The organism is Kitasatospora sp. NPDC052868 (assembly GCF_044547105.1).
GTDB lineage: Bacteria > Actinomycetota > Actinomycetes > Streptomycetales > Streptomycetaceae > Kitasatospora.
The window spans coordinates 1-94851 of the sequence record NZ_JBITZW010000003.1 but is presented as its reverse complement, the minus strand read 5'-3'; the positions used below and the strand labels follow the sequence as shown (position 1 = coordinate 94851).

Below are 94851 nucleotides of genomic sequence, written 5' to 3'. Positions count from 1 at the left end.
GTGGGGGGGCGCGGGCCCGGGTGTGGGGGCGGAGTTGTTCCGGCCGGGGTGGGGGCCCACCTCGCGAACCCCCGGGGGGGTTTGAGGAGTGGAAAGTCGGCCGGTTCGACTTTCCACTCCTCAACGCGCCCACGGCTTCCGGCTCCACACTTACGACCCAGGGCTCCAGGAGCCGCCGCCGAACGGCGGTCAGCCCGCCGCCCGCGCGGCCGCCATGGCCGCCCCGACGATCCCCGCGTCGTTGCGCAGCTCCGCCGGGACGATCCGCGCCTCGCGCTCGCGCAGCAGCGGCAGGAACTTCTCGTGCTTGCGGCTCACCCCGCCGCCGATCACGATCAGCTGCGGCGAGAACAGCATCTCCACCAGGTCCAGGTACTCGTCCACCCGCCCGGCCCACTGCTCCCAGTTCAGCCCGTGCCGCTCCTTGGCCGCCGAGGAGGCGCGCCGCTCGGCGTCCTTGCCGCGCAGTTCGAGGTGCCCCAGCTCGGTGTTGGGCACCAGCGCGCCGTCCACGAACAGGGCGCTGCCGATGCCGGTGCCGAAGGTGAGCACCAGCACCACCCCCGGCTGGTCGCGGCCGGCGCCGTGCGCGGTCTCGGCGAAGCCGGCCGCGTCCGCGTCGTTGAGCACGGTGGCCGGCAGGTCCAGCGCCTCCCGGAACAGGCCCGCGGCGTCCAGGCCGATCCAGCCCTTGTCCACGTTGGCCGCGGTTCTGGTCTGCCCGTTGACCACCACCCCGGGGAAGGTCAGCCCGACCGGGCCCTGGTGGTCGAAGTGGCGGACCACCTCGCGGACGGCGGCGACCACGGCCTCCGGCGCGGAGGGCTGCGGGGTGAGGACCTTGTGCCGCTCCTGGGCGAGCACACCCCGGCCGAGGTCGACGGGGGCGCCCTTGATGCCCGAACCGCCGATGTCCACACCGAATACCGCCGTCATGACGAACACCCTCCGCCGGACCGTTGCCCGGGACGGCCGTCCCGGACCGTTGTCCACAGGCCTGTGCACAACTGTGCACAAAACTACGAGAACGGGCCCGGCCCTGCACAGCGCAATGCCCGGCACCCCGGAGGGGCACCGGGCACTGCGGGGCGCCGGGCGCTGTGCGACGGGACTACAGCTTGCCGGCGGCCTCGGCGCGCAGGTCGCGGCGGAGCTCCTTGGGCAGCGAGAAGGTCAGGTGCTCCTCGGCGGTCTTGACGGTCGACACGTCGTCGTAGCCGCGCGCGGCCAGCCAGTCGAGGACGCCCTCGACCAGGATCTCCGGCACCGAGGCGCCGCTGGTCAGGCCGACCGTGGTGACGCCCTCCAGCCAGGACTCCTGGATCTCCTCGGCGAAGTCCACCAGGTGGGCGGCCTTGGCGCCGTACTCCAGGCCGACCTCGACCAGGCGGACCGAGTTGGAGGAGTTCTTGGAGCCGACCACGATCAGCAGGTCCGTCTCGGGCGCCATCTGCTTGACGGCGACCTGGCGGTTCTGGGTGGCGTAGCAGATGTCGTCGCTGGGCGGGCTGACCAGCAGCGGGAAGCGCTTCTTCAGCTCGCCGACGGTGGCCATGGTCTCGTCCACCGAGAGCGTGGTCTGGGAGAGCCAGACGACCTTGGACTCGTCGCGGACCTCGACGTTGGCGACGTCCTCGGCGCCGTCCACCAGGTGGATCCGGTCGGGCGCCTCACCCATGGTGCCGACGACCTCCTCGTGGCCCTCGTGGCCCACCAGCAGGATGTCGAAGCCCTCGTCGGCGAACCTGACGGCCTCCTTGTGCACCTTGGTGACCAGCGGGCAGGTGGCGTCGACGGTGGCGAGCCTGCCGGCCTTGGCCTCGTCGTGGACGGACGGCGCGACGCCGTGCGCGGAGAACACCACGATCGAGCCCTCGGGCACCTCCTCCGTCTCGTCGACGAAGATCGCGCCCTGCTTCTCCAGGGTCTGCACCACGTACTTGTTGTGGACGATCTGCTTGCGGACGTAGATGGGGGCCCCGTACTGCTCCAGGGCCTTCTCCACGGCGATCACGGCGCGGTCGACGCCCGCGCAGTAGCCCCGGGGGGCGGCGAGCAGGACACGGCGCTGCGCGGTGTTGGACATGGCTCCATCGTACGGGCGGTACCGAGCCGCGCCGACGGTTGGCGCCTTCGGGTCGGAATCCGCCGCAAATGCTCAAATGTGGAGTCTATGAGCGAGCAAGCGGGTCACGGCGAGCTGCGACGCACCCTGAGCGTGCGCGACCTGATGGTGTACGGGCTGCTGTTCATCGCCCCGATGGCGCCGGTCGGCGTGTTCGGCGTCCTGGACGCCAAGAGCCACGGCGCGGTGGCCTCGGTGTACCTGGCGGCCACCCTGGCGATGGGGCTCACCGCCTTCTCGTACGCCCAGATGGTGCGCGCGGTGCCGCAGACCGGTTCGGTGTTCGCCTACGCGCGGGCCGGGCTGGGCGAGGGGCCGGGCTTCATCGCCGGGTGGATGGCGATGCTGGACTACCTGCTGATCCCGGCGGTGGCGTACCTGTTTTCCGGGATCGCGCTGCACTCGCTGGTGCCGGAGGTCTCGCGCTGGGTGTGGACCGCGCTGGCGGTGCTGGTCACCACCGCGCTCAACCTGGTCGGGGTGCGGACGGCGGCCTCGGTCGGGTTCGCGGTGCTGGCGATGGAGATCGCGGTGCTGGCCGTCTTCGTCGTCTCGGCGGTGGTGGTGCTGGTCCGGGACGGCGCGCAGCGCGGCTGGGACACCCCGTTCACGGCGGTCGGCGGCTTCTCGGCGGCGGCGGTGATCTCGGCGGTGTCGGTGGCCGTCCTCTCCTACCTGGGCTTCGACGCCATCGCGACCTTCGTGGAGGAGGCGGTGGGAGCCTCGGCGGCGGTCGCCCGGGCGGTGCTGTGGTGCCTGGTGCTGGCCGGGGTGCTGTTCGTGCTGCAGACCTACCTGGCGGCGCTGCTGGAGCCGACGACCCCGCAGCAGCTGGCGGCCGATCCGGCGGCGCAGGGCTCGGCCTTCTACGACACCGTGGAGAGCGGGATCGGGCACTGGCTGCACGTCCTGGTGGCGGCCGGCAAGGCGATCGGCGCGGCGTTCGCGGCACTGGCCGGGCAGGCCGCGGCCGGGCGGCTGGTGTACGCGATGGCCCGGGACGGACGGCTGCCGCGCCTGCTGGGCACGGTGGACCCGGCCACCTCGGTACCGCGCCGGGCCCTGCTGGTGGCGGCGGTGATCACGATGGGCGCGGCGGTCTGGGCGGCCGACCGCGACGACGGGCTGGACCAGCTGACCTCGGTGGTGAACATGGGCGCGCTGTCGGCCTTCGCGCTGCTGCAGGCCTCGGTGATCGGCTGGTACGTGGTCAAGCACGGCTCGCGGGACTGGCTGCGGCACGTGGTGGTGCCGGTGCTGGGCCTGGCGGTGATCGGCGCGGTGGTCTACGAGGCCTCGCACACGGCGCAGCTCGCGGGGGCGGTCTGGCTGGGGGCCGGGCTGCTCGTCCTGCTCGTCCAGGGGTCCTCCGCTGTCGGCATCCGCCGCTAGCCTCGTACGCATGGCCAACACCAGCTCCCCCGAAGCCCCGCTCCCGGTCGGCAAGGTCTCCGCGCTGATCGGCGGCTGGGTCGACCGGCTCGGCGCGGTCTGGGTGGAGGGCCAGATCACCCAGCTCAGCCGGCGGCCGGGCGCGGGCGTGGTGTTCCTGACCCTGCGCGACCCGCAGGCCGACGTGTCGCTCACCGTGACCTGCTTCCGGTCCGTCTTCGAACAGGTCGCGGACGTGGTGCAGGAGGGCTCGCGGGTCGTCGTGCACGCCAAGCCGGAGTGGTACGCGGCGCGCGGGCAGCTCTCGCTGCGGGCGGCCGAGATCCGGCTGGTGGGGCTCGGCGAGCTGCTGGCCCGACTGGAGCAGCTGAAGCGCCGGCTCGCCGGGGAGGGCCTGTTCGCCGCCGAGCGGAAGCGGCCGCTGCCGTTCCTGCCGCAGTGCGTCGGCCTGGTCACCGGTCGCGACTCGGCGGCCGAGCGGGACGTCCTGGAGAACGCCCGGCGGCGCTGGCCGGCCGTCCGCTTCGAGGTGCGCAACGTGCCGGTGCAGGGCGTCAGCGCGGTCGAGCGGGTGAGCGCCGCGGTGCGGGAGCTGGACGAGCACCCCGAGGTGGACGTGATCATCGTGGCCCGGGGTGGCGGCAGCGTGGAGGACCTGCTGCCGTTCTCGGACGAGTCCCTGGTGCGGCTCGTCGCGGCCGCCCGGACGCCGGTGGTCAGCGCGATCGGGCACGAGCCGGACCAGCCGCTGCTGGACTTCGTCGCCGACCTGCGCGCCTCCACGCCCACCGATGCCGCCAAACGGGTGGTTCCGGACGTCGGCGAGGAGCTGACGAAGGTCCTGCACCTGCGTGACCGGGCCCGCCGGCACGTGCTCGGCCGGGTCGACCGGGAGCAGCACGGCCTGGACGGCCTGCGCAGCCGCCCGGCGCTGGCCGCGCCGCACCGGATGCTGGACGGGCGCGGCCAGGAGGTGGCGGGCCTGCTGGAGCGGGCCCGGCGCACCCTCGGGCACCGGCTGGACCACGCCCAGAGCGACCTCGGGCACACCCTGGCCCGGGTGGTGGCGCTCTCCCCCGCCGCGACCCTGGAGCGCGGCTACGCGGTGCTGCAGCGCGCGGACGGCACGGTGGTGACCGATCCGGCGCAGGTCTCGGCGGGCGACGCGCTGCACGCCCGGGTGGCGGGCGGCGGCTTCGACGTGACGGCGGGCCCGCAGCCGTAGGGACCCGGCGTCCGGTTCCGCGCGGTGTCGGCGCCAGCGCCTACGCTGGCTCCCATGGCTGAGCAGGAGCAGGTGGAGGCGGCGGCGCGGACCCCGGACGACGCGCTGGGGTACGAGCACGCCCGGGACGCGCTGCTGGAGGTCGTCCGGCAGCTGGAGAACGGCGGCACCTCGTTGGAGGAGTCGCTGGCGCTCTGGGAGCGCGGCGAGCAGCTGGCGAAGGTCTGCCAGCGCTGGCTGGACGGTGCTCGGGCCCGGCTGGACGCCGCGCTGGCCGCCGAGGAGGGCGGTCCGGCGCGGCAGTGACACGGGTCACAGTGCCACCGGGAACAGTTGAAAGTTCACTCATGTTGGGACCAGATGACCGGCGCCGCCGGCCGTCCAGACGAACCCGTCACGCATGAGGTGCAGACAAGCATGACCACCGACGCCCTGGTACTCGACACCGCCGCTCAGGACCTGCTGTTCCGCGAGGCCCGCACCGCGAACACCTTCACCGACGAGCCGGTCTCCGAGGAGCAGGTCCAGGCCATCTACAACCTGGTCAAGTTCGGCCCGACCGCGTTCAACCAGCAGCCGCTGCGCGTCGTCCTGGTCCGCTCCGCCGAGGGTCGCGAGCGCCTGGTCCAGCACCTGGCGGACGGCAACAAGGCCAAGACCGCCGCCGCGCCGCTGGTCGCCATCCTGGCCGTGGACAACGAGTTCCACGAGGAGCTGCCGACCCAGCTGCCGAGCTTCCCCGAGGCCAAGGACATCTTCTTCACCGAGCGTCCGGTCCGCGAGTCCTCCGCGCTGCTGAACGGCGCCCTGCAGGCGGGCTACTTCATCATCGGCGTGCGCGCCGCCGGCCTGGCCGCGGGCCCGATGACCGGCTACGACGCCGCGGGCATCAACAAGGAGTTCTTCGCCGACGGCGAGCACTCGGTGCTGGCCGTGGTCAACATCGGCAAGCCGGGCGAGAACGCCTGGTACCCGCGTTCGCCGCGCCTGGCCTACGACGAGGTCGTCACCACCGTCTGACACCCCCGCCCCGCGGCTGCCGCGAGGCATGCGGAAGGGCCCGCACCGGTCGTACCGGTGCGGGCCCTTCCGCTTGCTCCGGGGCTACTTGAGCGCCGCGGCCAGCTCGGCCAGCTCCTCGTAGGAGGCGGTGCCGGTGAGCACCGTGGTGGCGCCGCCGCTCTGGACGGCCAGGGCGCGGGACTTGGTGCCCTGGACGCGGTCCCAGATCTGCCCGGCCACCTCCGAGGTGCCGTCCGGCTTGCCGCCCGCCACCATCGCGTCGAGCAGGGTGTCGCGGGAGACGTCGCTCTGCTCGACCGCCGCGTACTGGCCGGACGGGGTGACGAAGCCCAGGTGCCAGGCGTTGCCCCGACCGCCGCCCAGCGCCGCCGGGTCGTACTTCACCGACGTGGCGCGCCACTGGGCGGACAGGCCCTCCGGCGCCAGCAGCGGGTACGGCGCGGCCCGCTTCGCCGAGGACGCCGCCACCTTGTACTCGACCTTCCGCACACCGTCGCCGTCCGCGTCGTGCGGGAGGAACAGGTATCCGACCCAGACCACGACACCGACCGCCAGCATCGACAGGACCATGTCCCGTACCGTCTGCCGGCCCCTCATGCCCTTGCTCTCCGCTGCCACCCCCACATGGTGACTCATGAGGTTCGCACCCCCCGCACCCGGGGTGTCCACGTACGGGTGAAGCGGGGCAAACCGCACGGCCCCGGCAGGGGGTGGCGACCCGCGCCACAGACAGTCATCTCGTGGGCAGATACGATCGCAGGACCCTCACCACGGCGTTCGACCAGGCAGTAGTCGGGCGCTTACTGGCCGTCGCGTACAGAGAGGTAACGACGATGACCACGCAGTACCCGCACAACCTCCCCCGATCCCTTGAGGTCGCGCCCGAGGCTCCCGACCGGAACCTCGCGCTCGAACTCGTCCGGGTCACCGAGGCGGCCGCGATGGCCGCCGGCCGCTGGGTCGGCCGGGGCGACAAGAACGGCGCCGACGGTGCCGCCGTGAAGGCGATGCGCACCCTCGTCTCGACCGTCTCGATGAACGGCATCGTCGTCATCGGGGAGGGCGAGAAGGACGAGGCCCCGATGCTCTACAACGGCGAGCGGGTCGGCGACGGCACCGGCGCCGAGTGCGATGTCGCCGTGGACCCGGTCGACGGCACCACGCTGACCGCCAAGGGCATGAACAACGCCGTCGCCGTGCTGGCCGTGGCCGACCGCGGCACGATGTTCGACCCCAGTGCCGTGTTCTACATGGACAAGCTGGTCTGCGGCCCGGAGGCCGCCGAGTTCGTCGACATCACCGCCCCGGCCGCCGTCAACATCCGGCGGGTCGCCAAGGCCAAGGGCAGCGCCGTCGAGGACGTCACGGTCGTCATCCTCGACCGCCCGCGCCACGAGGGCCTGGTCCAGGAGATCCGCGAGGCCGGCGCCCGGATCAAGTTCATCTCCGACGGTGACGTCGCCGGCGCCATCATGGCCGCCCGCGAGGGCACCGGTGTCGACCTGCTGATGGGCGTCGGCGGCACCCCCGAGGGCATCATCGCGGCCTGCGCCATGAAGTGCATGGGCGGTGTGATCCAGGGCCGGCTCTGGCCCAAGGACGACGCCGAGCGGCAGAAGGCCCTCGACGCCGGTCACGACCTGGACCGCGTCCTGACCACCAACGACCTGGTCAGCGGCGAGAACGTGTTCTTCGTCGCCACCGGCATCACCGACGGCGAGCTGCTGCGCGGTGTGCACTACCGCCAGGAGACCGCCACCACCAGCTCGCTGGTGATGCGCTCCAAGAGCGGCACCATCCGGGAGATCCACTCCACCCACAAGCTGTCCAAGCTGCGGGCCTACAGCGCGATCGACTTCGACCGCGCCAACTGACGGATCCCGAAAGCGGGTTGCGGCCGACCCGCAATGGACCGGCGGCCGGTGCGCAGGCGCATCGGCCGACGGTTCGCGACCGGGCTCCGGCCGGTTGTGCACGACGGGGCGCGGTCTCGGCGGAATCCCCCTCCGCCGAGGCCGCGCCCCGTCGTTCTCCCGCTCAGCCCGCTATCCGGCGAGGGGAGGCCGGCACCCGGGCCGCCTCGCGCAACTCCGCCTCGCGGCGCCGGCGGCGGGCCAGCACCACCCGGCGCTCGGCGGCCGTCAGACCACCCCACACCCCGTACGGCTCCGGCTGCGCGAGCGCGTGCTCCCGGCACTCCAGCAGCACCGGGCAACGGGCGCAGACCTGCTTCGCCTGCTCCTCGCGCGAGAGCCGGGCCGCCGTGGGCTCCTTGGACGGCGCGAAGAACAACCCCACCTCGTCCCGCCGGCAGGCCGCGCCGGTGTGCCAGGGATCGTCCTCGCTCTGCGGCTGGGCGCCTGGCCTGCGGTCCAGCACCTGGGCGGCGGCGATGGGCGAGGTGGTGCGGGACTCGATCGGATGCAGCACGGCCGTACTCCTGACGAGGCTCTCGGACACGGGGAAGCTCGCTCCCCTGCCCGGCTGCGAGCCCCCGCTCTTCACCCCCCGGGCCGGCCACAGGCCGCCCCCGGTGCGCAGCCGTACAAGAAGCGATGTGCGAGAGGAATTACCCCGCCGCGCCGTGATTCATGCACACTGCACGCAATCGACTACGGAGTGCACCGAACACAACGAGGAGTGCCCGGCCGGGAGTTGCCTCCGGCCGGGCACTTCGGACACTTCGGGCACACCGGCCCCGGGACGGCTCCTGAGCCGCCTCGGCCGACCCGCCGGGCGGGGCTACTCGGCGCCAAGCTGCTTGCGCACCCACTCCTTGAGCTTCTTGCCCTTGCGCGGCCGCGCCTCGCAACCGCCGAACACCGCGGCCCCCTTGACCCGGACGACGGGCGCGTACGGGTCCGCGGCGGTCTGCTCCTTCACGTCGAAGCCGCCGAAGATCCCGACGCCTCCGCCGTGCAGGCTGACGTTCTCCGGCACCTTGATGTCGACCCCGCCGAACACCGCCGTCACCTCGATCACCACCTCGGGCGACTCGAAGACGGCGTCGGTCAGGTCGATCTCGATGCCGCCGAACAGCGCGACCGCCCGCAGGTGCGAGCCGACCCGCCAGCGGCCCTTGCGGGAGGCGCCGCCGAAGATCGCCACCATGGTCGGCGCCTCCTGACGGGCCGGCAGCCGCACCGGTCCGTCCGGGCGGGCCCCGCGGGCGTCCAGCGAGGGCTTCTCGAAGGAGATCGGCCGGTGGGTCGGCAGGTCGCGGGTGAGCGGTACGAGTTCGCCCAGCGTCTTCGCGGCGTACGCGGCCTCGATCCGCTCGGCGTGCTCGTCGACGTTCAGCCGGCCCTCGGCGTAGGCGTCGCGCAGCAGCTCCGCGACCCGCTCGCGGTCGGCGTCGGAGGCCCGCATCTCGGCCTCCGCGACCGGGGCGTGCACGGCCCGGACGGGCGGCGCGGCCTCCGGCTTGGTCATGGGTACGGGCGACTGCCCCTGGTCGTCGTGCGACGGCGAGTTGTCCACGGCCCAAGACTAGTCACCCGGGCAAGCCTCGTACGCATGCCCGAGTGACACCGGTCACGCAGGCTGCCCTGTCCGCGTGCGACGCATCCCCGGGTCCTACCCTTGAGGGTGCTTCGCCGACGCAGCCGGAACACGGAACACTAAGGACCGCCCCCATGGCTCCCACGCCAGACTTCGAGTACAGCGACCTGCTCCCCCTGGGCGCTGACCCGACCCCGTACCGCAAGCTGACCTCCGAGGGTGTCTCCACCTTCGAGGCCGGCGGTCGCACCTTCCTCCAGGTCGAGCCCGAGGCCCTGCGGCTGCTCACCGCCGAGGCGATGCACGACATCTCGCACTACCTCCGGCCCGCCCACCTCGCCCAGCTGCGCCGCATCCTGGACGACCCGCAGGCCAGCCCGAACGACCGCTTCGTGGCGCTGGACCTGCTGAAGAACGTCAACATCTCGGCCGGCGGCATCCTCCCGATGTGCCAGGACACCGGTACGGCGATCGTCATGGGCAAGCGCGGCCAGAACGTGCTGACCCGGGGCGGCGACGAGGCCGCCATCGCGCGCGGCGTCTACGACGCGTACACCCGGCTGAACCTGCGCTACTCCCAGATGGCGCCGGTCACCATGTGGGACGAGAAGAACACCGGCAACAACCTGCCCGCGCAGATCGAGCTGTACGCGACCGACGGCGACGCCTACAAGTTCCTGTTCATGGCCAAGGGCGGCGGCTCGGCCAACAAGTCGTACCTGTACCAGGAGACCAAGGCGATCCTGAACGAGGCGAGCATGCTCTCGTTCCTGGAGCAGAAGATCCGCTCGCTCGGCACCGCCGCCTGCCCGCCGTACCACCTGGCCATCGTGATCGGCGGCACCAGCGCGGAGTTCGCGCTGAAGACCGCCAAGTACGCCTCGGCGCACTACCTGGACCAGCTGCCGACCGAGGGCAACGCGAAGACCGGCCACGGGTTCCGGGACCTCGAGCTGGAGGCCAAGGTCACCGAGCTGACCCAGCAGATCGGCATCGGCGCCCAGTTCGGCGGCAAGTACTTCTGCCACGACGTGCGGGTGATCCGACTGCCGCGCCACGGCGCCTCGCTGCCGGTCGCGATGGCCGTCTCCTGCTCCGCCGACCGCCAGGCGCTGGGCAAGATCACCGCCGAGGGCGTCTTCCTGGAGCAGCTGGAGACCGACCCGGCCGGGTACCTGCCGGACACCACGGACGAGCACCTGGACGACGACGTGGTGCGCGTCGACCTCAACCAGCCGATGTCGGCGATCCGCGCCGAGCTGTCCAAGTACCCGGTCAAGACCCGGCTTTCGCTCACCGGCACGCTGGTCGTCGCGCGCGACATCGCCCACGCCAAGATCAAGGAGCGGCTGGACGCGGGCGAGGGCATGCCCAAGTACCTCCAGGACCACCCGGTCTACTACGCCGGCCCGGCCAAGACCCCCGAGGGCTTCGCGTCCGGCTCCTTCGGCCCCACCACGGCCGGGCGGATGGACTCCTACGTCGACCAGTTCCAGGCGGCCGGCGGCTCGATGGTGATGCTCGCCAAGGGCAACCGCAGCAAGCAGGTCACCGACGCCTGTGCCGAGCACGGCGGCTTCTACCTCGGCTCGATCGGCGGCCCGGCCGCCCGTCTCGCCCAGGACTGCATCAAGAAGGTCGAGGTGCTGGAGTACGCCGAGCTGGGCATGGAGGCCGTCTGGCGCATCGAGGTCGAGGACTTCCCCGCGTTCATCGTGGTGGACGACAAGGGCAACGACTTCTTCCGCGAGACCACCGAGGGCCCGCTCATCACCAGCCTGCGGGTCCGCTCGAAGGAGTAGGCACCCCCGGGCCCGCCGCCCCGGCCCGGCCTGTCCCGCCCGCCCCGGTCGCACGCCTGCGACCGGGGCGGGCGGGGGTCCGGGGGCGTGCGTCAGGCGTCGAAGTCGTACTCCAGGACGTACGAGGCCGCGTCGAGGGTCATCTCGTTGAGCTCGACGACCTGGCCCTCGTCGGCGAAGGCCGTCCGGCAGATCACGATGACCGGCGTGCCCGCCGAGAGTTCGAGCCGGACGCCCTCCTCGGCCGCGGGCATCCGGGAGCGGACCTCCTCGCGGAAGTGGACCGGCTTCGCGCCGATCTCCGCCAGCCGCGCGTACGTGCCGCCCGGGCCGGTGTCCTCGCGGGTGATCGCGGTGCCCGCGACCAGGCCGGCCGGCAGGTAGGACGTCGACAGCAGCACCGGTTTGCCGTCCAGCACGAAGCGGCGGTGGCGCACGCACATCGGCGCCCCCGGATCCACCCCCAGCACCCGCGCCACGTGCTCGGGCGCGCCCTGCTCGGTGACCGACACCTGGTCCACCACCAGCGTGCGGTTGTCGATGTCCGCGGACCATATCGACCGGCCCGAGCCCCACTGCCCCTGGGCGAGCCGCTGGATCCCGCGCCGCCGCAGCGGCCGGAAGTCCCGGACGAAGACCCCCGCGCCCTTGCGCGCCTCGGCGATGCCCTCGCTCTGCAGCACGCCGAGCGCCTGGCGGGCCGTCATCCGGGCGACGCCGAACTCGTCCATGAGGTCGTTCTCGCCCGGCAGGCGGTCGCCTGCGCGGTACTCGCCGGAGTCGATGGCCGCCCTGAGCGTGTCGGCGATCCGTTGGTACTTGGGTTGCTTCCCGCCGCTGCTGCCGGTCATCGCCCCGCCCTCTCCCTCGCCAGAAATCGTAGGCGCGCCTCCGGCCGCTGGTAAGCCGGTAGGACCGTTGACATCTCTAGAGATATTAGCTTCTCTAGAGATGCTGGGTAGTCGCCGAGCAGAACACAAGCAACGACAGCGACCAGGGCCGGTGAATCCATCGCCGCGCCCGCACCGGAGCAAGGAGCAGTGCGGTGAGCCCCCTGAAGCGCGACGCAGCGGCCTACCGGCCGCGAGTGGGTGAACTCGTCCTGGACAGCAGGACCGGACGCACCGGCATCTACATGGACACCATCGGCGGGGAGCGCTACCTGCGGCCGCCCGGCGGCGGCTGCGAGTGGACCGCCCGGCCCGAACACCTCGGCCCGGTCCCGTCCCCGGCCTCGGCCCCCGCCGAGGAGGAGGACCCCGACCCGGCGGCCGAGAGCCGGGCCCGCCTCAGCGCCCGGCTGGCGGCCCGCAACCACGATTCGCGCCTCAACGAGAGCCAGGTCGCCTGACGGCCGGCGCCCCGGGCGGACAGCGGGGGAACGAGGGGAACGGGGAAACCACGAGTGCCCCGCGCCCCACGGGACGTGGAGTACGGGGCACTGGATGCCGAAGGGCTACGGACGGCTGGCGATGACGCCCTGGGGCTCGTACGGCCCGTCCTTCTCGGTGCCCGGGACGGCGGCCGGCTCGACGATGCGGTCGGACTCGCCACCGAAGAGGTCGTCCTCGACGTCCGCCTTCTGCTCGGCGGTCGGCTCGGTGTACTCGGCCGGCTTCGGGGACGCGGCCACCGCGCCCTCGACAACCTTGCCCGCCTCCACAGCGGCCGCCGTGGTCGGCGCGGGGGTCTCGCTCTGGTCGTTGGCCATGGGCGGCCGCCTTTCGGTCATCAAATGTCTTCAGCCCCACCGGCTTGGTGCGGGCACGCCGCCAGTATCGTAGGGCTGATTAAATGTCCGATAAACATCGTGCGGCTTGCCGGTTCGTCCGGCAGAGTCGGCCCTCCGCCTAAGCTGAAGCCACCACACGGCGGACCGCCGAGCGCCCTTCACGGAATCGACAGCACAGGCCATCGGGGGATTTCATGGAGTTTCGGGAGACGCCGCCCGCACCGGCGCTGCGCTTCCAGGTACTCGGTCCCGTACAGGCCTGGCTCGACGGCAGGCCGCTCTCCCTCGGCTCACCGCAGCAACAGGCCGTCCTCACCGCACTGCTTTTGCACGCCGGCCGGCCCGTCACCACCCAGGATCTCGTCGACGGGCTGTGGGGGGATCGACCACCGGCGCAGGCCATTGCCGCATTGCGGACATATATCTCCCGCCTGCGCACCGTCATCGAGCCGAAGCGTGAAATTCGCCGCCCCGCCGAACTGCTCGTATCGGTCAGTGACGGCTACGCACTGCGTATTCCGCCCGACGCCCTCGACGTCACGGTCTTCGAGAGCCGGACGTCGGAGGCCACTGCGGCCCGCACGGCCGGGGACCTCCACGAGGCGCACCGGCTGCTGGCGAGCGCGCTCGGCCTCTGGAGCGGCCGGGCGCTGACCGGCGTCCCGGGGCCGTACGCGGAGTCCCAGCGCCTGCGGCTGGGCGAGCGCCACGTCACCGTCTCCGAGGAGCTGTGCGCGGCGGCCCTCGACATCGGCCTGCACGCCGAAATGGTCGGGGAGCTCAGCTCGCTCACCGCCGAGCACCCGCTCCGCGAGCGGTTGCGCGAGCTGCTGATGCTCGCGCTCTACCGCTGTGGCCGCCAGGCGGAGGCGCTCGGCGTCTACACGGACACCCGGAAGCTGCTGATCGACGAGCTGGGCGTCGAACCCGGCAGCGGGCTCTCCACCATGCACTCCCGCATCCTGGCCGCGGACCAGGCGCTGACGCGCCCCGCCGTGGTGTCGATCGGCGCCGCCGCCCGGGAGGACGCACCGCTCCCGGTGACCCCGCCAGCCCAGCTGCCCGCCGACGTCTCGGACTTCAGCGGGCGCACCGAGCTGGTGTCCGACCTCTCCGCCGTCCTGATGAACGCCACCGGCCAGGCCGTCGTCGTCACCTCGCTGGCCGGTATCGGCGGGGTCGGGAAGACCACCCTCGCCGTCCACGTGGCGCACCGGGTGCGCGCCGAGTTCCCGGACGGGCAGCTGTACGTCGACCTCCGCGGCGCGGGTGCCTCACCCGCCGACCCGGCCGTGGTGCTCGGTGACTTCCTGCACGCGCTCGGCGCCACCGAGACCCCCGACTCGCTGGACCAGCGCGCGGCGCTCTACCGCTCGCTGCTCGCCAGCCGGCGGATGCTGATCCTCCTGGACAACGCGCAGGACGCCCAGCAGATCCAGCCGCTCATCCCCGGGGTGTCCGGCTGTTCGGTGCTCGCCACCAGCCGGTCCCGGCTCGCCGGCATCCCCGGCGCGCACCTGGTGGACGTCGAGGAACTGACACCGGAGGAGGCGCTCACGCTCTTCTCGGCCATCGTCGGCGAGCAGCGCGTGGCAACCGAGCACGAGGCGGCCATGGCCGTGGTCACCGCCTGCGGCTTCCTGCCCCTCGCCGTCCGGATCGCCGCCGCACGGCTGGCCAGCCGCCCGCGCTGGAGCGTCTCCGACCTCGCCCGGCGGTTAGCCGACCAACGGCGCAGGCTGGACGAGCTCCAGCTCGGCAATCTGGCGGTGGAGACCACCATCGGGCTCGGCTACGGACAACTCTCCGCCCCCGAGGCGCGGGCCTTTCGACTGCTCTCCCTGATCGACTCCCCGGATCTCCCGCTCTCGTCCGTGACAGCCCTGCTGGGCGTCGACGAGGACGGCGCCGAGGACCTCGCCGAGGCGCTGGTCGAGGCGAACATGCTGGAGTGCTTCACTCCTGGCCGCTACCGGTACCACGACCTCCTCCGGCTCTACGCGCAGCGCCAGAACGAGCGGATCGGCGACATCGAGGAGCAGCACACCGCGGTGCGGCGGCTGCTCGACCTGATGCTGCCGACCGTCCGCAACGCGGCCCAGGCGCTCGAACCGGACGACCAGCTGCCGGAGCCGCTCAACGGTCTGAGCTCCCCCGGCCTGAACCTGCCGGACGGCGAATCCGCCCGGGAGTGGCTCCGCAGCGAAATCGCGCTGCTGCTCAGTCTGGTCGAGGCCGCCGTACACGGACCGGGCGAACTGCTCCGGCCCGCCGTGGACCTGCTGATCGTCCTGGACAGTCTGGTCGAGGACCCGACCCACGGCCCGCGGGTCCGGCGCATGCTGGAGATCGCCGACCGCAACGCCGAGTCGTACCGGGACTCCGCCGTGCTCGCCCGGGTGCACTTCGCCCTCGGCACCCTGCAGTCGATCACCAACGACTTCCAGAACGCCGAGCGTTCGCTGCTGAGGAGCCTGAGCCTGCAGGACAGCGACGACGTGACGATCCTGCGCTCGATGGCCACCAACACCCTGGGGATCATCCTCAGCGTGGCCGACCGCTCCGCCGAGGCGCTGCCGTTCTTCGAACAGGCCCTCGCCATCAGCCGGGTGGTGGGCGCCCCCATCGGCGAGGCGCGGCTGCTGGGCAACATCGCCCGCGCACAGCTCGACGTCGGGGACGCGCGGTCCGCGGTCCGCTCCGCCACCGACGCCGTGGCCAGCGCCCGGGCCTCGAAGAACGGCCCCTGCCTGGCCGACACGCTCTACCAGCTCGGCGTCGTGCTCTCCTCCGGCGGCGAGCCCGGCACCGCCGTCACGCACCTGCACGAGGCGCACCGGCTCTACCGCTCCCAGCAGAACCGCCTCCGCGAGGGCTACACGCTGGCCCGCCTCGGCGTGAGCCTGCTCGCCGCCGGCCAGCACGCCGAGGCGGCCGAGGCGGCCGAGGAGTCGCTGGCGCTCGGCCAGGAGATGGACTCCGCCTACTGCCAGGGCCTCGCCAACGCCGCACTGGGAGAGGCGCTGCTCGGCCTCGCACAGCCGGCCCGCGGGCTGGCGTGTCTGCGGGAGGCCCACGCGATCTTCACCCGGCTCGGTGTGCCAGAGGCCTCCCCCGTGGCGGACCTCATCTCCCGGCAGCACACCGAGCCCGTCCCTCCCCCCGCGCCGTGAGCCTCCGTCCCCCGACGGGAGGCTCCCCCCTTGAGCGTTCGGTGCTCCCGCAGCCCCCCGGCTGCGGGAGCACCCTCAACGCTTCCCCGGCGCTGGACTCCACTGTGCACCGGGGCGATTGACGTTCAATAAACGTCGGATTGTCGGCCCGGAGAAGGAGAAAACCGCAGGTCGGACGGGCTTCCCCGGCGCACCGTACGGCGCGCGCGCCCGGTCCGCACCACCCTTGCCGCACCCTGTGCTTCCGCAATCCGGGCCGCCGCACGCCAACCGGCGCGAGTTGGCCGGAAACGGACCCCATGGCGCAGTGATCACGCTTATTCTCGGATTCCAGTACACACCCGAGTGCAGCACCGGGGTGTCCAACCGGGCAGGTCCGACCGACTTGTCCGGGGAAGCATCCTGAAACGGCAGCGCGGCGGCGCTCCGACAGTGCAGAGTGTCTCTGTGCAGAGTGTCAGAGTGCAGTCAGTGTGACGCGGGGAGCGTGACGTACCGCCACCGGCAGCGGGCCGGCGGGGCAGCACGGGCGCCGGGAGGGCGGGGCGGCCCAAGCCCCGTACAGCCGACCGGAGGCCAGGGTGGAAAGGTGCCTCTCAATCGTGACGACCGGACAGATATCCGACCCGTCCCCCGTCGGCGAGGACGCGGGGGACGGCCAGGACGACGTACTGCGCCGTAGGGCCGAGCGCGCCCTGCAGGCGGTCGCCTTCGACACCATCGGCGCGGACTACGGCGAGGCGTTCCCCGCCAAGAGCGGGCAGCTCGCCTGCGGGCGGCGGCTGCTGGCCGAGCTCGAACCGGGCGCCGACGTCCTGGACGTCGGCTGCGGCACCGGCGACCCGACCGTCCGGCAGCTGACCGCCGGCGGGCTACGGGTCACCGGTATAGACCTTTCGGACGTCATGCTCGCCCTGGCACGGCAGGCGGACCACCCGGGCGCGCACGCCCCCGCCTTCCACCGCATCGACATGTACGACCTGGCCACCGAGCGCGCCGACCACGCCTGGAACGTCGCCCCCCTCGGGCCGCGCGGCCGCGGCACGTTCGCCGCCGTCACCGCCTTCTTCTCCCTGATCCTGCTCCCCCAGGCGGAGATCCCCACCGTCCTCACCCGGATCCGCGAGCTGCTGCGTCCCGGCGGGCTGCTGGCCCTCGGCATGGTCGAGGCGGACCTGGACCACGTCCCGCTGCCGTTCCTCGGCCGGGAGCTGCGGATCAGCGGCTATCTGCGGGAGGATCTCGAACGGGTACTGGTGGAGTCCGGGTTCGCCGTCGAGGAGCAGTCGGGGCACCCCTACGCACCGGCCAGTACCTCGCTGCCGCCGGAGGAACAACTGTTCCTGTGCTGTCGACGCGTCGGCTGAACCCGGCCCACCAAGGAAAAGCCAGCACCCCACACCACTCCCCAGGACAGGCAGCCGTGCGCGACCAGCTCAAACCACAGGCCGGGCAGCCGCCTGCCGTCCCGAGTCAGCGCCGTCCACCGCCGCAGGACGACGACCGGGTCGCCGAACGGCTCGCCTACCTCGACTCCGCGACCCGGCGGATCAACAGCGCGCTCGACCTCGCCGCGACCCTGCGCAACATCGGCCGGGTGCTCGTCCCCACCCTGGCCGACGCCGCCGTCGTCCACCTGCGCGACCCGCTGCCCAACGTCGAGCGCGAGCCCGGGTTCCCCGACGAGCTGCGCATCCACCACAGCCACGGCACCCGGCTCGGCCGCCGCGGCCGGCCCAGCACCGGGGACGACCACCGCAGCTCCCGCTACGGCACCCGGTACGGCTCGCGCTCCTCCGCCGACACCGGGCCCGCCACACCCGTCACCCGCGGCGGCGCGCTCGCGCACGCCCTGCTCAGCCGCCGCCCCGTCGAACCCGTCGTCCTCGGCACCCCCGGCGACGAACGGACCGCCACCCTGCTGCGCGAGCTGTACGGCGCCCGCGGGCTGGCCCGGCTCGGCACCGGCGCCTCCGTGCTGGTCCTCCCGCTGCGCGGCCGCAAGGCCGTCCTCGGCCTGCTGGTCCTGATCCGCCGCCCGCCGGAGAAGACCGGCCGCCCCGCCTTCGACGCCACCGACACCGCCACCGCCGCCCACCTCGCCACCCAGGCCGGCCTCGCCGTCGACACCGCCCTGCGGTACGCCCGCGAGTGGGAGATAGCGAACGAACTCCAGCGCAGCATGCTGCCGCTGCGCCTCCCCCAGCCGCACGGCGTCCGGCTCGCCCAGCGGTACCTGCCCGGCGAGCGCGGCGCCCAGGTCGGCGGCGACTGGTACGACGCCGTCCCGCTGCCCGGCAACCGGATCGCGCTGATCGTCGGCGACGTGATGGGCCACTCGCTCACCTCGGCCGCCATCATGGGCCAGCTCCGCACCAGCGCGCAGACCCTGGCCGCGCTCGACCTGCCACCGCACGAGGTGCTGTACCACCTCGACGAGCAGGCCCAGCGGCTCGGCCGCGAACAGCACCTGGCCACCTGCGTGTTCGCGGTCTACGACCCGATCGCCAACCGCGTCGTGCTGGCCAACGCCGGACACGTCCCGCCGGTGCTCGTCCGGCCGGACGGGACGGCGGAGCTGCTGGAGCTGGAGTCCGGGGCGCCGATCGGGGTCGGCGGGGTCGACTTCACCTCCGTCGAGCTGCCCGCGCCGCCCGGCTCGGCCCTGCTGCTGTTCACCGACGGCCTGGTGGAGACCCGCAGCCGCCCGCTCAGCGACGGCCTGGAACTGCTGCGCGCCCGGCTGGCCAACGCCCACCGGCACTCCCCCGAGCACCTCTGCCAGGACGCGCTGCGGATCCTGCCGCCGGGCGACCGGGGCGACGACATCGCGCTGCTCGCCGCCTGCTTCGACGGGATCCCGGCGGGCGACGTCGCGCACTGGTACCTCCAGCCGCGCAACGAGACCCCGGGGCGGGCCCGCCGGCTGGCCGCGCACACCCTGCGCCGCTGGGGGCTCGAAGAGCTGAGCGAGGCCACCGAGTTGATGGTCAGCGAGCTGGTGACCAACGCCGTCCAGCACGCCACCCGGCCGGTCACCCTGAGCCTGGTGCGCACCACCCGGCTGCGCTGCGAGGTGGGGGACGACAGCCCGCTGCTCCCCCGGCCGCAGCGCACCGGACCGGAGGACGAGCGGGGCCGCGGGCTGCAGATAGTCGCCAGGTGCGCGGAGCGCTGGGGCTCCACCCGGCTGGGGTCGGGCAAGGTCGTCTGGTTCGAGCAGCGCCTGCCGTAGGAGCGTTCGTGCAGGTGCCCGGCGGTCCGCGCGGACCGCCGGGCACCTGCGCGTCGGACGGCTCAGACCCGCTCCGCCACCTTGACCTCGCCCGGAGCGGTCTCGGCCGCCAGCCGGGCCATCAGCTGCTCGCCCTCCATGTCGACCCTCGGCACCACCTTGTCCAGGCTCTTCGGGAACCACCAGGCCGCCCGGCCGAACAGCGCCATCGCCGCCGGCACCAGGGCCATCCGCACCACGAAGGCGTCCACCAGCACGCCCACCGCGAGGGCGAAGCCGATCGGCTGGACGATCGGGTCGTGGCCGAAGACGAAGCTGCCGAAGACCGCCACCATGATCAGCGCCGCCGCCGTGACCACCCGGGCGCCGCCCTGGACCCCGGCGACCACCGCGTCCCGGGGGGCCGCACCGTGCACGTGCTGCTCCTTCATCCCCGAGACCAGGAACAGCTCGTAGTCCATCGCCAGCCCGAACAGCACCCCGATCAGCAGGATCGGCACGAAGCTCACCACCGGGCCGACCTTCGGCACGTCGATCACACCGTCCAGCCAGCCCCACTGGTAGACCGCGACCACCGCGCCCAGCGAGGCCGTGACACTGAGCAGGAATCCGGCCACCGCTTTGAGCGGCACCAGGACCGAGCGGAAGGCCAGCGCCAGCAGCACCATCGCGATGCCGGCGATCACCAGCAGGAAGGGCGGCAGGGCCTGCCCGAGCTTGGCGGAGACGTCGATGTTGGCGGCCGTGGTCCCGGTGACGTCGATCCGCGCACCGGTCTCGGCCACCAGCGCGTCGCGCTGGCCGCGGATGTCGGAGACCAGCGCCCTGGTGTCGGCGTGGTCCGGGCCGGTGTCCGGGATGACGGTCAGCAGCGCCGTCCGGCCGGACTCGTCGACGGTCGGGGGCAGCAGGGTCCGGACCCCGTGGAGCGTGCCCAGCCGTTCGGCCACGCCCTGCACCGCCTGCTCGGGCCGCGGTGCGCCGGCGGCGTCCACGACGACCACCAGCGGGGCGTTGAAGCCCGGGCCGAAGCTCTCGCCGACCAGGTCGTAGGCCTTGCGGGCGTCGGTGCCGACCGCCTGTGAACCGCCGCCCGGCAGGCCGAGGTCGAGGCTGGCGGCGGGCACCGCGAGGGTGGCCAGCGCGCCCAGGCCGACGAGCAGCACGGGCAGCGGGCGGCGCACCACGAACCGGGCCCAGCGCTCGCCCAGCGGGGTGCCCCGGGGGGCCTTCGGCGCCCGGCGGCGCACCGGCAGCCGGTCGATGGACCGCCCGGCGAAGCCGAGCAGCGCGGGCAGCAGGGTGATCGCGACGAGCACCGCCACCACCACCGCGCCGGAGGCGGCCAGGCCCATCACGGTCAGGAACGGCACGTCGGCGACGGCCAGCCCGGCGAGCGCGACCACCACCGTCAGACCGGCGAAGACCACCGCGCTGCCGGCCGTGGCGTTGGCCCGGGCCGCGGCCTCGTCCGGCTCCAGGCCCTCGGCGAGGTGGCGGCGGTGCCGGGAGACGATGAACAGGGCGTAGTCGATGCCGACCGCCAGGCCGACCATCAGCGCCAGCACCGGCGCGGTGGTGATGATCTCGAACGAGCCGGAGAGGGCCAGCAGGGCGGCCATCGCCACGCCCACCCCCACGAAGGCGGTGAGCAGCGGCAGCCCGGCCGCGACCAGCGAGCCCAGGGTGAGCACCAGGACCACGCCGGCCACCGCGAGGCCGACCGCCTCGCCGCCCTCGACCTGGGCCATCCGGTTGTAGGCGTCGCCCCCGAAGGCGACCGTCAGCCCGGCGGCGCGGGCCGGTTCGGCGGCGGCCCGTACCGCTTCGCGCTGCTCCTCGGTGATGTCGCCGAGCTTGCGGTCGAAGGAGACCAGCCCGATCGCGGCCCTGCCGTCCGGCGAGAGCGCGCCGGTGGCGTACGGGTCGGGCGCGGCCGCGACGCCGGGGGCGGTGGCGATCCGGGCGACCGACTCCTCGACGGCCCGGCGGGCCTCGGGTGCGGCGATCCCGCCGGGCGATCCGGCGGCGAAGACGACCTGGCCGGAGCCGTGGCCCTGCGCCGGGAAGGTGTCCTTGATGCGGTCCAGCGTGGTCTGCGCCTCGGTGCCGGGCACCTTGAACTCGTCGCTGGTCTTGCCCGCGAACGCCCCGGCGGCGCCGCCGACGGCGATCAGCACGGCGATCCAGACGGCGAGCACGGCGCGCCGCCGGCGGTGGCAGTAGCGGCCTAGGCGGTACAGGTACGTGGCCATGAGTGAGCCTTCGGTCAGGTCGGTCGGGCAGGCGAGTGCCTGAGCGGGTCGCGACCCACCGTACGCATAAGTTGTTCAGGTGACAAAGTCGACCGACACGAGCATGCGACAGATTCATCCGACCTGGTTATGTGATCGGAGCGCTACCCTGGCCCAATGGCTCATGTCCCCGCCTCCGAAAGACGCCCGCAACTGATCCGGGCCGCGATCGACCTGATGACCCGCGAGGGCGTCGCCGCCGGCAGCACCCGGGCCATCGCGGCCGAGCTGGGGGTGGCACAGGCGACGGTGCACTACACCTTCGGCACCAAGAAGGACCTCTACCGGGCGGTGGTGGAGCAGCTGATGGCCGACTTCATCGGCCAGGTGCGTGCCGCCTCGCCGGGCGACGGCCCCTTCGGGGAGCAGGTGCGGACCCTGGTGCACGCGCTGTGGACCAGCACCGTCGCCGAGCCGGGGCGGTGCATCCTGCTGTCCGAGGTCGAGACGCTGGCCCTGCGCGACCCGGAGCTGCGGGAGGTGATCCGCGGCCTCCAGGACGAGACCGAGCAGATCGCGGCGGGCATGCTCAGCGCGCTCGCCGACGCGCACGGCCAGGCGCTGGCGGTGCCCGCGCGCGATGTCGCCGTGCAGTTCCTGGCGGGCTTCGACGGCCTGTGCGGCCGCTACCTGGTGCTCGGCCCGGCCGACGCCGAGGCCGACGCGGAGGCGCTGCGCGCCCTGGACCTGCTGGTCGCCACGACGGTCGGCCTCTGCCTCTCGGCTCCCTGAGCCGCCTTGGCCGCCTTGGCCGTCTGGGCCGTCTGGGCCGTCCAGGCGCCGCGAGTCGCCTTGGCCGCCTGAGCCGCCGGCGACGCCGTCGGCGCCCAGGCCCCTCGGGTCACCGGACGATCCGGACCGGCAGCTCCGCCAGCACCTCCCGCAGCGAGGCGGCGAAGCGGTCGTACTCCGCGCTGCGCGCCGAGCCCGGCCGGGTCGCCAGGCCGATCCGGCGGCCGGGCGCGGGCGCGGCGAACCGGACGGCGGCCAGCCGGTCGGTGCGGCCGGCCTCGACGTCCAGCGCGGTGGCGGGCAGCAGGGTGACCCCGAGGCCGCCGGCCACCAACTGGACCAGGGTGGAGAGCCCGGCCGCCCGGGTGGTGGAGCCGTGGGGGAGCCCCCGGCCGGACGCCGAGGACACGTCCGCCCCGACCTCCCGGCAGATGTCGAGCGCCTGGTCGCGCAGGCAGTGGCCCTCCTCCAGCAGCAGCACGTCCAGGTCGAGCAGCACGTCCCGCGGGACGTCGATCCGCCCGGCCAGCGCGTGCCCGGGCGGGGTGACCAGGACGAAGTCCTCGTCGAACAGCGGGATGTCCCGGGTCGCCGAGGGCCCGCCGGCCGGCAGGGCGAGCAGCAGCACGTCCAGCCGCCCGGCGGCCAGCCCCTCCAGCAGCGAGGGCGTGCGCTCCTCGTGGACGTGCAGCTCCAGGTCGGGGTAGCGGTCGCGGACCAGCCGCAGCACGTTCGGCAGCAGGTACGGCGCGACGGTCGGGATGACGCCCAGGTGCAGCGGGCCGGTGAACGGCCGGCGGGCGGCCTCGACCTCCTCGGTGAGCGCCTGGAGCGAGCCGAGCACCCGGCGCGCGTGCTCGACCACGCGCTCCCCCAGCGGGGTGACAATCACCTTGCGCGTCGTACGCTCGACCAGCTGCGCACCCAGTGACTCCTCCAGTGCCGCGACCGCGCCCGAGAGCGCGGGCTGGCTCGTCCCGGTGGCGGCGGCGGCCTCCCGGAAGTGCCGGTGCTCGGCCACCGCGACGAACGCCCTGAGCTGGGCGACGGTCGGCGTACGGGGGCCGCGGGCTGTGGGACTCGCCACACCGGCTTCGGGTTTGCGCGGGGCGCCCCTGCGGGGCTGGGGCTGTGACGGGCGCTGCGGGGTATTGATAACTCTCTCCGATCAGACACATCGAGTGTAGCTATTTCCCTGATCAGTCCACGATGTGGAATCGTGGAACACGTTCCGCAATCCGGACAAACCTCCCCTCATCTCACTTCAGGAGAAGCGAACGTGCTCACGATCGGTGACAAGTTCCCCGAGTTCGAACTCAACGCCTGCGTCGACCTGGACGCCGCGAACGCCTTCGCCGAGATCAACCACAAGTCCTACGAGGGCAAGTGGAAGATCGTCTTCTTCTGGCCGATGGACTTCACCTTCGTCTGTCCGACCGAGATCGCCGCGTTCGGCAAGCTGAACGAGGAGTTCGCCGACCGCGACGCCCAGATCCTCGGCGTCTCCGGCGACTCCGAGTTCGTGCACCACGCCTGGCGCAAGGACCACAAGGACCTGCGCGACCTGCCCTTCCCGATGCTGGCCGACGTCAAGCACGACCTGATGCGCGACTGCGGCGTCGAGGCCGCCGACGGCACCGCCCAGCGCGCGGTGTTCATCGTCGACCCGAACAACGAGATCCAGTTCGTCATGGTGACCGCCGGCTCCGTCGGCCGTAACCCCAAGGAGGTCCTGCGGGTGCTGGACGCCCTGCAGACCGACGAGCTGTGCCCGTGCAACTGGACCAAGGGCGAGGACACCCTCGACGCCCAGGCCCTGCTGGCGGGCTGACCGATGGCCCTCGACGACCTGAAGTCCGCCCTCCCGGACTACGCCAAGGACCTCAAGCTCAACCTGAGCGCGGTCATCGGCAACTCCGACCTCCCCGCCCAGCAGCTCTGGGGCACCGTGCTCTCCTGCGCGATGGCCACCCGTAGCGCCGCCGTCCTGCGCGCGCTGGAGCCCGAGGCCAAGGCCAACCTGTCCCCGGAGGCGTACACCGCCGCCAAGGGCGCGGCCGCGATCATGGGGATGAACAACGTCTACTACCGGACCACCCACCTGCTCTCCGACAAGGAGTACAGCGGGATGCGGGCCGGTCTGCGGATGAACATCATCGGCACTCCGGGCGTCGAGAAGATCGACTTCGAGCTCTGGTGCTTCGCGGTCTCCGCCATCAACGGCTGCGGCCAGTGCCTCGACTCGCACGAGAACGTGCTGAACAAGGGCGGCGTCGCCCGCGAGGTCGTCCAGGCCTCGATCAAGATCGCCGCTGTTCTCCAGGCCGTGGCGGGCGTGCTCGACTCGGAGGCCGCGCTGGCCGCCGTCGACGCCTGACCCGACGCCGTACTGTGCAGGGCCCCGCCGGACACCCGGCGGGGCCCTCGCGCGTCCGGAACCGCGCCGGCCGATTCGCGCGTCCGAGCCCAAGGAAGATCAACTCCGGGGGGAACCGCCATGGCAGACCTGCACCGACCACCACCGGGCTCGGCCTGGCCGACCCTCGCGACGATCGGTTGGGGGCTGGCCGGCATCGTGGTGGCCGGCTGGGTGGCGATCGGCTCGCTGGCCACGGACTTCGGCCGGGACGGCGCCGCGCCGCTCCTCTTCCTCCCCCCGCTGGCCGGACCGGTCCTCGGCGCCCTGCTCAGCTGGTCGGCCCTGGCCCTGACGCCCGCCCGCCACTGGGCCCGCCCGGTCAAGGCGGCACTGACCGGCCAGGCCGCCCTGCTGGGCTGCCTGGCCATGCCGTTCCTGTTCACCCTCTAGGGTCCGTCCGGGCAGGGCCGTCCGGGCGGGACCGCCCTGCCGCTGGGTGCCGGGGTGTGTTTGCAAAGTCCGATGCGACTTTGCAAACAGTTCGGAGAGGGCTCTACGCCTGGCCGGCCGGAGCGGCCGCCGGGCCCTGGGCGGGTGCCGGAGCAGGTGCTGCAGCAGCGGGTGCCGGAGCGGGTGCTGCGGCGGGTGCCGGAGCGGCCGCGGCGGCGGGTGCCGGTGCGGAGGCGGTGCGTTCGGCGGCCTCGCGGGCGGCCTCCAGGGCGAAGAAGACGGCCTGGCCCGCCTCGTTGCGACGGCGCAGGTGGGTGACCACGGTGTTGGTGACGGCGATCAGCGGGACGGCGACGATCGCACCGCCGATGCCGCCGATGATGCCGCCGGCGGCGACACCGAGCACCACGCCCAGCGGGTGGACCCGGACGGCGCGGCCGAGGATCAGCGGCTGGAGGATGTGCCCCTCGATCTGCTGCACGGCGACCAGCACCACCAGCACCATCAGCGCGGTGAACGGCCCCTCGGTGACCAGGGCGATCAGCACCGCGACGGTGCCGGTGACGAGCGCGCCGACCAGCGGGACGAAGGCCCCCAGGAAGATGATCACCGCGAGCGGCAGCGCCATCGGGACACCCAGCATCTGGATGCCGACGCCGATGCAGACCGCGTCGATGAAGGCCACGCAGACGGTGCCTCGGACGTACGCGGTGAGCGTCGCCCAGGCCTTCGGACCGGCGCCGGCCATGGCGTACCGGGAGTGCCGCGGCAGACCGCGCAGCGCCCAGTTCCAGATCCGCTCGCCGTCGTAGAGCAGGAAGAAGGTGGTGAAGAAGGCCAGCAGGACGGCCGTCAGCACCTCCACGGCGATCTGCGCGCCGGTGAGGCTGGCCGAGGTGATCTGCTCGGTGTTGGTGCTGATCGCCTTGGTGATCTGGTTGGCGAAGTCGGTGATCTGCTGCTGGGTCAGGTGCAGCGGCCCGGTGATCAGCCAGTCCCGCAGCTGGTCGACACCGGCCTGGACCTTGGTGGTGACCGTCGACAGGTTGGTGGTCACCTGCCAGACGACGAACCAGCCGACCAGCCCGATCCCCGCCAGGCCGCTCATGAACACCCCGCCCGCGGCCAGCGACCGCGGCACGCCGTGCCGGCGCAGCCAGGACACGGTGGGCTCCAGCAGCGCGGAGATCAGCAGCGAGGCGAGCACCGCGAAGGCCACCAGCCGCAGCATGTCGACGACCATGAAGACGACGTAGAGCGCGGCGCCCAGCAGCAGCAGCCGCCAGGTCGACTCGGCCGCCACCCGCAGACCCCACGGCACCGCCTCGGCCGGAGTGGCGGGCCGCCCGGGGTGCAGCTCCCGACCGAACGCGCCGTGCGCGACCGGCGCGCCGACCGGGACGGCGACACCGTGTGGAACCGCTGCACCGTGCGGCACCGCCGCACCGACCGGGGCCGCGGCGGCCTCGGTCGCCGCCACCGGGACGGCGACGGGGGCGGCGGCGGCCGGAGCGGCGGGCAGCGCGTCGACCCGCGGCGCCGGAAGCGGCCCCACCGGGTCGTCGAGCGCGACACCGGCCAGCGCGGGCTCGTGGTAGTCGGCCGCCATCGCGGCCCGTCGGCGCCGTTCGATCACGGCGGCCGCGCTCGCCACCAGGGCCACGCCCTTGGCCACGGCCTTGAAGGCCTTCCCGCCCCGCGCCATCCTCACTACCACCGCTCACCGCTGGGCCGCCGTGCCGGCGGTACGCCGTGGTCCCGCCACGGCCGTCGGGGACGACGCTACCCGCCCGACCCGCCGCGAGTCCGCCCGGACGGGGGATATCGGGGGTGACTAAGGGTTGGTACGAGCTCGATGCACCGCGGCGCCGCAGGGGCATTGCCGGTCAAACCCGTCCGGACCGGCTGGTTTCAGGCGCCGGGCAGCGGGGAGGAGTCCCGAAGAGGACCGGAGCCATCTGTCGGCGGACCGGCGCCGGAAGCAACCAGGACCCCTTCCGCGCCCCGCGTCCGCACCAGGACCGCACCGCCCGTGGGCGCACTGGTCAGCGCAGCCCGGGCGGCGCGGCCCGCTCGTCGTACGAGCAGGACGACGAGGGCCCCCGACCGCGCTGAGCGGTCGGGGGCCCTCGTCGGAAGAGCGGTGCGGTCTTCTTAGTACCAGTGGTGCGACTGCCAGAACGACCAGGCGCCACAGGGGCTGCCGTAGCGGTTGTTCATGTAGTCCAGGCCCCACTTGATCTGCGTCGCCGGGTTGGTGCGCCAGTCGGCGCCCGCCGAGGACATCTTGGAGCCGGGCAGCGCCTGGACCAGGCCGTAGGCGCCGGAGCTCTTGTTGGTCGCGGTGTAGTCCCAGCCGCTCTCGCGCTTCACGATCTGGCTGAAGCACTGGAACTGCGCGTCGCTGCCGACGATCTGCTGGGCGAGCGCCTGGACCGAACCGGGGCTGACCGAGACCGGCGGAGCCGCCTGGGTGGCGGAGTCGGTGGCGGCCATCGCCGAGCGGGCCTTGGAGCGGTTCGCAGCGGCCTCGTCGGCCTTGCGCTTCTCCTCGGCTGCCTTGGCGGCCTTCTCCGCGTCGGCCTTCGCCTGGGCATCGGCCTTCGCCTGGGCGTCGGCTGCGGCCTGCTGGCGCGCGGCCTCGTCGGCGGCCTTCTGCTCGGCGGCGGCCTTGGCCGCAGCGTCGGCCGAAGCCTGCTGCGCGGACGCCTGCTGGCCGATGTTGTCACTGATGGTCTGCGCCTGGGCGCCAGAGGGGACTTCGGCAAGCAGGGTCGCGCCGGCGACATCGACCGTCTGCGTCGTCTTGCCCTCGCTGCCCGAGGCCACACCCACAACGGCACCGACAGCGGTGACCGCGGTGGCGGAGGCCACAGCAACTCCCCGGACCGAGATCCGAGTCACATGGATTCCTTCCAGCATCGCCCACGCGTGACCGTACGGACGCAACATGCCCCTTGGCGCTGTCCTCCGTACGGTGCTGGTCACGGGAGGTACTGACCCGGCGTCCGGCCGCGTTGGGGCGGCCGGGCGTGGTGACGGGCGGCGTACGGCTCATCGGTGTTCAATTATGCGTCCACTGACCGGAGTTGGCGGACCGTCCGGGCCGGGATCCCGCTGTGCGGAAGCCCTGCCATGCCGTACGCGGGGCCTGACAGAACCCTCACCATGCCGCACCGGGCACTGTCGACGCAATTCCCTGTTGCGTGGCGCATCTCACATTCACCGCACCGGAGTTCTCCGGACAGAAAGCACTCGATGTGATGAAAGGGACGCGGGGCCCGCTCCATCAGGAGCGGGCCCCGCGCCGAAAGTTGACCGGATTGTCCGACTATGGGCAGAACGCCCGGATCAGTCGACACTCACGGACCGATGTCGCTCACGGGCTGATGTCCTCCAGCATCTCCGTGACCAGAGCCGCGATCGGCGAACGCTCCGAGCGCGTCAGCGTGATGTGGGCGAACAGCGGATGCCCCTTGAGCTTCTCCACCACCGCCACCACGCCGTCGTACCGGCCGACCCGGAGGTTGTCCCGCTGCGCCACGTCGTGGGTGAGCACCACCCGCGAGCCCTGCCCGATCCGGGACAGCACCGTCAGCAGCACGTTGCGCTCCAACGACTGCGCCTCGTCCACGATCACGAAGGCGTCGTGCAGCGAGCGCCCGCGGATGTGGGTCAGCGGCAGGACCTCCAGCATCCCGCGGGAGATGACCTCCTCGATCACGGCCGGGGTGGTGACGGCGGAGAGGGTGTCGAAGACCGCCTGCGCCCACGGGCTCATCTTCTCCGTCTCGGAGCCCGGCAGGTAGCCGAGCTCCTGGCCGCCGACCGCGTACAGCGGCCGGAAGACCATCACCTTGCGGTGCTGCTGGCGCTCCAGGACGGCCTCCAGGCCGGCGCACAGCGCCAGCGCGGACTTGCCGGTGCCGGCCCGGCCGCCCATCGAGACGATGCCGACCTCCGGATCGAGCAGCAGGTCCAGCGCGACCCGCTGTTCGGCGCTGCGCCCGCGCAGCCCGAAGGCCTCGCGGTCTCCGCGCACCAGCCGCACCCGGCCGTCGCCGGCGACCCGGCCGAGCGCACGGCCGCGCTCGGAGCTGAGCACCAGTCCGGTGTGGACCGGCAGCTCCGCCGCACCCTCGATGTCCACCCCGGCGTCGTGGCCCGCGCTGAACAGCGCGTCCACGTCGTCCCCGGCGACATGCAGCTCGGCCATGCCCGTCCACCCGGAGGTGATCGCCAGCTCGGCGCGGTACTCCTCGGCGAGCAGGCCCACCGAGCTGGCCTTGATCCGCAGCGGCAGGTCCTTGGAGACGACGGTGACGTCGTACCCCTCGGCCTGGAGGTTGCGGGCCACCGCCAGGATCCGGGTGTCCGCCTCGCCGCCTCCGGCCCGGTAGCCCGCCGGCAGTATCGACGTGTCGGAGTGGTTGAGCTCGACCCGGATGGTCCCGCCGAGCTCGCCGACCGGGATCGGCTCGTCCAGCCGGCCGTGGCGGATCCGGTAGTCGTCGAGCAGGCGCAGCGCCTGGCGGGCGAAGTAGCCCAACTCAGGGTGGTGGCGTTTGGCCTCCAGCTCGGTGACCACGACCACGGGGAGGACGACCTCGTGCTCCTCGAAGCGGGTCATGGCGAGAGGGTCCGCCAGGAGCACACTGGTGTCGAGAACGTACGTGCGCCGGTCTGGCGTCCGGCGGCTCTTGGAACTGACCACTAGGCCTCCAGAGCGGATGACCCTGCGTCATCCGCGGCAAGCCGGCCCCCGCTGCCCCGGTGGCCTCGGGGCCGGTCTGAGGGGAGTATTCCCAGGCGAGGGGCGGTGCATTCGCGTCCTCGGAGAACTGACGGATCATTGCCGGTGAACGTTTGGCCTCGCTCCGCGGCCGGGTAGGCCAGCTCTACTGGGGCCCTGGTCCCGTCCGGCCGGGATCAGAGGCCCATCCGCCGGTGCCGCTCCTCGTACGCGCGCAGCGCCCGCAGGAAGTCGACCTTGCGGAAGGCCGGCCAGTACGCCTCGCAGAAGTAGAACTCGCTGTGGGCGCTCTGCCAGAGCAGGAAGCCGGAGAGCCGCTGCTCGCCCGAGGTGCGGATGACCAGGTCCGGGTCCGGCTGGCCCTTGGTGTAGAGGTGCTCGGCGATGTGCTCGACGTCGAGGATTTCGGCCAGTTCCTCGATCGAGGTGCCGCGCCCGGCGTGCTCCTGGAGCAGCGAGCGGACGGCGTCGGCGATCTCGTGCCGACCGCCGTAGCCGACGGCGACGTTGACGGTGATCCCCTCGATGCCGGCGGTCTCCTCGGCGGCCCGCTTGAGCACGTCGGCGGTGTGCTGCGGCAGCAGGTCCAGCGCGCCGACCGGGTTGACCTTCCAGCGGCGGGCGGCGGCCAGGCCGGTGACGGCGTCCTCGATGATCCCGAGCAGCGGGACGAGCTCGCCGGCCGGGCGGGAGAGGTTGTCGGTGGAGAGCATCCACAGCGTGACGACCTTGACGTGCGTCTCGTCGCACCAGCCGAGGAACTCGCTGATCTTGTCGGCGCCGCGCTGGTGGCCGTAGGCGGTGGAGCCCCCGGTGGCCTTGGCCCAGCGGCGGTTGCCGTCCAGGATCACGCCGATGTGGTGGGGGGTGCGGGCGAGGTGGACCTCGACCCGGCGGCCGTAGAGGCCGTACATACCGTCCAGCAGGGTGCGCAACCCCGGCGTACGTTCGACGACATCGCGCAGACCCATGGTTTTCGGCCCCTCCGTAACTCTTCACCGGGGTGCGTCACAACCCCCGGCGCAGCCTACTCCCGCCCGGAGGCAGTCGGTAAAGCCGCAGGTAGCGGTCCGGTCACGGTCCGGTGTGGAGTGCATTGCGACCGGCATGGCGTGCGTGGCCGGAAGGCGTTCGGGGGCTTGTCCGCGAACCCCGACTACTCCGGATACGGAACGGTCTCCGATTCCTTAAAGAATCCGTAAGACGACGTTCAATGCTTGACGACCGCCAGTGGTCTAGTCCAGCTTTTGACCAAGGCGGAACGAGCACCCCGACCGCCCGACCCGAGGCAGTACTGCGGACCTCCCCTCCCCCACACGCGGCCGCCGCGCCCCCCACCGCGGCGGCCGCCCTCCTCTCCCAGGAGCGCACGCCATGGCCCGTACGCTGAACCAGCCCGCGCACAAGCGCCGGCGCAGCACCCTTCCGGCCCTCGCGGCCGGCGCCACCGCCCTCGCCCTGGCCGGCACCGGCCTCGCCCTCTTCGCCGGCGGCGCCAACGCGGCGGTCGGCAACCTGGTCTCCAACGGCGGCTTCGACACCGGCAACCTGGCCGGCTGGAGCTGTACCGGAGCCGCGAGCGCCGTCTCCACCCCGGTCCACTCCGGCACCGGCGCCCTGCAGGCGACCCCGGGTGCCGCGGACACCGCCGAGTGCACCCAGACCGTCAGCGTCCTGCCCAACACCAGCTACACGCTGAGCTCCTGGGTGCAGGGCCCGTACGTGTACCTCGGCGCGCGGGGCACCGGCGGCACCGACCCGAGCGCCTGGTCCAACCAGAACAGCTGGAACCAGCTCTCCACCACCTTCACCACCGGCGCCTCCGCCCGCAGCATCACGCTTTACGTGCACGGCTGGTACGGCCAGAGCGCCTACTTCGCGGACGACATCACGCTGACCGGCCCGGCCGGCACCGCGTCGCCGACCCCGACGGCCACCCCGAGCCCGACCGCCACCGCCTCGCCGACCGCCACGGCCACGCCGACCCAGACGGCGTCCCCGACCGCGACCGCGACGCCCACCCAGACGGCGACGCCGACCCAGACCGCCACGCCGACCCCCACGGCCACCGCGACCACCACCACCCCGCCGGTCACCGGTCTGCCCAAGCACGTCGTCACCGGCTACTGGCACAACTTCGACAACGGCGCCACCGTCCAGAAGCTGGGCGACGTCCAGAGCGCGTACGACATCATCGCGGTCTCCTTCGCCGACGCCGTGCCCACCAAGGGCGGTGCGATCAGCTTCACGCTCGACCCGGCGCTCTCCAAGGCCCTCGGCGGCTACACCGACGCGCAGTTCCGCGCCGACGTGAAGGCCAAGCAGGCGGCCGGCAAGAAGGTCATCCTGTCGATCGGCGGCCAGAACGGCGCGATCACCGTCGGCGACGCCGCCGCCGCGACCGCGTTCACCGACAGCGCCTACGCGATCATCAAGGACTACGGGTTCGACGGCATCGACGTCGACCTGGAGAACGGCGTCAACGCGACCTACCTCGGCAACGCGCTGCACAGCCTGCAGAGCAAGGTCGGCCCGAACTTCGTGCTGACCATGGCCCCCGAGACCATCGGGATGTACAGCACCGCCGGCGCCTACTTCCAGCTGGCACTGAACACCAAGGACATCCTGACCGTCGTCAACACCCAGTTCTACAACTCGGGCGGCATGAACGGCTGCGACGGCAAGGTCTACACCCAGGGCACCATCGACTTCATCACCTCGCAGATCTGCACCCAGATCCAGGGCGGCCTGCGGCCCGACCAGGTCGGCATCGGCGTCCCGGCCTCCAGCAAGGCGGCCGGCGGCGGCTACGTCTCGCCGACCGTGGTGAACAACGCGCTGGACTGCCTGGCCACCGGCAACAACTGCGGCAGCTTCGTCCCGCCGGCCAAGTGGCCGACGATCCGCGGCGCGATGACCTGGTCCACCAACTGGGACGCCAACAACGGGAACGCCTTCTCCAACGCGGTCGGCCCGTTCGTCCACAAGATGCCGTAACTCCCCCGGCGCGCCGCTCCTTGAGGGTGGGGCCCGCGCGCCGACGGCGGGGCCCGTCGTACCTGACCGGTACGACGGGCCCCGTCCCGTCTCCCGGCCTGCCCGGCCGCCCACGCATCGGGCCCTACCCGAGGAGGGCCGCCGCGAGCGTGCCGAGCAGCAGGAACGGGCCCATCGGCAGGTCCAGCCCGCGCACCCGCCGGCGTCGGGCCAGCGCGGCCACGGCCAGGCCGACGGACCAGATCCCGGCGAGCACCGAGGCCGTGAACAGCCCGGTGAAGGCAGCGGACCAGCCGTACCGGCCGAGCAGCGCGCCGAGGCCGAGTGCGAGGACGGAGTCCCCGCCGCCCATCAGCCCCAGCCAGACGGGCAGTTCGTACAGCGCGCCGGCGGCGAGCGCGACCAGCAGACAGCGCAGCAGGACGTCCGGCCGGCCGGCCGACAGCTCCACCACCGTCAGCAGCAGCGCCAGGCCCGCCGCCAGCGTCCAGCTGAGCACGTACGGCAGGCGGCGCGACCGGGCGTCCACGAAGCCGAGCACCACACCGGGCCCGGCCGCCCAGAGCAGCAGCACCGCGTCGGCCGGGTGCGCCACCGCGAGCACGGCCGCCGCCACCGCGACGGTGACCGCCTCCACCTGCCAGGCGCCGGGGCCGAGCCGCTCCCGGCAGCCGGGGCACCGGCCGGTGGGCGGCAGCCCGCGCAGCGCCCGCGCGCACGCCGGGCAGTGCGTGCACGGCGGTTCGCCCTCCGGCACGGCATGGCGCACCACCAGGCCCCGCAGGGCCGGCGCCACCAGCAGGCCTCCCAGTACCGCCCCGAGCGCGGCCGCGATCACGGCGCCCCCTCTCGCTCACCTCGCCGGCACCGGTCCCGCAGGGCCGTCCGGCACCCCTCGGCGTCCGACGTCCACGGCGCGCCGGTGGAGCCCGGGCGCCGCACGGACCTCATCATCCACGGCACGGGCGCCGTCATCGAGGGCGGACCGGGCGCCGGACCCGGCGCGCCCGCGGCCGGCCGACGCCGGCGGCGGTGTGCGGTCCGTCTCCTCTCCTTCTTCCACTCCCCCGGGATCCCTCGGCTTCGGCAGCGTTCCGAATGCCGCGCCACTGATCCGGAAGGCCGGTCGCCGCCCCCGCCTGCCGATCGAAGGACGCCGTCGCAGGCGGTGCGGGACGCGCCCCGGACCACGCGCCGAAGGGCCCCGCCGTACCCCTAAAGTAGGCAGGCATGCAGGTCATCCAGTCCAGCAAGCTCGCCAACGTCTGCTACGACATCCGCGGCCCGGTGCTCGACGAGGCGATGCGGCTGGAGGAGCAGGGCCACCGCATCCTGAAGCTCAACACCGGCAACCCCGCCGTGTTCGGGTTCGAGGCGCCCCCGGAGATCCTCCAGGACATCCTCCGCAACCTCGCCTCCGCGCACGGGTACGGCGACTCCAAGGGCCTGCTGTCCGCCCGCCGTGCCGTGGTGATGCACTACGAGGACCGCGGCCTGCACGGGCTCACCGTCGAGGACGTCTTCCTCGGCAACGGCGTCTCCGAGCTGATCCAGCTGGCGATGACCGCGCTGCTGGACGACGGCGACGAGGTGCTCGTCCCCGCTCCGGACTACCCGCTCTGGACGGCATCCGTCTCGCTGGCCGGCGGCACCGCCGTGCACTACCGCTGCGACGAGCAGTCCGAGTGGTACCCGGACCTCGCCGACATCGAGTCCAAGGTCACCGACCGGACCAGGGCGATCGTGGTGATCAACCCGAACAACCCGACCGGCGCGGTCTACCCGCGCGAGGTGCTGGAGGGCATCGTCGAGATCGCCCGCCGGCACAAGCTGGTGGTCTACGCGGACGAGATCTACGACAAGATCCTCTACGACGACGCCGAGCACATCCCGCTGGCGACCCTGGCGCCGGACCTCTTCTGCGTCACCTTCAACGGCCTGTCCAAGGCCTACCGGGTGGCGGGCTTCCGCTCCGGCTGGATGGTGCTCTCCGGCGACCGGCAGCGGGCCGGCAGTTACATCGAGGGCCTCACCGTGCTCGCCTCGATGCGGCTGTGCGCCAACATGCCGGCCCAGCACGCGGTGGCCGCGGCGCTCGGCGGGCGGCAGTCGATCAAGGACCTGGTACTGCCCGGCGGTCGGCTGCTGGAGTCCCGGGACGCCGCGTACCGGCTGCTGAACGAGATCCCTGGCGTCAGCTGCGTGAAGCCGAAGGGCGCGCTGTACGCCTTCCCCCGGCTGGATCCGAAGGTCTACAAGATCAAGGACGACGCGCAGATGGTGCTGGACCTGCTGCGCTCCCAGCGCATCCTGCTGGTCCAGGGCACCGGCTTCAACTGGCCCGAGCCGGACCACTTCCGGCTGGTGACCCTCCCCCGCGCCGAGGAGATCACCGACGCCGTCACCCGGATCGGGGACTTCCTCGGCGGCTACACCCAGCCCTGACGACGGTCCGCCACGGGCCGGCGGCCCCGGGCCGGAAGAGCCACGGCCGGAAAAGCCACGGCCGGAAAAGCTACGGCCGGAGCTCCGGTCCGGACGATCTCCTTGGTCGGGGAAAGATCATCCGGCGGGGCTCCGGCCGTCCTGTCGCTCGTCCGGTGCGCGATTCGTGCCACGCACCGGCCGTGATGTCGGGCTGAGGCTCAGGCTCAGCCGAGTCGCGCGACCAGGTCTCGGTACTCATCCCACAGCTCGGTGGGGGTGTGCTCGCCGAACAGCTCCAGGTGGGCCGGGACGAGCGCGGCCTCCTGGCGCCAGATGTCGGCGTCGACGGTGAAGAGCAGGTCGAGGTCCTCCTTCGACAGCTCCAGACCGTTCAGGTCGAAGCCGTCGACCGTCGGCAGCACGCCGATCGGGGTCTCGACGCCCGCGCCGTCACCCTCCAGGCGCTCGACGACCCACTTCAGCACGCGGCTGTTCTCGCCGTAGCCGGGCCAGACGAACTTGCCCTCGCCGTTCTTGCGGAACCAGTTCACGTAGTAGATCTTCGGCAGCTTCGCGGCGTCCGCCTGGGCGCCGACCTTCAGCCAGTGGCCGAAGTAGTCGCCCATGTTGTAGCCGCAGAACGGCAGCATCGCGAACGGGTCGCGGCGCAGCTCGCCGACGGTGCCCTCGGCGGCGGCGGTCTTCTCGGAGGCGATGTTGGCACCCAGGAAGACGCCGTGCTGCCAGTTGAAGGACTCCGTCACCAGCGGGACGGCGGTGGCGCGGCGGCCGCCGAACAGGATGGCCGAGATCGGCACACCCGCCGGGTCCTCCCACTCGGGGGCGATGGTCGGGCACTGTGCCGCCGGGACGGCGAAGCGGGCGTTCGGGTGGGCGGCCGGGGTGCCGGACTCCGGCGTCCAGTCGTTGCCGCGCCAGTCGGTGAGGTGGGCCGGGGGCTCCTCGGTCAGGCCCTCCCACCACACGTCGCCGTCGTCGGTCAGCGCGACGTTGGTGTAGACGGTGTTGCCCCAGAGGGTCTCGATGGCGTTGGCGTTGGTGTCCACCCCGGTGCCGGGGGCGACGCCGAAGAAACCGGCCTCGGGGTTGATGGCGTACAGGCGGCCGTCGGCGCCGAAGCGCATCCAGGCGATGTCGTCGCCGATCGTCTCGACCTTCCAGCCCGGGATGGTGGGCTGGAGCATGGCGAGGTTGGTCTTGCCGCAGGCGGACGGGAAGGCCGCCGCCACGTACTTGGCCTCGCCGCTCGGCGGGGTGAGCTTGAGGACGAGCATGTGCTCGGCCAGCCAGCCCTCGTCGCGGGCCATCGTCGAGGCGATGCGCAGCGCGTAGCACTTCTTGCCGAGCAGGGCGTTGCCGCCGTAGCCGGAGCCGAAGGACCAGATCTCCCGGGTCTCCGGGAAGTGCGAGATGTACTTGGTGGTGTTGCACGGCCAGGCGACGTCCGCCTCGCCCTCTGCCAGCGGGGCCCCGACGGTGTGCACGGCCTTGACGAAGTCGCCGTCCTCGCCGAGCTGGTCGATCACGGCCTGGCCCATGCGGGTCATCACGCGCATCGACACGGCGACGTAGGCGGAGTCGGTGATCTCGACGCCGTACGCGGCCAGCGGGGAGCCGACCGGGCCCATCGAGAAGGGCACGACGTACATCGTGCGGCCCTTCATCGAGCCGCGGAACAGGCCGTTCTCCCCCTGGAAGACCTCCCGCATCTCGGCGGGCGCCTTCCAGTTGTTGGTCGGGCCCGCGTCCTTCTCCTGCTCGGAGCAGATGTAGGTCCGGTCCTCGACGCGCGCCACGTCCGTGGGGTCCGAGGTGGCGTAGTAGGAGTTGGGGCGCTTCTCCTGGTTGAGCTTCTTGAAGGTTCCCTGGGCCACCAGCAGGTCCGCGAGGCGCTGGTACTCCTCCTCGGAACCGTCGCACCACTCGATGCGAGCCGGCTGGGTGAGCTCCGCGATCTCGCTCACCCAGGCCAGCAGTCGCTTGTGGCGGGTGGGCGCGGATGCGCTGAGAGCAGAGTTCTCGTACGACACGATCGCTCCGTTTCACGCCATCTCGGCAGGGAGACGGCGTAGCGGGGGTTTGAGGGTGCTTGCAGCGTAGCTCCGGCCTCAAGCCCCGAATACGGCGCAGCGGTGAAATTGACGCATCTTTTACTACTTTCAGTACTATTACTCGCCAGTAACAAGTCGCTTCCGGCCGGGCGAGGGCATGCGCACCATCACCTCGAACACTCCAAAACGTCCAAGAGTGACGATCGCCACTTCCTACGGGCGGGTAACCTACGCGTCCGTAGGTCGCCGGTAGCATGCTGCCCATGACTGCTGAGCTCGCTGAGAGCAAGCCGAAGTGGCGCGGCTGGCTGCACGCCGGAATGTTCCCCGCCACCGTCGCCGCCGGGATCGTGCTGATCTGCCTGGCCGAGTCCACACCCGCCAAGATCGCGTGCGCGATCTACTCGGCCAGCGCCTGGCTGCTGTTCGGGGTGAGCGCGGTCTACCACCGCTTCGACTGGGGCCCGCGCGGCGACGCCGTGCTGCGCCGGCTCGACCACGCGAACATCTTCCTGATCATCGCGGGCACCTACACCCCGTTCACCATCCTGCTGCTGCGGGGCGCCTCGCAGCAGGTGCTGCTCTGGGCGGTCTGGGGCGGCGCGCTGGCGGGCATCGCGTTCCGGGTGTTCTGGGTCGGCGCGCCGCGCTGGCTGTACACACCGGTCTACATCGCCCTGGGCTGGGCCGCCGCGTTCTTCCTGCCGGACTTCCTGCGCACCGGCGGCGTGACCGTCCTGGTGCTGATGATCGTCGGCGGCGTGCTCTACAGCCTGGGCGGCGTGGTGTACGGCCTCAAGCGGCCCAACCCGTCACCGCGCTGGTTCGGCTTCCACGAGGTGTTCCACGCCTTCACCCTCGGGGCCTTCATCGTGCAGTACGTAGGGGTCTCACTGGTGGCGTACAGCACGGCCGGCTGAGCCCGACAGCCCATGACGGGCGGCAGGCCGGTCCACGGACCGGTCGGCCGCCCGTTCTGCGATCCCGCCCGGCGGACGGCCCGGCGGACGGCCGGGAGCCCGGCGGACCTGGCGGGCGTCCAGCGCCTCGCGGGCCCGCGCACAGCGCTCGCAGTGCGCAGCGCCCGGGGCGCTGCGCCGGTGCTCACCGTGGCCGCTCGGCCTGACCGGCCGGTGCAGCGCCCGCCACCTGCGGGCGACGTACACCATCAGCAGCAGCGTCTCGACCCCGGCGACCGCCAGGACCAGCGCGGCGCCGTTGATCAGGTAGGCGGCGACCACCGCCAGCGCGGATGCCACCACCACGGCGGCGCCCCACACCTGCGCGCCACCCGTTTCCCTACCGGCCATTCGACTCCCCTTCCTGCGCCGGGCTCGTGGTCGGCTCCTGCCGCCCCACCCCTTCTCCGCTCTCGGCACGCGTCGGCCCGCACTGACCGATTGCCACATGGTATCTACCGACAGTCACCCGCCAGGCCCCCGAGGCGGCGAACGACAGATCAACGTTGCGTCAATTCCGTGTGCGGAACGCGCACTTCCCAGACACGTCACCGCAGGTAGCCGGGTGGTCACGATTTCTCCGACGTTGACGGCGACCACCTTTTGAGAGTTACTGTCATTTGACAGAAACTCTCCCCTGGGTTCCCGGAGGTTCGCCATGCCGCCCGTTCCCGACCCACGCCGCTGGCTCGCACTGGTCGCCGTGGCGCTCAGCGTCCTGGTGATCAGCTTCGACATGACGATCCTCAACGTGGCCCTGCCCACCCTGGCCACCCAACTGGAGGCCACCACCGGGCAGCTGCAGTGGATCGTCGACTCCTACACCGTGGTCTTCGCCGCCGTGATGCTCCCGGCCGGGCTGATCGGCGACCGCTTCGGCCGACGCCGCACCCTCACCAGCGGCCTCGCCCTGTTCGGGCTCGCCTCCGCCGTCGGCATGCTCGCCGACAGCCCCGGCACCCTGATCGCCGCCCGGGCCGCGATGGGCCTGGCGGGTGCGCTGGTCATGCCGATGTCGATGGCCGTGATCCCCGGGCTCTTCCCGCCCGGCGAGCAGCGCCGCGCGACCGCGATCCTGGCCGGGGCGCTCGCCGCCGGCATGCCGTTCGGCCCGCTGATCGGCGGCTTCCTGCTCCAGCACTTCTGGTGGGGCTCGATCTTCCTGATCAACCTGCCGCTGGTCGCCATCGGCATCACCGCGTGCCTGCTGCTGCTCCCGGAGAGCCTCAACCCCGACGCCCCGCGGATCGACCTGGTGGCCACCGCGCTCGGCGCGGGCGGACTCTCGGCGCTCACCTACGGGATCATCGAGATCCCCGCCCGCGGCTGGACCGACCCCCTGGTCCTCGGGATGCTCGGCGGCTCGCTGGTCGCGCTCACCGTGCTGGTGCTGCGCAGCCGCCGCCAGGACGGCCCGATGCTCGACCTGGCGCTGCTGGCCGACCCGACCTTCCGGTGGTCGGCGGTGGCCGCGACGCTGGTGTCGGTCGTGCTGTTCGGCGGGTTCTTCGTCCTGCCGCAGTACTTCCAGAACGTGCTCGGCGCCGACGCCCTGGGCACCGGTCTGCGGCTGATGCCGCTGATGGGCGGCCTGATGGTGGCCGCCAGGCTGAGCGACCGGCTGGTCGCCCGGATCGGCCCGCGCGCCGTGATCTCCGTCGGGCTCGCCGTGCTGGCCGCCTCGCTCCTGCTGGGCAGTACCACCGGTGTCTCGGACGGGTACGGCCTGGCCGCGATCTGGCTCCCGCTGCTCGGCCTCGGCATGGGGATGTCGATCATCACCGCGCAGGCCTCGGCGCTGCTCACCCTGCCGCCCGCCCGGGCCGGCGTCGGCTCCGGGCTGATGCAGACGCTCCGCCAGGTCGGCGGCGCGATCGGGGTCGCCGTGTTCGGCAGCCTGCTGGCCGGCTCGTACCGGCACGCGCTGGACACCGCCGGGCTTCCCGCCGAGGCCGCGGACAAGGCCGGGCAGTCGGTGGTCGCCGCCGACGCCGTCGCCACCGCCACCGGCAACCCCGCGCTGGCCGCCTCCGCGCACGCCGCGTACATCCACGGCATGACGCTGGTCCTGCTGGTGGCCGGGGTGATCGCCGTCCTGTCGGCGGTGCTGGTCGCCCTGCGGATGCCCGCCGCCGAACCGCACACCGCCGAGCCCGCGGCCGAGGAGGCACCGGAGCCCGGCGCGGGACCGGCCACCGTACCCGCCGCCGATCGCGGATAATCGAAGATATGAGCGCACTGCAGCCGACAGCGGCACCCCCGGCAGGCCAGACCACGCTGGTCCAGGCGCTACTGGAGGCGCCGCTGTCGCTGCGCGAGCGAAAGAAGCTGAAGACGCGCCAGGCGATCCGCCGCGAGGCGTACCGGCTGATCTCCGAGCAGGGGTACGAGAACACCACGGTCGACCAGATCGCGGCGGCGGCCGAGGTCTCGCAGTCCACCTTCTTCCGGTACTTCGCCACCAAGGAGGACCTCGTCCTCAGTGACGAGTACGACCCGGCCCTGGTCACCGCGCTGCTGGCCCGCCCGGCCGACGAACCGTTCCTGCAGTCCTGCCGGGAGACCGTCATCGGTCTGATCCGCGAACTGCTTCAGGACGAACGCGAGGAGCTGCTCACCCGGATGCGGCTGGTCAGCGAAGTCCCCGTGCTGCGCGCCCGGATGCACGAGCCGCCGAACGACCCGCAGCAGCTGTACCTCACCGTGCTCACCCGGCGGGCCGGGATCGAACAGCCCACCCTGGACATGCGGATCACCGCCGCGGCCGTCGCCGCCGCCACCACCGAGGTGGTGCTGCACTGGGCCGAGAGCGACGGCCGGGACGACATCGCCGACCTGGTCGACCACGCGTTCGCCGTCCTGGAGCGCGGTTTCCGCGGCGTCTGAGGCCGGCTCCGCGCCGACCCGAAGAAGCCGCGGGGGCGGTGGGACCGGCCGCCGCCGGATCCCGCCGCCCCCGCGTACGGGTGGGCGCCCTACCCTCGTCGGGCACCCGCCCGCCGCCGCAGGGCGATGCCCGCGCCCGCGAGCGCCGTGGCGCCCAGGGCGGCGGCCGCCGTGACGGCGGGCAGCGCCGTTCCGCCTTGGGCCGCCTGCCCGGACGCGGCGTCGGGCTGGTACCCGCCGCCCTTCCCGGCCCGGTCGTACGCCGAGCCGGGCAGCTTGTCGCCGTACCGCTGGTGGACCAGCCGCTGGTACGCCGCCAGGCTCACCCCGGACGTGCCCACCGAGCGCCGCGCCTCGTCGTCCAGCGGCAGCACCCGGCCCTCGCGCAGCACGTACCAGGCGTTGAGCTGCGGCTCGCGGAACGCCGTGCCGCCGCCCGCCGCCGCCTTCGCCGCGTAGTCGCCCTCGTCTCCGCCGGAGGCGATGTTGACGACCTGCCAGGTGTCGCCCTGCTTGACCGTCCAGACCGAGGCGACCTGGCCGTCCGCCGACACGGCCCGGCTCGCGGTGAACTCGGCCTTCGCCACCGGCGCGCCCGAGGTCCCGGCCACAAAGGCCGCGTCCAGGGTGTAGACCGGCACCGTCTCGCCGGCCAGCGCCGGCGCGGCCGCCGTGGCCGCCCGTGCCTCCTCGGCCGCGCCGATGGTCAGCTGCTGGGTGGGCGGCACGCCCTTGCGGGCGAAGAAGTGGCCCAACCGGTCCAGGACCGCCGGGCTCTGGGCCGCGCTGCGGGCCTGCGCCAGCTCGGCGGCGGTGACCGGCACGGGGGCGCCGGCCGGGGTGTCCGCGTGCGCGGCCGGGGTGACGGCCAGGCCGAGGCCGGCCGCGAGCAGGACGGTGACGGCTGCCCGGCGGGCCTTGCTGAGGTCAGTCATGATCGCCCCTCACGCGCCGATCCGGTACAGGGAGTGGGTCCAGGAGAACGTGCCGTTGGACACGTAGTAGTTGTAGTCCGCCCAGTTGTAGCGGTTGTTGGAGGGCCACGGATCGCCCCAGTAGACCCAGTTGCTGCCGGTGTCGTAGCCGTACAGCACGTGCATGTGGCCGCCGCCGGAGCTCCACTGGATCCGGGTCTCGATCGGCCGGTTGGCGTTCACCTCGGTCTGCACCGTGCTGTAGCGCAGGTAGCCGGTCACGTACGAGCCCGGGTTGAGGCCGACCCAGCTCAGGCCGTTCTGCACATCGCCCAGGGTGGCCTGGCTGTTGGGGCAGCTGGAGTTGATCGAGCGGCCGAACGCGGCGTTGCAGAACTGGTTCTGGCTGTAGGTGTAGCCGAACCAGGTGGCGATGGTGTTCCCGCTCGCCGCCCAGCACCAGTTGGTCTGCTGTTGCTGCTGCATGGTGATGTTGAGCTTCTTGTACGTACCGGCCAGATCGGCCGTACTGCCCGCCGCGGCGGCCGACCCGACCTGGGCCGACGCCGTGGGGGCGGCGTGGGCCTGGGTGGCGGCGGGGGCGGCGGCTTGGGCGGGGGTGGTGGCGGCGACGGTGAGGGCCGGGCCGAGCACACCGAGCGCGAGCACCGAGACCGCATGGCGCAGGCGTGTCCGTGGACGTGGAGACATGGGGAATCCTCCTTGCACAGGGCAGGAGTTGGGGTGTGGGGGTGCGGTCCGGATCGCGTCCTGAGCATCGCGCCGTTGACGCAGGCAGGTCAACGGCCTCACGGCCCCCCGCACCGGGGTGTGAACAGCCCCCGGCAGGTGTGAACGCGCCCCCGGAAATCCCCGCGCAACGGGGCCCGACCAGTGACAAACCGGGCTCCGCATGTGAATATTCACGACCAGCCGGGTGCCCGCCGGGCGAGGAGGAAGCCATGCCGCGCAGCGAACACACCGACCTCGCCACCGCACTGCGCAGCGGACCGTTCCACCTCGCCCTGCGCACCGCCATCGCCGCCCGCGGCCTCGCCCTGCACCGGGTCCGCGAACACCTCGCCCAGCGCGGCGTCCACGTCGGGCTCACCAGCCTCAGCTACTGGCAGCAGGGCCGCCGCCGCCCCGAACGTGCCGAATCCCTGCGCGCGGTAAGGGCGTTGGAGGAGGTCCTGGACCTGCCCGAGCACTCCCTCACCCGGCTCCTCGGCCCCCGCCGGGCCACCCCCGCCGACCCGGCCGGCCCGCCCGTACGCCCCTACCGGGACCTGATCGCCCCGCCCGGCGCCGTCGACGACCTGCTTGCCGCCATCTCGGGCCCGCGCGACACCGGGCTGCACACCATCACCCACATCGAGCGCATCCGCATCGGCGCCGACCGCGCACTGCTGCGCCGCGACTCCCAACACGCCCTGCGCGCCCACCGCGACGGCATCGACCGCTACCTCGCGCTCTACCAGGGCGATCCGGGCTGCGACATCTCCCGCGTCGGGGTCCGCGCCGAGGAGAACTGCCGCCCCGGCCGCGTCCGCCGCGACCAGGCCCACGACCTGCTCGTCGCCGAACTCCTGCTGGACCGCCGCCTGCGGGCCGGCGACACCCACCTGCTCGGCTACGGCTTCGACGACGCCCCGTCACCCGAGCCCAGCTGCGAATACGTCCGCGGCTTCAACTCCGGCGCCGGCCAGTACGTCCTCCAGGTCACCTTCCACCCCGACGCCCTCCCCGTCCGCTGCCACCGCTTCGCCCTGCGCTCCCCCGGCGAGAAGCCCTACGAGACGGAGGAGCTGACCCTCGACGGCCACCGCTGCGTCCACCTGGTGGCCACCGCCCTGCAGCCGTGCCTGCTGGGCATCCGCTGGGCCTGGGAGTAGCCCCCGCCTGCCGCTCCCCGACGGTCTCCCGCCCCCGACCGCCTCAGGCCCGGGCCGGGTGCTCCGACAGGTGCTCCGCCGGGTGCTCCGCCGCGCGCCTGCGGTCGTACGCCGGGTCGATCGTGCCGAACAGGCGGTCCCAGACGGTGGTGTAGAAGCCCAGGTTCACCCCCGGGTCGGCGTGGTGCCCGGCGTGGAACATCGGCAGGGCCACCCAGCGGAACAGCGCGCGCCGCCGGATCCGGGCGGGGAAGGGCTCCACGCCGAGGTGCCCCAGCAGGCCGAACAGCAGGTTCACGCCGATGTACCCGGCCAGCGCGGCGAGGGAGATCTCCCGCAGGCAGAGCACCGCGATCCAGGTGCCGCCGAAGCCGAGCACCTCCAGCGGGTGCAGCACGAAGAGGGTGGACGGCCTCGGGTCCGGGTAGCGGTGGTGCAGTTCGTGCGCCAGCCGGTACAGCCGGCGCTGGTGGGCGAGCCAGTGGCCGAGGTACATCAGGGCGTCCATCACCAGGGTGAACACCAGCAGTTCGGCGGCCGCCCGTAGCCCGGTGTCGGCCGTCAGCCGGATCCAGCCGGCCTGCCACAGCGCCCAGCCGGCCACGCCGACGGCGGAGTTGAGCAGGACGGCGACCACGACCAGGGCCAGCTCGCGCCGGTCGGGCGGTGGCGGCGGCGGGGTCACCCGCTGTTCCCCGAAGCGCCGGACCAGCAGCGTGCCGGCGGCCAACGACACCGCCAGCAGCCCCAGGTTGGCGGCCAGCGCCCCGGCCACCACCTCCGCCAGGCCCAACCGGCCCGCCCACGCCAGCAGTTCGTCCATCATCACGACACCCCCACCCCCGGCCTACCCGGACGGGCGGCGCGGCAGACCCGACGGGCTCGCGGCCGCGGCCCGGCCGTCGGCCGCTCAGCTCCGGAAGTCCAGCGTCAGGCAGTCCTCCACCGGACGGTAGCCGATCCGCTGGTAGATCGAGTTGCTGGTCGGGTTGGCCAGGTCGGTGTAGAGCAGCACCTCGGCCGCCCCGCGGTCCAGCGCATGCGCCGAGGCCGCGGCGGTGACCCCGCTCGCGTAACCGCGCCCGCGCAGCTCGGGCGGGGTGAACACCGGGCCGACCCGGGACATCCCGGCGATCACCGGGCTGACACCGGCCATCGCGACCGGGCGGCCGGCGTCCTCCCAGAGGCACAGCCCGCCCGCGGCCGTCCGATCGTCCACGCTGCGCGCGACGTTGGGCAGCAGCACCCCGGTCTCGGTCAGGAAGGCCTCGTACCAGCCGATCAGCAGCTCGCGGTCGGCCGCCACCGCCGGACGGTGGCGCCCGGCCGGGGTGCGGGCCGGGTCCAGCGTCAACTCACCCAAGCGGTAAAGCCGTTCGCTGCTCTTGACGGACTCGGTGGCCCCGGTGGCGGCCTGCCAGGCCGCGCTGAACGCCCGCGCCGGGCCCTCGCCACCGGACACCCCCTGCACGCCCGTACCCGCCGCCGCCAGCACCCCGGCGAGCTCCGCCGCGGCCTCGACGGGCATCGTGCCCAGCCGCGGCTCGTACGGCGGGGTCTGCAGGAAGGCTCCCGCGACCGGGCCGCCCGGCTCGGCCCGCCACCAGCCGAAGGCCGGCGCCCCCTCCCCGAAGACGTCCAGGCCGTACCCGGCGAGCCGGTGCACGACCGTGAGCAGCACGGTGTTCTCGGCCGGGCGCTCGGCCAGAAAGGCGTCCGTGTGCGTGCGGAAGTCGTCGAGGGAGCCGCTCACCGTCCAGGTCATGGCGCATTCTCCCGCGCCGGCCGGACCGGGGACAAAGCGTTTTCCACCGGCCCGGACACCTGCTACCGGGCGGTGCCGCCCAGCCGCTCCAGCAGGACCTCCGGGTCCGTGGTCGGCGCGTCGCAGCTGAAGTGCCGGCAGACGTACGCGGCGGGTGCACCGCCGACCAGCGGGCGATCCGCCAGCAGCGGCACCTCGTCCGACCCCGGGCCGCCGTCCGACCCCGGCCCGGCGCCCGCTCCCGGCTCGCCGAGGGCGACCACCGCGCCGGGCGCGGTGCCCAGCAGGGCGGCCCGGTGCAGCGCGGCCGTCGCCGGATCGCCGGCCGGGCCGACCACGGCGACCTCGCGCGGCCCGTCCGCCAGCGCCTCGGCCGCGGCCAGGCCCCAGCCGATGAAGCGCGGGGCCCGCGAGGCGAGCGCCCCGACGATGCCGAGGGCCCGCTCGGCGGCGGTGCGGTGGCGCGCCGAACCGGTGTACGCGGCGTAGGTGAGCAGGGCGTTGGCGGCAGCCGTCCAGCCGGACGGGGTGGCGTTGTCGGTCGGGTCCTGCGGGCGCCGGATCAGCTCCTCGGCGTCGTCGGCGGTGTCGTACAGCGCACCGGACGCCTCGTCGGCGAAGTGCTTCAGCACGGTGTCGAGCAGCCCGCCGGCCAGCTGCAGCCACTCCGCCTCGCCGGTGACGGCGTACAGCGCGAGGAAGCCCTCGGCGGTGTCGGCGTAGTCCTCCAGGACGCCCGCGTTGGCACCGGCCCGGCCGTCCCGGGAGGTGCGCAGCAGCCGGCCCTCGGGCGTGAGGTGGACGGCGAGCAGCAGGTCGGCGGCGCGCTCGGCGGCCTCGACCAGGTCGGGGCGCTCCAGCAGGGCGCCGGTCTCGGCCAGGGCGGCGATGGCGAGGCCGTTCCAGGCCGCGACCACCTTGTCGTCCCGGGCGGGCGCCGGCCGCCGGGCCCGTGCCTCGAACAGCCGGGCCCGGACCAGCTCGGCCGCGGCCGGGTCCTCGGGGTCGCGCAGCAGCTGCAGCACCGAGGAGCCGTGCTCGAAGGTGCCCTCCGGCGTCACCTCGAACAGCTCGGCCGCGTAGCCGCCGTCCGCCTCGCCCAGTACCTCGGCCAACTGCCCGGGCGTCCAGGCGTAGTAGGCCCCCTCGGTGGACTTCCCGCTCGCCGGGTCGAGGCTGTCCGCGTCCAGCGCCGAGGCGAACGCGCCCTCGGGGGTGCGCAGTTCGCGCAGCAGGAAGTCGGCCGTGGCGAGCGCGACCCGGCGGGCCCGCCCGTCGCCGGTGGCGCGCCACAGGTGCAGGTAGGCGCGGAGCAGCAGCGCGTTGTCGTAGAGCATCTTCTCGAAGTGCGGCACCACCCAGCCGGCGTCCACCGAGTAGCGGGCGAAGCCGCCGCCGAGCTGGTCGTGGATGCCGCCGCGGGCCATCGCGTCCCCGGTGCGGACGGCCATCTCCAGGGCCGCCTCGGAGCCGGTCCGGGCGTGGTGGCGCAGCAGGAACTCGATCACCATGGCCGGCGGGAACTTCGGCGCCCCGCCGAATCCGCCGCGGGCGGCGTCGAAGGACCGGCTGAGCGCGACCAGCGCCTGGTGGAGGTCCGCCTCCCCGGGCGGCTGGTGCACCCCGCTGCCCGTCGAGTACACCGAGGCCCGCTCGGCCAGATCGGCCCGGATCCGGGCGGCCACCTCGCCGACCTCCTCCCGCCGCTCGCGCCAGGCGCTGTCCACACCCTCCAGCACCTGCCGGAACGACGGCATGCCGTGCCGGGGCTCGGGCGGGAAGTACGTGCCGAAGTAGAACGGGTCCTTCTCGGGCGTGAGGAAGACCGTCATCGGCCAGCCCCCCTGCCCGGTCGCGGCCTGCACGGCCTCCATGTACACCGCGTCGACGTCCGGCCGCTCCTCCCGGTCGACCTTCACCGCGACGAACCGCTCATTGACGTACCCGGCCACCGCCCCGTCCTCAAAGGACTCGTGCGCCATCACATGGCACCAGTAAATTAGTAGAAGCATAAGTGACAGGACGCATAGCCCACACTCAAGAGGATGGGCACGTCCCGTCGCTTCGCTTCATTCATCGCCTCCTCTCCCCATGGCCACCAATCCACCGGATTGGAAGCGTGCTGGAGGAGGTACGGCGACTGCTCGTTAGCCAGTCGGTTCATACCCGCATCGTCGCATGATCCGGACCGCCCGGCGCTGCTTTCGGGCGGCCCGGCCGCTGCGGGGAAGAGGCCGTCGAGCGGCTGCCCGAGCAACCGCGCGCGACCCTGACGTCTGGCTCGGGCTGCGGGGTCTCGGCAGCTCGGCGCACCGAGCACGCCCCGAGTCGATCGAAGCAGCGGGCTGACATGGCACCCGTTTTCGGCTGAACCGAAGGAACCTCGACACGTTGATGTTTTCTCGGAACTGGGATAGCTTCCGTTTAGCGAAAACGAGGGGGTTCGCACCCTCTCATCTTCGCCGCCGCGCCGCGCCGGCCCTAGGTCCGGCGCGGCGGAAGGGAGGGACCCGCCCGCCATCGCGTGCGCGGCCCCCCTCAAAACGCCATCGGCGCCCGTGAGTTCGCACCTCCCCGACGCCACACAGCCCGCGACCTGCTCCCTCTCGCCAGGGCGCGTGGTCACGCACAGCCGCTCCGGGCTCCTAGCACGGCATCAACGGAGTGGCATAGGAGTCCTTCCTTGAGCACAATCAGTCACCAACACGCCATGTCCACCGTGCCGCCCGAAGAGACAGGGCCGGACGATCTTGAGCTGCGCGGCAGGCCCGCCGGGCTCGCTCCACCGGAGGAGCTTGCCCGGCTGCACCCAGACACGGCGTTCTTGATCGCGTACTCCCGCATCTCGGACGACTGGCGCAAGCACAACAAGAAGAAGGCCGCCACCTCGGCGTGGTCAGCGGGCAAGGGCGTGGCCAACCAGCACCGCCGCAACGACAGGAACGCGGCTCGTCATGGCGCCGTGATCGTTCACCGGTATACCGACAACGACCTCTCGGCCTCGAAGCGCGACGTTGTGCGGCCGGACTTCCAGTCGATGCTTCGGGACCTCAAGCGGGGGCACACCCCAGAGGGCTACCCGGTCCACGGGGTCATCTGCGTAGACCAGGACCGCGTGCAGCGCACGGACCGGGACTGGGAGGACTTTGTCGAGGCGATCACCCTCGACCCCAGCCGGCGCTTCTACACCCCGTCGGGGCCGATGGATCTCACCGAGGAAAGCGAGATCATCAAGACCGGCATCATGGCGGTGGTCAACAAGGCCGAGTCCATGAAGAAGAAGCGTCGAATCCGCGACTGGCACCAGGACCGAATAATCGACGGCCTGCCCCACAGCGGACCACGGCCGTTCGGCTGGGAGGAAGACCGGAAGACGCTTCGGCGCGTCGAGTCAGACTTTCTCGCATGGGCGATTGACGGGCGCATCAAGGGAAAGAAAATGAGCACCCTTTGCGCCGAAGCTAAGCGGCGGGGATTGAAAGGGAGTCGCGGAGGCGAAATCGTTCCGCAGACGCTCACGCAGATGATGACCGCTCCACGTGTGTGCGGATATCGCGCGAACTGTGGCGAACTCGCCCTCGATGACGACGGTTCTCCGATCGTGGGAGTCTGGGAGACGGTGACCACGCCGGCAAAGTGGCGTGCGGTGTGTGCGACCTTCGGACCGGGAAGCACCTATCTTGCCCGCGGTTCCGGTACGGCGAGGATTACCGGAATTCCGAAAACTATCAAGTACATGGGTTCCACACTGCTTCGCTGCCAGTACCGCATCGAGGAAGAGATCAACGGGGCGGTCACGAAGCGCGTCTGCAACGAGCCCATGGGCGGTTCGAAGACCAAGAGCAAGCGCAGCCCATACGTCTACACCTGCTCGTCGTGCTCGCACAACTCGATCTCCGGCCCCATGGTCGACAAGCAACTCCAACGCCTGGTGCTGGCGAAATTGAAAAAGGCCCAGGCAACTTACATCCCGGTCACGGTCGCGTGGCCGCACGAACATAAACTCCAGCAGAAGGCAGACAAGCTCGCCGAACTCGAAAAGAAGTGGCAGGAGGACGAAGTCCCCGCCGACATGTTCTATCGCTTGGCCATTCCACTGGAGAAAGAAGTCAAGAGGCTGCGCCGCGAGCGAGCCAAATTCGAATTGGAAGCAGAGGTGCAGAACGAGGCACCCAACGACGTAGCCAAGAAGTGGCTTGCTGGCGAGTATGACCTTTCACAGAAGCGCCACGTACTCTTCGAGATATTTTCTGCTGTTCAGGTCCTGCCGGGGCAGAAGGGCAACAAGACGCCGAACCCCAAGCGGCTCATCCCTGTGTGGAAGTAGCGGTGCCGCTGCTCGGAGGGGCCGAGCGACCTGGAGAAGGGCGGGGCCGACACTCTCATGTCGGCCCCGCCCTTCTCCACGTCGGCTACTGGGCCCGGTGCTGCCCTGGCAGGCGTGGCCGACCTCACGCTGCCGTCGCTCCCGGTCGCGTTCCGCGCAGCCGTACGTTCGATGAGGACCAGGACCGCGAGCACGAACGGACCGGATCAGTGGAGCACCGCAGCACAGACCCCTTGATGACCACCTGCACCCGGTGCAGGCACATCATCGAGCGCACGCCGCTCCGCTCCGGCGCCTGCCCCGGGTGGCCGTGCCACGCCGCCACCCGGCCGGACGCCACGGACCACCTCGAAGCGCTCCTCCAGCCCGGCCCCGACGCCGTCCCTCCCTGGGTATCTCCGAGCGCCTCACCACCGGGTGCGGCTGTGTCTCCGCCTCGTAGGCCCGAAGCCTCCCGCGCGCGGTCCCATGCAGACCTTCGCCTCGGCGCTCCGGCACGTCAGCGCGGTGAACAGCGGGCTGGTCCCCACCGCTGACCGCTAGGCCGATCGCTCAAGCCGCCGACGGCCGCCGGGCGGCCGGTGCCGTGTGGCCCATCGCCCGCTCGACCGAGATTCGGATGACCACACGCTCCGGGTCGGGAGCCGGCGTGCGGCCGTACCGCTGTCCGTAGCGCTCGACGGCGTCTTCGACGGCCGCGGTGTCCGTGCAGACCTCCGCGGTGCCTTCGAGGGTCGCCCACCGGCCGCCGTCGACCTGGCACACCGCAACGCGGGCCGGACCGTCGGCCGCGAGGATGTTGTCCACCTTCTTGCTGGACTTGCGAGTGATGACTCGGGCCACGCCGGCGTCGGCGTCGAGCGTCACGCCGACGGGTACGACGTGGGGTCGACCGTCCGGGCGGAGCGTGGTCAGCGTGCACAGATGGTACTCGGACCAGAACTCAATGTAGCTGTCGGGTTGGCTGGATATGGCGTTTGGCATGACTTGAGCGTATAGCGGCTTTCACCGGTACTGCGCCGAAGTGAGCATGGCCACACCCCACTTGAGCTGCGGTTTCTACGATCAAGGGTCGTAGACGAGGCGACCGCACCGCCAGAAGATCACGGATCAGTAACAGGATGACCCCTCAACCATCCGCCGCCACATGCGAGCGGCGTCTGTCAAACGCGCAGTTCAACGCCTTGATCGAATAGGTCGTGGGCGATTTGGCACAGTTTGCCACCCCGAAGGCACCCGTGAGGCATTCAAGTTGATCATGGGTTTTCGGCCATGCCTTGGCTGGGACGTCACGTAATGTCCATGGGAGGTCCCCGGAAGCTCCATCGAGGCTCGTCACCTGCGGCGATGCGCTCTGGGGCCAGGCTTTGTGCCTGGCCAGTAGCCGTGGGACGTACGGGTGGGCGGCGCTGCCGCCGCCGACTTCGGGGGACCTGACCAGCGTCTTCACGAGGTGCGGTGTCGCCCGGCTCGGGGGAGCCATCACTCGCTTGTCGGAAGGTGTTACGCACTATGTGGTCAGGGAAGGGCCGCCTTCGAGCGGCGGGCCTTGGCGAGGTGCCCACGAAGGGCAGAGTGGGCCGGGGCTGGGGTCTCGGCCGCTGGCGTCCGGCGGCGAGCCGGACGGTGGAGAGGGACCTGCACCGGCTGATCCGGCGTGAGCTCCAGGACCTCGGGATCACGCCTCCGCTCGACGTACACAAGCTCTGCGAGGCGCTCAGCAGGCGGCGGGGACGGCCTCTGTACCTGCGGGAGGCTCCTCTGCCGAAGCCGGGGCCGTCGGGGATGTGGGTCGAGTACGACGACTACGACGTGATCCTCTACCAGGCGGAGACGACGCGCCTGCACCAGGACCACATCCTGCTCCACGAGATCGGGCACATTCTCGTCGCGGAAAACGAGGAAGCCGCGGCGAGGGCTGCGGCGGAAGCGTCCGCGCAGGATGCACCGGCCGAGGAGACGGCCGACGAGACGGCCGTCTTCGTTGAGGGCTGGGCCAGCATGCTGCCGGTGTTCACCCCCGAGACGATCAAGCGCGTCGCGCGTCGCTGCTCATACGACGACGGCGAAGAGTGCTCCGTCGAGCTGGTGGCCACGATCATCCTGGAGTGGTCGTCCGTGCTGGACGGAACCACGCCGCTGTCGGACGACCCCGAGGTGCGCCGTGTGGAAGCGGCGCTCAGTGACCGTCGGGGGTGGCTGTAACCATGGAACCGCTCCTCCTGATTCTCCTGGCCGCTCTCCTGTGGAAGCTGTACCAGCTCAAGCGCTCCCCGGGCGACCGGCCGCTGCGAGCGGTGACGCTCTGCCTGGCGTGTGCCGCGCTGTCGTACCCGGTGACCATGCCTGGTGGGAGTTCCGGAGTCGACATGGTCGCCGGCCACGGGACGGCGAAGCTGATCCAGAACGTGCTGCTGCTCTTGGCCGTCTACTACCTGATGTGCTTCTACCTCCACTCGGCCTCCGACAGCGAAGCGAGCCGGGTCCGGGCCCGGAACGAAGGCGTGCTCGTCTCAGTCGTCATCGTGGCGATCACGGTGGCGGCCCTGTCGGTGCCCCACGAGGTCTTCGCCGGCTCGTTCAGCACGGCCGACATGACGATTCCGCAGATCGCCTTCTTCTACGCCGGCGCCGGTCTGTACCTGATGTACGCCCTCGCGATGGCGGCCCGGTGGACTCGCCGCTATGCCCGGATGTCCCGGCGTCCCCACTCCACCGGCCTGTGGATGGCTGCGGTGGGGCTGGGCACGATGGCCGTGGCCTGCGCGATCCGGGCCGTCATCGTCGCGATCCGCGCGGCTGGAGTTGACATCCCCCAGGCGGTGATGGCGCCCGTAGCCTTCCTCCTGGTGGCGTCGATCCTGCTGTTCGCGGCAGGGATCACATACTCCGGGGCGCGGGCCCGGATCTCCTCTGTTCGTCTCTGGCTCCGGCACCGCCGCGACCACCGGCGGCTCGCCCCGCTGTGGGAGCTGCTGAGCGAGGCGTACCCCGAGAACGTCCTGCGGCCGGCTTCCTCCGCGGCGCTCGACCGCTGGCGGGCGCGTGGCGTCCACCGGCGCTACCACCGGCGCATCGTGGAGTGCCGAGACGGCCTGGTGGACATCAGCCCGCACCTGCTCGATGACGGCGAGGACGGGGGCCTCCTGGACATCGACGCCAAGGAACTTGCCGCGCGCCTGCACCGGGCGTCGGCCCGGATCGGAGATGGTGTCCCCGCACCGCGACCGCCTGTGCCCCTGGCCATGGCGCTGGGCAGCGACCGGCAGTCGGATGTGAAGCAACTGATTGCGGTGTCCGACGCGCTGCGAGATGCGGCGTGACAGGCAACGATCGAGGAGACGAAATGCTGATCACCAGCAGGCGGGTACTGATCGCATCGGGGCAGTACCTGGAAGACGGCGCGGTGCTCATCGAGGGCGACTCGATCGCCGCTGTCGGCCCGCGCGAGGAGATCGAGCAGCAGGCCAGCGCCAATGTTCCCCGCTTCGCCTTCGACGGGACAGTGCTGCCGGGCTTGGTGGACGCCCACGTCCACCTCGCGTTCGACGGCAGCCCGGACCCGGTATCGACGCTGGAGGACTCGACGGACGACGTCCTCTTCGAGGACATGCGCCGCCGCGCCGAGCAGCTCCTGAACAGCGGCGTCACCACCGCCCGTGACCTCGGCGACCGCAACGGCCTCGCGCTACGGCTCGCTGCGGCGATCAGCGAGGGCAACCTTCCCGGTCCGCGGATCGTGTCGGCGGGCACCCCGCTGACCACGCCGGGCGGCCACTGTCACTTCCTCGGCGGCGAGGTCTCCGGCGAGTCCGAGGTCCGCGACCTGGTCCGCCGCAACGTCGCCGCTGGCGCCGGGGTCATCAAGGCCATGGTTACTGGCGGGGGCCTGACCAAGGGCGGCCCGGCCAGCCACGAGAGCCAGTTCAACGCTGCCGAACTCGCTGCTCTGGTGGACGAAGCGCACAACGCGGGCGTGCCCGTGGCCGCGCACGCGCACGGTACGGACGGCATCGCCGCAGCTGTCGCGGCGGGTGTGGACACGATCGAGCACTGCACCTGGATGACGGACCGCGGTCTCGAACTCCGGAAGGATGTGCTGGCGGAGATCATCGACCGGCGGATTGCAGTCTGCCCGGCGGTGAGCCCGCACTGGCAGATGCTCCCCCGGATCTTCGGCGAGGAGCGGGCCGCTGCGATGTTCGATCTCGTGCGGCAGATGGCCGACGCAGGGGTGCGCCTGGTGGCAGGAACCGACGCCGGAGTGCAGCGCGCGGGCTTTGATGGCTTGATCCCGGCCCTGGCGTTCTACTCCCACCTGGGCCTGGCGAACAGCTCGATCATCGACATGGCGACGAGCGAGGCAGCAGCCGCCCTCGGCCTGGGATCGACAACAGGGCGCATCGCCCCGGGGTTCCGCGCGGACCTCCTGCTGGTCGACGGCGATCCACTCACTGACCTCGCCACACTGCGGAACATCAAGGCCGTGATCGCGGCCGGGCAGCGCTATCAGCCGGACGCGGCTCAGTAGGAACAGCACACCGAAGTAGTGCCTGTCCCCAGCCCTGGCGGGCACGGGGCAGGCACTACTTCGTGTCGGCTTCCGGGTCGGCCTTTTCCAGCTCGGTGGCGAGGTCGTTCAGGATCGACAAGACCCCGGCCGGCAGGCCCTCGGCGCGGACGCCCCGGGCTCGGACCCGGCCTACCTTCCCCTGCTTGGCTGCCCCCATCAGCCGGAGTCCTTCGTAAACCTGGCGGACGACCTCCTCGTCCGGCTCGAAGTACATGCGCGTGACGCCGAGGAAGCTGGCCAATCCCTCCAGGACCACCGGTGCTGCATCCTCGCTCCGGCCCGTCCGCAAGCTCTCGATCTCGGCAGCCGACGTGACCTCGGCCCCGGCGTGGGCGTTCACCGCCGCCGCGATCTCGGCGTCTCCCGGCGCGGTCCCCGCTGGGTAAGACCGCTCCAGCATGAGCGTGATCTTCTCGGCCAGCGTGCGAGGGGCGTCCTCGGGGGCATCTTCGGCACTGGCCTCTTCGCCGCCCGAATGCTTCGAAAATGAACGCTCTTGCGCCCGCAAGAGGTCCTCGGCGGTCACACCGTAGGCGTCCGCCAACGGGGCGACGTAGCGGTCCTTGAGGCGCCGGACGCCTCCCTCGGCTCCGGCAACGGGACCGTCACTCTTCATGCCGATGACCGCCGCCGTCTCCTTGCGGTAGAGGCCGGCGTCGCACCGCAGGTCCGTGAGGTCAGGCGGCCCGCCGCGGGGGAAGAGTTCATCGAGTGGCCGCCCAAGCACCCGCGCGAGGGCCGGCAGCTTCTCCTGGTCAGGAACCGAGCTGCCCAGCTCCCAACCCGCCACCGTCGAGTCCCCGACCCCGACGCCCTGGGCCACGTCGGACTGCGGGATCTCGGCAGCTCGACGCACCGAGCGCACCCGGAGTCGATCGAAGCGGCGGGCTGGCATGGCACCCCTTTTTTGGCTGAACCGAAGAAACCTCGGCGCGTTGACTTTTTTCTGGAACTGGGATAGCTTCAGTTTAGCGAAAAACGAGGGGATTCGCACCCCCTCGTCTTCCCTACCGCGCCGATCCTGTCCGGGTCCGGCGTGGTGGAGGGGAGGAACCCGCCCGCCGTCGGCGTGCGCGCCCTCCCCTCAAAACGCCATCGGCGCCCGTGAGTTCGCACCTCCCGGACGCCAGACAGCCTGTGACCTGCTCCCTTTCGCGAGGGCGCGTGGTCACGCACAGCCACTCCGTGCTCCTAGCACGGCATCAACGGAGTGGCGTACCACATAGAGGAGTGTCGCATGACCCCCACTACGGAGCGCAACCCGGAGCAGGACATCGCTTCGGGGCCAGCTGAGCGTCTCGCCGTCCGGCTCGCCGCCATGCTGCCCGGCGCCGTCGTCGTCCACGTCCGACTCCAGGGCCCTCGGACCCTGTGGCCCCACCTGCGGCTCACCGCAGTGGACGACCGCGGCCGAACCCTCCGAGTCCCCCGCGCCCGGGCCCTGACGCTCGCGCGGTGGATCATCAGGTCCTTCCCCCACGCGCAGTGGGCGGCGACGGGCCACGCATTCGACCTGCGGACGGCCACCCTTCGCGGGCTGGAAGCGTGAGGGCGGCCGTGGCTGACGCGAACGACCTCGACGCTTCCATTGACGCCTGGGTGAGCGCGCAACTCGACGCCTCGCCGGACTGGGACCACGAGAAGTGGGAAACGCTGGGGAAAATCCTCGACGTCGAATTCTCGATCCCCGGCGACTCGCGCGTCTACAACTTCGCTAAGCCTGTTACCGACGTCTCGGTCAACAGCGAAGCCGCGTAACTTACGCCTCCCTTAACGAGAGTTCCAACGACTCTTGATTCCTTTTCTTGCACCGGCCGGATACGGCGCTGCGTGCCGCTAGCACCATGAGGCGAAATGAGAACCACAATATCCGACCTCTCCGAGGCGGCTTTGCGGGGCGACTGGAGCCCCCTCATTAGGGAATCCGAGAAGGCCCAGGGGAAGCATTGGGCCGAAAATGCCCGGTGTTCCGGGCGGGATACCGACATGTTTTTCCCTTGCGGGGACAGCCCGCAGTCCGACCCGATCGAAACGGTGGAACGACTAGGGCTCTCCCTGATCAGACCGCTGAACCTGTGCGCGGCCTGCCCGCTGACGACCGCCGCCCGCTGCCTGGTCGAGTCCTTGCGCAACGACGAGGAATTCGGGATTCGTGGGGGCCTGATCGCCTCGGAACGCTCTGCTCTGCGCGCCAGTTGGCAAAAGCGCATGGACACGAACGCTGTGCGTCGGGCGCTGCGCGGCTCGACTGCGGCGTTGAGCAAGGCCGAGCGCAATGAGGTGATCGCCCGGTTCGCGGCGGACCCCGAGATGGACGCCGCCGCTGTCGCGCGGGGACTCGGAATCACCCACGATTACCTGTTGAAGCTGGCACGGGCCCACCGGCAGAAGCGCCGAACCCAACTGGCCCCGCCGCTGTTCCGGAGTGCTGACGCAGCCTGACGGCCGCAAGGAAACGATTCTTCCCGCAAGGAATTCCTTGCGACCTGGAGCTTACCCATGTCTCAGAACAATCCTATGGCCTCGGCGCGGACAAGTCTCGGGGATGAAATCAGGAAGGTTGCGCCCACTGCGGTGCTGGTCCGGATCTTTCCGGTGCGGAGGGGCTTCACCTACCTCTTCGAGCCTGATTTCTACCGCACATTTCTCGATCACAAGACCGAAGATGGCGTGGCGCGGCTGGTCCGCCGGACTTTCGGCAACCTTGCGGACTGGCGGGTCGCCCATGACTTTTACCTTCCGACCGGGGATCTTTATCTGACCCCGGAGCCGCACCAGAAGGGGTACATCCCGGAGGACGACCAGACCTTCGGCCTTGTGCCGGCGCGGCGAATAGAGATATCGGACGGGAACTTCGGATGAGCGAGATAGCCACGGAGTTGGTGTGGTCGTCGTCCAAGGCGTGCAGGGGCTCGCGGCTCGTCCTGCTCGCTCTCGCCCGGGAGGCGGACGACCAGGGGCACGCGACCCTGACTCTGGAAGAGATATCGCGGCTGACCGGGCTGACGGTCCGCTCGATTACGACGTGCCTCGGGGACCTGGCATCGCTCGGGGAGCTGAGCCGTGAACGCGGAGGAGGGGCGTCCAACCCCAGCAGGTACTCCATCCTCCTCGTCGGCCAGGCCGGCGGGACGGCACCACACCAGGGGACGGAACTTCCTTCTTCGGGCTCCGGCGTCCCACAAGCCGGAAGAGATTTCCAGGAAGAGGCTTCCCGGAAATCTCCGGCGGCGGACTCGAATTGGAAGTCTCTTCCCGGAGAGCCGGAAGTTACTTCCTCACGTGCGCGTGGTGGTAGTACTCCCTACGGGAGTACTACCACCACCAAAAAGCAAGCTAGCTTCGCTGATTCAAATCTCCGGGAAGTCCCTGCCGGACAGGATTCGGTCGAGGTCCCGGAAGGCGCCCGGGAGCTGGTGGCGGCGATGACCGGGGCCGGGATGGTCGTCGGCTGGCGGCTGACCGGTGCTGAATGGGATCGGGTAACAGCCCTCGCGGCCCGTTGGGGCCACGAACGGCTGGTCGAGATGGTCGCCCGACGTTGGAACTCCGAGCGCCCGCCGTTGTCCGCCCGATACCTGCTCCGCATCTGGGCGGACCTCCCCGACCAGGCCCCGGAACTGGCGGCCCGGACCAACGTCGTCCCGCTGCGGAGGCAGCCCGGAACGTGGGTCCCCTTCCAGAACACCGCCCAGCCCAGCGCCTACCAGAACGGATTTTGATCATGGCTCCCGACCCAGAGCGCGCGGGCAGCGCCGCATCCCTGCGGGCCATGGAACGGATACTCGCAGCGAGAGGGCTACAGGCCGTGCCGGAAGCGATGGACGACGACTCGCCGGAGGAGAACCCGGGACACCAGCAGTGGCACCGCCGGGCCCGCGCGGAGTACGCCCTGGGCCGCTGGAACGCCGCGACGCCTCCCCGGTACCGCGACGCCGACGCGAGCCTCCCGGAGGTGCAAGCCTGGGCCGATCGCGCTCTGGCCGACAACGCCGCCGCCGGTGCCCTGCTCCTGACCGGCCAGACCGGCACGGGCAAGACGCACGAGGCGTACGGCGCACTGCGGAGGATCGCGGCCGGCGGGCCGGACCGGTTCGAGCTGATCGCGGTCAACAGCGCCGACATGTACGGCAGGTTGCGGCCCTCCCAGGTCATGGGCTCTGCCGAACGTGAGCTCCGGCGGCTCAGCGAGGTGCAGTACCTGTTGCTGGACGACCTCGGCACCGCGAAGGCGTCGGAATGGGTGGAGGAGGTGACGTACCGCCTCATCAATTACCGGTACAACCACTGCCTTCCGACCGTCATCACGTCCAACCTTCCCGCGAGGGACGAGACCGGACCCGACCTGACTGGCTTCGTCGGGGCCCGGGTGGCGAGCCGACTGGCCGAGATGGTGACCAGCCTGGTCCCGATGATCGGCGCGGACCGCCGACGCGGCGGGAGGGCAGCCTGATGCCCGTTCGCCTGCAAGGGGTAGCACCAGCCGCCGCCCTGTCCACAGCCTGTGCATACGTCGGGCCCCACAGCCCCTACGCGAATCCCTTCACGGCCGGGGACCGAAGCCCGTCACCAGCCGGGCCCCCGATGGACGCAGAGGAAGCGGTGGACCTGTTCGCCGCGACGCTCCGAGGGCCAGTCGGCAGCTTGTACGCGGACGAGTTCGCCCGCGCGCTTCGCGGCCTCGACCTCATGTGCACCTGCCCCCTCGACGTGCCGTGTCACGCGGACGTCCTGCTCCGTCTCGCCAATGCCCCCGGCGACGGCAACACCATCTCCACCAGCAACTCCATGGAAGGCCCCGCGATGCCCCACCCGATCATGGTCTCTGCGGCCGAACACCTCACGGCCGGCGAGCAGCGACGCGCCGCTGCTCGGGAAGCCGCCTTCCACACCTGGGGCCCCCGGTCTACCAAAGCGGCGGCCCACTTCGCCCGCCAACTCCTCGGCTCCGAGGCGGCCACGCTGGAGTGGCAGACGCTGGGTCTCCTGTCGTTCGAAGAGCACCTCCAGGCGTTCGCCTCGCTCGACACCGTCGGCGGCCAGCACCTGGAGCTGTACTACTCCGACCAGGGCGGCACGGAGTCCATCACTCTGCGGGTGTCCTGCATGAGCTGCCCCAGCCAGCACGTGCACGAGGTGACCTCTCTGGAACAGCTCGGCCGACTGCTCTCCCAGACCCCGGCCTGGCAGTTCATCAACCCGCGCGAGGAGGGCGACCTCTGATGTCCCACGCGCACATAGACCCGGTGATCGGCAGCCAGCAGTCCGCGATCCCGCTGAGGAGCATGACCCTCTGGGACCGGACGGCGATCATCCTGCTGGGCGCGGCGGGCTTCGCATTCTCCTACGACGCACTACGGCAGATCGCGATAGCGATCCACGCGCGCGAGACCTTGTCGTACTTGTTCCCGCTGTTCATCGACGGGTTCATTGCGTACGGGGTGAGGGCGATCGTCCTGCTTCGCCACCAGCCGTTCCTGTCCCGCCTGTACACCTGGTTCCTGTTCCTGGCGGCCACGGCGGCGAGCCTTGGCGCGAACGCGCTGCACGCCATCACGCTGAACCGCGGTCCGCAGTCCGCGCAGTCCGCACTGCACCTCGCGGACAGCGTCGTCGGGGTGCTGTCGATGCTCGCGCCGCTGGCGCTGGCGGGGTCGGTCCACCTGTACATCCTGATGGCGCGGACCGTCGAGTTGTCCGTCCGGGACGGGGCGGATGGCGGTCCCGGACCGGTCCGCGAAGGTGCCGAGGACTCCGCGAGCGGCGTGCAGGCAGCTGTGCCCTGTCCGCTGGACACCGGCGCCCACTCCGGGACGGCGCCCGCCTCGTCCGCACCGTCCCGGACGGTCCGCACGCCTGTTGACCTGCGAAAGACCGCAGAGCACCGTACGCAGGAGCCTCCTGCGGACGAGCGGGGGGCGCGACCGTCCGCAGCGGCGGACCAGGAGGACGACGGGCAAGGACCGGCGGACGGGAAGCCCTCCGGCAGCCCGGACGGGGAGGTACCGGCGCCTTCCCCGGCGGGTGCCCAGGCACCGGCGCCGGCTCCGGTCTCCGCCCACGCGGACGACGACGAGCCGTCCGTCCGGGACGACGCCGAACCGTCTCAGGACCGGGAAGCGCCGCCGTCCCCGGCAGCGGCTGAAGCACCGGCCCCGACGCCCGTCCCCACCCCTGAGGACGACGGCGGACCGGCCGCCCGGGACGACGCCGAACCGTCGCAGGACCGGGAGGCCGATGACGAGTGGCTGGAGGACTTGTTGCCGGTCGCCCGGGCCGCCTACCAGGAGAGCGGACGGATCAGCCGTGACGCGATCAAGGAGGCCGTCCGCGCACGGCAGCCCATCAGCAATGACCGGTTGGGCGTTCTGCTGGCCCGGTTGAAGGACGAGACGGACCAGCGCGCGACCGCCCCCGCCGCTGCCTCCAGCGCCCTTTGGTGATCTCATCTCATCGGGCCGCGCGGTCGCTGCCGTCTCCACCGCAGCGACCGCGCTCAACCCCGCAGACCAGGAAGGAACAGCCATGTGGCGACGCCGTCAGAACGACGCGGAGGAGACCGCGCTCACCGAAGGCGTGCACGCCGCGTCCGCGCTCGCGGCACACCTCCAAAACGGCGGCCGGCTGCTGCCGGTCGAGGCGGCGGATGTCCCGCTGACCGTGGGAGAGACCGCCTTCGCCGACGTGTGGTGCTCGGCCGCCCGCTTCTACGGGACCAACGTCGTCTATCCGCGGTCGACGGGGTACTGGGAGAACCACCCGACGTTCGGCCGCCAGTGGGTGCCCAACGCGCTCGACGCCCGGCGACGGCGGGAGGCTGAGGCAGCCGCCGAACCGCAGTGGCGTGACCACACACCGGCTCGCGTCGTCCTGACCTCCACGGGAGTGCGGCTCCGGCCGACCAGCTCGATGGACTGGATGCCGTTCGACCATTGCCTCCTCACCGACCTCACGGCAGGACCGCACGGGCTGGTGCTCTCGTACAGCAGATGCGCCCCGTTGCTGGTGGCCGGGCCTGCCGCGTCCTGGCTCGGGGTGGCGATCGAGCACCTCCGCCGGGCCGAGTAACCCAGCCTCCAGACCGAGAAGCCGGAACCTAATTCCAGGAATTAGGTTCCGGCTTTTTTGTTGATTCGAGTTGTCCGCAGACCCCTGTGAGGATTCAGGCACGGCCAACGCCACAAGGCGTTTCGGCCCGCAGGAGCCCCGGATTTCGGGCTCTCATTTTCCTGAGAGGGGCTGATGGCCTTGATATGAGCGGACGCTTTTCGCACACCGTCCCCCCTGAACTATGCCACGGGCTGACGGGCACTGGAAACGGCATCTGACCTGGATGAAGGTCTGCCGGTGAACCCAGTGAACAGCTACCGGACCAGGACGGCACAGATCCGCCCGTGGCCCGTGGATTCTACGGCGAGCACCCGCCGATAAAGCCCGCAGAGGCAATCCCCCTCCTCTGCGAAGGGGTGTTGCGGCCCCTTCCCCCTGGGCCGCAACACCCGCTCTCTCAAATCCCTTGCACCGAGATTGTGGATTCCCCATGCCTCGATCCAGCCGTTTCATACGCATATCCGCAGCCATGGGCGTTGTCGGCACACTGGCCGCGCTCTCGACTGGCTGCTCCAGCGGCCCGGAGGCTTCCCCCCGTTCCTCGGCCGCGCAGTCGAACACCATCTCGGCGGGCTCCGCAGAAACGACTGCGGTCCAGGTCGCAGAAGCCCCGGCGGCACCGCCAAGCGCTTCGTTGCTGGCGGACATCGAACAGACCGCGCGGGCCTTCACCGCGGCCTACGCCGAGCACGACGCCCGCGACGGCAAGGACGCCTCGTTCGCCGACGCCGGAGCCAGGGCGGCCCAGTTCGCATCCGGCGACTTGGCGCCCATCCTCAGCCAGAAGCGCCCCGGCCAGGAAGCGGCCTGGGCCGCGCTCCGCGCCGAGCAGGCCCGGCAGGCGGTCGAGATCACCTCCACCGCGGTTCCCGACGGCGCACCGGCACCCACCCGGGCCGTCGCCCTGGTCCGGGTGAGCTACACCCTCACCACGACCCCGGCCTCCGGTCCCGCGCGGCGAAGTGGCGAACAGCTCGCCCTGCGACTTGAGCACACCTCCCAGGGCTGGCGGGTCACCGCCTTGCCCTGGGCGTGACGGGGCCTTGATGAACAAGGGCTCGAAGTTCGGCCTGAGCCTCGTCTCCGCCATGTTGATCAGCGGCGTCGCCCTGCTGACCACGTTCGGCGGGGCCGACAGCGCCTCCGCCCAGGAGGCCGGCCCAGGCGGCGGCATCAAGACGGACGCACCCGTGCCCGGCTGGGTCCGCGACCTCATCAACAAGCACGCCGGCCTGTGCCCGCAGGTGACGGCCAGTCTGCTGGCCGCCCAGCTGTACACGGAGTCCAACTTCAACCCCGACGCCGTCTCCCCTGTGGGTGCGCTCGGGATCGCGCAGTTCATGCCGGGGACCTGGGCCGAGCACGGCGTGGACGGCAACGGCGACGGGATCAAGGACATCCGCAATCCCGCCGACGCCATCGCGGCACAGGCGAAGTACGACTGCACCCTGGCGAAGGAAGTCAAGAACGTACCGGGCGACTCCACCGAGAACATGCTCGCCGCGTACAACGCGGGCGGCGGGGCCGTGATCAAGTACGGCGGCATCCCCCCGTACGAAGAGACCCGGAACTACGTCCGCACCATCCGCGACCTGGCCGCCAAGTGGGCGGATGCCGTCCAGCCGGACCTCCCGGCCGGCAAGGGAGCGGCCCGCGCGATCTCCGCCGCGAAGACCGCGTTGGGGACTTGGTACCAGTGGGGCGGCTCCTGCGAGTCGCCGTACACCGGTATGGGCGGCTGCGACTGCTCGTCGCTCACCAAAATGGCCTGGGCCGCCGCAGGCGTGAACTTGCCGCGGGTGACCTATGACCAGGTCAGAGCCGGAACGGCCGTCGCCAGTGTCTCGCAACTGGCCCCGGGAGACCTGCTGTTCACCGTTCCCGGTGCGTCCGGCCCGGAGCACGTCGGCATGTACATCGGCAACAACGAAGTGATCGACGCCCCGCACACGGGCGCTCAGGTCCGCATCAAGCCGCTCAGTTACTGGACGCCGCAGATCATCGCCATGCGGCACGTCGGCTAATCGCTACAAACTCCCTCATTTCATCCCACACGTATCAAAGGGCCTGAACATGTACAACCTGCTGTCTGTCGCCGCCGACCCCTCCCTGCACACCACCCTCGCCGCGGGTGCCGACGTCGTCTCCGGCGTCAAGCCGGACTGGGGCCCCTTCGGGAAGCTGGGCGGGACCGCGAAGGTCATCCTCGGCGTCATCGCCGCCGTCACCCTCGTCATCGGCGCCGGCGCGTTCCTCGCCGGCGTCGGCAAGTCCAAGGGCTGGTTCGGCGAGGGCCACTCCACGATGGAGAGTTCGCGCGGCAAGGGGCTGATGGTCGGCGGCCTGACCGTGGTCTTCCTGGTGGCCAGCTTCGGCACGATCTTCGGCATCACCTACGGCATGGGCGTGTGACCCGTGACCTCACGACTCCGCAGGAGAAACGATTCCTCAAAGGCGGCCCGGCCGGCAGCGAAGCTCACGGGCATCGCCGCCGGCGGCGTCGCGGTCGTCACCGCGGCCGGGGTGATCGTCACCCTCGCCACCGGCTCCCCTTCCACGTCCGCCCCCTCGGCGTCCGCGCCCGTCCAGGCGGCCCCGCAGGTGAACGTGGAGCGCGCCCGCACGGTCGACGGTGTCGCCGTGGGCTACCCGCACACGCAGGACGGCGCGAAGGCGGCGGCGGCCAACTACACCGTGGTCAGCGGCAGCGCCGCCTTCCTCACCAACAGCGAGCGTCGCCACCGCGCCGTGGCGGCCATGGCCGCGCGGGATGCCGCCGACATGGTCGGTAAGAAGGCCGACCTGGCCGCCACTCAGGCGGTCGCCTCCCTCCGGGGCGACACCACTGAGCTCTCCGCCGAACAGTCCATCGCCCGTACCGGCGTCCTCTCCGCCCGCATCCTGGGCTACGACGACCAGGGGGCCATGGTTCGCCTGTGGACCACGACCGTCCGCGGCAGTGCGGCCGGGCATGCGACCCCGAAGGCGGGGTACCGGTCGGTGACGGTGACCCTCGTGTGGGAGGCCGACGACTGGAAGCTCAAGGACAGTTCGAGCGCCGCCGGGCTGGTCGCACCGATCGACGCGCGGCAGGCGTCCAACGTCGCCGGGGACTTCTCCGGCTACGTGCCGGCCGCTGCGGACGACCCGGTCGTGACCGGTGCGCTCCGGCCGGACGGCTTTCCCGCACCCTACGAGCGGAGCGAGCGGGGGGCACGTGCAGCTGCGGTCAGCGCCGTCATGCTCTACGGCGACACGCGCTTCTTCACCGATGAGCAGTGGCGGCACCGGATGCTCGCGGCCACCGCTGCACCCAGCGTGCTCAAGTCGGTGACGTCGGACTCCGACGCAACGGCCCGCCTCGTCGCGGAGAACCGCGGGGTCGGCACGGACGGCAAGTCGGCGGACGGCAGCGAGCTGATCACCCGGACGGCTGTCCTGGCGACCCGCACCATCTCGCGCTCCGACCAGGCCGCGAGCATCGAGCTGTGGACCGCGTCGGCAGGCGGGGTCGCGGGCAAGGAAGAGACTCGCCGCCCGCAGGTCGCCTTCCTGCGGATGACCGTGGACCTCGTCTGGGTCGATGGCACCTGGAAGACGACCGCCGTCACGCCGTCCGCGCCGCTCGTTCCGTCCCCGCCCGCGATGCAGCAGGCGGACTCGGCGGACGCCTTCGCCGAGGTGGGGGGTGCCGGCAATGCGCCTGCGACTGCGTGACGACGCCCCCGGCCTGCTGCGAGTAGAACGGACCGCTCCGAGCCGCTGGCGGCGCAGGCTCCAGACCATCGCCATCGTCAACGTCGTCATCGGGTTCCTCTTCGTCCCCTCCGCAGTGGCGAACCCGTTCTGCTACATCCCGATGGTGTGCGAGGCGAAGGCCGCGATCGACTTCGTCAAGGACCCGCTCGGCTTCTTGCTGCAGAAGCTGACGGAGGCCAACATCTGGTTCCTGCGCAAGATGCTGGAGCTGATCCAGGCCACCACCAAGATCGACCTGACCTCGCCCGGCTTTCTGAAGCAGTACGCGATCATCTTCGCGGCCTCCTCCCTGCTCACCGTGGCCCTGTGGCTGATCGCCGTGGCCAAGCGGGCGGTCCGCGGGGTCGGCATCACCACCGCCATGGGTGAGGCGATCGGCTTCCTCCTCCTCCAGTTCGTGGTCAACGCGATGACGCCGGGAGCTCTCGCCCTCCTGCTCAAGGCCATCGACGAGGTCACGGCCGTCTTCGAGCCCTACGCAACGGAGAACTTCAAGCCCTTCTTGGAGAACATCCTCAAGGTCATGGCGGCCAACCCGAGCGAGGGTGTGGGGCAGCTGCTGGTCGTCAACCTGATCATGATGGCCGGTGCCCTGCTGATGTGGATCGAACTGCTGATCCGCAGCGCCGCGATCTACGTGGCCGTCGCTCTGGGGCCCGTCGTGAACGCGGGCCTGGTCGATCGCGACCTGTGGAACAAGAGCAAGAAGTGGTTCGGCGCCATCTTCGCCATCGGCCTCAGCAAGCCGGTCCTGTTCGCCCTGCTGGGTCTGGGCGGCGCGGTCCTGAGCGACAGCACGGGCTCCATGTCCGACCAGGTCTCCAAGACCCTGGTGGGCGCGCTGATCCTCCTCCTCGCGGTGTTCGCGTCGGCCACGCTGTACAAGTGGCTGCCGGAGTTCGGCGACCACATGGCCCAGCTCCACCACGACCGGAAGACGGCCCAGTCCTCCGGCCCGGCCGCCGCGATCGACGGTCCCGGACAGCACGCGAACCGGGCGATCAACTCCCGGGTGCAGGACGCCCTGGTGGGCGGCGGCGGGAAGTCCGCCGGCGTCAAGGCGGCCGGAGCCAAGATGGGCGGCGGCACCGCTGCCGCTGGCGGGCCCGTCGCGGTCGGGGCGGCCGTGGCCAAGGCCGGGCTCGACATGGCGAAGAACAAGGCCGCCAGCTCCCCCGGCGCGCAGGGCTCCGACGCCGCCAACGGTGGTCTCGGGCAAGCGGAGGACAGCAGCCACACCGGAGCACCGGGCGCCCCGACGGGCACCTCCTCCAGTCCGGTCGTCGGCTCGTCCCCGGACTGGTCCGCGGCCAACGGCCACGCCGGTTCCGAAGCACCGGCCACCGCCCAACCCGGGGGCACGGCGTCCGGCTCTGTCGTCGGCTCCGCCCCGGACTGGTCTGCGGCCAGCAGCCACGCGGCATCGGAGGCTCCGGCCACCGCCCGCTCGCAGGGCGGAGCAGCCTCTGGCCCGGTCGTCGGCCCGGCTCCGGCGCCCTCCGGCGGCGGCGCGGCGTCCGACGCTCCGGCCACCGCCCGCCCGCAGGGCACCGGTTCGGGCCCGGTCATCGGCCCGGCCCGGCCAGCGGCCAGCGGCAGTCCCGCACCCGCGCGCCCGACCGGCACCGGTGGGGCACCGAGTCCCGCACGGCCACTCCCTCCACAGGCTCCACCCCCGGCACCGGCGCCCCCCGCGCCCGGCCCGTCCACGGCGCACTCCTCCCCTTCCCCCGCACCACGAACCACCTCGGGCCCCGGGCCCTCCGTCTCGCCCGCGCCGCCTTCACGGCCGACTGGCGGACAAGCACCCGGGCGGCCCGACCCCAGCAAGGACCGATGACCCATGTCGACTCGTACATATCAGTTCGGAAAGCACCGCCCGACAGGGCTGGTCGGCCGCCGCGACCTCGGCGAACAGGTCGTTCTCGGAAGCGGCGCCGTGATCGGCCTGATGCTCGGCTTCGCGTTCAGCGGGGCGACCGTCCTCGCGGCTACCGGCCTCGCGCTGCCGATCCTGCTCGCCCTGGTGCTCGTGTACGCGCCCTACCGGCCGAAGGGCACGTCCCAGCGGCGCTCGATCTACCGCTGGTGGCGGATCAACCGCTACCACCGCAAGGCCCTCCGCCGTACTGGCGGTGTCTGGGTGTCGCCCGCCGTCGAGGCTGGCGTGCGCAGGGACGGGACTCCTCCGGACGCCGCACTGACGGAGCCCGAAGGCATCGCGGGCATGACCTGGGTACCGGTCACGGTTCGCGGGCAGCAGGCCGTCGTCGTCCTCCAGCCGGAGGCCGGCTGCGTCACCGCCGCGCTGGAGGTCACCTCTCCTGGCCTGGGCGGCAAGGACGTCGGCGAACAGGTCGTCGCGCTGGAGCGCTGGGGCGAGGTCCTCGACGCCTTCGGCAACGTCGAGGAACACCCGGTCAAGCGGATTCAGGTCCTGGCCCGCCAGATGAAGTCCGATCCGTACGCCCACCAGCGGTTCATCGCCCAGCGCGACCAGTCCGCGGCGACGGCCAACGCCCCGCAGTGGCTCAAGGACTCGTACGACGAGCTGGCCAACGCGGTGTCGACCAGCGCCGAGGAGCACCGGTACTACATCACCATCCACGCGAAGTTCACCCGGGACCTGGCGGCCGAAGGCTCCGCCAGGGGAAGCGGTGACGACGGGATCGCCGCCGCGATGGCCATCTACCTGGACGAGCTGTGGTCCCGCGCCGAGGACGCCGACCTCTCGGTGGTCGCCCCGCTGGACGAGGGCAGGATGACGGCTCTCATCCGTAACAGTTACGACCCTGACCACGCCATCTGGGACACCGACCTTCCCCGGGCGCACGCCTTCCCCCGCAACGTCGACGTCCGGCAGGGCACCCACGTGGCCACCCGCGCGGCAGGAAGCACCGAGAGCTGGTTCCACGCCACGGCCTACGTCGCCAGCTGGCCCACCACCCCCGTCGGCCCCGGCTTCCTGTCGCCCCTGCTGATCGGGATGCCCGACGTCATCCGGACCTTCTCCATCACGCAGCAGCTGGAGCCCAACGACAAGGCCGTGGAACGCATGCTCGCCGAGGACACGAACAACCAGGCGGAGATGCACCGCGACCGCCAGCGCGGCAAGAACATCGACCCCCGCGACCAGATCGCCGCGAACGCCACCGGTTCCCGCGGCATGGCCCTGGCCGCCTCCGGCGCGGCCGGCGCCGCAGTCGTCGGCTACATCACGATCTCCGCCCGCAGCGTCGAAGAACTGGAGCGCACCAAGCGCACGACCGCGAGCCGCGCACGCAACTCGAACCTGCGGATCGAGTGGCTCGACCTCGAACACGCCCGCGCCTTCGCCAACACCCTGCCCCTCGCCGGAGGCATCAAGTGAGTGACCTGCTGAACCTCGCCCCGCTGTCCCCGATGCACCAGACCGTGCGCCGTCCGCTCTACACAGAGACGACCACCAGCCAGGCCCTGTACCTGCCGGTGGCGCCGCCGACCCTGGGCAGCGCAGGCGCGATCATCGGCCGTGAACTGTATTCCGGAAAGGCATTCATCTACTGCCCTTTCAGCGCATTCGGCGACGGCTTGCCCGGCGGAAACATGATCGTCATGGGTGACACCGGCCGGGGAAAGAGTTCCCTGACCAAGACCTACGCAGCTCGGCAGATTCGCCTGGGCCGGAAAGTCGTAGTGCTTGACACGAAGGAGCAGAAAGAGAGGGAAGAGGGCGAATGGGCGGCTCTGGGCCGGTCGCTCACCGGCAAGGCCCCGGTGAAGTTCGCCCCCGGTGGCGGGTCCGGCGCCTCCTGCATCAACCCAATGGACCCCGCCATCGCGGGTAAGCGGCAGGTCGAGCTGGTCAGGACGATCGTTGAGCTCGGGCTGGGCAAGCCCTTGGACGAGTTCGCCGGCTCCGCCCTGCGGATCGCGATCCGCAGGGCCCACCACCGGGCGGACTCCCTCGGCCGCACACCGGTGCTGGCCGATGTCGCGGAAGCGCTCCGGGCACCGGAGGAGTCCGACGCTGTCGCCAAGCAGCGGACCCGGGACGAACTGCTCGCTGACGGGCTCGAAGCGAGCTACGTCCTGGACCGGCTGTGCGGCAGTGAGCAGGACTCGACAGGCGACCTCGTCGGCATGCTCGATGGGCCGACCAGCCTTGGTGTCGGCCTCGACACCGACATGGTCGTCTTCGACCTCACCAAGGTTCCCTCGGGCGGCGTCGCGATGACGATCTTGGTAGCCGTGATCTCCGTATTTCTGGAAGAGGTGTGGCTGCGACCGCTGTGCGAGTGCGGGACGGAGCCGAGCCAGCACGAGCGTGTGGTGGTAGATGCGGACTCCGGCGCCTGGGAGGTGGGGCCGAACCGGGCGACGGGTTGCCGCCGCTACAGCCAGCGCAAGCGCATTCTCATTGCTGAGGAAGCGTGGCATATTCTCGGCACCCCTCAGCTGGCCGCCCTGCTCGAAAAGTTCCTGAAATTCGCGCGCGGCCTGGGGTTGTCGTGCATTTTCATCGTCCATCACCTGTCAGATATTGATGACTCCCCTGAGACGCAGGCGGCACTGAAAATGGCCGACACCGTGGTCATTTACTCGATGAAAAAGGCCGAAGCGGAAGCCACCGTGTCCAGGCTGGGGCTGCCGGGGTGGACGGCGGACCACATCGTGCGTCTGCGTCGGGGAATCGCCCTGTGGGTGGTGGGTGAGGTGATCTATCCCGCCGTGCAGCACCTGCTGGTGGTGGCGGAACAGCACCTGTGCTTCTCCTCCGGCTCGATGACCGACGTCTCCTCCAGCTACCCGGACGCCGCGTGAGCGGCTCCCGTCACCTCCACCTGACCACCGGCCACGTCCAGGAAGATCCGGAAGGGACGCACTCCATGACCATCGCCACCACCGGGACCGTGCTCCCGACCGACCACCACGCGGTCCGCGGGGACATCGACCAGCTGCACGCCGACGCCCTCGAACTGGCACGGCGCACGAAGGCGCTGGCCACCGCCCTCGACCACGGGGACTACTCCGCAGCCGGGGGCCGCGTCCGAACCGCCGTCACCCACCTGTGGCGTGCGGCTGAGGACCTTCACCGCGCGTTCCACACGGCCCCTCCGCGGTCTGCGGGGCCTGATGCGGCGATCTCCCAGCTCTGCGGCCGGCGCATGCGCTACCTCGCCGCCCGTGCCGGACAGCGGGCCGCGTAGTGGACGTCATGCCCAGCGGAATCTCCGTGGCCCTGTACGCCATCGCGGCGGTCTGCGCGGTGGCCATGGCCACCGTCTGGCTGCTGATGAAGCGGTCCGCCCGCAACGCAGGGTTCGCGGACAAGGGCCTGCTCAAGCGGCAGCTGTCGGCCTCGGCCGTTCTCAAGGCCACGGAGATCCGGCCCTCTCTCACCCGCGGTGACGACAACCCGCGCCGCCCGGCGGTGGATCTGGCGAAGAAACGATCCGCCACCCGCTGACCCTCCTCTCACCCCTCTCTCGGAGCACGTCATGCAACACCCCCTCTCCCCTCACGACTTCGGCTACTCGCTGGGGACCTCCCAGCGCCCGAAGGGCGTGGACCTCTGGTCCCGCGCCGACAAGGCGTGCCGGGTCATCGGCCCTATGGGCTCGGGCAAGACGCTCCGCTTCTTCGCCCCGACCATCCGCCGGTGGCCCGGGCCGGTGCTCGCCACCTCCACAAAGGCGGATCTGGTCGAACTGACCCTCGACGCTCGGCGAGCGGGCGGCAGGCCGGTCCTGGCCTTCGACCCGCAGGACATCGCCCCCTCCGTGCCGAGGTTCCGGTGGACACCGATCGCGGGCGCCGCCGAGACCGAGACCGCGATGATGCGGGCCAAGGCGTTCGTCGCCGGCTCGCGCACCCCGGGGGCGGCAGCGCAGTCAAGCGAGGGCGCCGCCTTCTACAAGGGCCAGGCTGCGAAGATCCTTGCGGCGTACTTCCACGCCGCCGCGCTCGACGGGGCGAGCCTGGATTGGGTGTTGAAGTGGGCGCGCAAGCTGACCGACCCCGCGCCGGTCGGCATCCTCGACGCCCACCCCGGGGCCGGGCCCGGCTGGGCGGACATGCTCCGAACGGCCACCAGCGGCGACAGCCGGACCGTCGGCAACACCGCCTCGACCCTGGACGCCGCGCTTGCCCCCCTCATGCACGAGTCGGTGGTCCGGGCCCTGCTGGGAGACGGCGAGGACCCCACTGACTTCGCCGAACTCCTCGACGCCGGCGGCACCGTCTACCTGCTCGGTAAGGACTCCGAGGTGAACAGCGTGGCTCCGCTGACCACCGCGATCACGGAAGACTTGCTCGACATCGCCGAGGCCCACGCCGTCGCGTCGCCTGCCGGCAGACTCGATCCACCCCTCCTGGGCGGGCTGGACGAAGCGCCGAACATCGCCCCGATCCCCAGCCTGCGGCAGCGCGTCGCCGACGGCCGAGGTCGCGGGATCACCGTGATCATCGGCCTCCAAGGCTGGGCATCGGCCCGCGCTCGGTTCGGCGAGGACACCGCGAACGAGCTGGCGAGCTTCACCAACAACGTCATCGTCTTCGGCGGGGCGAAGGACCCCGGCTTCCTCAAGGACCTGTCGGACCTCTGCGGACAGGTCGAGCGCGAGCGCACCACGAAGACCAGCAGCGGCGGCGACCGCGGCAGCCACTCGACCGCCACCCACATGGCCCTGGAGCCGGTCCTGCGGAGCGACGAGATCAGGTCGCTGCAAGAAGGACACGCGCTCGTGCTCGCCGACAACTTGCCGCCGGTGATCACCCGACTCGATGGCATGTGGACCTGGGAGTCCTGGCCGGAGATCGAGGCGCACGTCCACCAGCTGCGTGAAGCGAACGAGACGGAGCGCCGCCGGCGGTCCGCGGCGAAGAAGAAGCAGGCCGCGGCTCACGCCGCCGCCTGGGCCGCCCGGGGCGCCGCCGCGTGACGAATCCACTCGCCCAGTACAAGCCCTTCCCCGAGGCGCCCGCGCTCATCCTGGAGTACATCGCGGAGCGGAGCGCGGAGGAGTCCGTGGTCGACGGACCCCCGCCGTGGGACCTCGGCGCGCTGTCGGCCGAGCTCATCGAGCCGATGCCGACGTGGCTCGACGCGGTGTGCCGCTGGCTGAACGAGGCGTACGCCTGGCAGCCGCAGGACGTGATCCCTCCCTGCTGGAAGCAGCACGAGGGCCTGGGGTACGAGATCGCCGCCCTGGCCTTTGCCCGAGACGACGCCTACGCCGACGCGGGCTCAACCGTCGTCTGGCACGAGCAGTACGACCGGTTCGTCAGCCGCATGAACAAGGTGCTCGGCAAGGCAGGCGACGAATGCCGCCTTGGACGACACGAAGACCGACCCGCACGATTCCAGCTCGCAGCCTGGACCGAAGAGAACACCGGAGCTGCCACGTGACCTCGAACCCCCACATCGTGTTCGACACCGACCCGCAGCGCGGCCTGCTTGCCCGAAGCGGCTGGGAGCAGGTGGAGGCCCGCTCCGTGCTCCGCGATCTGGGATGGGAGTGGCAGGAAGAACTGCACGCGCTCGTCCCACCCTCTGACACACCGGACGTCGACGCCGGAGTCCAAGCGGTGGAACAGCTCCACCTGCACGGGTACCGGACGGGGTTCGCAGTGGGCCGGTTCGGCGCAGTCCGGCTGACCCTGGATCGCGCCGAACAGGTGCTGACGACCGTCACCACGCAGGGGGCCGGGGAACCGCACGCCGAGTCCACGCCCACCTCGCAACCGGCGCGGCGCCCATACGCGGCGTACGGCGAAGCCGCTCTGGCAGCGGCGCGGATCGAGCCTGAACGTCCAGGCGCACCTGCCGTCTAACCGGTGACGATGTCGGCTGCGCGGACCATGATCCGCAGCCAATGGGCTCGTGGCAAACCGGTGCACCGCTCCGACCGGACGAGGGCCTGCCGAGAACTCGCACACAGCCAGCCCTGAACTGATGACACAACGTTTTACGTAATCGTGATCAGAGGTGATGGGCTGGCTGACCGAGCTTGAACGACGGCCGGGACAGGCACGTTTCGGGCCTCGCGGCGGTTAGAGCCCACCGACGGCAGGGAACGGCCCCCAGAAAGGGTCTCGCAGGCTTCTCAAGGTTGTCGCGAACCGTTTGACCAGCGCATTTACGCACGGCAGGCTCGTGCACATCCCTTCTATCGCTGCTCAGCGAGGAGATTCCTTTGCCCAGGAAGACGGCATTCACACTCGTTGTGGAACTCGAACGGCAGGAAGGCGCCCCGGCCCCGGTCACCGAGTTGCTGCATGCGCTCCAGGACGAGCTGGACGGCACCGACCTCTGTGTCGAGACCGGGAAAGGCGACGCCCAGTTCCACCTCACCGTGGCTGGCGTGCTCACGGCCGAAGACCCTGACAAGCGCGTCTAGGTGCAGTCAGCCCGGCGGGCAGCACGTGTCTACGTGCTGCCCGCCGGGCTGTTCTGCTCCACCCTCGCCTCGTCACGATCTGGGCGTCACATCAGATGTAGTCGACGAAGTCGCTTCTGCCGTGCTCGATGTAGGCCGTGAGTCCGGAGTCCCGCGCCGCAGCAACCTGGCGCAGGCGTTCCATGCTCCGGGGGTTGAGGACGTCCTTCCAGTCCTCGACGGGTCGGGCGTCCCACTCGCTGTGCTCGGCGGGGTCCAGGTGGATCGCCGTGAGATGTTCGGGGCTGAGCGTGCCGCCGTCGAAGATCAGGCCGAACTTCGCGGCAGGCCAGGTCGGTTCGGGCGGGAGGAAGTGGACGGCCAGCAGCCGGCCACACTCCAGTGTGAGGGCGGTCTCCTGCTGGGTCTCGCGGACCGCAGTCTGGCGCGGGGTCTCGTCGGGGTCCATCTGGCCACCGGGGAACTGCCAGATCTGGCCCCTGTCCGGCTTGTAGACCGAGGAGTTGAGCAGCACCGGCTGGCCGTGCTGGTCGGTGATGTAGAGGGAGGCATACGCGGTCGCGCGGGGAAGGGTAGCGATGAACTCTTCCGGCGGGAGCCAGCTGCCGGCCTCCGGATCGGGTTCAGGCAGGAAGCTGGTCACCGGCCACTCCAGTCGGTGGGGGTGTTGAGGACGTCGGCGGCCCACTGGTAGTGGCCGGTGTCGCGGATGTCCTTGTCCTGCTCGGGGTAGAGGTCGCAGCTGAGCAGGGCGATCGTGTGCAGATAGTCGGCAAGGTCGTCGCGCCGGTCGGCGGGGAGGTCCTCGGCGGCGGCGGCCAGCAGGCGGTTTCGGACCTCGACGCGGTCCGGGTCGTACATCCGGTAGTAGGCGCAGGCCCCGGCGAGGTCGTAGAGCGGGTCTCCGAGCAGGGTGAAGGTACCGAAGTCGATGACGCCGGAGACCTTGCCATCGGCGACGAGGATGTTGTCCGGGTAGAGGTCGCCGTGGATGACGCCTTCGGGTCCGGTGTAGGGGCGGGCGAGGCGCGCGGTGAGCCGGTCGGTGACGCTGTCGACGGCCGGGACGTCGAGGCGAAGGTGGGGCAGCACCTTGGGGAGCTTCTGCGCGAGGAGGCGGCGCAGGAAGGCGTGCCAGTCCTCGCCCTGGTGGGCCGGGTCGGGGTCGAGGAGCATACGCCGGTCGAGCGGGGTGGTCAGGCGCAGGCCGGTGAAGTCGCGGACTGCGCCGAGGTACATGTGTTCGGTCGCCGGGTCGGTGAGGTCGAGGGCGTCGCCCATCGGGGTGCCGGACAGGCGGGTCTCGGTGACGGCCAGCAGGGGGCCGTGCTGCTCGATGCTCTGGATCTCGGGCAGGGCGTAGGGGACGGTGTTGCGGGCGAAGCGCCGGTAGAGGTCGGCGATGGTCTCCAGCGCACCGAGCTGGTCGGGGTCGGCGTAGACCTTGAGGACCTGGTCGTGGCCGAGGGCGTAGACGCGGGCCTCGGTGCCGGCGGCGATCAGGTCGGCGGGGGTGAGTCCGCGGGCTTCGAGGAGGGCGTTCTCGGCGTCGGCGGTGATGCTGCTGGCGTCTCGGCGGGTGATCACGGCGTGCTCCGGGTGATGGCGGTGACGACGGTGCGGTTCTCGGCCCGGACGGGGCCGCCGGTGAAGTCCCCAGCGAAGGAGACGACGGCGAATCCGGCCTGGTGCAGGACGTCTTCGAGTTCGGGTCGGGAGTACATGCGGGTGCGGCAGGTCGCGGACCAGCCGGGCCGGGTGTAGGTGACGTGGGCGTACTTGGCCTCCCAGTCGTACCAGGCGCTCTCGGTGACTCCGCCCTGCGTAACGGTTTTGGTGCTGATGGGTTCCGTGCCGTGCCGGTTCTCGTGTTCGGCGCGCTCGCGGGTGGTCAGTTCCATGACGAGGTGGCCGCCGGGCTTGAGGGCGGTGGCCCAGGAGGTGAGGGCGGCGAGGTCGTCGGCTTCGGTGTCGAGGTAGCCGAAGCTGGTCCACAGGTTGAGGACGACGTCGAACTCCCCGGGCGGCGGGTTGCGCATGTCGGCCTGGTGGAAGTCGGCGCCGGGGTGAAGGGCGCGGGCGCGGGCGATCTGGTGGGGTGAGGCGTCGATGCCGGTGACGTGGAGTCCGCGGGCGGTGAGGGGGCCGGTGTGTCGGCCGAAGCCGCAGGGGACGTCGAGGACCCGGGTGCCGGGGGCCATGAACTCCTTGGCGCACAGGGCGTCGAGGTCGGCCTGGGTGCTGTCGTACTTGCCGAGGGCGCGGAAGGTCTCCTCGAAGCCGGGGTCGAAGAAGCGGTCGGCCCAGTTGTCGGGGGCGGTCACGAGGGCGGTGTCGTTCACGGCGTGGGCTCCAGGGTGTTCAGCAGGAGGGTATGGAGGTCGCGGGTGTCGGCGACGACGAGGTAGCGGGCAGTGACGTCGGGGCCGTCGAGGCGGACCGGGTGGCCGTGCTCGTCGGTGATGTGGCGGCCGGTGGCGGTGAGCAGGTGGCACAGGGCGGCGATGTCCCAGGCTCGGTGGCCGCACATCTCGGCGACGGCTCCGGCGGCGGTGCCCCGGGCCACTTCGGTCAGCGCCCGGGTGGACTCGAAGGCGTCGACCAGCAGCGGGTTCCCGGCGGGCAGCCGCTCGCGGAGCCCGGGCGGCTCGAAGTAGCAGGCGTGGACGGGGCGGTGGTCGGCCGGCTGGGCGATGGGCCGGAACGTCGCCTGGTCGCGGTCGGCGACGGCGAGGACGCCCGCGGCGGGGAAGGAGGCGATGGAGAACTCCGGCGTGCTGCCGCGCCACGCCGACACGAGCACGGCGAAGTCGGTGGAGCCGTCGAGGTACTGGCGGGTGCCGTCGAGGGGGTCGATGTACCAGGTCAGCGCGCGGCCGGTGGCGCGGTGGTGGTGGGTGTTGGGGTCTTCCTCGGTGAGGATCACTCCGGTGGGGTCGAGGTGGGTGATCGCCTTGACGAGGAGCTGTTCGGCGTCGGTGTCGGCAGCGGAGACGAGCGTGCCGTCCGCCTTGCGGCGGATGTCCTCGGGACCGGCCATGCCGCCGCCCGGCCAAGTGCTCAGGAGCCGGGCGGCGGCCTGGTCCACGGCCGCGACCAGGCTGCGCGACCAGTACGCGGACCCGCCCAGCAGCGTCACCGCGGGCTTCCCGTCAGCGCGGCGGCGATGCGCTCGCCCCACGCGGGCCAAGAGAACGCGGGGTCGTAGGCGGCCGGGGTGCGCGGCCGGTGGTACTGGGTGCGCATCGCGGCGATCAGGTCGGCGCGCTCGTGCTCACCTTCGCCGACGGTCAGGTGGATCTCCTCGGGCTGGCGGGGGTGCATGCCGGGGATGTCGCTGAGGATGGTCGGGCGCCGGTGGGCGATCAGCGCGCTGGCCGGTCCGGAGGTCTCGCCCAGCCAGGGGCCGCGCAGCTGGATGCCGCAGTCCGCTGCGAGCAGCAGGGCGTCGAACTCGGCGTCGCTGAGGTATCCGGTGTAACGGACGGTGGGGTCGGCCGGGACGGTGAGGCCGTCGCGGGCCTCACCGGCGAGCAGGAGCAGGGCGTCGGCGGGGCGGTCAGTCCAGGTACGCCAGGCGTCGAGGAGGACGGGGATTCGCTTGTAGGCGCCGAGGAAGCCGAAGGTGGCGAAGACGAACGCCTGCTCGGGGATGCCGTGCCGGGCCCGCGTGCCGGCCACGGGGGTGAGCGGGTGGACGGGGAAGGGCAGGTGGCGGATGTCGGCGGCGGGGTGGCGGTCGGCGAGGTGCTCGGCCAGCAGCGGGGAGTGGACCAGGACGCGGGTGGCCGCCTTGATCGCCAGGTCTTCGACGCGGGCGTTGAGGCTGTAGCGGTCGACGTGCGGGTGGTCGGCGAAGTACCGCTCCATCGCCGCCCGGGTGTCCAGGCGGGCGCCGACCGCGGTGGACACCCGGTCCAGGACGGCCTGCTGCTCGTCGGCGGGCAGCTGGTCCCACGCCTCGTAGTAGTAGTCCAGGTTGTTGTACTCGTGGAGCAGGACCGTGCCGGGCCGGGCTGCCAGCGCCCGGAACGCGCCGTGGTGGAGGGTGTTGTTGCCCAAGTGGTAGAGGACGTGGTCAAAGGCGGCCGGGTCGATGCCGGAACCGGCGATCCGGCGGGTGGTGAAGTGCGGGGCGAGGTGGGGCAGGGACTGGGTGATGTACCCGGCGACGCCGCTCTTGTCGCGCGGGGCGGGGCCCCAGACTCCGAGGGTGGGCAGCTGCTCAGACACGGGCCGCTCCGACGACGGGGCGGGCGGCGTTGATTGCCTCGCTGTAGGCGGCGGTGGTGTTGGCGACGCAGCGGGTCATGCCGAAGTTACGGGTGGCGCGGTCGGCGGCGGCCCGGCTGGCGTGGGCCCGCAGGGTGGGGAGGGCGGCGAGCTCGTCCAGCGCGGCGGCGTAGGCGGCGGGGTCGGCGGTATCGACGAGCCGACCACTGTCAGCGGTGACCACCTCGTTGAGGCCGTCGATGTCGCTGACGACGGCCGGGGCGCCGTGCTGCATGAACTCGATGACGGCCAGCCCCAGCCCTTCGGCGGTGCTGGGCTGGGTGACCAGGTCGGCGGCCTCGGCGAGCAGGTCGCGTACCTCGTCGCTCTGGTCTGACAGGAGCGTGACCCGGTCGCCGTGCCGGGCGGCGCGTTCGGTCACCTGGTGGAGGTAGGCGGCATCGGAGCCGTTGGTGGAGCCGAACAGGACCACCCGGCAGTCGGCTCGGGTGGCCATCAGCTCGAAGGCGTCCAGCAGCCGGTGCTGAGCCTTGCGGGGGGTGTAGCGGCCGGTAAGGGCGATCAGCAGGCTGTCAGTGGGCACGCCCGCGGCCTGCGCGAGGAAGTGGCGGGCCACCCGGCGGTCGTGGACGCGCGGCCGGTGGCGCACGCCGAGGTGGACGGTGCGGATGCGCTCGGCCGGGTACCCGAAGCCTTCGGCCTGCCGGGCGAAGGCTCGGCTGCCGGCGAGCACCAGCGTGGGCGTGCACCGGCTGGCGACGAAGCGGGAGCGGGGCAGGCCGCCGGGCTCCGTCTCGGGCCGGGTCTCGTGGAAGGAGGCGACGACGGGCACGGTCTCGGCGAGGCCGGACATGTGCGTCAGCAGCAGCGCGGCCTGGGTGTGGGTGTGGATCACGTCGACCTGCGCGTCCCAGAGTGGGGCGAAGTCGTCCAGGGCGGCGAACAGGCCCCGCTCCCACGGCACGGCGTTGGGGTCCGGCGGCTGGAGCAGCGCGCCGCCCCGCAGGACCCGCACCCCGTTCTCCCACCTGACGGCGGGCTGGTCCGTCGAGTCGCGGTTGGTGAGGACGGTGACCTCGTGGCCGGCTGCGGCGAGGTGTTCGGCGAGGCTGGTGACGTGGGTCTCCATGCCGCCGTGGCGCGGGCGGTAGGTGGTGCTGACCAGGCCGACGTGCATGCGGTACCTCCTTCTCCGGGCGGGGAGTTGGTCAGGCGGCGGGCAGGTGGTCCAGGAGCTGGGGCAGGGCGGTGATCACCGGAACGGGCAGTTCGCGGTACACCTGGTGGCGGTCGTAGAGGACGGTGGAGGTGATGCCGGCCCGCAGCGCGCCGAAGATGTCGTTGATCAGGCCGTCCCCGACGAACAGCGCATCCGCGGGCGCGCAGCCGAGCTGGCCGAGGGCGGAGGCGAAGATCCCGGGCTCCGGCTTCTCGACTCCGGTGATGGTGGAGTCCACGACCACGGTGAAGAAGTCGAGCAGGCCGAAGCGGGCGAGTTCCTCCGTGAGGGTGCCGTCCGAGTTGGAGACGGCCGCCACCGCCAGGCCGCGCCCGCAGATCTCGCGCAGCACCGGGACCGCGTCCGGGTCGAGGTCGCGGTACAGGTCGGTGCGGTCGGTGCAGCGCCGCCAGGCGCGGCGGCCGGTCTCCGCTCCGACGCCCAGCAGCTGCCCCCACACCGCGCCGACCTTCTCCGGCCGGCTCAAGCCCTGCGGGAAGTCGAGGTGGTGGGCCTCGGCGGCGGTGGCCAGCGCGGCTTCGGCGGTCTTCGCGCCGACGCCGGGGGCGCCGACTGCGGCGAGTTCCTCGCTCATCACCTGTCCGCTGGGGTGGATGAAGGTCATCCCGATGTCGAACAGCACAGCCTTCACGCGAGCACCTCCAGGAAGGAGGCGTCGAGGGCGGGCCGGGTACCGGCGCACATCGCCAGATACTCCGCGCGTAGCGCGCTGCCGATCGGATGGTCACCGTGGCGGGGGCGGTGACCGTCGATCTGGCCGACGATGCGGACCTCGTCCAGCGTGCCGGTGACGAAGACCTCGTCGGCGCCGTGCAGGTCGCCGGGGGTCAGGGACTGCTCGGCGGCCGGGATGCCGAGCCGCTCCGCGAGGGCCAGCACGGTGGCACGAGTGATGCTGGGCAGGATGCCGTCCGCGAGCGGTGGGGTGGTGATCCGGCCGTGCCGCACGGCGAACACGGCGGCACCCCCGGTCTCGGCGACGTTGCCGTGCTGGTTCAGCAGGATCGCCTCGTCCGCCCCCTGCTCCAGCGCCTCCAGACGGGCCAGGCGGAACCCGGAGTACGCGGCCCCGGTCTTCGCGGCGGTGGGCAGCGCGTCGTCCGCGATCCGCCGCCGGGTGCTGACGATGCACCGCATCGGCTCCACCGGACGGGGCGGCGCCGGGAAGCACGTGACGATGGTGCCGGTGGTCATCTCGGTGCGGTCCGCGGTGTACCGGCCGGTGTCCACGTACACCGACGGACGCACGTACACCTCGCCCTGCGGGTCGAGCGCGGCCAGCAACTGCTTGATGCCGTCGCGCAGTTCGGCGGCGAGGCCGGGGTGGGGGATGTGCATCAGGGCGGCGGAGGTCTCCAGCCGCTCCAGGTGCGCGTCCAGCCGCACGACGGCGAGGCGGCCGTCCGGCTGCCGGTAGCCGCGCAGGCCCTCGAAGACGTTCACCGCCCGCATCGCGGTCTCGGCGCTGACGTGGACCGTGGCTTCCGCCCACGGCCCCACCTTCCCGTTGTGCCAGATCAGCTCGGGGACGTTGCTCATCGTCCTTCTCTCTTCCGGATCGGGGGGACGGTGCCGGGCGGCCGACCGGCCGGGTCGGCCGTCCGGCACCGCGCGGGGAGGGGGGCGTCAGGCTGCGGCCGGCACCTTGACGTCCAGGTGGGCGGCGAGTTCGAGCAGCGCGGGGGTCGCCTCGCGGCGGCACATGAAGTCCTCGTCCCGCGCGCCCTCGACCAGGTACGGGCGGAACACCGACCCCTCCTCGAAGCCCTCGCGGTCCAGGAAGAACACCTTCATGCCGCGCTCGCGGGCGCGGGCCTGCACCCGGCGGCGGTCGGCGTGGCTGCCGATCACCAGCAGCGACTTCGCCCCCGGGAGGAAGGGGACGTCCGGGATCTGCTCGTGGTAACGGCGGACATAGTGCTCGTCCAACCCGGCCCTGGCCATCAGACCGTCGAAGTTGTTGGTGATCACGGGCCCCACGAGGTGCCCGGCGTCCGCCAGCCCGCGCAGGGTCCGGTGCCCGATGGTCGGCTCCGCCTGGAGGCACGCCCGGGTCATCTCCGTCAGCTCCGGCATCTTCGACTCCGGCGCACCGAGGATCTCGGGAAGGAACGTGTCCTCCCCGGGCGACAGCACGAACCGGTGGTCGCTCATGTCCGTCACCCGGTAGACCTCGTGCAACCGGTGCAACGGCGGCACCCCGGCCTCCACCGACATGCCGCACCCCACCTCGACCTGGAACGGCAGGAAGTCCGCCAGCTTGGACAGGTCCGGGATCAGCGTCGGGTTGCCCCGCTCCTCCTTGATCCGCATGCCGGCCGCCATCACCTTCCACGGCATGTTCTGGTCGTGGAGGGCGGGCATGTGCCCAGCGGACGTGATCGTCACGTCCAGGCTCTCGTACCCGGCCGGGAGGGTGCGCCCGGCGAGCTCGTCCTGCGGGTGCACGCGGTTGGGCACCACCGTGCACTCCAGGTCCCCGCGCCGCCACCGGCCCTGTTCCCCCGGCTGCCAGCCGCCGTCCGCGAGCGCCTTGCGCACCCGGTCGAAGTGGTGCGCCAGCTCCGCCTCCGGGTACGAGGCGCTGTGGAAGACGTACAGCTCGGGGACGGTGAGCACCGTCCCGCCGCCGGTCCGCTTGGTGTCGTAGCGGTAGCGGTAGTGCAGGATGCGGCGGCGGCCATCCTCCGGGCCGGTCCAGCCCGATTCCGCCGCGTTGCGGGGGTCCTGAGTGCGCCGCCACAGGCCCTCTTCCAGGTCGCGGGGCCGGTCGCGCCGGCTGACGTACCGCTCCCACCGCGTCGCCAGGGTCGGCGAGAGTTCCTGTGCCTCGTACGGGAAGTGCATGGTGCTCTCCCTGCTGTCGATGTCCGCGCCGCGAGGGCGCCCAGCCGGTTCCGTGATCGAGTCCCTGCATCTGCGACAGGCGCACAGCGCCGCGCGGCAGGGAAGTGCAGCAAGATCACGGGACTCACGAGCTGGCGGTGCGCCTCGGCGGAGAGGTGAGGAGGACGCCCGGCGCTGGATCATCGCGGCCAACCAGCCCAAAGCGCAGGCGAGTTACCGAAACTCAGCAGCCAGGCCGAGGGCATGCCGAAGAGGAGGCGCACTACCGGCCATTGCGTTCCGTGTCCCAACGGACACTGACCGCACGCAAGATGATGACCGGCAGGCCGGGCACTGGCAAGGGTTCTCGATTGGAAAAGTTTTCCTGTACGCCAAGTTGTATGGGCGCGGCCCGGCCAAGCCACTACGATCAATCCGACCGCTTGGGAGGTGACGATGCCTGGAGAGCCCAACCCTCGACGCCGGAGGCTGGGCGCCGAGGTGCGCCATCGCCGCGTCGAGCTCGGGTGGTCCCTGGAGACGCTGGCCAAGCAGCTCGGGTACGGCTCGGCAAGCACGGCCCACAAGATCGAGTCGGGCCACCAGAAGATCACCCTCCAGCAGCTCCCCCACTTCCTCGCGGTCCTCGGAGTCACCGAGACAGCCGCACAGGAGTTCTGGCGGGAACTGGTCGTGAGCGCAAACAGCGACGACTGGCACGAACGCTTCCCCGGCGACGCCGACGACCCCTTCGGCAGCTACGCCACCGACATCGAACTCGCCCGAGCCGCCTTCCTCTGGTCCCCGACCGCACCCCACGGCCTGCTCCAACACCCGCTCACCGAACGGGCGATCATCGAGGCGGACCTTGCGTGGAGCACCGCGGACGACGTCGAGAAGTTCGTCAACGTGCGCGCCGAGCTGCGCGAACGGGTCCTCTCCCGGCAGCCCCCGCCCGCGATCACCTCCGTCCTCACCGAAGGCCAGCTCCGGCAGGAGATCGGCGGGCGGGCCGGCGTGCACCGGCAGGCCGCGCACCTCGCCTACCTGGCGAGGAACGTTCCCGGCATCACGATCCTGGTGATCCCGTTCGCAGCTGGCGCGCACGCGGGGATAGACGGGCCGTTCATGCTGATGACGTTCCCGACGGGCCGCACCAGCATCACCATCGAGGGCAGGCGGGCAGCTCTCCAGATCCACGAGGCCGATGTCGTCGCCGAGTACAAGCGCGTGAGCGAGCACATGGTTGACGATGCCCTCTCCGCCGAGGACTCCCTGACCTTCCTAGATCAACTCGCTGAGGAATACGCATGACCCTGCACGTCGGCGGCAACGTCCGGCAGATCGACGCCGAACCCGAATGGCTCGCCCGACAGCTCACCCAGGCTGAGTGGCGGTCCGCCAGCACGGGCGGGTCGAACTGCGCCGAAGTCGCCCTACTGCCACGCGATATCACCGCTATGCGGGACTCGGTCAACCCTGGCCGACCGCCCTTGATCATGTCCGATGCAGGGTTCGGGCAGTTCACGGAGGCGGTCACCACGAACCTCTTCGACAGGCCCGCCCACCTTGACGTAGATCCGGTCACCGCGATCGGGAAGAACGCCCTCCCCAGCGACTGGCTGACGAGTCACCTCGGCTACTCCGACTGGCGATTCGCCGGCCCGGACAGCATCGGCGTGGCCTTCCTGCCCCATGGAGTGACGGCATTTCGTAATCCCCGCAGCAGGGATGACCAATTCTTGATCTTCGCGCAATCGGAGATCACCGACTTCTTCGCGGGCATCAGGGCGGGATTCTTCCGCCGCCAACGTGGCGGCAACGGCAGGGAGTGAGACCAACTGGTCTCATCAGCGCGTTCGGTAGTTGTCTCAAATCGCTCTGCTGCACTGGGAGTTCCCTCCTAGGCAACCATCCGCAGAGTGATCATGTGGATCGTCCAGGAACGTAGCAGCGGAGGGGGACCAGTGAGTCAGTGGCAAGACTTCACCACGGGCGAGCGAATCAAGATGCTCAGGGGAAAGGAAACCCAGGCTGACCTGGCCGAACGGTCCGGACTGTCGAAGCACACGATCCAGAAGGCCGAGCAGGACAAGAACGTGTCATTGCCGACCTTGCTTCGCCTCGCAGAGGCCCTGCACTCCGACGTGTCGGTGATTCTCGGACAGCAGGCGCCGCGGCGTGGGATGGGGCGCGACGATCGCTCCATGCTCCGGGAGCTTTCACGGACGGTCCACGACACGGCGGCGGGGGTGCTGGCCGACCCCGCAGAGGGGGCGGCCCCCGGACAGGCGGATCTCGCCGAGGCCGCCGACCGGATGTGGCGGGTCTACTGGCGGGGAGCGTACGCCGAGGCCGGCTCGCTGGTTGCCCCGTTCCTGCGCTCGGTGGCCCTGTTCGCCCAGGCCGCACCGACCGGTCAAGAAGCGGTTGCCAGCGGCTTACTGTCGGACGCCTACCGCGCGGCGGGCTTGATTGCCAACTTCCTCGGTGCAAGGGATCTGGCCTATGCCTCGGTCGGCCATGCTCTCCGGCACGCAGAGCTGGCGGCCGATCCGGTAAGGGTGTCGATGTTGGGGTCCGCGCGGGCGCGGGTGCTCCTGCGGGACGCGCGAGTCGAGCAGGCGTTGCGGGAGGCCGAGGCTGCCGCGGCCCGCGCTGAGCCGAGGTTCTCCGAGCAAGGCACCGGGTTGCTGGCCGCGTACGGGAAGAACATCATCTTCGCGGCCGTCGCGGCGTCCCGGCTCGGGGACGCCGACCGGTCGGCGGACCTGCTCTCGCAGGCACACGCGGTGGCCGCGCGGCTGGGTCGGGACGTCTTCGGGAACGGGATGCAATTCGGGCCGTCCTACGCCGGGGCCCAAGCCGTGGGCATCAACGTCACCCTCGGGAACACCGGCAAGGCGATCGACCTCTCCCGGCGGTTCGACCCCTCAGGGCTGACTCAGGCCGCGCACAGCAGGATGCAACTGGACATCGCGCTCGCACAGGCTGACGCGCGCCAGTGGGAGACGTCTCTGGATACGCTGCTGGAGGTCTGCTCGGCCCATCCGGAGTGGGCCAAGCACCAGGCCATCCCCGGGGTGATCATCCAGCGGGCCGGTCGCGCCGGGAACGCCCGGATTCGGAAGCTGTCTGAGATCCTAGGGACCTCGCCGACCATCCGGTGAGGCGCTGATCCGAATCCTCAGTCTGGGAGAGCCCGTTGTCCTACCGCGGCCTGATACTCGACTTCGCGGGCGTGATGACCACTCCGATCGGGCAGTCCTCGCGGGCGTGGTGCGCCAGCGAGGGCCTGCCGGCCGACACCTGGCGGCGCACGCTGGAAGACGATCCCGCAGGCCGAGCGCTGTACGTCGAGCTGGAGCTGGGCCGCATGGAGCAAGCCGAGTGGAACCGACGGACGGCGGCACTCATGGGCGTCTCCAGCGACAACCTGATGGGACGGGCCCACGGCGAGGTGCGGGCTGTGGCCGAGATGATGGAGCTGACGCGGCGTGCCCGCTCCGCCGGGATCGTCGTCGCCCTCCTGTCGAACTCCTACGGCTTCGCCCCGTACAACCCGTACGAGATGACGGGAGTCTGGGACCTGTTCGACGTGCGGGTCATCAGTGGGTTTGAAGGCGTGGCGAAGCCTTCCCCGGAGATCTACCAGCGAACGCTGGACCGGATGGGGCTGGCCGGCTCCGAGTGCGTGTTCGTGGACGACCACCGGCCGAACCTGGCGCCTGCCGAGGCGCTGGGCATCACGGCCGTGTTCGCCGACGGGCCCGGAACCGCCTCCAAGGTCGCCAGGCTGCTGGACCTCGATCCGGTTGAGCCGAACACGGCGGTCTGCCGCTGACGTTGCTGGGCGGCTGGAGCGCATGAAGTCGTACGGGCCATACGACTTCGCCCTCCAGCGATCTTCCGAAGTCGTACAGGCCGCAGGTTCACTCAGGGCGACTCTGCTGTGACAGTGGTGACATGCCCTCGGACGTACCTCGATCGCCGGGCCGTGTCCCCGTTGCGATCTACATTGCTTCACCGGGTGGAGACCCGGGCGCCGTACTGGAGACCCACTGTCGGCAGTTTGCCGAGTCCCGCGAGTGGGTGGTGTCCGCCGTCTTCACCGACAGGGGGCAGGTGCCGTTGGAAGACCGGGCGGGCTGGCTGGCGCTGCGCGATGCCCTCGGCGAGGGCATCGCGCAGGGCGTAGTGACGTGGACTCGTTCGATGGTGGCCGACAGCACCGAGGGGTGGGAGCGCCTTGCGGTGGGCGTCAGTGAGCTGGGCTGGTTCCTGGTAGCCGGAGCGCTCGACACCCCTGGCCACTCCCTGTACGGACGGACCCTGACAGAGCAGCTGCCCAACGGTCGCCGCCCGGGGACACGGCGCGCAACGGGCGCGGGCGCCCCGCGCCCGCAGTCGGGATGCGACCCCGGCCTGTGACCGACGCATCGGCGTCCAGCCGTTCCTTCTTCCACTCCGATATCCGGCCAAGGAGCAAACATGCAGCCCCACCCGCAGCCGCCTTTCCTCAGCGATCTGGTGACCGAGACCACCGGCGCCGTGGCGGCCATCCATGTCAGCCCCGAGGGCCTCGTTACGGGTACCTCGCCCGGAATCGCCCGTGACGAAGCGGACAGGTGGGCGGCCCTGATGGCGGCGCTGGGCTCCGTGAGCGGCAGGAGCGTCGGCATCGCCGGCGACCTCGCCTCTGGCGGATACCCGTGGGGCCACAGCGTGGTCGAGGACCGGTACGGCCAGACGCTCATTCTGGTGGGCGCTCCCGATCAGTCGATGCTCGCCGTCGTCGGCGCGAAGGACGCGGACCTGGGCGAGATCGTGGCTCGGATGATCAAACTGGCGGACCAGGGCCTGCCCGCGCCGGTCTCGGTTTGATCGTCACGTAGCCACAGGACGGCGGGAACTGCGCTGCCCGGACAGCTAACCCGAGCAGCGGTCATGCCCATCCTGTTTCTCCCAACGGCTTCGTGGCAGCCGAAGGCGGCCACTTTCCGAACTACACCTGAGAGGACAGCACCATGTGCCGGCACACCCCGCCGTGTCCGACGGCCGAAGCTCCCGACAGGGATGCCGCGCTGCTGGTCGCACACCACCCTGAGCAGGGCTGGAGTCTCCTGTGCAACCAGGTGTTGATCTTCGATGACACCGGTGAACTGCTGCCGGACGGAACGGTCGTCGCGCCGCGCCGGCCGCTTGCGACTCCGGCAGGAAGCCGCGCATGACCTACGCCGAGATCCCGGCACTGGGCTACCTGACGCGCGCCACATAGACGACCGCCCGGCGGCCCGGATGTTACCGGCCGAGTCGTCGGGCGGTTAATCACCCCGGCGCGGACGGTTGCCTCGTCCCTGACTCATGAGTCCTCGTGGTCCGTGCCAGTCCACCAACCCGCTCGACCATGCCCGGCGCAAACTCGCCGAAGAGGAGAACCAGCATGAACGACGTCCCCCCCACGGAACAGCAGCTGCGCGACACCATGGTCCAGAGGCTCATCGAGGTCGGGGCCGCCCGTGCCCCCCGAGTCGTCGCCGCGTTCCGTGCCGTCCCTCGGCACCTGGCCACCCCGGAAGTGGAGGCCGCCAAGACGTACGAGGTCGAGACCGCCACCATCACCAAGACCGACGAGAACGGCGTGGACATCAGCTCCGTGTCGGCGCCTCGGATTCAGGCGATGCAGATCGAGCAGGCCGACATCAAGCCGGGGATGACGGTGCTGGAGATCGGGTCCGGTGGCCCCAACGCCGCCTACCTCGCTGAGATGACCGGTGATGGCGGTCGGGTGATCACCATGGACATCGACGCAGATGTCACCGCTCGCGCGGAGCGATTCATCAAGAGCACGGGCTACGGGAACGTCACCGTGATCACCGGCGACGGTGAGCACGGGGCGCCCGAGCACGGCCCCTTCGATCGCATCGTGGTCACCGTGCAGTCCGCGGACATCGCGCCCGCTTGGATCGCGCAGCTCAAGGAGAGCGGCCGGCTCGTGGTGCCGCTGCGGATGCGCAGCATGACGCGCTCGGTCGCGTTCGTCCGCGACGGCGACCGGCTCGTCAGCGACGGGTTCGAGCAGTGCGGCTTCGTCCCGATGCGCGGCGTCGGCGAGAACCGGATGCGTCTCGCTGTCCTCCACGACGAGGAGGGCGCCGAGGTCGCGCTCCGTCTCGACGGGCACCCCGAGCCCGACATGGAGGCGCTGCGTGCCGCGCTTCGGTCACCTCGGATGGAGGCGTGGTCCGGCGTCACCGTCGGCGGCGAGGAGTCGATGGAGCACCTCGACCTCTGGCTGACGACCAACCTCGACAACCTGCCCCTCATGGCTGCCAAGATCGGGGCCAGGCAGCGCGGTGTCGTGGCCGTCGCGTCCCCCGTGGGAACGCCGACGCTCGTGGACGGCGACAGCTTCGCCTACCGCCGCTCGCGACCCACCGACCAGGAGGACCGCTACGAGCTTGGCGCCATCGGGCACGGGCCGAACGGCCAGAAGGTCGCGGAGCGCCTGGTCGAGGAGATCCAGGCGTGGAACGACGGCCACCGCGGCGACCGCGCGCACATCGAGGTCTTCCCGGCGGGCACGCCCGACGACCAGCTTCCCGCGGGCCGGGTCATCGACCGGCCGCACACGCGGGTCACGATCTCCTGGCCGTGACCCTCCGTCGCAGCCAGGTGGCTCCACCAGCACGTCCGCACAGTCCACTGATCCCTCTCCACCGAGGAGACGAACCATGGCACAGCAGAACACCAGGACCCTGCCGCAGACCGCGACGCCGTTCACGGCGGAGCCCGGGTCCGACTTCGATCTGAACATCGAGACCGTCTCGGCCCTGCCCGTGGTCGGCTCGCTGCTGAACGACACCGGCGACGGCTGCGGGCAGACCTGCCAGTCCGCGTGCTCGAACAGCACCTGCATCGGCTGACCCAGCACACGTAAGGCGTGGGCGGGCGCTCCTATGGGCCCGCCCACGCCGGGCACCACACCGGCGAAGGAGGAACGGCCATGTACCGAGTCGTTGACGCGAGCATGATTAGAGCATCGGCGTTTGCGCTGTCCGCGTCGCCGCCTGCCTGTCCCTCGGCCGTTGCCGATCCCGCCGTGGACGCGGACAACTGCCGACGGTGGATCGAGCTGGTCTGGAGCGACGCACTGCGCGCTGGCGCCGTCGAGCTCGCCGCGCCGGTGCTGGCCGCCACCGTCCGCAGGACCCTTCGCGGCGAGGAACGGACCTCTCGCATCCGCCGAGCCGCGCTCTCGCTCAACCGGTACCTCCTGCGGATGCAGTTCCGCGCGACTCCGTTCGGCACCTTCGCCGGCACCTCCACCGTGCGCTTCGGAGAGTCCAGCACCGTGCGCTGGGGCACGGACCACACCACCTTCGCCAGGGCCGACGCGATGTGGCTCCACACTGTGATCACCTCCCTGGAGCAGGACATGGACGTGCTGCGACACCTCCATGTCGTCGCCGATCCGACCTACACCGCTCGCGGCCGGCACATCGCGGTTCCCCACCAGCCCGGGGCGGAGGGGCCGACCGAAACCACCCTTCGCCGCACCCGGGCCGCAGAACTGGCGCTCTCGTCGGCGCAGTCGCCCGCACCCGTCGGCGAAGTCGTGGCCAAGCTCCACGCCGACTACCCCGACACTCCCGTGTACGTGATCGAGGACATGGTGCGCAGCCTGGTAACCCACAGGGTCCTCCTCACCAACCTTCACGCCCCGATGACCGTTGACGACGCCCTCGGTCACCTGGTGGCCCAGTTGGACGCGGCCCAGCGCGCCGGGGCCTCGGGCCCCGTGATTCAGGTGCAAGCGGAGGAACTGCGAGGCGTCCACCGCATGCTCCACCTGCACGACCGTGCTCACCCCGATGAGCAGCCCGGCCTCCGAAAGAGGGCGGTGGCCGCGATGAATCGCCTCAGCAGCGTCGGAGACGCGAACCTCGCGGTGAACCTGCGACCGGACTGCAACATCGTCCTCCCGCATCAGGTCGCCGAGGAGGCGAGCCGGGCCCTGGACGTTGTCGCCCGCATCACGCCTTACCCGAACGGCTCCCCGGCCTGGCGTGACTACCTCACCCGGTTTCTGGAGCGATACAGCATGGGCACGGTCGTCCCGGTCCGGGAACTCACCGACCCCGATACCGGCCTGGGCTTCCCCGTGAGCTACCGCGGCACCGTCCTGCCCCGGCCCGTCCTGGCAACGACCCCGCGCGACGAGCATCTCCTGGCCATGGCCCAGAACGCTGCTCTGACCTCCCGCCGGGAGATCGTCCTCACCGAGGACGACGTCGAGGCGCTTTCAGTCGGCACGCCGACTCAGGTCCCTGCACACGCTGAGTTCGTCTTCACCGTGCTGGCGGAGTCCCGGCAGGCCCTGGACGAAGGCCGCTTCACGCTCTCCACCGTCGGGCTCTCCCTCGCGGCCGGCATCACGACAGGACGGTTCCTGCCCATGCTCGAACGCGCGGACCTCGACCGGGCGGCCGCCGTGCACGCCGCTCTGCCCACGCTGACCGAAGGTGCCGTCCGCGGGCAGATCTCCGGCCCACCGCTCAAGGTCCCGGTCAACAACGTGAGCCGCTCGCCCGTCGTCGCGCCCGAGCTGGTAGCGGTGGGCGAGCACAACCCCGCTGCGACCCTGGACCTCGATGACCTCGGCGTCATCGCGGACTCCAACCGCTTCTACCTCCTGTCGATGTCCACCGGGCGCATCATCGAGCCGACGGTGATGAACGCCGTCGAGCTGTCGAGCGGCACCCACCCGATGATCCGGTTCGTCTGCGAGCTGGCCCGCTCGCACACCGCCGTCCTGATCCCGTTCTTCTGGGGTGCGGCCGGCCGACTGCCCTTCCTGCCCGAGGTCCGCGTGGGCCGCACCGTCCTCTCCGAGGCCCAGTGGCGCTTGCGGCTGCGCGACCTCGGTGACGGACATGATTGGCTGGAGCGCTTCATCAACTGGCGTTGCGTCTACGGGGTGCCGCGTACGGTCTTCCTCGGTGCCACCGACCAGCGACTACGCCTTGACCTTGACGAGCCGGTCCACCAAGAACTCCTTCGCGCCGAACTCCGACGGCAGGACACGGCCGTCCTGCGCGAAGCTCCCCAAGAACGGGCCTACGGCTGGATCGGACGCGCTCACGAGGTCGCCGTAACGCTCGCCTCCGACCAGCAGCCCACCCCCGCACCTGTCGTCCGCTCCTCCTCCGGCGAAGCCTCTGCCCGCGTGCCAGGAGCCTCGCACTGGGCTTACGTGAAGCTCTACGGCAGCGCGGCTCGTCTGCCCGAGGTGCTGACGGCACACCTGTCCCGCCTCCTGGATGAGGGATGGGACTCTCCCCCTGCGGCCTGGTTCATCCGCTACGCCGACCCTGACGCACACCTCCGCCTGCGGCTGCGCCTCCCGGAACCCGGAGCGTTCGGCCCCGCCGCGGATGCCGTCGCCCGCTGGGCGGCCGACCTCCGCCGAGAAGGTCTGATCCAGCGGGTGCAGTGGGACACCGATCACCCCGAGACCGGCCGCTACGGCACCGGCCCGGTGCTGGAGGCGGCTGAGGAATACTTCGTCGCCGACTCAGCGGCAGCCGTCAGGCAGCTGGCCTTGACGGTCCCGGCTGGAGTCCAGCCCGCTGTCACCGCCGCGTCCTTCGTGAACATCGCCACCACCTTCCTCGGCTCCCGCAAGGCCGGCTGCACCTGGTTCCTCCAGCACATTCTGCGCAGCGACGGGACGGCCGTCCCGCACGACCTGCAAGCCCTCGCGCTGCGACTTTCGGACCCGTCCGGACGAAACGGCCTCGCCTCCCTGGACGGCGGGGACGCGGTGATCGCCGCATGGGAAGCACGCGGTGAAGCCCTGGACCGCTACCGCCGGATGCTGGAGGGCAGCAGCCCGGAGAGCGTGCTGCCCTCACTTCTGCACATGCACCACAACCGCGTCGCCGGAATCGACAAGGCCGCAGAGGCGACCTGTCGTCGGATGGCCAGAGCCGCAGCCCTGGCCTGGACCCACCGCCCGGAAGGAGCCGTGGCATGACCACCACGCTGCCGGCCGCCGCAGACACCTTCCCCCGCCAGTCCCTCGCCCACGGTTCACTCGGAACCGCCTTGCTTCAGATCGAGCGGGCCCGGCGGGGCACTGGGGAGTGGCGAGACGTCCACCGCACCCTCGCCGGGATCGGCCCTCTGGCCGACGGCCCGGAAGCGAACCTGTTCCTCGGCGCCCCCGCGATGGCCTTCGTCTTGCACCTCGCCGCCGACGGCACCGACCGGTACGCGGGCGCCCTACACACCCTCGACGGCATCGTGGCCGAGCACACCCGCCAGCGGCTGTCCGCCGCACACGCCCGGATCAACGCCGGCCGCCGCCCCTCATTCGCGGAGTACGACCTGTTCCGCGGCCTGACCGGTATCGGGACCCTCCTGCTGCGGCGACAACCCCACGGCCCTGAGATGAAGGGCATCCTGGAGTACCTGGTCCGCCTGAGCGAGCCCCTCGCCGACGCGACACACGGGCACCTCCCCGGCTGGTGGGTCGGCCACGCTCCCGCCAGCGACAAGAACGCCACACCTGGCGGCCATGCAAACGCCGGGCTCGCGCACGGCATCACCGGTCCGCTCGCACTCCTCTCCCTGGCTCTGCGCGCGGGCGTCACCGTGGACGGACACGAAGCAGCCATCCGGCGCATCTGCCGGTGGCTCGACCAGGTCCAACAGACCGACGCTCACGGCCTTCGCTGGCCCCGATGGGTCAGCCACCTCGGTGCCGCTCCCGTCCATGCAGCAGCCCCCGGCTGGTGCTACGGAACACCCGGAATCGCTCGTGCGCAGCAGCTCGCTGCCATCGTTCTGCAGGACGCGGACCGCAAGCGGATGGTGGAGCGCGCCCTGTTGTACTGCCTCGCTGACCCTCACCAGATCGACCTGATCGCCGACCGCGGTCTCTGCCACGGCTTCGGGGGCGTCCTGCGGGCGGTCCAGCGCGTTGTGGAAGACGCCGACACCCCGGGCAACTACCGCCACCGGTTCAACTTCCTCATCGGGCGGTTCACGCTGGCTCCTGCCCCCGATGAAACCGGACTCCTGGTCGGCAAGGCGGGAGCCGCCCTCGCCTTCCAGGACGCCGAAGTCGACGCGACCCCCCGGGGGCAGTGGGACGCCTGCCTCTTGCTGACGTGAGGAGGCCAGCCGTGCACCGCACAGACCGTCTGGAGGACGCGGTCCTGGCCGTTCTCGGCGGGGCGTCCGTCGAGAACGCCGCCCGGACCGCCGACACGGAACCCGCGCTCTTGTCCGAGGCCGTCGAGCGGTACCAGAACGCCGGTCGGGCGGCGCTCGACGCCGAGCCGTCCGGCTGGCACCAAGCGAACATCCGCTTCACCGATTACCCGACGGGCCACCGGGTTTTCCGCGCCTACCTCCTGCCAGCCCTTCACGCCGGGCCAGTGGGGAACTGGTGGTTCGTCCGTAAGCACCCGCACTGGCGGTTGCGCTACCTCCCTGCCCCGGATACCGCCGTCGAGGACGCCGTATGCCACGTCGCCGAGGCGCTCGACAGCTCGGTCTCCTGGAACGTGACCGCAGAGTGGAGCCCCGCTCCGTACGAACCGGAGGTCACCGCCTTCGGCGGCCCGGACGGGATGGTCCTCGCGCACGAGCTGTTCCACGTCGACAGCGTCGGCGTGATCAACTACCAGGCAACGGCGGGTGACCAGCAGGAAGGGCTGGACGCCAAGGCAGTTTCCCTTCTGGCCATGACCATGATGATGCGCGCTGCGGGCCTGGAGTTCGGTGAGCAGGGCGACGTATGGGGACTGGTCGAAGCACGGCGTCCGCTCGCCGACGACGTCACCGCCGAGCAGGTCAGCGGAATGGTTGGGCCCATGCGCCGGCTCCTCCTTGCGGACGCTCAACCCCTCCTTGCATCCGAGACGCTCGCTCGCGTCCAGTCGTGGATCAGCGGCCTGGAGGCCAGCGGGCGGGCGCTGGAGCAAGCAGCGGCAGCCGGGCAACTCAGCCTCGGGGTGCGCGGAATCCTCGCGCGTCACGTCCTCTTCCACTGGAACCGGATGGGCTTCACGCTCCGCCAGCAATCCATCTGGTCCCGCGCAGCCCGAGAAGCAGTCCTTGGACGCTGAGCCGCGGGGCGCTCCCCCGTCGAGGCCCCATGGCGCTCTCCTCCCCAGTCATCTGATCAGAACGGACGGAACGGGATTCGCTGTGAACTATTCTCCGCAGCCGAAGCGATGGGTGAGCCTCGGACTGGTCTTCGGGGGTCACACCCCCAACTACATAGACGCTCAGTCGAAGGAACCGACGCTGCCGCGTGCACCTGCGCCGATCACCGATGAGGAGCACGAGTACGAGGAGCTGATGCGTGACGCCGGCTACGAGCCGGACGTGCCATACCCCGGCGCCCGCTCGATGCCGTGGCCGAGTACCTGCATCGACTGCGGAGCCTCTCGGAAGCCCACAGTTCAGGATGTCGAGCGAGGCGTGCAGTGCAAGCACGTCCGGCGTGGGGCAAGCACATGAGACGACCGCCCGCACGCCAAGGGCGACAGATGCCCGGCAACGCGGCCTTCGTCTCGACCTACTGATCGTTTCAGAATGACTTTCGAAGGCGCCGGAGGCAGATGATGCTGCAGGCGAGGTCGAGTAGTCCCTGGTGGAGATCGGCGCGTCGCTC

At 71.2% G+C, this 94851-nt stretch carries 90 protein-coding genes and 1 pseudogene; 59 read left to right on the top strand and 32 right to left on the bottom strand.

Annotated features, from left to right (window positions below):
* Positions 1 to 189: 189 nt before the first annotated feature.
* Positions 190 to 936 (bottom strand): polyphosphate--glucose phosphotransferase, encoded by a 747-nt coding sequence (ppgK, locus tag ACIGZJ_RS06900; protein WP_396456290.1) that lies wholly within the window; start codon positions 934 to 936, stop codon positions 190 to 192.
* Positions 937 to 1111: 175 nt separating this feature from the next.
* Entirely contained in the window at positions 1112 to 2086 is a 975-nt protein-coding gene (locus ACIGZJ_RS06895; RefSeq protein ID WP_396456289.1) for a 4-hydroxy-3-methylbut-2-enyl diphosphate reductase, read from the bottom strand.
* A gap of 87 nt (positions 2087 to 2173) precedes the next feature.
* Between ACIGZJ_RS06895 and ACIGZJ_RS06890 the strand changes: the two genes are divergently transcribed.
* From ACIGZJ_RS06890 to ACIGZJ_RS06875, 4 genes are all read left to right on the top strand, one after another.
* On the top strand, positions 2174 to 3517 hold the full coding sequence (locus ACIGZJ_RS06890; protein WP_396456288.1) for an APC family permease: 1344 nt from the start codon (positions 2174 to 2176) through the stop codon (positions 3515 to 3517).
* Positions 3518 to 3527: 10 nt separating this feature from the next.
* Positions 3528 to 4742 (top strand): exodeoxyribonuclease VII large subunit, encoded by a 1215-nt coding sequence (gene xseA, locus ACIGZJ_RS06885; protein WP_396456287.1) that lies wholly within the window; start codon positions 3528 to 3530, stop codon positions 4740 to 4742.
* Between the two features lie 54 nt (positions 4743 to 4796).
* Positions 4797 to 5048, top strand: coding sequence for an exodeoxyribonuclease VII small subunit (locus tag ACIGZJ_RS06880; RefSeq protein ID WP_396456286.1), 252 nt, complete (start codon positions 4797 to 4799; stop codon positions 5046 to 5048).
* Between the two features lie 111 nt (positions 5049 to 5159).
* Positions 5160 to 5762, top strand: coding sequence for a malonic semialdehyde reductase (locus ACIGZJ_RS06875; protein ID WP_392928891.1), 603 nt, complete (start codon positions 5160 to 5162; stop codon positions 5760 to 5762).
* 84 nt (positions 5763 to 5846) lie between these two features.
* Here the strand turns inward: ACIGZJ_RS06875 and ACIGZJ_RS06870 are convergent, their stop codons facing one another.
* Positions 5847 to 6383 carry a DUF4245 domain-containing protein gene (locus ACIGZJ_RS06870; RefSeq protein WP_396456285.1) on the bottom strand — a complete coding sequence of 179 codons (537 nt, stop codon included), beginning with the start codon at positions 6381 to 6383 and terminating at the stop codon, positions 5847 to 5849.
* Between the two features lie 215 nt (positions 6384 to 6598).
* Here ACIGZJ_RS06870 and glpX point away from each other — a divergent pair, with 215 nt between their 5' ends.
* Entirely contained in the window at positions 6599 to 7639 is a 1041-nt protein-coding gene (glpX, locus tag ACIGZJ_RS06865) for a class II fructose-bisphosphatase (protein ID WP_396456284.1), read from the top strand.
* Positions 7640 to 7802: 163 nt separating this feature from the next.
* On the opposite strand, the gene ACIGZJ_RS06860 is transcribed toward glpX, so the two are convergent.
* Both ACIGZJ_RS06860 and ACIGZJ_RS06855 read right to left on the bottom strand, forming a co-directional pair.
* Positions 7803 to 8159 carry a WhiB family transcriptional regulator gene (locus tag ACIGZJ_RS06860; protein WP_392929650.1) on the bottom strand — a complete coding sequence of 119 codons (357 nt, stop codon included), beginning with the start codon at positions 8157 to 8159 and terminating at the stop codon, positions 7803 to 7805.
* Between the two features lie 348 nt (positions 8160 to 8507).
* A complete protein-coding gene (locus ACIGZJ_RS06855) occupies positions 8508 to 9197 on the bottom strand; it encodes a DUF1707 domain-containing protein (protein ID WP_396456542.1) in 690 nt (229 codons plus the stop codon).
* Positions 9198 to 9400: 203 nt separating this feature from the next.
* On the opposite strand from ACIGZJ_RS06855, the gene ACIGZJ_RS06850 reads away from it, so the two are divergent.
* Positions 9401 to 11068, top strand: a complete 1668-nt coding sequence (locus ACIGZJ_RS06850) for a fumarate hydratase (RefSeq protein ID WP_396456283.1) — start codon at positions 9401 to 9403, stop codon at positions 11066 to 11068.
* A 92-nt stretch (positions 11069 to 11160) separates the two neighbouring features.
* Here ACIGZJ_RS06850 and ACIGZJ_RS06845 read toward each other — a convergent pair whose 3' ends face one another.
* A complete protein-coding gene (locus ACIGZJ_RS06845; protein WP_396456282.1) occupies positions 11161 to 11919 on the bottom strand; it encodes a GntR family transcriptional regulator in 759 nt (252 codons plus the stop codon).
* Positions 11920 to 12113: 194 nt separating this feature from the next.
* Between ACIGZJ_RS06845 and ACIGZJ_RS06840 the strand changes: the two genes are divergently transcribed.
* On the top strand, positions 12114 to 12419 hold the full coding sequence (locus ACIGZJ_RS06840; RefSeq protein ID WP_396456281.1) for a hypothetical protein: 306 nt from the start codon (positions 12114 to 12116) through the stop codon (positions 12417 to 12419).
* A 105-nt stretch (positions 12420 to 12524) separates the two neighbouring features.
* Here the strand turns inward: ACIGZJ_RS06840 and ACIGZJ_RS06835 are convergent, their stop codons facing one another.
* Positions 12525 to 12779: a hypothetical protein gene (locus ACIGZJ_RS06835; RefSeq protein ID WP_396456280.1), complete on the bottom strand. Its 255-nt coding sequence runs from the start codon at positions 12777 to 12779 to the stop codon at positions 12525 to 12527.
* Between the two features lie 215 nt (positions 12780 to 12994).
* Here ACIGZJ_RS06835 and ACIGZJ_RS06830 point away from each other — a divergent pair, with 215 nt between their 5' ends.
* The 3 genes from ACIGZJ_RS06830 (at position 12995) to ACIGZJ_RS06820 (ending at position 19208) form a co-directional block, all read left to right on the top strand.
* A complete protein-coding gene (locus tag ACIGZJ_RS06830; RefSeq protein ID WP_396456279.1) occupies positions 12995 to 15973 on the top strand; it encodes an AfsR/SARP family transcriptional regulator in 2979 nt (992 codons plus the stop codon).
* A 602-nt stretch (positions 15974 to 16575) separates the two neighbouring features.
* A complete protein-coding gene (locus ACIGZJ_RS06825; RefSeq protein WP_396456278.1) occupies positions 16576 to 17340 on the top strand; it encodes a class I SAM-dependent methyltransferase in 765 nt (254 codons plus the stop codon).
* A gap of 56 nt (positions 17341 to 17396) precedes the next feature.
* The gene (locus ACIGZJ_RS06820; protein ID WP_396456277.1) at positions 17397 to 19208 is read left to right on the top strand and encodes a SpoIIE family protein phosphatase; all 1812 of its coding nucleotides are present in this window, start codon (positions 17397 to 17399) and stop codon (positions 19206 to 19208) included.
* A 62-nt stretch (positions 19209 to 19270) separates the two neighbouring features.
* Here the strand turns inward: ACIGZJ_RS06820 and ACIGZJ_RS06815 are convergent, their stop codons facing one another.
* On the bottom strand, positions 19271 to 21463 hold the full coding sequence (locus ACIGZJ_RS06815; protein ID WP_396456276.1) for an MMPL family transporter: 2193 nt from the start codon (positions 21461 to 21463) through the stop codon (positions 19271 to 19273).
* Between the two features lie 156 nt (positions 21464 to 21619).
* On the opposite strand from ACIGZJ_RS06815, the gene ACIGZJ_RS06810 reads away from it, so the two are divergent.
* The gene (locus tag ACIGZJ_RS06810; protein ID WP_392928864.1) at positions 21620 to 22234 is read left to right on the top strand and encodes a TetR/AcrR family transcriptional regulator; all 615 of its coding nucleotides are present in this window, start codon (positions 21620 to 21622) and stop codon (positions 22232 to 22234) included.
* A gap of 109 nt (positions 22235 to 22343) precedes the next feature.
* Here the strand turns inward: ACIGZJ_RS06810 and ACIGZJ_RS06805 are convergent, their stop codons facing one another.
* A complete protein-coding gene (locus tag ACIGZJ_RS06805; protein ID WP_396456275.1) occupies positions 22344 to 23321 on the bottom strand; it encodes a LysR substrate-binding domain-containing protein in 978 nt (325 codons plus the stop codon).
* 192 nt (positions 23322 to 23513) lie between these two features.
* Between ACIGZJ_RS06805 and ACIGZJ_RS06800 the strand changes: the two genes are divergently transcribed.
* From ACIGZJ_RS06800 to ACIGZJ_RS06790, 3 genes are all read left to right on the top strand, one after another.
* Entirely contained in the window at positions 23514 to 24065 is a 552-nt protein-coding gene (locus tag ACIGZJ_RS06800; protein WP_392928860.1) for a peroxiredoxin, read from the top strand.
* Positions 24066 to 24068: 3 nt separating this feature from the next.
* The gene (locus ACIGZJ_RS06795; protein ID WP_392928858.1) at positions 24069 to 24611 is read left to right on the top strand and encodes an alkyl hydroperoxide reductase; all 543 of its coding nucleotides are present in this window, start codon (positions 24069 to 24071) and stop codon (positions 24609 to 24611) included.
* Between the two features lie 120 nt (positions 24612 to 24731).
* Positions 24732 to 25043, top strand: a complete 312-nt coding sequence (locus ACIGZJ_RS06790) for a hypothetical protein (RefSeq protein WP_396456274.1) — start codon at positions 24732 to 24734, stop codon at positions 25041 to 25043.
* Positions 25044 to 25146: 103 nt separating this feature from the next.
* On the opposite strand, the gene ACIGZJ_RS06785 is transcribed toward ACIGZJ_RS06790, so the two are convergent.
* The 4 genes from ACIGZJ_RS06785 to ACIGZJ_RS06770 form a co-directional block, all read right to left on the bottom strand.
* The gene (locus ACIGZJ_RS06785; RefSeq protein ID WP_396456273.1) at positions 25147 to 26748 is read right to left on the bottom strand and encodes an AI-2E family transporter; all 1602 of its coding nucleotides are present in this window, start codon (positions 26746 to 26748) and stop codon (positions 25147 to 25149) included.
* Between the two features lie 449 nt (positions 26749 to 27197).
* Positions 27198 to 27947: a transglycosylase SLT domain-containing protein gene (locus ACIGZJ_RS06780; protein ID WP_396456272.1), complete on the bottom strand. Its 750-nt coding sequence runs from the start codon at positions 27945 to 27947 to the stop codon at positions 27198 to 27200.
* Positions 27948 to 28422: 475 nt separating this feature from the next.
* Complete coding sequence (locus tag ACIGZJ_RS06775) at positions 28423 to 29757, bottom strand: PhoH family protein (protein WP_392928849.1); 1335 nt, start codon at positions 29755 to 29757, stop codon at positions 28423 to 28425.
* Positions 29758 to 29972: 215 nt separating this feature from the next.
* Entirely contained in the window at positions 29973 to 30767 is a 795-nt protein-coding gene (locus tag ACIGZJ_RS06770) for an isoprenyl transferase (protein WP_396456271.1), read from the bottom strand.
* Positions 30768 to 31170: 403 nt separating this feature from the next.
* Between ACIGZJ_RS06770 and ACIGZJ_RS06765 the strand changes: the two genes are divergently transcribed.
* A complete protein-coding gene (locus ACIGZJ_RS06765) occupies positions 31171 to 32793 on the top strand; it encodes a chitinase (RefSeq protein WP_396456270.1) in 1623 nt (540 codons plus the stop codon).
* Between the two features lie 124 nt (positions 32794 to 32917).
* Here the strand turns inward: ACIGZJ_RS06765 and ACIGZJ_RS06760 are convergent, their stop codons facing one another.
* Positions 32918 to 33631: a prepilin peptidase gene (locus tag ACIGZJ_RS06760; protein WP_396456269.1), complete on the bottom strand. Its 714-nt coding sequence runs from the start codon at positions 33629 to 33631 to the stop codon at positions 32918 to 32920.
* A gap of 392 nt (positions 33632 to 34023) precedes the next feature.
* Between ACIGZJ_RS06760 and ACIGZJ_RS06755 the strand changes: the two genes are divergently transcribed.
* Complete coding sequence (locus tag ACIGZJ_RS06755) at positions 34024 to 35238, top strand: pyridoxal phosphate-dependent aminotransferase (protein WP_396456268.1); 1215 nt, start codon at positions 34024 to 34026, stop codon at positions 35236 to 35238.
* 206 nt (positions 35239 to 35444) lie between these two features.
* On the opposite strand, the gene ACIGZJ_RS06750 is transcribed toward ACIGZJ_RS06755, so the two are convergent.
* On the bottom strand, positions 35445 to 37271 hold the full coding sequence (locus ACIGZJ_RS06750) for a phosphoenolpyruvate carboxykinase (GTP) (protein WP_396456267.1): 1827 nt from the start codon (positions 37269 to 37271) through the stop codon (positions 35445 to 35447).
* A gap of 275 nt (positions 37272 to 37546) precedes the next feature.
* Here ACIGZJ_RS06750 and ACIGZJ_RS06745 point away from each other — a divergent pair, with 275 nt between their 5' ends.
* Positions 37547 to 38212, top strand: a complete 666-nt coding sequence (locus ACIGZJ_RS06745; RefSeq protein WP_396456266.1) for a hemolysin III family protein — start codon at positions 37547 to 37549, stop codon at positions 38210 to 38212.
* Here ACIGZJ_RS06745 and ACIGZJ_RS06740 read toward each other — a convergent pair.
* A complete protein-coding gene (locus ACIGZJ_RS06740; protein ID WP_396456265.1) occupies positions 38183 to 38602 on the bottom strand; it encodes a hypothetical protein in 420 nt (139 codons plus the stop codon). The two genes, ACIGZJ_RS06745 and ACIGZJ_RS06740, sit on opposite strands and share 30 nt — an antisense overlap.
* 307 nt (positions 38603 to 38909) lie before the next feature.
* Between ACIGZJ_RS06740 and ACIGZJ_RS06735 the strand changes: the two genes are divergently transcribed.
* Together ACIGZJ_RS06735 and ACIGZJ_RS06730 are read left to right on the top strand one after the other, a co-directional pair.
* Complete coding sequence (locus tag ACIGZJ_RS06735) at positions 38910 to 40472, top strand: MFS transporter (protein ID WP_396456264.1); 1563 nt, start codon at positions 38910 to 38912, stop codon at positions 40470 to 40472.
* 8 nt (positions 40473 to 40480) lie between these two features.
* Positions 40481 to 41137 (top strand): TetR family transcriptional regulator, encoded by a 657-nt coding sequence (locus tag ACIGZJ_RS06730; RefSeq protein ID WP_396456263.1) that lies wholly within the window; start codon positions 40481 to 40483, stop codon positions 41135 to 41137.
* 89 nt (positions 41138 to 41226) lie between these two features.
* Here ACIGZJ_RS06730 and ACIGZJ_RS06725 read toward each other — a convergent pair whose 3' ends face one another.
* Together ACIGZJ_RS06725 and ACIGZJ_RS06720 are read right to left on the bottom strand one after the other, a co-directional pair.
* On the bottom strand, positions 41227 to 42072 hold the full coding sequence (locus ACIGZJ_RS06725) for a hypothetical protein (RefSeq protein WP_396456262.1): 846 nt from the start codon (positions 42070 to 42072) through the stop codon (positions 41227 to 41229).
* 9 nt (positions 42073 to 42081) lie between these two features.
* Positions 42082 to 42762: a papain-like cysteine protease family protein gene (locus ACIGZJ_RS06720; RefSeq protein WP_396456261.1), complete on the bottom strand. Its 681-nt coding sequence runs from the start codon at positions 42760 to 42762 to the stop codon at positions 42082 to 42084.
* 251 nt (positions 42763 to 43013) lie between these two features.
* Here ACIGZJ_RS06720 and ACIGZJ_RS06715 point away from each other — a divergent pair, with 251 nt between their 5' ends.
* Positions 43014 to 43946, top strand: a complete 933-nt coding sequence (locus ACIGZJ_RS06715; protein ID WP_396456260.1) for a hypothetical protein — start codon at positions 43014 to 43016, stop codon at positions 43944 to 43946.
* 43 nt (positions 43947 to 43989) lie between these two features.
* On the opposite strand, the gene ACIGZJ_RS06710 is transcribed toward ACIGZJ_RS06715, so the two are convergent.
* The 3 genes and pseudogenes from ACIGZJ_RS06710 to ACIGZJ_RS06700 all read right to left on the bottom strand — a co-directional run bounded on the left by ACIGZJ_RS06710 (position 43990) and on the right by ACIGZJ_RS06700 (position 47875).
* Complete coding sequence (locus ACIGZJ_RS06710) at positions 43990 to 44772, bottom strand: sterol desaturase family protein (RefSeq protein WP_396456259.1); 783 nt, start codon at positions 44770 to 44772, stop codon at positions 43990 to 43992.
* An 84-nt stretch (positions 44773 to 44856) separates the two neighbouring features.
* Positions 44857 to 45711, bottom strand: coding sequence for a GNAT family N-acetyltransferase (locus ACIGZJ_RS06705; RefSeq protein WP_396456258.1), 855 nt, complete (start codon positions 45709 to 45711; stop codon positions 44857 to 44859).
* Between the two features lie 62 nt (positions 45712 to 45773).
* Positions 45774 to 47875 (bottom strand): annotated as a pseudogene (locus ACIGZJ_RS06700) (thioredoxin domain-containing protein).
* Positions 47876 to 48421: 546 nt separating this feature from the next.
* On the opposite strand from ACIGZJ_RS06700, the gene ACIGZJ_RS06695 reads away from it, so the two are divergent.
* Complete coding sequence (locus ACIGZJ_RS06695) at positions 48422 to 50038, top strand: recombinase family protein (protein ID WP_053684499.1); 1617 nt, start codon at positions 48422 to 48424, stop codon at positions 50036 to 50038.
* Positions 50039 to 50590: 552 nt separating this feature from the next.
* Here the strand turns inward: ACIGZJ_RS06695 and ACIGZJ_RS06690 are convergent.
* The gene (locus ACIGZJ_RS06690) at positions 50591 to 51022 is read right to left on the bottom strand and encodes a pyridoxamine 5'-phosphate oxidase family protein (RefSeq protein ID WP_053684497.1); all 432 of its coding nucleotides are present in this window, start codon (positions 51020 to 51022) and stop codon (positions 50591 to 50593) included.
* A gap of 642 nt (positions 51023 to 51664) precedes the next feature.
* Here ACIGZJ_RS06690 and ACIGZJ_RS06685 point away from each other — a divergent pair.
* From ACIGZJ_RS06685 to ACIGZJ_RS06675, 3 genes are read left to right on the top strand one after another with little or no spacing between them, the layout of a single operon-like run.
* The gene (locus tag ACIGZJ_RS06685; protein ID WP_053684511.1) at positions 51665 to 52243 is read left to right on the top strand and encodes a hypothetical protein; all 579 of its coding nucleotides are present in this window, start codon (positions 51665 to 51667) and stop codon (positions 52241 to 52243) included.
* Positions 52244 to 52245: 2 nt separating this feature from the next.
* Positions 52246 to 53361, top strand: a complete 1116-nt coding sequence (locus tag ACIGZJ_RS06680; protein ID WP_053684494.1) for an MAB_1171c family putative transporter — start codon at positions 52246 to 52248, stop codon at positions 53359 to 53361.
* Positions 53362 to 53384: 23 nt separating this feature from the next.
* Complete coding sequence (locus ACIGZJ_RS06675) at positions 53385 to 54569, top strand: amidohydrolase family protein (RefSeq protein WP_053684492.1); 1185 nt, start codon at positions 53385 to 53387, stop codon at positions 54567 to 54569.
* Between the two features lie 55 nt (positions 54570 to 54624).
* Here ACIGZJ_RS06675 and ACIGZJ_RS06670 read toward each other — a convergent pair whose 3' ends face one another.
* Positions 54625 to 55605 (bottom strand): helix-turn-helix transcriptional regulator, encoded by a 981-nt coding sequence (locus tag ACIGZJ_RS06670; RefSeq protein WP_234349697.1) that lies wholly within the window; start codon positions 55603 to 55605, stop codon positions 54625 to 54627.
* Positions 55606 to 55848: 243 nt separating this feature from the next.
* Between ACIGZJ_RS06670 and ACIGZJ_RS06665 the strand changes: the two genes are divergently transcribed.
* The 22 genes from ACIGZJ_RS06665 to ACIGZJ_RS06560 all read left to right on the top strand — a co-directional run bounded on the left by ACIGZJ_RS06665 (position 55849) and on the right by ACIGZJ_RS06560 (position 73861).
* The gene (locus ACIGZJ_RS06665) at positions 55849 to 56160 is read left to right on the top strand and encodes a hypothetical protein (protein ID WP_053684488.1); all 312 of its coding nucleotides are present in this window, start codon (positions 55849 to 55851) and stop codon (positions 56158 to 56160) included.
* Between the two features lie 8 nt (positions 56161 to 56168).
* The gene (locus ACIGZJ_RS06660; protein ID WP_159040803.1) at positions 56169 to 56369 is read left to right on the top strand and encodes a hypothetical protein; all 201 of its coding nucleotides are present in this window, start codon (positions 56169 to 56171) and stop codon (positions 56367 to 56369) included.
* A gap of 96 nt (positions 56370 to 56465) precedes the next feature.
* The gene (locus tag ACIGZJ_RS06655) at positions 56466 to 57053 is read left to right on the top strand and encodes a WhiB family transcriptional regulator (protein ID WP_053684484.1); all 588 of its coding nucleotides are present in this window, start codon (positions 56466 to 56468) and stop codon (positions 57051 to 57053) included.
* A 57-nt stretch (positions 57054 to 57110) separates the two neighbouring features.
* On the top strand, positions 57111 to 57473 hold the full coding sequence (locus tag ACIGZJ_RS06650) for a hypothetical protein (protein ID WP_159040802.1): 363 nt from the start codon (positions 57111 to 57113) through the stop codon (positions 57471 to 57473).
* Entirely contained in the window at positions 57470 to 58333 is an 864-nt protein-coding gene (locus ACIGZJ_RS06645) for a hypothetical protein (RefSeq protein ID WP_396456257.1), read from the top strand. Before ACIGZJ_RS06650 ends, ACIGZJ_RS06645 begins: the two co-directional genes overlap by 4 nt.
* Positions 58334 to 58383: 50 nt before the next feature.
* Positions 58384 to 59064, top strand: coding sequence for an ATP-binding protein (locus ACIGZJ_RS06640; protein WP_053684510.1), 681 nt, complete (start codon positions 58384 to 58386; stop codon positions 59062 to 59064).
* On the top strand, positions 59064 to 59834 hold the full coding sequence (locus tag ACIGZJ_RS06635; protein ID WP_234349696.1) for a DUF6195 family protein: 771 nt from the start codon (positions 59064 to 59066) through the stop codon (positions 59832 to 59834). Before ACIGZJ_RS06640 ends, ACIGZJ_RS06635 begins: the two co-directional genes overlap by 1 nt.
* Positions 59834 to 61054 (top strand): DUF2637 domain-containing protein, encoded by a 1221-nt coding sequence (locus tag ACIGZJ_RS06630; protein ID WP_053684479.1) that lies wholly within the window; start codon positions 59834 to 59836, stop codon positions 61052 to 61054. The genes ACIGZJ_RS06635 and ACIGZJ_RS06630 overlap by 1 nt, the downstream gene beginning before the upstream one ends.
* An 82-nt stretch (positions 61055 to 61136) precedes the next feature.
* A complete protein-coding gene (locus ACIGZJ_RS06625) occupies positions 61137 to 61679 on the top strand; it encodes a hypothetical protein (protein WP_396456256.1) in 543 nt (180 codons plus the stop codon).
* Positions 61680 to 62355: 676 nt separating this feature from the next.
* Positions 62356 to 62757, top strand: coding sequence for a hypothetical protein (locus tag ACIGZJ_RS06620; RefSeq protein ID WP_234349695.1), 402 nt, complete (start codon positions 62356 to 62358; stop codon positions 62755 to 62757).
* A gap of 10 nt (positions 62758 to 62767) precedes the next feature.
* The gene (locus ACIGZJ_RS06615) at positions 62768 to 63745 is read left to right on the top strand and encodes a bifunctional lytic transglycosylase/C40 family peptidase (RefSeq protein ID WP_053684473.1); all 978 of its coding nucleotides are present in this window, start codon (positions 62768 to 62770) and stop codon (positions 63743 to 63745) included.
* Positions 63746 to 63794: 49 nt separating this feature from the next.
* Positions 63795 to 64133, top strand: coding sequence for a hypothetical protein (locus ACIGZJ_RS06610; protein ID WP_030460595.1), 339 nt, complete (start codon positions 63795 to 63797; stop codon positions 64131 to 64133).
* A gap of 3 nt (positions 64134 to 64136) precedes the next feature.
* Complete coding sequence (locus ACIGZJ_RS06605) at positions 64137 to 65438, top strand: hypothetical protein (RefSeq protein WP_396456255.1); 1302 nt, start codon at positions 64137 to 64139, stop codon at positions 65436 to 65438.
* Positions 65419 to 67320: a hypothetical protein gene (locus ACIGZJ_RS06600; protein WP_234349693.1), complete on the top strand. Its 1902-nt coding sequence runs from the start codon at positions 65419 to 65421 to the stop codon at positions 67318 to 67320. Before ACIGZJ_RS06605 ends, ACIGZJ_RS06600 begins: the two co-directional genes overlap by 20 nt.
* Before the next feature lie 3 nt (positions 67321 to 67323).
* Positions 67324 to 68850, top strand: coding sequence for an SCO6880 family protein (locus ACIGZJ_RS06595; RefSeq protein WP_053684471.1), 1527 nt, complete (start codon positions 67324 to 67326; stop codon positions 68848 to 68850).
* The gene (locus ACIGZJ_RS06590) at positions 68847 to 70283 is read left to right on the top strand and encodes an ATP/GTP-binding protein (protein WP_053684469.1); all 1437 of its coding nucleotides are present in this window, start codon (positions 68847 to 68849) and stop codon (positions 70281 to 70283) included. Before ACIGZJ_RS06595 ends, ACIGZJ_RS06590 begins: the two co-directional genes overlap by 4 nt.
* 65 nt (positions 70284 to 70348) lie before the next feature.
* Complete coding sequence (locus tag ACIGZJ_RS06585) at positions 70349 to 70669, top strand: DUF6238 family protein (RefSeq protein ID WP_396456254.1); 321 nt, start codon at positions 70349 to 70351, stop codon at positions 70667 to 70669.
* Between the two features lie 8 nt (positions 70670 to 70677).
* Positions 70678 to 70929 carry a hypothetical protein gene (locus ACIGZJ_RS06580; RefSeq protein WP_159040800.1) on the top strand — a complete coding sequence of 84 codons (252 nt, stop codon included), beginning with the start codon at positions 70678 to 70680 and terminating at the stop codon, positions 70927 to 70929.
* Positions 70930 to 70960: 31 nt separating this feature from the next.
* On the top strand, positions 70961 to 72403 hold the full coding sequence (locus tag ACIGZJ_RS06575; protein WP_053684465.1) for a type IV secretory system conjugative DNA transfer family protein: 1443 nt from the start codon (positions 70961 to 70963) through the stop codon (positions 72401 to 72403).
* Positions 72400 to 72870 carry a hypothetical protein gene (locus ACIGZJ_RS06570; protein ID WP_053684462.1) on the top strand — a complete coding sequence of 157 codons (471 nt, stop codon included), beginning with the start codon at positions 72400 to 72402 and terminating at the stop codon, positions 72868 to 72870. The genes ACIGZJ_RS06575 and ACIGZJ_RS06570 overlap by 4 nt, the downstream gene beginning before the upstream one ends.
* Positions 72867 to 73295, top strand: a complete 429-nt coding sequence (locus ACIGZJ_RS06565; RefSeq protein ID WP_199840503.1) for a hypothetical protein — start codon at positions 72867 to 72869, stop codon at positions 73293 to 73295. Before ACIGZJ_RS06570 ends, ACIGZJ_RS06565 begins: the two co-directional genes overlap by 4 nt.
* 362 nt (positions 73296 to 73657) lie before the next feature.
* Positions 73658 to 73861 (top strand): hypothetical protein, encoded by a 204-nt coding sequence (locus ACIGZJ_RS06560; RefSeq protein WP_396456253.1) that lies wholly within the window; start codon positions 73658 to 73660, stop codon positions 73859 to 73861.
* A gap of 91 nt (positions 73862 to 73952) precedes the next feature.
* Here the strand turns inward: ACIGZJ_RS06560 and ACIGZJ_RS06555 are convergent, their stop codons facing one another.
* The 9 genes from ACIGZJ_RS06555 to ACIGZJ_RS06515 all read right to left on the bottom strand — a co-directional run bounded on the left by ACIGZJ_RS06555 (position 73953) and on the right by ACIGZJ_RS06515 (position 82181).
* Positions 73953 to 74504: an NUDIX domain-containing protein gene (locus ACIGZJ_RS06555; protein WP_053684460.1), complete on the bottom strand. Its 552-nt coding sequence runs from the start codon at positions 74502 to 74504 to the stop codon at positions 73953 to 73955.
* Complete coding sequence (locus tag ACIGZJ_RS06550; protein ID WP_396456252.1) at positions 74501 to 75448, bottom strand: phosphotransferase family protein; 948 nt, start codon at positions 75446 to 75448, stop codon at positions 74501 to 74503. The genes ACIGZJ_RS06555 and ACIGZJ_RS06550 overlap by 4 nt, the downstream gene beginning before the upstream one ends.
* Positions 75445 to 76203 carry a trans-aconitate 2-methyltransferase gene (locus ACIGZJ_RS06545; protein WP_053684457.1) on the bottom strand — a complete coding sequence of 253 codons (759 nt, stop codon included), beginning with the start codon at positions 76201 to 76203 and terminating at the stop codon, positions 75445 to 75447. The genes ACIGZJ_RS06550 and ACIGZJ_RS06545 overlap by 4 nt, the downstream gene beginning before the upstream one ends.
* Positions 76200 to 77000, bottom strand: coding sequence for an inositol monophosphatase family protein (locus tag ACIGZJ_RS06540; protein ID WP_053684455.1), 801 nt, complete (start codon positions 76998 to 77000; stop codon positions 76200 to 76202). The genes ACIGZJ_RS06545 and ACIGZJ_RS06540 overlap by 4 nt, the downstream gene beginning before the upstream one ends.
* A complete protein-coding gene (locus ACIGZJ_RS06535) occupies positions 76997 to 78094 on the bottom strand; it encodes a hypothetical protein (protein WP_053684453.1) in 1098 nt (365 codons plus the stop codon). Before ACIGZJ_RS06535 ends, ACIGZJ_RS06540 begins: the two co-directional genes overlap by 4 nt.
* On the bottom strand, positions 78087 to 79271 hold the full coding sequence (locus ACIGZJ_RS06530) for a glycosyltransferase family 4 protein (protein ID WP_053684451.1): 1185 nt from the start codon (positions 79269 to 79271) through the stop codon (positions 78087 to 78089). The genes ACIGZJ_RS06535 and ACIGZJ_RS06530 overlap by 8 nt, the downstream gene beginning before the upstream one ends.
* A 31-nt stretch (positions 79272 to 79302) precedes the next feature.
* On the bottom strand, positions 79303 to 79965 hold the full coding sequence (locus ACIGZJ_RS06525) for an HAD family hydrolase (RefSeq protein WP_053684450.1): 663 nt from the start codon (positions 79963 to 79965) through the stop codon (positions 79303 to 79305).
* A complete protein-coding gene (locus ACIGZJ_RS06520; protein WP_053684447.1) occupies positions 79962 to 80873 on the bottom strand; it encodes an aminotransferase class IV in 912 nt (303 codons plus the stop codon). Before ACIGZJ_RS06520 ends, ACIGZJ_RS06525 begins: the two co-directional genes overlap by 4 nt.
* Positions 80874 to 80960: 87 nt before the next feature.
* Positions 80961 to 82181, bottom strand: coding sequence for a hypothetical protein (locus tag ACIGZJ_RS06515; RefSeq protein ID WP_053684446.1), 1221 nt, complete (start codon positions 82179 to 82181; stop codon positions 80961 to 80963).
* 435 nt (positions 82182 to 82616) lie between these two features.
* Between ACIGZJ_RS06515 and ACIGZJ_RS06510 the strand changes: the two genes are divergently transcribed.
* The 13 genes from ACIGZJ_RS06510 (at position 82617) to ACIGZJ_RS06450 (ending at position 94697) form a co-directional block, all read left to right on the top strand.
* Positions 82617 to 83474, top strand: a complete 858-nt coding sequence (locus tag ACIGZJ_RS06510) for a helix-turn-helix transcriptional regulator (RefSeq protein WP_078963556.1) — start codon at positions 82617 to 82619, stop codon at positions 83472 to 83474.
* The gene (locus ACIGZJ_RS06505) at positions 83471 to 83995 is read left to right on the top strand and encodes a DUF397 domain-containing protein (RefSeq protein WP_053684442.1); all 525 of its coding nucleotides are present in this window, start codon (positions 83471 to 83473) and stop codon (positions 83993 to 83995) included. The genes ACIGZJ_RS06510 and ACIGZJ_RS06505 overlap by 4 nt, the downstream gene beginning before the upstream one ends.
* 132 nt (positions 83996 to 84127) lie before the next feature.
* On the top strand, positions 84128 to 85330 hold the full coding sequence (locus tag ACIGZJ_RS06500; protein ID WP_053684440.1) for a helix-turn-helix transcriptional regulator: 1203 nt from the start codon (positions 84128 to 84130) through the stop codon (positions 85328 to 85330).
* Between the two features lie 35 nt (positions 85331 to 85365).
* Positions 85366 to 86004 carry an HAD-IA family hydrolase gene (locus ACIGZJ_RS06495; protein WP_234349692.1) on the top strand — a complete coding sequence of 213 codons (639 nt, stop codon included), beginning with the start codon at positions 85366 to 85368 and terminating at the stop codon, positions 86002 to 86004.
* Positions 86005 to 86252: 248 nt separating this feature from the next.
* Entirely contained in the window at positions 86253 to 86591 is a 339-nt protein-coding gene (locus ACIGZJ_RS06490; RefSeq protein ID WP_396456251.1) for a hypothetical protein, read from the top strand.
* Between the two features lie 60 nt (positions 86592 to 86651).
* Positions 86652 to 87044, top strand: coding sequence for a hypothetical protein (locus tag ACIGZJ_RS06485; RefSeq protein ID WP_053684436.1), 393 nt, complete (start codon positions 86652 to 86654; stop codon positions 87042 to 87044).
* A 143-nt stretch (positions 87045 to 87187) separates the two neighbouring features.
* Positions 87188 to 87391 carry a DUF5999 family protein gene (locus ACIGZJ_RS06480; protein WP_078963554.1) on the top strand — a complete coding sequence of 68 codons (204 nt, stop codon included), beginning with the start codon at positions 87188 to 87190 and terminating at the stop codon, positions 87389 to 87391.
* Between the two features lie 212 nt (positions 87392 to 87603).
* Positions 87604 to 88818, top strand: coding sequence for a methyltransferase, FxLD system (gene fxlM, locus ACIGZJ_RS06475; protein WP_053684434.1), 1215 nt, complete (start codon positions 87604 to 87606; stop codon positions 88816 to 88818).
* Positions 88819 to 88894: 76 nt separating this feature from the next.
* Positions 88895 to 89086, top strand: coding sequence for an FxLD family lanthipeptide (locus ACIGZJ_RS06470; RefSeq protein ID WP_053684432.1), 192 nt, complete (start codon positions 88895 to 88897; stop codon positions 89084 to 89086).
* Between the two features lie 80 nt (positions 89087 to 89166).
* Entirely contained in the window at positions 89167 to 92199 is a 3033-nt protein-coding gene (locus ACIGZJ_RS06465) for a lantibiotic dehydratase (protein ID WP_396456250.1), read from the top strand.
* Positions 92196 to 93341 carry a lanthionine synthetase C family protein gene (locus ACIGZJ_RS06460; RefSeq protein WP_053684430.1) on the top strand — a complete coding sequence of 382 codons (1146 nt, stop codon included), beginning with the start codon at positions 92196 to 92198 and terminating at the stop codon, positions 93339 to 93341. Before ACIGZJ_RS06465 ends, ACIGZJ_RS06460 begins: the two co-directional genes overlap by 4 nt.
* Before the next feature lie 11 nt (positions 93342 to 93352).
* A complete protein-coding gene (locus tag ACIGZJ_RS06455; protein ID WP_053684428.1) occupies positions 93353 to 94300 on the top strand; it encodes a thiopeptide-type bacteriocin biosynthesis protein in 948 nt (315 codons plus the stop codon).
* Positions 94301 to 94412: 112 nt separating this feature from the next.
* On the top strand, positions 94413 to 94697 hold the full coding sequence (locus ACIGZJ_RS06450) for a hypothetical protein (protein ID WP_396456249.1): 285 nt from the start codon (positions 94413 to 94415) through the stop codon (positions 94695 to 94697).
* Positions 94698 to 94851 lie beyond the last annotated feature (154 nt).

What these genes read in the sequence shown, in the direction of transcription:
- ppgK (WP_396456290.1), bottom strand. Translation starts at nt 936, where the DNA reads ATGACGGCGGTATTCGGTGTGGACATCGGCGGTTCGGGCATCAAGGGC.
- ACIGZJ_RS06895 (WP_396456289.1), bottom strand. Translation starts at nt 2,086, where the DNA reads ATGTCCAACACCGCGCAGCGCCGTGTCCTGCTCGCCGCCCCCCGGGGC.
- ACIGZJ_RS06890 (WP_396456288.1), top strand. Translation starts at nt 2,174, where the DNA reads ATGAGCGAGCAAGCGGGTCACGGCGAGCTGCGACGCACCCTGAGCGTG.
- xseA (WP_396456287.1), top strand. Translation starts at nt 3,528, where the DNA reads ATGGCCAACACCAGCTCCCCCGAAGCCCCGCTCCCGGTCGGCAAGGTC.
- ACIGZJ_RS06880 (WP_396456286.1), top strand. Translation starts at nt 4,797, where the DNA reads ATGGCTGAGCAGGAGCAGGTGGAGGCGGCGGCGCGGACCCCGGACGAC.
- ACIGZJ_RS06875 (WP_392928891.1), top strand. Translation starts at nt 5,160, where the DNA reads ATGACCACCGACGCCCTGGTACTCGACACCGCCGCTCAGGACCTGCTG.
- glpX (WP_396456284.1), top strand. Translation starts at nt 6,599, where the DNA reads ATGACCACGCAGTACCCGCACAACCTCCCCCGATCCCTTGAGGTCGCG.
- ACIGZJ_RS06855 (WP_396456542.1), bottom strand. Translation starts at nt 9,197, where the DNA reads ATGACCAAGCCGGAGGCCGCGCCGCCCGTCCGGGCCGTGCACGCCCCG.
- ACIGZJ_RS06850 (WP_396456283.1), top strand. Translation starts at nt 9,401, where the DNA reads ATGGCTCCCACGCCAGACTTCGAGTACAGCGACCTGCTCCCCCTGGGC.
- ACIGZJ_RS06845 (WP_396456282.1), bottom strand. Translation starts at nt 11,919, where the DNA reads ATGACCGGCAGCAGCGGCGGGAAGCAACCCAAGTACCAACGGATCGCC.
- ACIGZJ_RS06835 (WP_396456280.1), bottom strand. Translation starts at nt 12,779, where the DNA reads ATGGCCAACGACCAGAGCGAGACCCCCGCGCCGACCACGGCGGCCGCT.
- ACIGZJ_RS06830 (WP_396456279.1), top strand. Translation starts at nt 12,995, where the DNA reads ATGGAGTTTCGGGAGACGCCGCCCGCACCGGCGCTGCGCTTCCAGGTA.
- ACIGZJ_RS06815 (WP_396456276.1), bottom strand. Translation starts at nt 21,463, where the DNA reads ATGGCCACGTACCTGTACCGCCTAGGCCGCTACTGCCACCGCCGGCGG.
- ACIGZJ_RS06810 (WP_392928864.1), top strand. Translation starts at nt 21,620, where the DNA reads ATGGCTCATGTCCCCGCCTCCGAAAGACGCCCGCAACTGATCCGGGCC.
- ACIGZJ_RS06795 (WP_392928858.1), top strand. Translation starts at nt 24,069, where the DNA reads ATGGCCCTCGACGACCTGAAGTCCGCCCTCCCGGACTACGCCAAGGAC.
- ACIGZJ_RS06790 (WP_396456274.1), top strand. Translation starts at nt 24,732, where the DNA reads ATGGCAGACCTGCACCGACCACCACCGGGCTCGGCCTGGCCGACCCTC.
- ACIGZJ_RS06785 (WP_396456273.1), bottom strand. Translation starts at nt 26,748, where the DNA reads ATGGCGCGGGGCGGGAAGGCCTTCAAGGCCGTGGCCAAGGGCGTGGCC.
- ACIGZJ_RS06770 (WP_396456271.1), bottom strand. Translation starts at nt 30,767, where the DNA reads ATGGGTCTGCGCGATGTCGTCGAACGTACGCCGGGGTTGCGCACCCTG.
- ACIGZJ_RS06765 (WP_396456270.1), top strand. Translation starts at nt 31,171, where the DNA reads ATGGCCCGTACGCTGAACCAGCCCGCGCACAAGCGCCGGCGCAGCACC.
- ACIGZJ_RS06755 (WP_396456268.1), top strand. Translation starts at nt 34,024, where the DNA reads ATGCAGGTCATCCAGTCCAGCAAGCTCGCCAACGTCTGCTACGACATC.
- ACIGZJ_RS06745 (WP_396456266.1), top strand. Translation starts at nt 37,547, where the DNA reads ATGCTGCCCATGACTGCTGAGCTCGCTGAGAGCAAGCCGAAGTGGCGC.
- ACIGZJ_RS06740 (WP_396456265.1), bottom strand. Translation starts at nt 38,602, where the DNA reads ATGGCCGGTAGGGAAACGGGTGGCGCGCAGGTGTGGGGCGCCGCCGTG.
- ACIGZJ_RS06735 (WP_396456264.1), top strand. Translation starts at nt 38,910, where the DNA reads ATGCCGCCCGTTCCCGACCCACGCCGCTGGCTCGCACTGGTCGCCGTG.
- ACIGZJ_RS06730 (WP_396456263.1), top strand. Translation starts at nt 40,481, where the DNA reads ATGAGCGCACTGCAGCCGACAGCGGCACCCCCGGCAGGCCAGACCACG.
- ACIGZJ_RS06725 (WP_396456262.1), bottom strand. Translation starts at nt 42,072, where the DNA reads ATGACTGACCTCAGCAAGGCCCGCCGGGCAGCCGTCACCGTCCTGCTC.
- ACIGZJ_RS06720 (WP_396456261.1), bottom strand. Translation starts at nt 42,762, where the DNA reads ATGTCTCCACGTCCACGGACACGCCTGCGCCATGCGGTCTCGGTGCTC.
- ACIGZJ_RS06715 (WP_396456260.1), top strand. Translation starts at nt 43,014, where the DNA reads ATGCCGCGCAGCGAACACACCGACCTCGCCACCGCACTGCGCAGCGGA.
- ACIGZJ_RS06710 (WP_396456259.1), bottom strand. Translation starts at nt 44,772, where the DNA reads ATGATGGACGAACTGCTGGCGTGGGCGGGCCGGTTGGGCCTGGCGGAG.
- ACIGZJ_RS06705 (WP_396456258.1), bottom strand. Translation starts at nt 45,711, where the DNA reads ATGACCTGGACGGTGAGCGGCTCCCTCGACGACTTCCGCACGCACACG.
- ACIGZJ_RS06695 (WP_053684499.1), top strand. Translation starts at nt 48,422, where the DNA reads ATGTCCACCGTGCCGCCCGAAGAGACAGGGCCGGACGATCTTGAGCTG.
- ACIGZJ_RS06690 (WP_053684497.1), bottom strand. Translation starts at nt 51,022, where the DNA reads ATGCCAAACGCCATATCCAGCCAACCCGACAGCTACATTGAGTTCTGG.
- ACIGZJ_RS06680 (WP_053684494.1), top strand. Translation starts at nt 52,246, where the DNA reads ATGGAACCGCTCCTCCTGATTCTCCTGGCCGCTCTCCTGTGGAAGCTG.
- ACIGZJ_RS06675 (WP_053684492.1), top strand. Translation starts at nt 53,385, where the DNA reads ATGCTGATCACCAGCAGGCGGGTACTGATCGCATCGGGGCAGTACCTG.
- ACIGZJ_RS06665 (WP_053684488.1), top strand. Translation starts at nt 55,849, where the DNA reads ATGACCCCCACTACGGAGCGCAACCCGGAGCAGGACATCGCTTCGGGG.
- ACIGZJ_RS06655 (WP_053684484.1), top strand. Translation starts at nt 56,466, where the DNA reads ATGAGAACCACAATATCCGACCTCTCCGAGGCGGCTTTGCGGGGCGAC.
- ACIGZJ_RS06650 (WP_159040802.1), top strand. Translation starts at nt 57,111, where the DNA reads ATGTCTCAGAACAATCCTATGGCCTCGGCGCGGACAAGTCTCGGGGAT.
- ACIGZJ_RS06645 (WP_396456257.1), top strand. Translation starts at nt 57,470, where the DNA reads ATGAGCGAGATAGCCACGGAGTTGGTGTGGTCGTCGTCCAAGGCGTGC.
- ACIGZJ_RS06640 (WP_053684510.1), top strand. Translation starts at nt 58,384, where the DNA reads ATGGAACGGATACTCGCAGCGAGAGGGCTACAGGCCGTGCCGGAAGCG.
- ACIGZJ_RS06635 (WP_234349696.1), top strand. Translation starts at nt 59,064, where the DNA reads ATGCCCGTTCGCCTGCAAGGGGTAGCACCAGCCGCCGCCCTGTCCACA.
- ACIGZJ_RS06630 (WP_053684479.1), top strand. Translation starts at nt 59,834, where the DNA reads ATGTCCCACGCGCACATAGACCCGGTGATCGGCAGCCAGCAGTCCGCG.
- ACIGZJ_RS06625 (WP_396456256.1), top strand. Translation starts at nt 61,137, where the DNA reads ATGTGGCGACGCCGTCAGAACGACGCGGAGGAGACCGCGCTCACCGAA.
- ACIGZJ_RS06615 (WP_053684473.1), top strand. Translation starts at nt 62,768, where the DNA reads ATGAACAAGGGCTCGAAGTTCGGCCTGAGCCTCGTCTCCGCCATGTTG.
- ACIGZJ_RS06610 (WP_030460595.1), top strand. Translation starts at nt 63,795, where the DNA reads ATGTACAACCTGCTGTCTGTCGCCGCCGACCCCTCCCTGCACACCACC.
- ACIGZJ_RS06600 (WP_234349693.1), top strand. Translation starts at nt 65,419, where the DNA reads ATGCGCCTGCGACTGCGTGACGACGCCCCCGGCCTGCTGCGAGTAGAA.
- ACIGZJ_RS06595 (WP_053684471.1), top strand. Translation starts at nt 67,324, where the DNA reads ATGTCGACTCGTACATATCAGTTCGGAAAGCACCGCCCGACAGGGCTG.
- ACIGZJ_RS06585 (WP_396456254.1), top strand. Translation starts at nt 70,349, where the DNA reads ATGACCATCGCCACCACCGGGACCGTGCTCCCGACCGACCACCACGCG.
- ACIGZJ_RS06580 (WP_159040800.1), top strand. Translation starts at nt 70,678, where the DNA reads ATGCCCAGCGGAATCTCCGTGGCCCTGTACGCCATCGCGGCGGTCTGC.
- ACIGZJ_RS06575 (WP_053684465.1), top strand. Translation starts at nt 70,961, where the DNA reads ATGCAACACCCCCTCTCCCCTCACGACTTCGGCTACTCGCTGGGGACC.
- ACIGZJ_RS06530 (WP_053684451.1), bottom strand. Translation starts at nt 79,271, where the DNA reads ATGCACGTCGGCCTGGTCAGCACCACCTACCGCCCGCGCCACGGCGGC.
- ACIGZJ_RS06520 (WP_053684447.1), bottom strand. Translation starts at nt 80,873, where the DNA reads ATGAGCAACGTCCCCGAGCTGATCTGGCACAACGGGAAGGTGGGGCCG.
- ACIGZJ_RS06515 (WP_053684446.1), bottom strand. Translation starts at nt 82,181, where the DNA reads ATGCACTTCCCGTACGAGGCACAGGAACTCTCGCCGACCCTGGCGACG.
- ACIGZJ_RS06510 (WP_078963556.1), top strand. Translation starts at nt 82,617, where the DNA reads ATGCCTGGAGAGCCCAACCCTCGACGCCGGAGGCTGGGCGCCGAGGTG.
- ACIGZJ_RS06505 (WP_053684442.1), top strand. Translation starts at nt 83,471, where the DNA reads ATGACCCTGCACGTCGGCGGCAACGTCCGGCAGATCGACGCCGAACCC.
- ACIGZJ_RS06485 (WP_053684436.1), top strand. Translation starts at nt 86,652, where the DNA reads ATGCAGCCCCACCCGCAGCCGCCTTTCCTCAGCGATCTGGTGACCGAG.
- ACIGZJ_RS06480 (WP_078963554.1), top strand. Translation starts at nt 87,188, where the DNA reads ATGTGCCGGCACACCCCGCCGTGTCCGACGGCCGAAGCTCCCGACAGG.
- fxlM (WP_053684434.1), top strand. Translation starts at nt 87,604, where the DNA reads ATGAACGACGTCCCCCCCACGGAACAGCAGCTGCGCGACACCATGGTC.
- ACIGZJ_RS06470 (WP_053684432.1), top strand. Translation starts at nt 88,895, where the DNA reads ATGGCACAGCAGAACACCAGGACCCTGCCGCAGACCGCGACGCCGTTC.
- ACIGZJ_RS06465 (WP_396456250.1), top strand. Translation starts at nt 89,167, where the DNA reads ATGTACCGAGTCGTTGACGCGAGCATGATTAGAGCATCGGCGTTTGCG.
- ACIGZJ_RS06460 (WP_053684430.1), top strand. Translation starts at nt 92,196, where the DNA reads ATGACCACCACGCTGCCGGCCGCCGCAGACACCTTCCCCCGCCAGTCC.